Source organism: Thalassospiraceae bacterium LMO-JJ14, assembly GCA_021555105.2.
Lineage (GTDB): Bacteria > Pseudomonadota > Alphaproteobacteria > Rhodospirillales > Casp-alpha2 > UBA4479.
Genome location: CP134604.1, coordinates 2,585,719 through 2,697,931 on the forward strand (window position 1 = coordinate 2,585,719; position 112,213 = coordinate 2,697,931).

117 protein-coding genes and 2 tRNA genes (2 of these 119 running past the window's edge) are annotated in these 112,213 nt (G+C 57.1%); 59 read left to right on the forward strand and 60 right to left on the reverse strand.

Annotated features, from left to right (window positions below):
* From L2D14_12205 to L2D14_12220, 4 genes are all read right to left on the reverse strand, one after another.
* Positions 1–507, reverse strand: partial view of a septal ring lytic transglycosylase RlpA family protein gene (locus L2D14_12205; GenBank protein ID WNJ98630.1) — the 5' portion only. Its footprint begins 462 nt before the window's first position; the window shows 507 of its 969 coding nt (coding positions 1–507); the start codon lies at positions 505–507; the stop codon falls past the left edge of the window.
* A gap of 175 nt (positions 508–682) precedes the next feature.
* Entirely contained in the window at positions 683–1,888 is a 1,206-nt protein-coding gene (locus L2D14_12210; protein WNJ98631.1) for a lytic murein transglycosylase, read from the reverse strand.
* Complete coding sequence (locus L2D14_12215; protein ID WNJ98632.1) at positions 1,885–2,694, reverse strand: YdcF family protein; 810 nt, start codon at positions 2,692–2,694, stop codon at positions 1,885–1,887. Before L2D14_12215 ends, L2D14_12210 begins: the two co-directional genes overlap by 4 nt.
* 247 nt (positions 2,695–2,941) lie before the next feature.
* Positions 2,942–3,742 carry a VacJ family lipoprotein gene (locus L2D14_12220; protein WNJ98633.1) on the reverse strand — a complete coding sequence of 267 codons (801 nt, stop codon included), beginning with the start codon at positions 3,740–3,742 and terminating at the stop codon, positions 2,942–2,944.
* A 264-nt stretch (positions 3,743–4,006) separates the two neighbouring features.
* Here L2D14_12220 and L2D14_12225 point away from each other — a divergent pair.
* From L2D14_12225 to L2D14_12245, 5 genes are all read left to right on the forward strand, one after another.
* Positions 4,007–4,096: transfer RNA gene (locus L2D14_12225), tRNA-Ser, on the forward strand.
* A 243-nt stretch (positions 4,097–4,339) separates the two neighbouring features.
* Complete coding sequence (locus L2D14_12230) at positions 4,340–5,059, forward strand: hypothetical protein (GenBank protein WNJ98634.1); 720 nt, start codon at positions 4,340–4,342, stop codon at positions 5,057–5,059.
* A 126-nt stretch (positions 5,060–5,185) separates the two neighbouring features.
* Positions 5,186–5,506: a hypothetical protein gene (locus tag L2D14_12235; GenBank protein ID WNJ98635.1), complete on the forward strand. Its 321-nt coding sequence runs from the start codon at positions 5,186–5,188 to the stop codon at positions 5,504–5,506.
* Positions 5,507–5,584: 78 nt separating this feature from the next.
* Positions 5,585–6,499, forward strand: a complete 915-nt coding sequence (locus L2D14_12240; GenBank protein ID WNJ98636.1) for an NAD(P)-dependent oxidoreductase — start codon at positions 5,585–5,587, stop codon at positions 6,497–6,499.
* 6 nt (positions 6,500–6,505) lie between these two features.
* The gene (locus L2D14_12245; GenBank protein WNJ98637.1) at positions 6,506–7,288 is read left to right on the forward strand and encodes an SDR family oxidoreductase; all 783 of its coding nucleotides are present in this window, start codon (positions 6,506–6,508) and stop codon (positions 7,286–7,288) included.
* Positions 7,289–7,302: 14 nt separating this feature from the next.
* On the opposite strand, the gene L2D14_12250 is transcribed toward L2D14_12245, so the two are convergent.
* Complete coding sequence (locus L2D14_12250; protein WNJ98638.1) at positions 7,303–8,364, reverse strand: radical SAM protein; 1,062 nt, start codon at positions 8,362–8,364, stop codon at positions 7,303–7,305.
* A gap of 202 nt (positions 8,365–8,566) precedes the next feature.
* On the opposite strand from L2D14_12250, the gene L2D14_12255 reads away from it, so the two are divergent.
* Positions 8,567–8,932: a hypothetical protein gene (locus L2D14_12255; GenBank protein ID WNJ98639.1), complete on the forward strand. Its 366-nt coding sequence runs from the start codon at positions 8,567–8,569 to the stop codon at positions 8,930–8,932.
* Positions 8,933–9,010: 78 nt separating this feature from the next.
* Here L2D14_12255 and L2D14_12260 read toward each other — a convergent pair whose 3' ends face one another.
* From L2D14_12260 to L2D14_12280, 5 genes are all read right to left on the reverse strand, one after another.
* Positions 9,011–10,369 carry an MmgE/PrpD family protein gene (locus L2D14_12260; protein ID WNJ98640.1) on the reverse strand — a complete coding sequence of 453 codons (1,359 nt, stop codon included), beginning with the start codon at positions 10,367–10,369 and terminating at the stop codon, positions 9,011–9,013.
* An 84-nt stretch (positions 10,370–10,453) separates the two neighbouring features.
* Complete coding sequence (locus L2D14_12265) at positions 10,454–11,131, reverse strand: MIP/aquaporin family protein (protein WNJ98641.1); 678 nt, start codon at positions 11,129–11,131, stop codon at positions 10,454–10,456.
* Positions 11,132–11,147: 16 nt separating this feature from the next.
* Complete coding sequence (locus L2D14_12270; protein ID WNJ98642.1) at positions 11,148–11,669, reverse strand: arsenate reductase ArsC; 522 nt, start codon at positions 11,667–11,669, stop codon at positions 11,148–11,150.
* The gene (locus tag L2D14_12275) at positions 11,669–12,019 is read right to left on the reverse strand and encodes a transcriptional regulator (protein ID WNJ98643.1); all 351 of its coding nucleotides are present in this window, start codon (positions 12,017–12,019) and stop codon (positions 11,669–11,671) included. Before L2D14_12275 ends, L2D14_12270 begins: the two co-directional genes overlap by 1 nt.
* A gap of 71 nt (positions 12,020–12,090) precedes the next feature.
* Entirely contained in the window at positions 12,091–12,897 is an 807-nt protein-coding gene (locus L2D14_12280; GenBank protein ID WNJ98644.1) for a S41 family peptidase, read from the reverse strand.
* 206 nt (positions 12,898–13,103) lie between these two features.
* Here L2D14_12280 and L2D14_12285 point away from each other — a divergent pair, with 206 nt between their 5' ends.
* On the forward strand, positions 13,104–13,877 hold the full coding sequence (locus L2D14_12285) for a CbiX/SirB N-terminal domain-containing protein (GenBank protein WNJ98645.1): 774 nt from the start codon (positions 13,104–13,106) through the stop codon (positions 13,875–13,877).
* 260 nt (positions 13,878–14,137) lie between these two features.
* Here L2D14_12285 and L2D14_12290 read toward each other — a convergent pair whose 3' ends face one another.
* Complete coding sequence (locus L2D14_12290) at positions 14,138–14,326, reverse strand: hypothetical protein (GenBank protein WNJ98646.1); 189 nt, start codon at positions 14,324–14,326, stop codon at positions 14,138–14,140.
* A gap of 502 nt (positions 14,327–14,828) precedes the next feature.
* Here L2D14_12290 and L2D14_12295 point away from each other — a divergent pair.
* The 3 genes from L2D14_12295 to L2D14_12305 all read left to right on the forward strand — a co-directional run bounded on the left by L2D14_12295 (position 14,829) and on the right by L2D14_12305 (position 17,226).
* Positions 14,829–15,167: a P-II family nitrogen regulator gene (locus tag L2D14_12295; protein ID WNJ98647.1), complete on the forward strand. Its 339-nt coding sequence runs from the start codon at positions 14,829–14,831 to the stop codon at positions 15,165–15,167.
* Positions 15,168–15,244: 77 nt separating this feature from the next.
* Positions 15,245–16,666 (forward strand): type I glutamate--ammonia ligase, encoded by a 1,422-nt coding sequence (glnA, locus tag L2D14_12300; protein ID WNJ98648.1) that lies wholly within the window; start codon positions 15,245–15,247, stop codon positions 16,664–16,666.
* A 146-nt stretch (positions 16,667–16,812) separates the two neighbouring features.
* Positions 16,813–17,226 carry a hypothetical protein gene (locus L2D14_12305; protein ID WNJ98649.1) on the forward strand — a complete coding sequence of 138 codons (414 nt, stop codon included), beginning with the start codon at positions 16,813–16,815 and terminating at the stop codon, positions 17,224–17,226.
* A gap of 161 nt (positions 17,227–17,387) precedes the next feature.
* Here the strand turns inward: L2D14_12305 and L2D14_12310 are convergent, their stop codons facing one another.
* Complete coding sequence (locus L2D14_12310) at positions 17,388–17,771, reverse strand: hypothetical protein (GenBank protein WNJ98650.1); 384 nt, start codon at positions 17,769–17,771, stop codon at positions 17,388–17,390.
* A gap of 385 nt (positions 17,772–18,156) precedes the next feature.
* On the opposite strand from L2D14_12310, the gene L2D14_12315 reads away from it, so the two are divergent.
* Together L2D14_12315 and L2D14_12320 are read left to right on the forward strand one after the other, a co-directional pair.
* A complete protein-coding gene (locus L2D14_12315; GenBank protein ID WNJ98651.1) occupies positions 18,157–19,098 on the forward strand; it encodes a zinc dependent phospholipase C family protein in 942 nt (313 codons plus the stop codon).
* A gap of 19 nt (positions 19,099–19,117) precedes the next feature.
* A complete protein-coding gene (locus tag L2D14_12320; GenBank protein WNJ98652.1) occupies positions 19,118–19,537 on the forward strand; it encodes a hypothetical protein in 420 nt (139 codons plus the stop codon).
* Positions 19,538–19,544: 7 nt separating this feature from the next.
* On the opposite strand, the gene L2D14_12325 is transcribed toward L2D14_12320, so the two are convergent.
* Entirely contained in the window at positions 19,545–19,970 is a 426-nt protein-coding gene (locus tag L2D14_12325; GenBank protein WNJ98653.1) for an acyl-CoA thioesterase, read from the reverse strand.
* A 306-nt stretch (positions 19,971–20,276) separates the two neighbouring features.
* On the opposite strand from L2D14_12325, the gene parE reads away from it, so the two are divergent.
* Positions 20,277–22,289, forward strand: coding sequence for a DNA topoisomerase IV subunit B (gene parE / locus L2D14_12330; GenBank protein WNK01683.1), 2,013 nt, complete (start codon positions 20,277–20,279; stop codon positions 22,287–22,289).
* Positions 22,290–22,388: 99 nt separating this feature from the next.
* On the opposite strand, the gene L2D14_12335 is transcribed toward parE, so the two are convergent.
* Entirely contained in the window at positions 22,389–22,844 is a 456-nt protein-coding gene (locus tag L2D14_12335; GenBank protein ID WNJ98654.1) for a MarR family transcriptional regulator, read from the reverse strand.
* 150 nt (positions 22,845–22,994) lie between these two features.
* On the opposite strand from L2D14_12335, the gene L2D14_12340 reads away from it, so the two are divergent.
* Positions 22,995–23,837 (forward strand): fumarylacetoacetate hydrolase family protein, encoded by an 843-nt coding sequence (locus L2D14_12340; protein WNJ98655.1) that lies wholly within the window; start codon positions 22,995–22,997, stop codon positions 23,835–23,837.
* Positions 23,838–23,872: 35 nt separating this feature from the next.
* On the opposite strand, the gene L2D14_12345 is transcribed toward L2D14_12340, so the two are convergent.
* The 3 genes from L2D14_12345 to L2D14_12355 are packed head-to-tail and all read right to left on the reverse strand — an operon-like array spanning position 23,873 to position 27,643.
* Positions 23,873–24,658 carry a TIM barrel protein gene (locus L2D14_12345; protein ID WNJ98656.1) on the reverse strand — a complete coding sequence of 262 codons (786 nt, stop codon included), beginning with the start codon at positions 24,656–24,658 and terminating at the stop codon, positions 23,873–23,875.
* Positions 24,659–24,663: 5 nt separating this feature from the next.
* Positions 24,664–25,647: a mitochondrial fission ELM1 family protein gene (locus tag L2D14_12350; protein ID WNJ98657.1), complete on the reverse strand. Its 984-nt coding sequence runs from the start codon at positions 25,645–25,647 to the stop codon at positions 24,664–24,666.
* A complete protein-coding gene (locus L2D14_12355) occupies positions 25,637–27,643 on the reverse strand; it encodes a tetratricopeptide repeat protein (protein ID WNJ98658.1) in 2,007 nt (668 codons plus the stop codon). Before L2D14_12355 ends, L2D14_12350 begins: the two co-directional genes overlap by 11 nt.
* Positions 27,644–27,794: 151 nt before the next feature.
* On the opposite strand from L2D14_12355, the gene L2D14_12360 reads away from it, so the two are divergent.
* From L2D14_12360 to L2D14_12375, 4 genes are all read left to right on the forward strand, one after another.
* Positions 27,795–28,481 carry an orotate phosphoribosyltransferase gene (locus L2D14_12360; GenBank protein WNJ98659.1) on the forward strand — a complete coding sequence of 229 codons (687 nt, stop codon included), beginning with the start codon at positions 27,795–27,797 and terminating at the stop codon, positions 28,479–28,481.
* A 226-nt stretch (positions 28,482–28,707) separates the two neighbouring features.
* On the forward strand, positions 28,708–28,917 hold the full coding sequence (locus L2D14_12365; GenBank protein ID WNJ98660.1) for a cold-shock protein: 210 nt from the start codon (positions 28,708–28,710) through the stop codon (positions 28,915–28,917).
* Positions 28,918–29,053: 136 nt separating this feature from the next.
* Positions 29,054–29,227, forward strand: coding sequence for a hypothetical protein (locus tag L2D14_12370; GenBank protein WNJ98661.1), 174 nt, complete (start codon positions 29,054–29,056; stop codon positions 29,225–29,227).
* A gap of 52 nt (positions 29,228–29,279) precedes the next feature.
* The gene (locus tag L2D14_12375) at positions 29,280–29,510 is read left to right on the forward strand and encodes a hypothetical protein (GenBank protein WNJ98662.1); all 231 of its coding nucleotides are present in this window, start codon (positions 29,280–29,282) and stop codon (positions 29,508–29,510) included.
* 4 nt (positions 29,511–29,514) lie between these two features.
* On the opposite strand, the gene L2D14_12380 is transcribed toward L2D14_12375, so the two are convergent.
* The 6 genes from L2D14_12380 to L2D14_12405 all read right to left on the reverse strand — a co-directional run bounded on the left by L2D14_12380 (position 29,515) and on the right by L2D14_12405 (position 32,737).
* Positions 29,515–30,324, reverse strand: a complete 810-nt coding sequence (locus L2D14_12380) for an alpha/beta hydrolase (protein ID WNJ98663.1) — start codon at positions 30,322–30,324, stop codon at positions 29,515–29,517.
* 28 nt (positions 30,325–30,352) lie between these two features.
* Positions 30,353–30,865: a hypothetical protein gene (locus tag L2D14_12385; GenBank protein WNJ98664.1), complete on the reverse strand. Its 513-nt coding sequence runs from the start codon at positions 30,863–30,865 to the stop codon at positions 30,353–30,355.
* 126 nt (positions 30,866–30,991) lie between these two features.
* Positions 30,992–31,453 carry a diheme cytochrome c gene (locus tag L2D14_12390; protein WNJ98665.1) on the reverse strand — a complete coding sequence of 154 codons (462 nt, stop codon included), beginning with the start codon at positions 31,451–31,453 and terminating at the stop codon, positions 30,992–30,994.
* 3 nt (positions 31,454–31,456) lie between these two features.
* On the reverse strand, positions 31,457–31,885 hold the full coding sequence (locus L2D14_12395; GenBank protein WNJ98666.1) for a DUF1924 domain-containing protein: 429 nt from the start codon (positions 31,883–31,885) through the stop codon (positions 31,457–31,459).
* An 11-nt stretch (positions 31,886–31,896) separates the two neighbouring features.
* Complete coding sequence (locus tag L2D14_12400) at positions 31,897–32,388, reverse strand: cytochrome b/b6 domain-containing protein (protein WNJ98667.1); 492 nt, start codon at positions 32,386–32,388, stop codon at positions 31,897–31,899.
* A gap of 19 nt (positions 32,389–32,407) precedes the next feature.
* Positions 32,408–32,737 carry a hypothetical protein gene (locus L2D14_12405; GenBank protein WNJ98668.1) on the reverse strand — a complete coding sequence of 110 codons (330 nt, stop codon included), beginning with the start codon at positions 32,735–32,737 and terminating at the stop codon, positions 32,408–32,410.
* Between the two features lie 120 nt (positions 32,738–32,857).
* Here L2D14_12405 and L2D14_12410 point away from each other — a divergent pair, with 120 nt between their 5' ends.
* From L2D14_12410 to L2D14_12425, 4 genes are all read left to right on the forward strand, one after another.
* Positions 32,858–33,184 (forward strand): PepSY domain-containing protein, encoded by a 327-nt coding sequence (locus L2D14_12410; protein WNJ98669.1) that lies wholly within the window; start codon positions 32,858–32,860, stop codon positions 33,182–33,184.
* A gap of 5 nt (positions 33,185–33,189) precedes the next feature.
* Entirely contained in the window at positions 33,190–33,855 is a 666-nt protein-coding gene (locus L2D14_12415; GenBank protein ID WNJ98670.1) for a response regulator transcription factor, read from the forward strand.
* A gap of 2 nt (positions 33,856–33,857) precedes the next feature.
* Entirely contained in the window at positions 33,858–35,201 is a 1,344-nt protein-coding gene (locus tag L2D14_12420; protein ID WNJ98671.1) for a sensor histidine kinase, read from the forward strand.
* A gap of 199 nt (positions 35,202–35,400) precedes the next feature.
* Positions 35,401–36,060, forward strand: coding sequence for a bacteriohemerythrin (locus tag L2D14_12425; protein WNJ98672.1), 660 nt, complete (start codon positions 35,401–35,403; stop codon positions 36,058–36,060).
* Between the two features lie 43 nt (positions 36,061–36,103).
* Here L2D14_12425 and L2D14_12430 read toward each other — a convergent pair whose 3' ends face one another.
* Positions 36,104–36,649: a hypothetical protein gene (locus L2D14_12430; protein ID WNJ98673.1), complete on the reverse strand. Its 546-nt coding sequence runs from the start codon at positions 36,647–36,649 to the stop codon at positions 36,104–36,106.
* 33 nt (positions 36,650–36,682) lie between these two features.
* Here L2D14_12430 and L2D14_12435 point away from each other — a divergent pair, with 33 nt between their 5' ends.
* From L2D14_12435 to L2D14_12450, 4 genes are all read left to right on the forward strand, one after another.
* A complete protein-coding gene (locus L2D14_12435; protein ID WNJ98674.1) occupies positions 36,683–37,318 on the forward strand; it encodes a GNAT family N-acetyltransferase in 636 nt (211 codons plus the stop codon).
* A gap of 100 nt (positions 37,319–37,418) precedes the next feature.
* Positions 37,419–37,994, forward strand: a complete 576-nt coding sequence (locus L2D14_12440; protein ID WNJ98675.1) for a UbiX family flavin prenyltransferase — start codon at positions 37,419–37,421, stop codon at positions 37,992–37,994.
* Positions 37,995–38,366: 372 nt separating this feature from the next.
* On the forward strand, positions 38,367–40,403 hold the full coding sequence (locus L2D14_12445) for an ATP-binding protein (protein ID WNJ98676.1): 2,037 nt from the start codon (positions 38,367–38,369) through the stop codon (positions 40,401–40,403).
* The gene (locus L2D14_12450) at positions 40,396–41,631 is read left to right on the forward strand and encodes a hypothetical protein (protein WNJ98677.1); all 1,236 of its coding nucleotides are present in this window, start codon (positions 40,396–40,398) and stop codon (positions 41,629–41,631) included. Before L2D14_12445 ends, L2D14_12450 begins: the two co-directional genes overlap by 8 nt.
* Before the next feature lie 29 nt (positions 41,632–41,660).
* On the opposite strand, the gene L2D14_12455 is transcribed toward L2D14_12450, so the two are convergent.
* Together L2D14_12455 and L2D14_12460 are read right to left on the reverse strand one after the other, a co-directional pair.
* Complete coding sequence (locus L2D14_12455; GenBank protein ID WNJ98678.1) at positions 41,661–42,698, reverse strand: DNA cytosine methyltransferase; 1,038 nt, start codon at positions 42,696–42,698, stop codon at positions 41,661–41,663.
* Positions 42,699–42,854: 156 nt separating this feature from the next.
* Positions 42,855–44,483: an EAL domain-containing protein gene (locus L2D14_12460; protein WNJ98679.1), complete on the reverse strand. Its 1,629-nt coding sequence runs from the start codon at positions 44,481–44,483 to the stop codon at positions 42,855–42,857.
* A gap of 238 nt (positions 44,484–44,721) precedes the next feature.
* On the opposite strand from L2D14_12460, the gene L2D14_12465 reads away from it, so the two are divergent.
* Genes L2D14_12465 through L2D14_12490 form a run of 6 tightly spaced genes read left to right on the forward strand, consistent with a single transcriptional unit; the run spans position 44,722 to position 48,492 of the window.
* The gene (locus L2D14_12465) at positions 44,722–45,054 is read left to right on the forward strand and encodes a nitrile hydratase subunit beta (protein ID WNJ98680.1); all 333 of its coding nucleotides are present in this window, start codon (positions 44,722–44,724) and stop codon (positions 45,052–45,054) included.
* A complete protein-coding gene (locus tag L2D14_12470; protein ID WNJ98681.1) occupies positions 45,051–45,350 on the forward strand; it encodes a nitrile hydratase subunit beta in 300 nt (99 codons plus the stop codon). Before L2D14_12465 ends, L2D14_12470 begins: the two co-directional genes overlap by 4 nt.
* Positions 45,347–46,003: a nitrile hydratase subunit alpha gene (locus L2D14_12475; GenBank protein ID WNJ98682.1), complete on the forward strand. Its 657-nt coding sequence runs from the start codon at positions 45,347–45,349 to the stop codon at positions 46,001–46,003. The genes L2D14_12470 and L2D14_12475 overlap by 4 nt, the downstream gene beginning before the upstream one ends.
* Before the next feature lie 39 nt (positions 46,004–46,042).
* Positions 46,043–47,224 carry an acyl-CoA dehydrogenase gene (locus L2D14_12480; GenBank protein WNJ98683.1) on the forward strand — a complete coding sequence of 394 codons (1,182 nt, stop codon included), beginning with the start codon at positions 46,043–46,045 and terminating at the stop codon, positions 47,222–47,224.
* A gap of 54 nt (positions 47,225–47,278) precedes the next feature.
* On the forward strand, positions 47,279–47,977 hold the full coding sequence (locus tag L2D14_12485) for a DsbA family oxidoreductase (GenBank protein WNJ98684.1): 699 nt from the start codon (positions 47,279–47,281) through the stop codon (positions 47,975–47,977).
* Positions 47,974–48,492: a hypothetical protein gene (locus tag L2D14_12490; protein WNJ98685.1), complete on the forward strand. Its 519-nt coding sequence runs from the start codon at positions 47,974–47,976 to the stop codon at positions 48,490–48,492. The genes L2D14_12485 and L2D14_12490 overlap by 4 nt, the downstream gene beginning before the upstream one ends.
* Positions 48,493–48,551: 59 nt before the next feature.
* Here L2D14_12490 and L2D14_12495 read toward each other — a convergent pair whose 3' ends face one another.
* Positions 48,552–49,223, reverse strand: a complete 672-nt coding sequence (locus L2D14_12495) for a GntR family transcriptional regulator (GenBank protein ID WNJ98686.1) — start codon at positions 49,221–49,223, stop codon at positions 48,552–48,554.
* A 68-nt stretch (positions 49,224–49,291) separates the two neighbouring features.
* On the opposite strand from L2D14_12495, the gene L2D14_12500 reads away from it, so the two are divergent.
* Positions 49,292–49,999 carry an HAD-IA family hydrolase gene (locus tag L2D14_12500; protein WNJ98687.1) on the forward strand — a complete coding sequence of 236 codons (708 nt, stop codon included), beginning with the start codon at positions 49,292–49,294 and terminating at the stop codon, positions 49,997–49,999.
* Here L2D14_12500 and mfd read toward each other — a convergent pair.
* Positions 49,996–53,448, reverse strand: coding sequence for a transcription-repair coupling factor (gene mfd, locus L2D14_12505; protein WNJ98688.1), 3,453 nt, complete (start codon positions 53,446–53,448; stop codon positions 49,996–49,998). The genes L2D14_12500 and mfd overlap by 4 nt on opposite strands.
* Positions 53,445–53,696: a succinate dehydrogenase assembly factor 2 gene (locus L2D14_12510; GenBank protein WNJ98689.1), complete on the reverse strand. Its 252-nt coding sequence runs from the start codon at positions 53,694–53,696 to the stop codon at positions 53,445–53,447. The genes mfd and L2D14_12510 overlap by 4 nt, the downstream gene beginning before the upstream one ends.
* Before the next feature lie 96 nt (positions 53,697–53,792).
* Here L2D14_12510 and recG point away from each other — a divergent pair, with 96 nt between their 5' ends.
* Positions 53,793–55,874 (forward strand): ATP-dependent DNA helicase RecG, encoded by a 2,082-nt coding sequence (gene recG / locus L2D14_12515; GenBank protein WNJ98690.1) that lies wholly within the window; start codon positions 53,793–53,795, stop codon positions 55,872–55,874.
* Positions 55,875–55,882: 8 nt separating this feature from the next.
* Here the strand turns inward: recG and L2D14_12520 are convergent, their stop codons facing one another.
* Complete coding sequence (locus tag L2D14_12520; GenBank protein ID WNJ98691.1) at positions 55,883–56,722, reverse strand: DUF502 domain-containing protein; 840 nt, start codon at positions 56,720–56,722, stop codon at positions 55,883–55,885.
* A gap of 154 nt (positions 56,723–56,876) precedes the next feature.
* Positions 56,877–57,215 (reverse strand): cyclic nucleotide-binding domain-containing protein, encoded by a 339-nt coding sequence (locus L2D14_12525; protein ID WNJ98692.1) that lies wholly within the window; start codon positions 57,213–57,215, stop codon positions 56,877–56,879.
* Between the two features lie 98 nt (positions 57,216–57,313).
* On the opposite strand from L2D14_12525, the gene L2D14_12530 reads away from it, so the two are divergent.
* Positions 57,314–57,769, forward strand: a complete 456-nt coding sequence (locus L2D14_12530) for an NUDIX hydrolase (GenBank protein WNJ98693.1) — start codon at positions 57,314–57,316, stop codon at positions 57,767–57,769.
* Positions 57,770–57,793: 24 nt separating this feature from the next.
* Here the strand turns inward: L2D14_12530 and L2D14_12535 are convergent, their stop codons facing one another.
* The 9 genes from L2D14_12535 to L2D14_12575 all read right to left on the reverse strand — a co-directional run bounded on the left by L2D14_12535 (position 57,794) and on the right by L2D14_12575 (position 71,164).
* Positions 57,794–59,188 carry an HlyD family type I secretion periplasmic adaptor subunit gene (locus L2D14_12535; protein WNJ98694.1) on the reverse strand — a complete coding sequence of 465 codons (1,395 nt, stop codon included), beginning with the start codon at positions 59,186–59,188 and terminating at the stop codon, positions 57,794–57,796.
* The gene (locus tag L2D14_12540; protein ID WNJ98695.1) at positions 59,188–62,454 is read right to left on the reverse strand and encodes an ABC transporter transmembrane domain-containing protein; all 3,267 of its coding nucleotides are present in this window, start codon (positions 62,452–62,454) and stop codon (positions 59,188–59,190) included. The genes L2D14_12535 and L2D14_12540 overlap by 1 nt, the downstream gene beginning before the upstream one ends.
* Before the next feature lie 37 nt (positions 62,455–62,491).
* A complete protein-coding gene (locus L2D14_12545; GenBank protein WNJ98696.1) occupies positions 62,492–62,704 on the reverse strand; it encodes a hypothetical protein in 213 nt (70 codons plus the stop codon).
* Positions 62,701–64,437: an ABC transporter transmembrane domain-containing protein gene (locus L2D14_12550; protein WNJ98697.1), complete on the reverse strand. Its 1,737-nt coding sequence runs from the start codon at positions 64,435–64,437 to the stop codon at positions 62,701–62,703. Before L2D14_12550 ends, L2D14_12545 begins: the two co-directional genes overlap by 4 nt.
* Positions 64,438–64,642: 205 nt before the next feature.
* Positions 64,643–65,368: a DUF2927 domain-containing protein gene (locus tag L2D14_12555; GenBank protein WNJ98698.1), complete on the reverse strand. Its 726-nt coding sequence runs from the start codon at positions 65,366–65,368 to the stop codon at positions 64,643–64,645.
* Between the two features lie 49 nt (positions 65,369–65,417).
* Entirely contained in the window at positions 65,418–66,104 is a 687-nt protein-coding gene (locus tag L2D14_12560; GenBank protein WNJ98699.1) for a DUF2927 domain-containing protein, read from the reverse strand.
* 155 nt (positions 66,105–66,259) lie between these two features.
* Positions 66,260–67,483 carry a hypothetical protein gene (locus tag L2D14_12565; protein WNJ98700.1) on the reverse strand — a complete coding sequence of 408 codons (1,224 nt, stop codon included), beginning with the start codon at positions 67,481–67,483 and terminating at the stop codon, positions 66,260–66,262.
* Between the two features lie 173 nt (positions 67,484–67,656).
* Positions 67,657–69,333 (reverse strand): monovalent cation:proton antiporter-2 (CPA2) family protein, encoded by a 1,677-nt coding sequence (locus tag L2D14_12570; GenBank protein ID WNJ98701.1) that lies wholly within the window; start codon positions 69,331–69,333, stop codon positions 67,657–67,659.
* Positions 69,334–69,352: 19 nt separating this feature from the next.
* Positions 69,353–71,164 carry an AsmA-like C-terminal region-containing protein gene (locus tag L2D14_12575; GenBank protein ID WNJ98702.1) on the reverse strand — a complete coding sequence of 604 codons (1,812 nt, stop codon included), beginning with the start codon at positions 71,162–71,164 and terminating at the stop codon, positions 69,353–69,355.
* A gap of 278 nt (positions 71,165–71,442) precedes the next feature.
* Between L2D14_12575 and L2D14_12580 the strand changes: the two genes are divergently transcribed.
* The 4 genes from L2D14_12580 (at position 71,443) to L2D14_12595 (ending at position 74,625) form a co-directional block, all read left to right on the forward strand.
* Positions 71,443–72,354: a sulfite exporter TauE/SafE family protein gene (locus L2D14_12580; GenBank protein ID WNJ98703.1), complete on the forward strand. Its 912-nt coding sequence runs from the start codon at positions 71,443–71,445 to the stop codon at positions 72,352–72,354.
* Positions 72,355–72,356: 2 nt separating this feature from the next.
* Entirely contained in the window at positions 72,357–73,106 is a 750-nt protein-coding gene (locus tag L2D14_12585) for a TIGR02186 family protein (GenBank protein ID WNJ98704.1), read from the forward strand.
* Between the two features lie 3 nt (positions 73,107–73,109).
* Positions 73,110–73,625 (forward strand): universal stress protein, encoded by a 516-nt coding sequence (locus L2D14_12590; protein WNJ98705.1) that lies wholly within the window; start codon positions 73,110–73,112, stop codon positions 73,623–73,625.
* 88 nt (positions 73,626–73,713) lie between these two features.
* Positions 73,714–74,625 carry a sulfite exporter TauE/SafE family protein gene (locus L2D14_12595; protein WNJ98706.1) on the forward strand — a complete coding sequence of 304 codons (912 nt, stop codon included), beginning with the start codon at positions 73,714–73,716 and terminating at the stop codon, positions 74,623–74,625.
* A gap of 7 nt (positions 74,626–74,632) precedes the next feature.
* Here the strand turns inward: L2D14_12595 and rpe are convergent, their stop codons facing one another.
* Genes rpe through tkt form a run of 3 tightly spaced genes read right to left on the reverse strand, consistent with a single transcriptional unit; the run spans position 74,633 to position 78,299 of the window.
* Positions 74,633–75,277, reverse strand: coding sequence for a ribulose-phosphate 3-epimerase (rpe, locus tag L2D14_12600; GenBank protein WNJ98707.1), 645 nt, complete (start codon positions 75,275–75,277; stop codon positions 74,633–74,635).
* Between the two features lie 13 nt (positions 75,278–75,290).
* Complete coding sequence (locus L2D14_12605; GenBank protein ID WNJ98708.1) at positions 75,291–76,298, reverse strand: class I fructose-bisphosphate aldolase; 1,008 nt, start codon at positions 76,296–76,298, stop codon at positions 75,291–75,293.
* Between the two features lie 39 nt (positions 76,299–76,337).
* On the reverse strand, positions 76,338–78,299 hold the full coding sequence (tkt, locus tag L2D14_12610) for a transketolase (GenBank protein WNK01684.1): 1,962 nt from the start codon (positions 78,297–78,299) through the stop codon (positions 76,338–76,340).
* A 422-nt stretch (positions 78,300–78,721) separates the two neighbouring features.
* Between tkt and L2D14_12615 the strand changes: the two genes are divergently transcribed.
* Both L2D14_12615 and L2D14_12620 read left to right on the forward strand, forming a co-directional pair.
* On the forward strand, positions 78,722–79,357 hold the full coding sequence (locus tag L2D14_12615; protein ID WNJ98709.1) for a hypothetical protein: 636 nt from the start codon (positions 78,722–78,724) through the stop codon (positions 79,355–79,357).
* A gap of 73 nt (positions 79,358–79,430) precedes the next feature.
* Positions 79,431–79,763: a BolA/IbaG family iron-sulfur metabolism protein gene (locus L2D14_12620; protein WNJ98710.1), complete on the forward strand. Its 333-nt coding sequence runs from the start codon at positions 79,431–79,433 to the stop codon at positions 79,761–79,763.
* An 11-nt stretch (positions 79,764–79,774) separates the two neighbouring features.
* Here the strand turns inward: L2D14_12620 and L2D14_12625 are convergent, their stop codons facing one another.
* On the reverse strand, positions 79,775–80,884 hold the full coding sequence (locus tag L2D14_12625; GenBank protein ID WNJ98711.1) for an aldo/keto reductase: 1,110 nt from the start codon (positions 80,882–80,884) through the stop codon (positions 79,775–79,777).
* A gap of 72 nt (positions 80,885–80,956) precedes the next feature.
* On the opposite strand from L2D14_12625, the gene L2D14_12630 reads away from it, so the two are divergent.
* From L2D14_12630 to L2D14_12645, 4 genes are all read left to right on the forward strand, one after another.
* Complete coding sequence (locus L2D14_12630; GenBank protein WNJ98712.1) at positions 80,957–82,234, forward strand: DUF2336 domain-containing protein; 1,278 nt, start codon at positions 80,957–80,959, stop codon at positions 82,232–82,234.
* Between the two features lie 41 nt (positions 82,235–82,275).
* A complete protein-coding gene (locus L2D14_12635) occupies positions 82,276–82,812 on the forward strand; it encodes a DUF1134 domain-containing protein (GenBank protein ID WNJ98713.1) in 537 nt (178 codons plus the stop codon).
* A 71-nt stretch (positions 82,813–82,883) separates the two neighbouring features.
* On the forward strand, positions 82,884–83,453 hold the full coding sequence (locus L2D14_12640; protein WNJ98714.1) for a hypothetical protein: 570 nt from the start codon (positions 82,884–82,886) through the stop codon (positions 83,451–83,453).
* A 157-nt stretch (positions 83,454–83,610) separates the two neighbouring features.
* Entirely contained in the window at positions 83,611–84,063 is a 453-nt protein-coding gene (locus L2D14_12645; protein WNJ98715.1) for a DsrE family protein, read from the forward strand.
* A gap of 89 nt (positions 84,064–84,152) precedes the next feature.
* On the opposite strand, the gene L2D14_12650 is transcribed toward L2D14_12645, so the two are convergent.
* Together L2D14_12650 and L2D14_12655 are read right to left on the reverse strand one after the other, a co-directional pair.
* Positions 84,153–84,229 (reverse strand) — tRNA-His (locus L2D14_12650).
* Between the two features lie 108 nt (positions 84,230–84,337).
* Positions 84,338–85,891, reverse strand: coding sequence for an acetolactate synthase large subunit (locus tag L2D14_12655; GenBank protein WNJ98716.1), 1,554 nt, complete (start codon positions 85,889–85,891; stop codon positions 84,338–84,340).
* Between the two features lie 97 nt (positions 85,892–85,988).
* Here L2D14_12655 and L2D14_12660 point away from each other — a divergent pair, with 97 nt between their 5' ends.
* A complete protein-coding gene (locus L2D14_12660; GenBank protein ID WNJ98717.1) occupies positions 85,989–87,161 on the forward strand; it encodes a pyridoxal phosphate-dependent aminotransferase in 1,173 nt (390 codons plus the stop codon).
* On the opposite strand, the gene argC is transcribed toward L2D14_12660, so the two are convergent.
* Positions 87,158–88,123 (reverse strand): N-acetyl-gamma-glutamyl-phosphate reductase, encoded by a 966-nt coding sequence (gene argC / locus L2D14_12665; GenBank protein ID WNJ98718.1) that lies wholly within the window; start codon positions 88,121–88,123, stop codon positions 87,158–87,160. The genes L2D14_12660 and argC overlap by 4 nt on opposite strands.
* Positions 88,124–88,132: 9 nt before the next feature.
* Complete coding sequence (locus tag L2D14_12670; protein ID WNJ98719.1) at positions 88,133–88,945, reverse strand: alpha/beta hydrolase; 813 nt, start codon at positions 88,943–88,945, stop codon at positions 88,133–88,135.
* A gap of 118 nt (positions 88,946–89,063) precedes the next feature.
* Between L2D14_12670 and L2D14_12675 the strand changes: the two genes are divergently transcribed.
* Entirely contained in the window at positions 89,064–90,086 is a 1,023-nt protein-coding gene (locus L2D14_12675) for an alpha/beta fold hydrolase (protein WNJ98720.1), read from the forward strand.
* Here the strand turns inward: L2D14_12675 and L2D14_12680 are convergent.
* On the reverse strand, positions 90,083–91,609 hold the full coding sequence (locus L2D14_12680; protein ID WNJ98721.1) for an AMP-binding protein: 1,527 nt from the start codon (positions 91,607–91,609) through the stop codon (positions 90,083–90,085). The genes L2D14_12675 and L2D14_12680 overlap by 4 nt on opposite strands.
* Positions 91,610–91,832: 223 nt before the next feature.
* On the opposite strand from L2D14_12680, the gene L2D14_12685 reads away from it, so the two are divergent.
* Positions 91,833–92,174, forward strand: a complete 342-nt coding sequence (locus L2D14_12685) for a zinc ribbon domain-containing protein YjdM (protein ID WNJ98722.1) — start codon at positions 91,833–91,835, stop codon at positions 92,172–92,174.
* A gap of 151 nt (positions 92,175–92,325) precedes the next feature.
* Complete coding sequence (locus tag L2D14_12690; protein WNJ98723.1) at positions 92,326–92,688, forward strand: group 1 truncated hemoglobin; 363 nt, start codon at positions 92,326–92,328, stop codon at positions 92,686–92,688.
* Between the two features lie 49 nt (positions 92,689–92,737).
* On the opposite strand, the gene L2D14_12695 is transcribed toward L2D14_12690, so the two are convergent.
* From L2D14_12695 to L2D14_12715, 5 genes are all read right to left on the reverse strand, one after another.
* Positions 92,738–93,307, reverse strand: coding sequence for a YeeE/YedE thiosulfate transporter family protein (locus tag L2D14_12695; GenBank protein ID WNJ98724.1), 570 nt, complete (start codon positions 93,305–93,307; stop codon positions 92,738–92,740).
* A gap of 3 nt (positions 93,308–93,310) precedes the next feature.
* Positions 93,311–93,871: a YeeE/YedE thiosulfate transporter family protein gene (locus L2D14_12700; GenBank protein ID WNJ98725.1), complete on the reverse strand. Its 561-nt coding sequence runs from the start codon at positions 93,869–93,871 to the stop codon at positions 93,311–93,313.
* 149 nt (positions 93,872–94,020) lie between these two features.
* The gene (gene rpsI, locus L2D14_12705) at positions 94,021–94,515 is read right to left on the reverse strand and encodes a 30S ribosomal protein S9 (GenBank protein WNJ98726.1); all 495 of its coding nucleotides are present in this window, start codon (positions 94,513–94,515) and stop codon (positions 94,021–94,023) included.
* Positions 94,516–94,518: 3 nt separating this feature from the next.
* The gene (rplM, locus tag L2D14_12710; protein WNJ98727.1) at positions 94,519–94,980 is read right to left on the reverse strand and encodes a 50S ribosomal protein L13; all 462 of its coding nucleotides are present in this window, start codon (positions 94,978–94,980) and stop codon (positions 94,519–94,521) included.
* A 156-nt stretch (positions 94,981–95,136) separates the two neighbouring features.
* Entirely contained in the window at positions 95,137–95,553 is a 417-nt protein-coding gene (locus tag L2D14_12715) for a PaaI family thioesterase (GenBank protein ID WNJ98728.1), read from the reverse strand.
* A gap of 137 nt (positions 95,554–95,690) precedes the next feature.
* Here L2D14_12715 and L2D14_12720 point away from each other — a divergent pair, with 137 nt between their 5' ends.
* From L2D14_12720 to L2D14_12740, 5 genes are read left to right on the forward strand one after another with little or no spacing between them, the layout of a single operon-like run.
* Positions 95,691–96,494 carry an enoyl-CoA hydratase gene (locus tag L2D14_12720; protein ID WNJ98729.1) on the forward strand — a complete coding sequence of 268 codons (804 nt, stop codon included), beginning with the start codon at positions 95,691–95,693 and terminating at the stop codon, positions 96,492–96,494.
* Positions 96,495–96,521: 27 nt separating this feature from the next.
* Positions 96,522–97,397 (forward strand): 3-keto-5-aminohexanoate cleavage protein, encoded by an 876-nt coding sequence (locus L2D14_12725; protein ID WNJ98730.1) that lies wholly within the window; start codon positions 96,522–96,524, stop codon positions 97,395–97,397.
* Positions 97,394–97,891, forward strand: a complete 498-nt coding sequence (locus tag L2D14_12730) for a CoA-binding protein (protein WNJ98731.1) — start codon at positions 97,394–97,396, stop codon at positions 97,889–97,891. The genes L2D14_12725 and L2D14_12730 overlap by 4 nt, the downstream gene beginning before the upstream one ends.
* A gap of 5 nt (positions 97,892–97,896) precedes the next feature.
* Entirely contained in the window at positions 97,897–98,391 is a 495-nt protein-coding gene (locus L2D14_12735; GenBank protein ID WNJ98732.1) for a GNAT family N-acetyltransferase, read from the forward strand.
* Complete coding sequence (locus L2D14_12740; GenBank protein ID WNJ98733.1) at positions 98,388–99,692, forward strand: O-acetylhomoserine aminocarboxypropyltransferase; 1,305 nt, start codon at positions 98,388–98,390, stop codon at positions 99,690–99,692. Before L2D14_12735 ends, L2D14_12740 begins: the two co-directional genes overlap by 4 nt.
* Here L2D14_12740 and L2D14_12745 read toward each other — a convergent pair whose 3' ends face one another.
* A complete protein-coding gene (locus tag L2D14_12745; GenBank protein ID WNJ98734.1) occupies positions 99,693–100,898 on the reverse strand; it encodes an MFS transporter in 1,206 nt (401 codons plus the stop codon).
* Between the two features lie 92 nt (positions 100,899–100,990).
* Positions 100,991–102,388: a formimidoylglutamate deiminase gene (locus L2D14_12750; protein ID WNJ98735.1), complete on the reverse strand. Its 1,398-nt coding sequence runs from the start codon at positions 102,386–102,388 to the stop codon at positions 100,991–100,993.
* Between the two features lie 84 nt (positions 102,389–102,472).
* Between L2D14_12750 and L2D14_12755 the strand changes: the two genes are divergently transcribed.
* From L2D14_12755 to L2D14_12765, 3 genes are all read left to right on the forward strand, one after another.
* A complete protein-coding gene (locus L2D14_12755; GenBank protein ID WNJ98736.1) occupies positions 102,473–104,140 on the forward strand; it encodes a peptide ABC transporter substrate-binding protein in 1,668 nt (555 codons plus the stop codon).
* 71 nt (positions 104,141–104,211) lie between these two features.
* Complete coding sequence (locus L2D14_12760) at positions 104,212–105,180, forward strand: ABC transporter permease (protein ID WNJ98737.1); 969 nt, start codon at positions 104,212–104,214, stop codon at positions 105,178–105,180.
* The gene (locus tag L2D14_12765) at positions 105,177–106,115 is read left to right on the forward strand and encodes an ABC transporter permease (GenBank protein WNJ98738.1); all 939 of its coding nucleotides are present in this window, start codon (positions 105,177–105,179) and stop codon (positions 106,113–106,115) included. Before L2D14_12760 ends, L2D14_12765 begins: the two co-directional genes overlap by 4 nt.
* A 50-nt stretch (positions 106,116–106,165) precedes the next feature.
* On the opposite strand, the gene L2D14_12770 is transcribed toward L2D14_12765, so the two are convergent.
* Positions 106,166–107,005, reverse strand: coding sequence for a universal stress protein (locus tag L2D14_12770; GenBank protein WNJ98739.1), 840 nt, complete (start codon positions 107,003–107,005; stop codon positions 106,166–106,168).
* A 179-nt stretch (positions 107,006–107,184) separates the two neighbouring features.
* Between L2D14_12770 and L2D14_12775 the strand changes: the two genes are divergently transcribed.
* Both L2D14_12775 and L2D14_12780 read left to right on the forward strand, forming a co-directional pair.
* Complete coding sequence (locus tag L2D14_12775) at positions 107,185–108,573, forward strand: aspartate aminotransferase family protein (GenBank protein WNJ98740.1); 1,389 nt, start codon at positions 107,185–107,187, stop codon at positions 108,571–108,573.
* 79 nt (positions 108,574–108,652) lie between these two features.
* Positions 108,653–109,186 carry a hypothetical protein gene (locus tag L2D14_12780; GenBank protein WNJ98741.1) on the forward strand — a complete coding sequence of 178 codons (534 nt, stop codon included), beginning with the start codon at positions 108,653–108,655 and terminating at the stop codon, positions 109,184–109,186.
* Here the strand turns inward: L2D14_12780 and L2D14_12785 are convergent.
* The 3 genes in view from L2D14_12785 to L2D14_12795 are tightly spaced (at most 41 nt apart) and all read right to left on the reverse strand, a layout consistent with a single transcriptional unit that may run on beyond the window.
* Complete coding sequence (locus tag L2D14_12785; GenBank protein ID WNJ98742.1) at positions 109,183–110,028, reverse strand: TauD/TfdA family dioxygenase; 846 nt, start codon at positions 110,026–110,028, stop codon at positions 109,183–109,185. The genes L2D14_12780 and L2D14_12785 overlap by 4 nt on opposite strands.
* Before the next feature lie 5 nt (positions 110,029–110,033).
* Positions 110,034–111,899: a dihydroxy-acid dehydratase gene (ilvD, locus tag L2D14_12790; GenBank protein ID WNJ98743.1), complete on the reverse strand. Its 1,866-nt coding sequence runs from the start codon at positions 111,897–111,899 to the stop codon at positions 110,034–110,036.
* Between the two features lie 41 nt (positions 111,900–111,940).
* Positions 111,941–112,213, reverse strand: partial view of a helix-turn-helix domain-containing protein gene (locus L2D14_12795; GenBank protein ID WNJ98744.1) — the 3' portion only. Its footprint extends 105 nt past the window's final position; 273 of the gene's 378 nt are visible here — the last part of the coding sequence; the start codon falls outside the window, past its right edge — the gene reads right to left on this strand; its stop codon occupies positions 111,941–111,943.

A 112,213-nucleotide genomic window follows, 5' to 3' on the forward strand; every position in this document is an offset into this window, starting at 1 on the left:
GCCGACACGGGCAAGATTGTCCCGGTTCTGCAGACGCGCCGCGACGGCCTGGGACTGGTCGGCGAGAATCTGCACGCGGACCCGCGCCGTCCCCTGATTCTGGAAGCCGAGAAGCTGCGCGCCCCGGCGCGAGATATCGATAATACGGCCCTTGGCGAACGGACCGCGGTCATTCACCTTGAGCACCAGCGAGCGGCCGTTTTCAAGGTTGGTGACACGCACGAAGCTCGGCATCGGCAAGGTCCGGTGCGCCGCCGTCAGCGCATTCATGTCGTAATCCTCGCCGTTGGCCGTCAGCTTGCCGTGAAACGCGGCCCCATACCAAGAAGCGATGCCGGTTTCGTCGTATTCGTAATCTTCGGCGGGATGGTACCAGATGCCGTCGATCTGATAGGGATTGCCGACCTTGTAGGTCCCCTCGCCCGGCGGCGGCGTGTCGGTGCGGGAAACGCGTTTCGCGGTGTGAATCAGAAACTCCGTTTCGGCGCAACCGGTCAGAAGCAGCATAAGCGCGCTCAACGAAGCGAGTATGCGTAAACGCGATGCCATCATCCTCGTGAAAACTCCACCCTGGTTCCTGTTCCCGGCGGCACCATGCCGACCACTCCATGTTGGCATATTTTGCCCCTGAATTACATTATCTTGTGTCACAAATTACCATGAACCTCAACGATGCGTTTCGTTATTTCGCCGCCGTCCGCAGTCTTTCCAGCAGCCCGAAAGTCGGATGCGCATCCGCCGGCAGGTTCACGCTTTTCTGGAAATCCCGGATCGCTTTTCTGGTCATCGGCCCGGCGCGGCCATCGATGCCGCCGGTATTGAAGCCGATCTTCGTCAACAACCGCTGCATTTCCGAAATATCGGCAAAGCGCAGCATATGGGCGTCGGCCGGTTTCTTGACGCTAAGAGCGGGCAGACCGATGAACCGGTCGGCCAGATGACCGACGGCGACGGCATACAGCTGTGACGAGTTCCAGCGCATGATGGTGCGGAAATTGCTGTAAACCAGGAACACGGGCCCCGCGGCCCCGGCCGGCAGCAGAAGCGATGCCTCGATATCCGCGGCCGGCAGGTTCCCGCCATCGACCCTGCGCACGCCGAGTTTCTGCCATTCGGCCAGTTTTTTCCGCGCCTGCAGACCGCCCAGCGAGAGATCGAAATCCTTCGGCAAGCGAACTTCCCTGCCCCACGTGTAATCCGGATTCCAGCCCACGCTTTTCAGGTAATTAGCGGCGGAGGCAAAGGCATCCGGCAGGCTGTTCCAAAGATCGCGCCGCCCGTCGCCGTCCTGATCGACGGCATAAGCCTCGAACGTCGTCGGGATGAACTGCATGTTGCCCATCGCCCCGGCCCAAGACGACTTCACGTCGACCGGCACATCACCGAGCCCGACCAGACGGACAGCCGACATCAACTGTGTCTTGAAGAAATCGGCGCGGCGCGCATCGTGCGCCAGCGTGGCGACCGCGCTGAGCATGTGAAAAGCGCCGAAATTCCGTCCGAAATCCGTTTCCACGCCCCAAAAGGCGACGAGAAACCGCGGCGGCACGCCGTACTTTTTCTCAACCTCGGCCAGCAGTTTGGCATGCTTCTTCAAAAGCGCCTTGCCGGTCTCGATACGCTTGTCGGGAACGTAGATTTCCATATAGCGCCAGAGCGTCAGCATGAATTCCGGCTGGCGGCGGTCCAGTTCCAGAACCCGGGGGATCGGCGTCACCGACCCCAGTGCCTGATCCAGCACACTGTCGGCGATACCCGATTTCGCCGCTTCACTTCTGAAACCCTTGAGCCAATCCAGAAACGGTTCCGACGTTTCCGCCCGGGCAGGCGGTGCAACGATAAAAACCGTTGCCGCCAGAAGTGCATAAAGGGTGCGCGAAAAAGTCATTGAGCCTCCGATGCTCGGGGTTTCGGGAATGCGGCGCTGTTCTTGCCGGTCAGCCAATAGCCGATCAAGCCGAGCCATTCATGGCCCGCCAGGGACATGCGCCCCAGTCCGGATGTGAAATCCATGGGTGAAGGGAAGGAAATATCCGGATCGGCATTGAAGTCGACCGGGTATGGAATCATTTCCCATCCGACGCGGCGAAATGCACCGACCGAACGGGGTATGTGAAAGGCCGAGGTGACGAGAATCCAGGTCTCGCCGGTTTTCGGCGCCGCCATTTCCATCGTGAATTTGGCATTCTCCCAGGTGTTCCGGGCTTCGCGTTCCAGTTCCAGCCTGCTTTTGGGTACCCCCAGGGCTTCGTAGAGACCGGCAACATAATCTGCTTCGCGAATGTCCCGATTGGTGAGGGTTGCCGCACCGCCGCTGTAGATCAAACGCGCATTCGGGTGAGTCTGGGCCAGGGCTGCGGAAACGGTAATCCTCTCGACCGCCCCGCCGATGACGGCCCGATCCCTTGCCTTCGACATCACAGGGTTCACAACGCCGCCAAGGACAACGATGCCATCGATATGTGCCGGCAGGGATTTCGGTGCGGGGAAACGGTCTTCCAATGATTGCAGCATGTAGCCGCCAAGCGGCACGAATGTAACCGTCAACGCGAACACGACGGCCAGCCAGACGAAGCTCTTCCCCAACCTCGAGAAACGGGTTGCGGACAGCAATAGCCCCAGCAACAGAACCAGCAGGAACGCATTGCCGGGGTTGGCAAAAAACCAGAATATCTTGGACAGGTAAAAGAACATTGCCACTTCCCTTGGTGTTGCTTAACCCGCGCCGGGTTCGGCGGCAATGTTGACCGCAGGCAGCGCCATCCTCTCCCTGCCGATCAATATTAGGTCATCGGTTTAATAAATTGATAACAATCGATTTTATTTGATTTCGTCAGGCCGAAAGATGGCCGGTATCCGGCGCCCGGCAACGTTTGAACGGCACACGGCCCAGCGCACGCCCGCGTTGCGGCGTTTCGATTCGTAGCGTGAAAGTGTCGGATCAGCGGGGCGTGGTCGCCAGATCGGGCCCCTGCTCGTCCGCCAGGGTCGGGAAGTCGGCATCGTTTGCGATACCGTTGTTGACCACGTATTCGCGATGCTGCTCATAGGCTTCACGCTCGGCAACATAAGGATCCAGGGACGTACTGCCGACGGCATTGATATCGTCCTGGTATTTCGAATACGTCACGCCGCTGTCGGCGGCATGCACGGCCAGCGGCAGCGGACTTGCAAAACCGGTCAGGATATCGCCGGTGGCATCGCGAAGATTGCTCGGCCCCAAAAGCGGCAGAACGATATGCGGACCGGGCTTGACCCCGTTCGTCGCCATCGCCTGCCCCATGTCTTCGCGGCGTTGTTCCATGCCCATACCCGTTGCCGGGTCGTTGATCCCGCCAAGTCCAATGGTGGAATTGATGATGAAGCGATTGGTTGCCGTCTTGGCGTTTTCGTTATCGCCCTGAAGAAGGGAACTGACCGCTGTCACCGGCTCCGACAGGTTCGAAAAGATATTGGATATCGAATTCTGCATCGGCTCTGGGGTGACCGCCTGATAGCCGTCGACCAGCGGATCGACAACCGCGCCACGCAGCACGCGGTTAAATCCCGAGGTGACACGGTTGACGCCTTCAAAGGGGTCTTTTTCGGCCTCGGTGGTTTCCTGGCGCGCATTCGGACTTTCCGGAACGGCGCCGTCAGCGGATACGCGCGCCGCATAACTGCCCGCAAGCACGCCTGAAAGTACAACGGCCATACAGCCGCGCACCAAATAACCTTGTTTTTTCAGATCATTACAAGCCATGTCACCGACCACCATCCCTGTTTTGATTCCTGGCTGCAAGCGCCAAGCGCCGAATCGTTAACATTAATTGCGGCGAATCTATCACGAACCCAGAAAATGCGCAGTAAAAACCCTCACATCGGCGATCAGGGATTCCCGCTGTGCGGATATTCATAAAAGGCCGATAAAGCAGTTTTAAATGCCAGCTTCGCCCTTGCCGTTCGCCCTGCTGCAGCGCTAAAGTCCGCGCCTTCGACACAGACCCCTGCGGTCTGCACGGCACCAGGTGGGGTGGCAGAGTGGTCGAATGCGGCGGTCTTGAAAACCGTTGTGCGTGAGAGCGTACCGTGGGTTCGAATCCCACCCCCACCGCCAGTTTCCTGCACGTGCTGCCTTCTTGTGATGCTGAAAACCCCTATTGTTTTACCGGGTTCGCATACAGGCCAAGAAATTTAACCTTGTCTGTAAACCGCTTATATCAACAATGAAGCAAGCATGGGGCGCACTCCAATGATTGGCACTGTTCTCGATAGAATAATTTCCCGGTTTGTCCGGCTTCGGCATGGCCGGAGCGGCGCGCTGTGGGGAGATCGGTTTTTTCACTTCCATGGAGAACCGATGTTCTTGCGTTGTGACGCAGAAGGCGCGGGTGTGGTCGATCTGGACCCCGGCATTTATGAATTTAGGCAGGACCGGCATTTCTACAGGGCCACGTTCCAGACCGTGCATCATGGCGTTGCCACCGCGCACAGTACGGCTTATCTCGATGCCCCCGAATTTGTCGCAGCGTTCGACCGTGGGCTTGCGCTCTATCCGTCCGGCGAGAGCGAGCGGCAAAACCTTGCCCTCAAGGTCTACACCACCGCCAGCCTGGCGAAACAGGCGCCGAAAGGCGACTTTATCGAGGTCGGCGTTTCGTGGGGCGTCTTCGCCCGCACGATCCTTGACTATGCCAAGCCCGAGAGGTTTTTCCTCGTTGATGCGTGGGAGGGCCTTTATGACGATGGGGAGGCCTGTGTTGATTATTGCAGCGACATTGACTTTATCCGACGATCCTTTCCCGATGCGGTCCCGGTGCAGGGCATGGCCCCGGAAATCCTCGACACCATCGATGGCGAATTTGCGTTCGTTCACCTGGAACTCGATTACGGCGGAGACATGGAAATCGCGTGCCTCGAAGCCCTCGTTCCGCGATGCGTTCCGGGGGCGATTATCATCATTGAAAACGCCTATTCTTCCCAAAGCAGTTATGGACAGAATCTCGATTTGGCGGCCAAAGCGCTCGGCGTGACGATCACCGGCACCGCGCAGGGTCAGGGCATCATTATCATTCATTGATACCCCCCCCCGCTTTCAACGACCCTATCAAGCCGGTGACGGCCCCGCATAATGATGCTGTATGGAAATACGCTCTATCAGTAGAATAGTGCGTTGCATCCGTTTCAGCATCGGGGATCGAACATCATGAGCAAGGCACGCGACATCAACCACGCACGCATGGAAATGCAGCAGGAACTACGGAACATCAACCGTGAAGTCATTCACGGTCTGGTCCCCGAACTCGGTCTCAGCAAGCTCAAACCTCTGTTCAATCTGGTCGCGAAGGCACGCGGCCTTTACATCAAGAAACTCATCGAGATTTCCTCCAGCACCGGCGACCTGCCGAGCGAAGCGCAGCTCAAGGAACTGTCGCTGCTCAGGCGCTCCTACGAAGAGCTGCTCAGTGGCGGACACATGATCGAAACAGCGATCGAGCGCGGCTATATCGACGTCGACGGCAAATAAGCTGCTGCTTGGACTTGGAAAGTTCTTCCCTGCGGCGCTAATGTGTCCACCGACGCATTCCAGGGGGGATCATCTGAAATGACTACCAGCGAAGCCGTGCTGCACCGCGCGGCCTTTATCGGGCTTGGCGTGATGGGCGAGCCGATGTGCCGCAACCTGACCGACAAGCGCGCAGCCGTCGGGTTGCGTGACGTCGTTGCTTTCGACCTGCGCGATGCACCACTGCAGAGAGTGTCCGAGCGCGGCGCCGTTATCGCCGCATCGGCTGCCGAGGCAGCAGATAATGCCGATATCGTTTTCGTGTCGCTGCCGGGCGGCAAAGAGGTCGAGGATATCCTGATCGGGTCCGGCGGGCTTCTGGACGCCATGCAGGCGGGCGCGATTTTCGTCGATTGCTCGACATCCCCCGTCACGCTGAGCCGTGAACTTGCGGAAAAAGCCCGGGCCAAAGGCATAGCCTATGCCGACGCCCCGGTGGCCAGGACCCGCCAGGCCGCCGAACAGGGCACGCTTGCGATCATGGTCGGCGCCGATGATGGCACCTTCAACCGGATTGAGCCGCTGTTGAACTGTTTCGCCTCGGACGTGCTGCATTGCGGCGGCATCGGCAACGGCCAGATGGTGAAAATCCTCAATAACATGATCCTGTTCGAGACCGTGACCGCGCTTTCGGAAGCCCTGAGCATCGCGCGCCGCGCCGGCATGGACGGCGAGGTGCTGTTCAAGGCGTTGCAGAGCGGTTCGGGCGACAGCTTCGCGCTCCGCAATCACGGTATGAAGGCGCTGCTGGCGGACAACTTCCCGGAACAGGCGTTCTCGACACGCTACGCCGCCAAGGATCTGTCCTATGCGCTTGAACTTGCCGAACAGGTCGGCCTGACCCTGCCGGGCGCCGAGACCGTCCGCAGCCTGTTTGAGCAATCCGATGCGGCCGGGTTCGGCGACAATTACTGGCCGGCCCTGATCAACGTCATCGACCAACCCAGGGAATAACCGAGAATGCTCACCGGAAAGACCGCCCTGATCACGGGCGCCAGCCTGGGTATCGGCTATACGGTATCGGAAAAACTGGCATCGCTCGGCTGTAACGTCGTCATGAACGGCATCGAGGACGCGGCGGAAATCGCTCCGAAAGCCGAGGCGCTGGCCAATGCGCACGGTGTCGGTGCCGTTTACGAGACCTGCGACGTCGGCGACGGCGCAGCGCTGGACGATCATATCGGCCGCGCGATCGCGCGCTTCGGCGGTATCGACATCGTCGTCAACAACGCCGTGACGCGTGTTTTCGGCCTCATCGAAGATACAAACCCGGCAGACTGGGAATACGCCATTTCGGTCAACCTCAACGCCGCTTTCCGCACCACGCATCATGCCCTGCCCGGCATGAAACAGCGCGGCTGGGGCCGGATCATCAACATGTCGTCGATCTATGGGACGATCGGTGCGGTCGGGCGCGCCAGTTACGTCACGTCGAAGACGGCGCTGATCGGCCTGACCCGGGCCACGGCGCTGGAAGTCGCCGAGCAAGAAATCACCTGCAACGCCGTCGCACCGGGCGCGGTGCGCGCCGCGCATGCAGACAAGTCGATACGCACACTGATGGAAACGAAAAACATCGACGAGGACGAGGCCGTCAGGCAGTTCCTCGACGGCAAGCAGCCGTCAGGCCGCTTCGCGTCTCAGGAGAGCGTCGCCGAGATGGTCGCTTTCCTGTGCAGTCCCGCCGGGCGTGACATCAACGGCGCGGTTCTGCCGATCGACAATGCATGGTCGGCGAGCTGACGCCACCACGACGTTCAGACGAACGGCACGTGTGCGGGATCCAGGGAAAGCACCTCGTGCAGGGCTTCGTTCTTGGTGTGCGCCACGCAATGATGGCGGCAATTTGTCTGTGGATTCAGATCTCGCATCCGCTGCCTCATTTCATCGGAATACCATAACTCGGCAAAGCTCTGTTCGGCGATCGATCCCAGCCAGCCGCTTTTGGTATAGGCCTTGTCCTGACACGTATACACCGCGGCATCGGCCCCGATGACAGTCAGAAACTGCAGAAACGGGCAGGTGTCATAGGACTTGTCGAAGCGCTCTTCCATCTGGTGGTAGTGATTGACGATGCTGAAATTTGCCGTGTCGAGCTTCTGGGCACGTTCGATCTGCTCGGGTACCACGTCGGCCAGCTTCGCATGATAGACATTGTTGTCATGCACATTATTGGAAATCACGGCGGCGGATATTTTTACGTGCGCAACGCCGATGTCGCGCAACTGCCGGCATACGTCCGCGATGTGGCGGCAATTATTCTCATCGACGATAAAGCTCACGCCCAGTACGCAACGGCTGCCCCGCTTTGCAAAGTTGCGCAGGTTTTCCATCAGGGCGGTGAAAGCCCCTTCCCTGATACTGCGGCTTTTCGCGTAACTCGCATCATCCCAGGCATCCAGAGATACCCGTAACCATGTTCCGTAGGTGGCGAATGCATCCGCCATTTTGCCTTTCAGATTTGAGCCGTTGGTCAGGCTGGCGACTTGCACCCCGCCTTCCGCCAGATCCCGAATCCGCTCCGGTAAGGATTTGTACAGCAAAGGTTCCCCGCCGCCGGAAAACGTCACCGCTTTCACTCCCATGGCGACGAGGTCAGCCGTAATTTCACGCATTTTTTCGTCGGGGATGCGGTCTTCGAGGTCCATATCCTCGCCAAGCGCCAGATCGTCCGCACGATAGGCACAATACCAGCAGGCGTGATTGCAACGATTGATCGGCTTGATGCGGACATGCACGGGGGCAATGACACGACCTTCGCGCAATGCCGCGATATGATCTGCGAAATGCAGGAACTTGTTTGGACTGTAAACTTGCATGCGGCGCTATAAAACACCTCATCGGGATTGCTGTGAATGATCTGGATCAATCGTATTAGGGTCAGGACCCTACAGCTTCTTTCGGGCAATACCGGTATATTGCGGTAAATACGATCTGTACGCAGGCCGAAATCGGCAGCACCATCGGCGAATGAAAAACGGCCTTCATGCCGAATAACCGAAACCCGTCAGGAGTGATCTGATGCTGAAAAAATACCTGTCTTCCCTTTCTATCGCTGTGGCGCTCGGCTTCTTTGCCGCATGGATGCCGGTGCATACCGCGCAAGACGGCATATCCGTTTCCTATGCCGCCGCGCATGCCGACGGTGAAAAGAAAAAAGGCGAGAAAGAAAAGAAGGAAAAGAAGGAAAAGAAAGAGAAAAGCAAAAAGGACGATGACGACAAGTCGTGCACCCAGGACAAGCCTTGCAACGACGACAATGAAAACCGCAAGGATGACGACAAGCGCAAGGACGGCGAGCGCGACAAGAAAGACAAAAACAAAAAGGACAAGTCCGAAAAGGGAAAGAAGGACAAGGGCGACAAGGGTAAGAAGAAAAAGAGCTGATCCGCGTCCCGCGTTCCCGCATCGCACGGCGATAAGCAACCCGGCTTATCGCCGGGCGGGCGGGCACGCCTTAGCCCTTCAGGGCCGCGCCAGCGCCATTATTTCCCCAACATCATCCGCCCGATCCAAAGACCATATGCGCCCGATCAGTTCCGGCGCGCGCGGGCAGTCCGGCGCATATTCACCGGCAAGTTCCGTAAATTTCGTTTCGATTTCCGCATCGCTCAACGGTCGGGCATCGGTGCCGCGTGCGCCATCGATGGAAAATTCGTGCGCCGCGCCGTCCACGGTTTCGGCGACCATGTGCACACCGGCGACATCGATTTCACCATCGTCTTTCATATGCACCTTTTCACGGAAAGCCAGCACGCGGGGATCGTTGACCGTCTCGTCCGTGAACTGCCCCAGTCCCGCCTTGCCGAAGATCAGCGTCGCCGCGACCGCGTGCTGCGCCGAGACCTGCGCCTCGCGTCCCGTCGTCACACCCGGCCGGTCGGCGCGCTGGCGCAGCAACGGATGCCCGAACAACGTGATCCGGGTGATGTCTTCGATGGCGATGCCGCTTTGCAGAAGTTCCATGCAGGCATCGATGACGGAAAACAGCACCACGCCGCCGGGATACGGCTTGTGAATGTTGCGCAGCACTTCCCAGCGTTTGCCGAGTCCTTCCGTGATTTCCCTGAATTCCGGGCTGTCGCAGGTCACATGCAGGAAACCGCGCGGTCCTTCGAGCGGACGGGGCGGACCGTCGAGGCCCCGTTCCGCCAGCAACGCGGCCAGCAGTCCGCCGCGCGCCGCACCGCCTACGCCGATACTTTTGGCCATGAAGCCCAGTGTCTCGACCAGGCCCGACGATTGCGCCGATGCCGCACCGAGCGCGCAGTTGAGCTTTTCCGCATTCAGCCCCAGCACCTTGCCCGCCGCCAGCGCCGCACCGAACACACCACAGGTCGCCGTGATGTGCCAGCCGCGGGCATAGTGGCCGGGCGATACCGCATTGCCGATCCGACATGCCGCCTCGATCCCCAACGCCAACGCCAGAATGAAATCGGCGCCGGAAATTTTCTGCCGTTCCGCCAGCGCCAGCAACGCCGGCGCCACCGGGGCGGTCGGATGGATGACGGTGCGGATATGCGTGTCGTCGAAATCGTGCACGTTGCCCGCCGCGCCGTTGACGAACGCCGCCGTCAACGGATCGGTGGTTTCGGTGCGCCCGATCAGCGTCGCATTTCCCGAACCTTTGAATTCATCGAGCACCGCAACCGAGTGATCCAGCGCGACATCATGCGCGCCGGCAAAGGCGGTGGCGAAATAGTTCAGTAAAGAGCGCCGGGTATTGTGGCGCGCGTCTTCGGGCAGATCGTCCCACGTTGCGTTGGACACGAAACGGCACAGGGTTTCGGACACGGCAGGGACGTTGGAATTGCTGGCGGGCATGCATGGAACCTTCGTTGCGCGGTAGTCCTGAGACTATCGGCAGGAACCATCACTGGCAACGCGGGAGATACCCCTCACCCGGCGCTAGTCCACATTCTTGTCGAAGTATGCCAGCCGTCCGGCAATGAACACGGCACCAAGCGCGCCGACAAACTGAGCGATGATAAAGAACGGCGCGTCCACGGGCTGGATGCCTGAGAACGTATCCGTCATGGCGCGCGCAATGGTCACGGCGGGATTGGCAAAGCTGGTCGATGCCGTGAACCAGTACGCCGCGGTGATATAAAGGCCGACCATCCACGCCACGCTGTCCGGGCGGTGCCTGATCGCGCCGAAAATCGTCAGCACCAGACCGAATGTGGCGACGGCTTCGGAAAACATCTGCGCCGGGCCGCTGCGGATCTTCGTCGAGAGCTGGAATATCTGTTCCTCGAACATGATATGCGCGACCAGCATGCCGGTGATGGCGCCCGCGTCCTGCACGATGATGTAGACCAGCGCATGGCTTTTTTCGATTTCGCGCCGCATCATGAAAGCAAGCGTCACGGCGGGGTTGAAATGCGCCCCCGACATCGGACCGAAGGCGCTGATCAACACCACGAGCATGGCGCCGGTGGCAAGCGTGTTGCCCAAAAGCGCGACGGCGTCGTTCCCGCCGGCCAACCGTTCGGCCATGATCCCCGATCCGATAACCGTCGCCAGAAGGCCGGCCGTGCCGATGTATTCCGACAGCAGCCGGCGTTGAAAAGGATGTATGCTCATTCCGTTTTCTTTCGGTTCATGCCGTGTCGGGAAAACTCTGGCCGATCTCGTTCAGGTGCGCCTGCAGGCTCAGCTTGTCGATCGACGAAAGCGGCAGGTTCACGAAGATCGAAATCCGGTTCGACATGAAACGATAAGTCTCGGCAAAAGCGAGCCGCTTTTCCGCCTCGTTGCCTTCCGCCGACGCCGGATCCGGCACGCCCCAGTGCGCGGTCATCGGCTGGCCCGGCCAAATGGGGCAGACTTCGTTCGACGCGTTATCGCAGACCGTAAAGACGAAATCCATTTTCGGTGCACCCGGCTTGGCAAATTCGTCCCAGCTTTTGGAGCGCAACTCGTCCACCGGATGGTTGTTGTTCGCGAGCAGGTCGAGCGCATACGGGTGTACCTTGCCGGTCGGCATGCTGCCTGCGGAATAGGCCCTGAAACGTCCCTGCCCTTCGCGGTTCAGGATTGCCTCGGCCAGGATTGAGCGCGCCGAGTTCCCGGTACACAGAAACAGCACGTTCTTGACGTCTCGGCTTTCGGTTTTCGCCATCACGATATCTCCTCGAGTTTCTTGTTCGACTTGCCGCCGTCCATCAGATCGGCGCAGATCTCCGGATGTCCGGCGCAGCATTCTTCCGTCAGGAATCCGAGCAGCCCCCGCATCACCGGGAAATTCACGGCATAGCGGATATGCCGCCCGTCGCGCTCGGAATAAAGGACGCCGGACTTCTCCAGCGTGCTCAGGTGAAACGACATGCGGGTCGGCTGGATGCCCAGCGCCTCGGCGATGCGTCCGGACGGCAGGCCGTCCTTACCCGAGCGCAGCACAAGCCGGAATGCCGCCAACCGATCGGCATGGGCAAGCGCGCTCAACGCGGCGATGGCATTGTCATTCTTCATACAACATTACAAAAATACTTGTAGTATTTATGCAAATGAAAAATTTATGACGCTCAGGCAATCCGCCGCGTTTACTCGGGAATCGGCGCGTCCGGCTGAACCCCGGCCGTAAGGTCGACGCCGGGCACCGACAGGCGGCCGGTCGCAATCCGCAGAACCCACCCCGGCATCACGGGGATGGATTTCATCACAAATCCTCTGGCCAGTGACGCCCGCCCCATGATTTTTGCCCCCGCATGCAGACGCAAAAGCTGGGCGAAGGCTTCCGCCGCGGCGCTGATTTCGGCGTCGGTCCATACTTCGATCGCGAACGGTCCGAGCCGTTTCGCCGGTTTCGGTATCAGCCAGTCGACGGCGCGCCCGCCTGTGTGGTCTTCCCTGAAGGCGCGTTCATGCCTGCCGGTGAACAGCGCGGCCGTGCGGCGCATGGCGTCGAGGTTTTCCGCGTCATCGAGATCGCGTAGATCGAGCACAAGACGCCCTGTCGCAGCCCCCTGCCCGGCCGCATCGCCAACGGCCCCGGCAATGGCCCCGGCAATGGCTTTGGCATCGAAACGCGCCGGGACGATGAACAGTGTCCCCTTCATGTCGTTGACGACACGGTGCAGCGCCGGCCGAGCCTTCCAGCCGCGGGTTTTAAGGCCTTCGCCGGTATCGGGCAGCAGTTCGGCGCCGGGGCCGATGCGGTCCTTGAGGAACCTTGCGACGCAAAGCGGATCGGTATCGCAGGCATGCCTGAGGACGCTGGCCGGCGGAACGTCATGACCGGCAGCCGCGACCTGGGCGGCGATATCGGCGATGTCATCCGCCGCCACCGGCATCGCGAGCGAAATCGCGAGCAACGGCAATACGACAGGCGTGATCCATTTACGGGGCATGACGGCTGAATTTACGTTCCCGGTCGTTAAAATTACGTGTCGATGCTTGTCTTTAATTTAGCAATAAAGACCGGCGGAAATATGTGCCGGCGGATTGCCGGCTTAACCTTGATCAACCATATGCAAAGATAAGCGTGTTCTATTAAATGTGAACCGTTGGCCCCTGCCATACGAATAAGTTCTGAACGCATAACACCGGATGGCATATGACGACAACAGACACCGCCCTTTCGCCAGCATCCGCCGACCGCCATGACGCGGTGTCGGTGGTGCTGGCGGCGCACGGCTCGACACGGCGCCCGGATGCCAACGCCGTGGTCGCCAGGCATGCCGAATTGATGCGCCGGACCGGCCCTTTCCGAAACGTTTCCACGGCTTTTCTGATGGGCAGCGGCGGATCTGCTGAGACTGCCCTGGCCGACACGGGGACTTCAACGGTACTGATCGTGCCATACATGATGTCCGACGGCTTCCTCGCCGAGGCGCTCTCCGGACAGATATCGAAGTCTCTGCACAAAGACGGCGCACAACCGAAAATCATCGTCACATTGCCGGTCGGCACCCACGAAGGGATCACGCAAATCGTCCGCCATGCCGGAGAACGCGCATTGATCCGTGCCGGTTTCGATGCCGGGTCATCGACATTGTTATTGGTCGCGCATGGCTCTAAAGGACGGCCCGAATCAAAAGTCAGCGCCCGGGTTCATGCTGACAGACTGCGCAACCAGGGCGGATTTGCGGCGGTCGAACTGGCGATGCTCGAAGAACCGCCGTTTCTTGATGACAAGCTGGCGGCCATCAAGGGCCCGGTTGTGGTGGTCGGTCTGTTCGCCGCCCCCGGCGGGCATGCCGTCGATGACGTGAAGGCTGCGATCCGGCGTTCGGAAAACACCGAAATCACCGATGCCGGCCCGGTCGGCGTCGACCCGCGCATGGCCGAGATCGCCGTTTTGCGGGCACTCGGGGCGCTCAATCCCTGAAATCCGTGAAATAGTCCGGGAATGGCCCGGAATTGACAAAGGCCCCGACGATGCCGGGGCCTTGTCTGTGCAAGTATTGTCTTGCGAAATTTACGCTGCGGCACCTTCGCGCCACGCCGCCGTGCCCTTACAGGAAGGGCAAACACGCTCACCGTAATGATGAGACATGAAATTCTCACTGCACATCAGGCACTTGCGCTTTTTGTGCTGTTCGGGGCGGTCGGACGTCGGTTTTTTATTATCAGAGCTTCGAGAAGCCATTAGGCAGCCTCCTGGATTAAGTCTTCTCCAACCACTCCAGAGGTGCGGGCCATGATACGAGCGCTCAGGTTCAGGAGTTCCGCAGCTTCATCAAGACGGGCAGTATCTTCTGACGCACCTTGTATTTCGAGGGCAATCAGTTCGGACGCTTCGTCCGCAAGAAATTTTACCAAGTCCAAGCGTTGCATAACTCTCTACTCCTTAAGCGATCCTCACAAACAGACCCCGCCTTATAATCCTTTTGCAATCGCAATGCAACAAAAATGCTGCAATGCAGCAATTTTCATCATAATTCAAATTTCACAAGCGAATGCTTAGGGTTAGGCGCTTTGCAGTCCTCACGAGATGATTAGATCCTCAAGATGAAGCCTGATTATTTCACAAATCATCAGAAAAGTCCACATTTTCAGACGATAATTTGCTGCCACGGTCGGGAAATGTACACAATCCAACCCAGCAAGGCAGGTTAAAATAAAGTCAGTTGATTAATTTATGTGCAACCCGACACCCGCAGCACAACCAAGTCATGTTGGAGAAGCCCCCCTAACCCATTCAAAATAATATATAAAAAAACTCTCTCAAAAACTGGCATGATCCATGCTGTTTGTGTGGCGGTGATGTCGATTCCGGATTATTTTTCACACGGGCGACCCGCCTGAAACCGAGCTTGACCAAGAGGTATAATCATCAATGAAAAAAATCGAAGCAATCATCAAGCCGTTCAAGCTTGATGAAGTGAAGGAAGCATTGCATGAAATCGGCCTGCAGGGCATTACCGTCCTGGAAGCCAAGGGTTTCGGACGTCAAAAGGGCCATACCGAGCTTTACCGGGGCGCTGAATACGTTGTCGATTTCCTGCCCAAGGTCAAAATCGAAATCGTCGTTGATGACGGCATGCTGGAACGCGCTGTTGAAGCCATCCAACAGGCTGCACAAACCGGCCGGATCGGCGACGGTAAAATCTTTATCACCCCTGTTGAAGAAGCCATTCGTGTTCGAACGGGCGAACGCGGAGACGATGCCATCTAAACGCATCCCCGCATCCCGTCCCGCTCAACGGATAATCAGCTAAAACCACACCGAGTTAGGAAAGAAGGACTACAATAATGGCAATGGATATCAAAACGCCGAACGATGTTCTGAAATATATCAAGGATAATGAAATCGGGTATGTCGACCTGCGCTTCACCGACCCGCGCGGAAAATGGCAGCACCTGACGATGGTTTCCGACTTTGTCGAGGAAGAAACCTTCGAAGACGGCATCATGTTCGACGGCTCTTCGATTGCCGGCTGGAAAGCGATCAACGAATCCGACATGGCGCTGATCCCGGATGCTGAAACCGCCGTCATGGACCCGTTCTCGGCGCAACCGATGCTGATCCTGAACTGCGACATCATCGAGCCGACCAACGGCCAGCCCTATGAGCGCGACCCGCGCTCGGTCGCCAAGAAAGCAGAAGCCTATCTCGGTACCACCGGCATCGGCGACACCGCGTACTTCGGCGCCGAGCCCGAGTTCTTCATGTTCGACGACGTCCGCTACAAGGTCGAGATGAACGAATGCTCGTTCGCTTTCTCGTCCGAGGAAGGCCCGTACGTCACCGGCGCGACGATGACCGACGGCAACCTCGCCCACCGTCCCGGTATCAAGGGCGGTTATTTCCCGGTACCGCCGGTCGACCAGGCCCATGACATCCGTGCCGAAATGGTTTCCGTGATGCTGGAAATGGGGCTGACCATGGACAAGCACCACCACGAAGTCGCGCCGTCGCAGCACGAGCTGGGTATGGCCTTCTCGACCCTGGTGCGTGCCGCCGACAACGTGCAGATCTACAAATACGCCACGCACATGGTCGCCGCGACCTACGGCAAAACGGCAACGTTCATGCCGAAGCCGGTTGCCGGCGACAACGGTTCGGGCATGCACACCCACCAGTCGATCTGGAAAGACGGCAAACCGACCTTTGCCGGTTCGGGTTACGCCGATCTGTCCGATACCTGCCTGCATTACATCGGCGGGATCATCAAGCATGCCAAGTCCATCAACGCCTTTACCAACCCGTCGACGAACTCTTACAAGCGTCTGATCCCGGGCTTCGAAGCACCGGTGCTGCTGGCCTACTCGGCCCGCAACCGTTCCGCTTCGTGCCGTATTCCGTATTCGGGTTCGCCGAAAGGCAAACGTGTCGAAGTCCGCTTCCCGGACGCCGTCGCCAACCCGTATCTGGCATTCTCGGCGATGATGATGGCCGGCCTTGACGGCATCCAGAACAAGATCCACCCGGGCGATGCCATGGACAAGGATCTGTACGACCTGCCGCCGGAAGAACTCGCCGAAGTGCCGACGGTGTGCGGCTCACTCCGCGAAGCGATGGAATCCCTTGATGCCGATCGTGACTTCCTGACCAAGGGTGACGTTTTCACCGACGATCAAATCAACGCGTACATGGACCTGAAGTGGGAAGAAATTTACGCTTTCGAACATGCGCCGCACCCGATCGAATTCAAGATGTACTACTCTTCCTAACGCGGACCTGGAACTTCGGTTCCACCGTGGGGACCCCCGCCTGTCTAGGCGGGGGTCTTTTCTTTGCGCGGTACGGCAATCTGCGGCGGGATTGAACAGCGAAATACTCTGGAAAACGCCGGCAATAGCTTCCATAAGTAATGGTCATGACCGAGGATGCGACCGATCTGACGGCGGCGGATAACAGGCCGCACGCGTTTGAACTGCGTGACGACAATCTCCGTCTGCTGTTTTCCGAAGCCGCGAAACGCGATCTCGGCGAACGTTTACGGTCCATTGAACTCGGTTTCACGGTGCTCTACGTATCGGTCCTGCTGGCCGTGACAGGGTGGGTCTTGCGGCTGCTCAGTGTCGAGCCGCAAACAGGCATTTCGATAATAGAATTATTGCTGAAGTTCGATGGCATGCAGAACTTCATGATCAGCGTTGGCCTGCTGGTCGGCGGCATTTTGGCGGTACTCTCGCCGGTCGTCCTCACCATGCTTGTCATCGAGCGGCGCAACTGCCGTCGCGAAATGAAGGATCTGAGTGCGCTGCTCAAACGCTATGGGCGTTTATAGTCCATAAACGCCCACATATCCGCCACCGTGCTCAGGTGCGGTATACGCCCATGAGCCTTCCGTCGCCTCAAACTCGATTTGGGGTCCATGATTTCAGGCAACACAGCTAAAAAAATGGATCCTGAATCAAGTTCAGGATGACGGCGATCCGATGATCACCGTCACTTTCTGGGCGGCAGCTTGACGGTGAATGTCCGCGTGCCGACGCCGGTGACGATGCAATAGGCACGGACCGTGACTTCGGTTGTGCCGATCGGCACCACGACCCGGCTCAGGCTGCGGGTAAACGGCTGTTCGTCGACATGCGGATGAAACAGCACCCGCTCGCCGACGACCTTGTTGTCCGGGGTCACGATCTCCCACTTGTTGGCATAATGCTTCCAGCCTTCGTCGCGGTGCGCGACCGTGGCGTGAAAAGCATAAGTGCCGTCGGCATTCGCACTCACCGTAACGTCCAGAACCGACGGTTCGCTGGCGTGCGACGGCGGCGAAGTCAGCATCAATCCGAACGAGAAAAGCGCGGCAAGCGCAATATGGGACCGCATTGGACACCCTCCTGGCATAGCGTTTTCCCAAGCCTGAGCAAGGCAGCCCCGGAGATCAAGAGTAGGTTCGAACTTGCCCGATTATTTTACTTGATATTCTTATTTTGTTCTACTAGTGTTCTTTTAATGTTCTTGTTTAGATAGATAACCAAGCCCCTGACTCGGGCGTTACATACGAAGGATATGATCATGACCAAGTGGCACAATGCAGGCCGTTTCCTGAGCGAATTCCTGGCCCTCGGCACGCTGTTCGTTTCCGCCTACATCTCGATGATGTTGATCTGAGACGTTTTCCTATTCGCGCCAAGACTGATATGACAGTTGGCCAAAACTATTAATTGGTGTATCCTTTTTATTATGCACTTTATAATAAGGGGAGGCAAAGATGCCCGGTGCTTTCGCTCACTTGACGCTCGTCGACCAAATCACTTCGGGCGAATATCTGAATACCGCTGATATGCCGAGCGAAGCCAAGATTGCAGCGGCTGACTTTGCTGGCTTCGTCGATCTTGGTGCCGTAAGCCCAGACTATCCCTATTTGGCGCTACTGGATGGTGATCAAAAATATTGGGCTGACAATATGCACTACAACCGTACCGGAGAGATGATACACACGCTTATGAATAGCGTGGGTGCGCTTGATGGCGCTGCGCGCACCACAGCTCTTGCGTGGTGTATGGGGTTTGTTGCTCATGTGGTCACCGACATGACGATCCACCCTGTTGTTGAACTAAAGGTCGGGCCGTACGAAGGAAATGAAAGCGCACACCGCATCTGCGAAATGCACCAGGACGTTTTTATTTTCCAACGTATGAACATCGGAAGCCTAGGGCTTGCCGAGCACCTTGATAACGGTATTAAAAGATGCTCGTCGCCGGAAAACGACAACCTTTTGAATCCGATTATTCGCAACGTATGGTCGTCCGCTTTAACGGATATTTACCCGCAGACCGCGGACGAATTCGGCGCGCCACGAATTGATCTTTGGCACGAATGGTTTGTTCGGGCTGTCGATAAAGTTGCGACCGAAGGCGGTGTCCTCGGACTAATTCCTCTTGCTCGCCACGTTGCGCAGGATGCTGGTATTGTCTACCCGCCCGCCGATGAAATCGATACCGATGAATACATTGCGGCTCTCGCCACTCCTGAAGGCCCGATGGACTATTCGGATATTTTTGATAAGGCCATACACAATGTGCTGGAGGCATGGCGCATTGTCGGCAATCACGTCATTCACGGCGATGTAGCCGGCAGCGAAATCTTTACTGAATGGAATCTCGACACCGGACGCGATGGTAATGGCGAGCTTGTCTATTGGCAGGCATAGAAAACTTGGAAATGGGCAAATGAAACTGAAACAAAAAGTCTTGTTTTTAGCGCTATTGTTGCTGATTCCGCTGTCAGCCTGTGCCGGGAATGTCGATGAAGAAACGATGTATACCTTATCCGGGCATCTGAAAAAGGTTTCGAAGGCACTCAATTCAGCCGTCGTATTTAAAAATGCACCAGAAGCTCTTAGCGGTCCGGAACTGTTAGATTTTGCGACCCGCCACGATCCCGCACTGCTGACCCCGTTCAATGACTTCACAATCCGTGTCAATCGCACAGGAAAAGCTTCAGGCTTGCTCGTTTGCGATGCCAAGGGGGAGCAGGCTTATCTGGAGGACACCTCCTGTACTTCGGCCTTTGATTCTCACCTTTGGCGCGATACTCCCAATGCCGCTTGCGAATTCCACCTTGATATTGTTGCTCTCTGCGGTAACTAGCTGCGCTTTAATCCAGCGGCGGCACCTCGCGCTTGCCGCCGTCGGCATCGATGGCGACGAAGGTAAACGTCCCTTCCGTCACCTTGATGCGGTTTTCCGGTTTGCGGCCGCGCAGCACCCAGGCCGAAACCAGCACCGAAATCGAGGTCCGGCCGGTTCTGACGACCTCGGTGTAGCAGCACACCACATCGCCGACGAAAATCGGCCGGTGGAAGGTAAAGCCGTCGACGGCAACCGTTGCAACCCGGCCGTCGGCCCGGTTCCAGGCGGTAATGCCGCCGGCGATATCCATCTGCGCCATCACCCAGCCGCCGAAGATGTCGCCGGACGGGTTGGTATCGGCGGGCATCGCCAGGGTTCGGAGCGCGAGTTCGCCGCGCGGCTCTTCCTTGCTCGTTTCAGACGCCTTCTTCCGGGCTTTTTCTTCGCTCATATGCTGGTTTTCCTTGATCCGGGCGTACACGAATGGTTAACAAAATATATACAAGATATGGGTGTCGATAAAGCCAAGATATACCTTATCATCCTTGAAGCGGCCTTTGTTGGCGCGTAAGGTGAGCGCAGACCGGCGCTTTTGGCAGCGCTCAGGATTTGTCATTGCGGGCGGAGACTTGAGATGGAACGTAGTGGTGATATGGGCGACCTTTTCGGTGGCGAAAGCACGGCACCGGACACTGCGGAAGGCGCCAGGTCCCCTGACAAGTCCCCTGCGAAGACCGCCAACAAGGCTGAGAAGGCCATGAGCAAGAAAACCGCGAAAAGCTCCGCCAAGCCGGCTGCCGCAAGCGGCCGCACCAAGGACAGCTATACCGCCAACGACATCGAGGTGCTTGAGGGCCTGGAGCCGGTGCGCCATCGCCCCGGCATGTATATCGGCGGCACCGACGAACGCGCGCTGCACCATCTGGCGGCGGAAATCCTCGATAACTCCATGGACGAAGCTGTTGCCGGTCACGCGTCCCGCATCGAAATCGAACTCGACGCCGACTACCGCCTGACGATCCGCGACAACGGCCGCGGCATTCCGGTCGATCCGCACCCCAAATTCAAGGACAAGTCGGCGCTTGAAGTAATCCTGACGACGCTGCATTCCGGCGGCAAGTTCGGCGGCGACGCGTATGCCACCTCGGGCGGTCTGCACGGGGTCGGTCTGTCCGTCGTCAATGCGCTGGCCGAACAACTGATCGTCGAGGTCTGCAAGGACAAGAAGCTGTGGACGCAAACCTATGAACGCGGCAAGCCGGTCAGCAAGCTGACCGACGGCGGCGCCGTTTCCAACCGCCGCGGCACGACCATTTCGTTTATGCCCGATCACCAGATTTTCGGCGCCGGCGCGCGCTTCAAGCCGTCGACCCTGTTCCGCATGGCGCGCTCCAAGGCTTACCTGTTCCGCGGCGTTGAAATCCGCTGGTCGGTCGACCCGAAGATCCTGAAAGCCGATGACAACACGCCGGAAAGCGCGACCCTGCACTTCCCGGGCGGACTTGGCGACTATCTCGACTCGCTTTTGAAGACGCGCAAGACCCTGACGCAGACCCCGTTCGCCGGCGAAGCGACCTTCCCCGGCGAGGCCGGGCGCGTCGAATGGGCCGTCGCCTGGCCGGTCGACGAGGATGCGTTCTTCAATTCCTACTGCAACACCGTGCCGACGCCGCTCGGCGGCACGCACGAACTGGGCATGCGCGGCGCGCTGACCAAGGGGCTGCGTACCTATGGCGAGCTGACCAAGAACAAGCAGGCCGCCAAGCTGCAGGCCGAGGATGTGGTCGGCGGTGCCGACATCATGCTGTCGGTGTTCATCCGCGATCCGCAGTTCCAGGGCCAGACCAAGGAAAAGCTGTCGACCGGCGATGCGCAACGGCTGGTCGAAAACTCCATCCGCGATCACTTCGATCACTGGCTGTCGGCGTCGCCGGAAATGGCCACGGCGTTGCTCGAACACGCCATCGAGCGCGCCGAGCTCAGGCTCAAGAAACGCGACGACAAGCAGACCAAGCGGCAATCCGCGACGAGGCGCCTGCGCCTGCCGGGCAAGCTTGCCGACTGCGCCAATTCGACGCGCGACGGCACCGAACTGTTCATCGTCGAGGGTGACAGCGCCGGCGGCTCCGCCAAGCAGGGCCGCGACCGCAAGTTCCAGGCGATCCTGCCGCTCCGGGGCAAGATCCTCAACGTCGCCAGCGCCACCGCCGACAAGCTCAAGGCCAACCAGGAACTGAACGACCTGATCGAGGCGCTCGGCTGCGGCACCGGCGACCGCTTCATCGCCGACGACCTGCGTTACGAGAAAATCATCATCATGACCGATGCCGACGTCGATGGCGCGCACATCGCTTCGCTGTTGATGACGTTCTTCTATCAGGAAATGCCGGAGCTGATCGAACAGGGCTACCTGTACCTCGCCATGCCGCCGCTGTACCGGCTCAGCCAGGGCGGCAAGACCATGTATGCGCGCGACGACGTGCACCGCGAAAAACTGATGGAAACCGAGTTCAAGGGCCGCGGCAAGGTCGAGGTCTCGCGCTTCAAGGGCCTGGGTGAAATGCCGCCGGCGCAGCTCAAGGAAACCACCATGGCGCCCGCCAACCGGACCCTGATCCGCGTCACCGTGCCGGGCCAGCATACCGACGATGAAAAGATCGAGGCCAAGGCCACGGCCCGGCTTGTCGAGCAACTGATGGGCAAGAAACCGGAACTGCGCTTCAACTATATCCAGGAGCATGCCCGCTTCGTCGAGGATATCGATATCTAGAAACGGCTCGTCAGCCGCTTATCCATTCACCGTCATCCTTCGGAACCTGATTTGGCATTATGCGAAGGCGCACTACGTCTCGAAGCATGAGGCACGCCCCTACCCGCCGGTGCGCGACAGGTTTTCCGTCCACACGTGTTCGAGTTGCTTCAAGGCCTCGCAGACGGCTTCCGTCTCCAGCGATGCGCCCAGGGCTTCGCGGTACTGACGGGCGTGGCTTTCCTCGCCTGCGCGAACCGCGGCGATCGCCCTTTTCGCCTTGTCGGTCGGAATGACCGTGACCGAACGTCGGTCGTGCTTGGTCGGCTTTTGCTTGAGATAGCCAAGCTCGGTGAGCTTGCGCAGGTTATACGATACGTTGGAGCCGAGATAATAGCCGCGCTCGACCAGATCGCGCACCGCGATTTCGCTCTCGCCGACATTGGCTAGCAAAAGCGCCTGAACGCCGTTCAGATCGTGGATGTCGGCGCGGGTCAGTTCGGCCCGGACGACGTCAAGCAGCCGGCGGTGCAGACGCTCGACAAGATGTGTCAGTTCCCGATATGCAATACTCAAAGCTGTAACTCCTGGTTGTTCCCGCCGGAGTACGACGAAATCCTTGAAACGAGTATGATTTTCATCACTTTTGATAAAAAATTCAGTGTTGCATGGACGTACCCTGCCGCCCGTCATATGCTCTGAAAAAACAAACGGAGTGTGATCCTTATGAAATTCGTGAGATTCGGCAAACCCGGTGCCGAAAAGCCTGGCCTGATCGACAATGACGGCCATATCCGCGATCTGAGCGATCAGGTCGACGACCTTGCCGGAGCCTCGCTCGACCCCGACCGCCTCGCCCGCCTCGCCAAGCTGGATCAGGAAAAACTACCGCTGGTCGGCAACGATGTGCGTATCGGTGCGCCCATCGGCGATATCCGCCAGGTCGTCTGTATCGGCCTCAACTATTCCGATCATGCCGCCGAGCTGGACATGCCGTTGCCCGCCGAGCCGGTAATCTTTTTGAAATCGCCCTACGCCATCACCGGCCCGTTCGACGATATCGCCATGCCGCCGGGATCGACCAAGACCGACTGGGAAATCGAACTGACCATCGTGATCGGCAAGAAGGCCGAGGAAATCAACCGTGCCGATGCCATGAACTACGTCGCCGGCTTCACCATCATGAACGACATTTCAGAACGCGCCTGGCAACTCGAAGGCACCGGCCAGTGGACCAAAGGCAAAAGTTACCGTGGCTTTGCCCCGCTCGGACCGTGGCTTGTCACGCCCGACGACATTACCGATGTGCAAAACCTCAATATGTGGCTCGATGTCGACAAGGCGCGCATGCAGGAAGGCTCGACCAAGACCATGATCTTCGACGTCGGCCACATTGTCGCTTTCGTTTCGGAACGCATTACGCTGATGCCGGGCGATATCATCGCCACAGGCACACCGCCGGGTGTCGGGTCCGGCATGAAACCGCCCCGCTTCCTGAAACCGGGCAGCAACATGAGCTTCGGGATCGAGGGACTGGGCGAACAGCGCCACAAGATGTTGGGCGGCTGACGAAGGCGTCAGGCAGCCGCGGCCGCTGATCCGGCTTAAACGCCGATCCCGTAACGCGATGCCCAGTGCAGACCGGCCAGCGTGCCGTTGGCGGGATTGTATTCGCAGCCGATGGCGCCCGAGTAACCGAGCATGTCGGCAAGTTCGATGAACGCCCCCATGTCATAACAGCCTTCGGCAATCGGCTCGGCACGGCCGGGATAGCCGGCGATCTGGATGTGCGCGATCACGTCGAGATTGGCGCGCAACCCTTCCATCGGGTCCTCTTCGTTCATCAGCGCGTGATAGGCGTCATACTGCAAAAGGATATTCTGCTCGCCGATCATCGCGATCATGGCCCGCGCCTGCGCGGTCCATTGCAGCAGATAGCCGGGTACATCGATGCCGTTGATCGGCTCGATGACGATGCCGATCCCTGCCGCCCCGGCGGTCTGTGCGGCCACCCGAAGATTTTCCGCATAGGTCGCGGTGGCGATTTCGCGTTCGTCATCATCGACGATGCCGGCCATCACGTGAATGCGCGGGCATTGCAGTTCGCGGGCATAGGCCAGTGCCAGCAGGATACTGTCGCGAAAATCGTCGATCCGCCCGGGCAGCGCCGCAAGGCCTCGCTCGCCATTCGATCTGTCGCCGCTGGGCGCGTTGATCAGCGCCATCCGCAGCCCGTTGTCATCAAGCACGCGTTTCAGCTGCGTTGCGTCCAGATCATAGGGGAACTGGTATTCGACGAGCCTGAACCCGGCCTCTGCGGCGGCCTTGAAGCGCTGCATCGGCGGCAGTTCCGTAAACATGTACATCAGATTGGCACACAGCAGCGGCATCCGTTTCACTCCAACAGGCCGCGCGCATAAATCGCTGCGGCAATCTCGGTGGCACTGTCCAGCGGCGCCGGGCTCCAGTCGAGCGACAATCTGCCGTCGAACATGCGGGCATGGCCGCCGCGGCACAGGTTTTCGTGCAGGCGGGCGTGCTTTTCAGTGATCAGCCCCGGTGGCGCGTAGATATAGACGGGCTTAGAGGTGGCCACGGCCTCCGAACACATGGACACTGACTCGCCGGTCACGATCACCGCATCGGCCATCGCCAGGTAGCCCGGATACGGATTCTCGCCGCCCTGATCCCAGTGATACAGCCGGTGCGGCCCCTGCAGGGATTGCTGGACCGCACTGATGGCGTCGCCGGTACGGCGGCTGGTCGTGACCATCAGGCTGCCGCCGAGCGCTGCGGCGGCATCGCTGGCGGCGGTGCACAGCATCCGCGCCATCGCCGGCGTAAAGGCGCGTCTGCGCGTGGCGCCGCCAATGAGCAAGGCAATGCGCGGGCGCGGCAGGTCATCGACCTGGGCATGCCATTGTGCGCGGGCCCGGTCGAGCATTTCGCCGCTCATACGGTGCGGCGCGGCGCTGATATTCAGGGTATTCGCCCCCGTTTGCACACCCTTGTCATGTGCGGGCCGGCAAATCAGGTCGAAATCCGGATCGGCGCTGCCGGGATCCATGATTTGCACCAGTTTCGCGGCCCCGTCGCTTTGCCGTTTGATCCAGCGCGCCACCGGCGCCGTGCGGCGGCCTGCGGCGATGACGAGTTTCGGCCACGGCGCATGCAGCAAGGCCCTGGATTGCGCATCCAGTCCGGAAATTGAGGCCCCCAGAACCACGTTCGGCAGGCGCGCCATCATCGCATATCGTATTTCAATGCTGCGGAACGGCTTTCCCGATTGCCCGGCCAGCCGCTCGGCCACACCCAGCGCCTGCGCCCGGTTGCCGGCGCGGTCGTCGAGCAGCACCCAGATATCGGCGTCATCGCGCACGCAGGAATTCCTCATAATTTCGCCAGCGCCCGACAGCGCTTTTATAGATCGGCTTGCGGACCTGCCAATTCGACGCCGTCAGCACCGTCACCAGTTTCTCGTGCGGTCTGGTCACGGCATCGTTCCAGGGTAAACCGGTAAATTCCAGCAGCTTGCGCGCGGCGGCTTCGGGATCATCGACAAGGTCCTCATACGCAACCTCGTGAATACCGATGCCGAGGGTTTCGTGCCAGTGCGCCATGATCCGTGCCTCGGCGGCGGCATAGCGGCGGATATTGTCGATGCTCGACGCCCAATCCAACCCGCCGCTGTGGAAGTTCTGGAAATAGCACGATAACTCGACATCACGCACATCTCGGCGGCAATGAATGATTTTCGCCTTCGGGAACATCAACTGGACGAGGCCCAGGAAAAAGACGTTCTGCGGCGTCTTGTCGGTGACACGGCGGCCGTCCAGGGGCTTGACCGGCAAGCGCGCCAGATAGGTATCGGCAAGGCTTCTGATTTCGACGCCGGACATATCCGGCACACCGTCCGGATAATGATCCGGCAATCCGCTCAGGATATCGACCTCGCCAACCCCTTGAACATCGGGATGCTGTGCCAGCATCTGCTCGACCAGCGTGGTCCCGGATCGCGGCATCCCGCAGATGAAGATCATTTCCGCTTCGGCATCGCCATGACCTTCAAGTGATTCCAGAGTTTTTTTGTCTATTATATTGATTACTTTAGATATTTCCTGATCGAATTCTTCAGGGTCGAAGGCCGCGTCGACTTTTTCCGCCAGCCGCATGCGGCGCTCGTTCGCCATTTCATAGGCCTTGAACGCGGCCGCGTAATTGCCCTTCGCATCCTCGGCGCTGCCGAGCGCAAACAGGAACGCAAGCCGGTCCTCTTCGGGCAGGCGCGAGTCGCCGGTGCGATCGCGCAGCACCTTCATGTCATCGTCGGAAAGGTCGGCGCCCTTGGCTTCGGCGATATTCATCCATGCCTCGCCCAGCGACGGGCGTATTTCGACGGCCCGGCGAAAGCGCCGCTCAGCGTCTTCCAGCCGCCCCTGAGACAAAAGCACGATGCCCAGCCCCAACGCCGCTTCGGCAAATGCCGGATGACGTTCCAGAACGTCCTGATAGGCCGCTTCCGCGCCTTTGGCGTCACCGGCCTTGAAGCGTGCGCCGGCCAGGTTGGCACGGGCTTCCGGATAGATCTCGCGTCGCTGCACCGCATCCTCGAACGCCTTGATGGCGCCCGGAATATCCCCCAGCTGCAGGCGCACGTTGCCGAGCGCGTTATGCGCCTCGGCATAGCCCTGATCGATGCCGATCGCTTCCATGCACTGCTGCTCGGCCGCCGCCAGTTCACCGACATGGCGCAACGCCACGGCGAGGTTGGTTTTCGCCATAACGTTCTCGGGCCAGGCCTTGACGGCCTCGGCAAAACTCTCGGCGGCGGAAATATAATCCCCGGCGCGGAACCACATGTTGCCGAGGGAAATCAGTGCATCGGCATAGCCCGGCTTCAGGTCGATCGCCTTGACCAGCGCCTCGCGGGCATCCGCGATCTTACCCTGCGCCTCAAGCGCGACACCAAGGTTGCAATACGCTTCCGCCATATCGGGCGCGCGTTCGATCACGTAACGCGCCGACGCTTCGGCTTCCATCGGCCGGCCGCACAGGTTCATGATGGCCGCACAGTTGGCGTGAATAGAGGTGTCATCCTCGTCGAGCAACGAGGCCTTGAGAATCGAATCGCCGGCTTCGGTAATGCGCCCCGCATTCAGGTCGATCATCGCCTGCAGATACCACGCCCGGGCGTTATCGGGGTCCAGCGACAGGGCTTCCTGCAACGCCGCCACCGCCGCCGCGCTGTCACCGCCCTCGAGACGCTTCTCGGCCGCACGGACCCGTGCCTTGGCCGTATTCACGGCCTTTGCGGTACTCGCTCCCGCACTGCCTTCGCCGAGGCTTTCCAGGCGGCGTCGCTCGTGACGGTTCATTTAAGTCTCCCTGCCATGACCATTGGGATGGCGCTCCGGAAGGGGCAAGTCAACGTCAGATTGTTTTTGCCCGACGAAGTGCTTAAAACCAACCTCAACACATCCACTGAACAATCTCTGGTTATCATCTGGCGCATAGAACGGGAAAAGCATGTCTGACACAACAATCCAAACAAGCGCACGCGGCATGGAAACGGCGCGACTACTGCTCGATATCAAGGCCGTCAACTTTCGCCCCCAGGAACCCTACATGCTGACCGCAGGCTGGGCGAGCCCGGTCTACATCGATTGCCGCTGGGTCATCTCGTTCCTGGACGCCCGCCGCCGCATCATCCGGATGGGCGCGGAACTGCTTTCGGAAAATACCGACATGCCCGCCGTCGACATGCTGGCCGGCGGTGAAACAGCGGGTATCCCCTATTCCTCATGGCTGTCCGAGGAACTCTCCAAGCCAATGCTGTATGTGCGCAAGAAGCCCAAGGGGTTCGGCCGCAATGCCCAGATCGAAGGTTCGATGGAAGAAGGCGCCAAGGTCATCCTGGTCGAGGATCTGGCCACCGACGGCGGTTCCAAGGTCAACTTCGTCGAAGCCCTCAGGGGCGCCGGTGCCGTGGTCGAGGATATCTTCGTGGTGTTTTTCTATGGCGCCTTTCCCGGCGCCGAAGAAACCTTCGCCAACATGGGCGTCAAGCTGCACTATCTGGCGACCTGGCAGGACGTCCTCGCCGAAGCGACGCGCGGCAAGGATTTTCCGGAAGAAAGCCTTGAGGGTGTGCGCGCATTTCTCGACGATCCGATCGGTTGGTCCAAGGCGCACGGCGGGCGTGACGCGGTTTAAACCGCCCAGCCTTGCGCATCCCCTGACGTCCGCCCTGACATCGTTGCCATTGACTTTACCGCTGTATGCTCTATATGCCGCATATTCGCGATACATTCGTTTGGTGTTTCCTGGACCGACCGGTACGCCGTTTAGCTTAGTTACCCCCTGACAATGTGATCGTTAAACAGACTGCCTCGGCGCACAACGTGCCGAGCGGTCACACACACCTGTTGGAGATATAACAATGGCTAAAGGTACTGTTAAGTGGTTCAACCCGACGAAGGGTTTTGGTTTCATCGAGCCGGAAGACGGCGGCAAGGACGCTTTCGTCCACATTTCCGCTGTTGAACGCGCCGGTCTGAGCACGCTCAGAGACGGTCAAAAGGTTTCTTATGACGTTGAAGCCGGGCGTGATGGCAAGTCCTCCGCCGAAAATCTGTCGGTTCTCGACTGATTACGTAAGGCCCGCCCCCGTCTTCGGACGGGGGCGGCTTGCCGTTTCCGACACGCCGCTCAAGCGCACGCCACCACCCCGCTTGCGGTGAGGTTGAGACGTGCCAGCCTGAGCCGGCCTGACAAAGAGAGAAACGATGGCCAGAAAACCCAACTACGACTTCGAACGCAAAGAGCGCGAACGGCTGAAAGACCTTAAGAAAGCCAAGCGTGCTGCCGAGAAAAAGGAAGCCCAGGAGAAGAAATCCGGGCAATCCGATGCATCCGGCGAAAATGACGGCCAAGCCCCGGTGACTCCGTCGTCCGAATGACGCATAGCGACAGCGTCACCCAATACGCCTAGACCACCAAGGATACAGAGCCATGGCTCAGAAGAAATCAAAAGGTAAAGGCGCGCGCTTTCAGGTGTTCAACGTCACCTATGAAGACGGGACGTTGTCATCGAATCGCCGGGTCGCCAGCGAACAGCTCGACCAGACCTTCGGCGAAGACTTGCTGGAACTGGCACGCAAAGCCATCGAGGCACAGGATAACGAGATTGCGGAACGCTCAAAGCAGCGTCCGGTAAGGATCAAGACGGTTTCCGCGGCCTGAGCCGTCACCCCAGTTTGTCGAGAAAATCCAATACCGCCTGACCGGCGCCGTGATCGAACAAATCGTTATGACCGGCGCCGTCGATCCACAATGCCTGTTTCGGCTGCTGCGCCGCGTCGAAGATCGTCCGGCCCTGCGCTTGCGGTAAAACCCGGTCCAGATCCCCGTGAATAATGAACAGCGGCGCCGAAATGCGCCCGATCTTGGCGAGGTTGTCATAGCGGTCGCGGACCAGCCAGCGCGCCGGCACATACGGATGGCGGAACTGCGCGGCGTCACCCATCGATGTAAACGGCGCTTCCAGAATGAGCGCCCGCACGGGCGTGCCGGCTTCTGCCAGTTCGAAAGCCATCTGCGTGGCAATGCCCGAGCCCAAGGATTCCCCGTACAGCACCATACGAGACGGATCGACGCCGTCGTCCGCCAGTTTCCGAACGGCGGCGCGGGCATCGGTATACAGCCCGCTTTCGGTCGGGCTGCCGGCATTGCCGCCGAACCCTCTGTAGCCTGTCAGCCACACCCCGTACCCGGCGTCGTGCCAGGGCGCGGCCTTGAAATCACGGTCCGCGATCGTCCCCGCATTGCCGTGAAAGAACACGATCACCGGCTTGCCGTCTTTGGCAGGCAGATACCAGGACTGCGGTTCGATGCCCGGCTCGCTTTGCAGCCGGTGCACTTCGGCCCCGCCGATCAAGGTTTCGCGGGCCGGCACCAATGCGCTGTCCGTATGGTACATGAGGTTGCGCTGAAACACGTAAAGCGAAACGATGATCAGTGCATATGCGCCCACCGCAGCCATGATGACCTGAAGCATGTTACGTCATCTACCCGGGGCCGGCCCGTTAGCGAGCGGGTTGGCCATTGTTGAACAGATAGGTTGGGAAAGGCTGGCTTTTCGCCGTTGTCGATACATCGGCGGCGCCGAGCGTACCGAAACTGCGCCCGGCCCCTGCCGGTTTCGGGGCCTCGAATGCGGGCGCCGCGATGCCCGCCGGTGTTGGCGGCCGGCTCGCCTGTGTCGCGTTGCTGCCGGCAACCGCGGTTTGGCAGTTGAAAACCGCCGTTGTGGGCGCCAGCAACGGGCAGAGATCATAGGTATGGCCAACGAATTGCGCCCCCAACCCGGCGCGCGCGCAATATTCTTCGGCAAGCGCCCTGATCTGCGACGGCGTTGCCTTTGACTTCGCGTAGCAGATATTCACCTCGCTGCCGACGGTGATTTCCGGGCCATCCGGAAACGTTTCCAGGTTCCGGTTTATCGTATACGGCTCATGCACATAGGGCGCGACACCGCTACACGCGGCGGCGCTCATCATCATGACGATCAGAGCAGGAACCCACAAAACCTTGTTCATGCCCTTCTATACCCCGCCAACGTTTGCGAAACAATAAAAGCACACCGATTGCGCGCGATCGTCGCTCATGACGTGCAAACGACGGTCACCGCGCTCGCCAACGCACTGGTTTACAATTTACCGGTTTCAATCATCGTCATAATTCCCCCTGTCCGCTTGCGCGTGACAGGCCAGACAATTTGACTTGGTGACGACCTTCGGGTCTTTCCACACGCGGTCCGGGAAGTTGTGCTCACGAAGAAATGCTGGGTTCTCGGTGATTTTCAGCGGCACGCCATCGGCGGCGACCCATTGCATGTACTTTCGGGCGATTCCCCGCCGCTGTACGTCGCCGGCGTTCTCGCTCAGATAGGCCCGGATCGCCGCGACCTGATCGGCCGGCAACGAGGCGTCTTCGCCGAAGTGGTCGGAAAGGTTGTTCATAATACGCTGCCACGAGCGCGCGGGCAGAAACGCCGGCTGGAACGCCATATGGCAACTTCCGCACTCCTTTTGAACCAGTTTGTCGGTCACCGGCGGTGCCCAGTCTTCGGCCAAAGCCGGCGCCGTCGAAGCGAGAAGAGCAGCGATAACGAATGAGTAGCGCATGATCTATTGTCCTGTCATGAAGGTGATGTAGTCGCCCTTTTCAAGCGGCGTGCAGGGACGGCCGAGAACGCTTTTGCAGTCCCGTTTGAACTGCTTCTCGACGTCGCCCGCATCGGTGAACCGGCTCGGGTTGACGGAAACGGCGACCGGATCGATCGGACGCCCCGTCTTGGCATTTCGCCCCGGGTTCTTCGGGTTCGCCGTGTGGCATGCGGTGCAGGACGGCGTCCGCGGATCGCCGGTGGACCATTTTGTACGGAACAGTTCTTCGCCGCGCGCCGCGGAAAAAGCGGTGAATGCCGGATCGGCGGCGCGTGCCTGGTTGGCGTAGCCGGCAACGATGGCGTCGCGCTCGGCGTCGCCGGCCATAACCAGTGTGGGGGCCAGTGTGGGGGCGATGACCGCCGCAGCAAAGATAAAGGGACGTAGCATTTGAATAACTCCTAGGCGTGCGTGAATGGCAGACGTTCGGTGAATTTCGTGACGGCTTGGCGGATGAATTTCTTGCCGCCGTACATAAAGGTGACAAAAGCGATGTGCCCGAAGACGATCCACAGGGATGCCTCGGAAATGGCCTCATGCGGATCTTCGAGCCAGGTCATCAAGGAGTCCGAAAGCGCGCCCGTCGCGGCGGCGGCGCCGATGACAATCAATAGCGCTGACGCGAACCAGGCGAAGAAAGGGTGGCGGCCCTTGCCACTGCCAAACCAGTCGCGCAGGCCGCCAAGTTTGGGACGAGGCAACTTGAGAAGTTTGCTGTTCGGCGCGATCAGGCCGACCAGAACCCGGACGACAATGGCTGCGAGAACGGCATACCCCGCAAACAAATGCATGCCGTAGGTATCTTCGTCAGCCGTCAGGTAAGCGACCAGGTAGCCGCCGCCGAACCATGCGTGCCAGAAGAGAAGAAGTGCTTGCTGTTGTTTGGGGGTCATCGTCCGCTCCTTGCCTTATTCAGTCGTAGTCGCGTTCTGCATGTTTGCGATGATGCTTCGATCTATCGCCGTAGTGCTCATCATCGCGGTCATCGTCGCGGTCTTTCCGGTAATCGTGGTCCCTTTCCTTATGTTCGGCCTTGTGTCCGTCCTTGTATTCGGACTTGTACCGGGCACCGTCGGCGATATAGCCGTTATTGCCGCCCATGCGGTTCCCCGCTTCGGCGTACTTGTTCGGGGCCGTATTTTCAGCCGTGAAGCCCTCGCTGGGGCCGGATGCGTAGACGGCCGCGGCAAAACCGATGACGGCGGCGGCAATTGTTCCTTGAATAAGCATTTTCTTAAGCATGTCGTTTGCTCCTGTGTTGCGATGAGGGGATGCTAACAGGGGCAACCTGAACGAGCTCTGATCGGCCTGTTCATGTACGGTTCATGCAAAAACGGCTATCTTCGTCGCATGCAGCGATTCATGATACTCATTCTCACCTGTTTACTGAGCGTCGCTTTCGTGCCTGCCCGGGCCGACGGCGACGGCGAACATCGACGCGGCTATGAACGCGACGATGACCACGACCGTGCCCGCCGCGCCCTGGAACGCGGCGAGATACTGCCGCTGACGGATATCCTCAAGCGTGCGAACAGTGAATACCCGGGACAATTGATCGAGGCGGAACTCGATGACGAACACGGCAGAATGGTTTACGAACTCGTCATCATATCAAAAGCGGGCCGTGTCTTTAAATTGTACTATGACGCGGGTAACGGTGAGCTGTTGAAGGTAAAGGGGCGAGACTAGCACGAATGAGAGTTCTGATCGTCGAGGACGAGGCCGCGCTGGCTTTTCGGTTGCAACAGGTGTTGGAAGCGGCAGGCTTTTCCGTAGACGTCGCTTACGACGGCGAGGAAGGCTGGCACTTGGGCGATACGGAACCGTACGATGCGGTGGTGCTCGATCTGGGGCTGCCGCGCATCGACGGCATTTCTGTCCTGAACCGTTGGCGTGAAGACGGGCACACAATGCCTGTGCTGATCCTGACGGCACGTAGCCGCTGGTCGGAAAAAATGGCAGGCTTCAATGCCGGCGCCGACGATTATCTGGTCAAGCCGTTCGAGATGGAGGAAGTCGTCTACCGGCTGCGTGCATTGATCAGGCGCGCTTCCGGTCATGCACAGCCGGAACTGACCTGCGGCGCCCTCAGGCTCGATACCAATGGCGGGCGCGTCAGCGTAGACGGCGTGCCGATCCAACTGACGGCGCAGGAATTTCGCATTCTTTCCTATCTGATGCATCACGTGGATCAAATCGTCAGCCGGACAGAACTCGCGGAACACACCTACGACCGTCATTTCGATCTCGATTCAAACACGCTGGAGGTACTGATCGGTCGCATACGCAAAAAGATCGGTGCCGCGTACATTCAAACGGTTCGCGGTCAGGGTTACAAACTGACAGGGCCGGAGGCGTGACGGTGGACAAGGCGCACGAGCGTGCGACGGCATCTTTATCGACGCGATTGATTCTCGGGGCGGCCGTCTGGCTGGTTCTGATCCTGGCGCTCGGCGGCGGTGTTCTGACCTGGGCATTTCGCGATGCGGTCGAAAGCGAATTCAGCCGACGCCTGGACGCGGTCCTGCACAGTATGATCGCCACGTTGGCGACGACAGCGGACGGCCAGCTGACGATGACGCATCCCCTTGGCGATCCGCGCTTCGAACAAGTCTATTCCGGCTGGTATTGGCAGATTGCAGAACCGTCCGGAACGTTATTGCGGTCCCGTTCTTTGTGGGACAGTACGCTTTCGTCCGCCGGCAGCGATACAGGACTGCGTTTAAGCCGGACTGTAGGTCCGAACGGCGAACCGGTTCTTGTGGCGGAGCGTGACATCCAGCTCCCCGACATCGACGGCACCCTCCATGTCATGGTCGCCGGCGACCTGCGCGAAGTCAGCGACGGCGTGCGCCGCTTCAACCTCATCCTGATGAGTGCTCTCGGGCTGCTGGGGCTCGGTCTGGTTTTGGCGATCCTGATCCAGGTCCGTTTCGGTCTGCGGCCGTTACGCGCGTTGACGGTGGACCTCGATGCCGTCAGGCGGGGCATACATCCACGGCTGGCAACGCGATATCCGAAAGAGATCGCACCGTTGGCACATGCAATGAACGGTGTCCTCGACAACGATGCAGAGCTGATTGAGCGGGCCCGGCGTCATGTCGGAAACCTGGCACACGGCCTGAAGACGCCGCTCGCCGTCATCATGGCGGAAATGGAAGGAGAGCCGGACCGGCATGTGTTGCGCGAACAGGTTCAGATGATGCGGCGGCTGATCGAGCATCACCTCGGGCGCGCATCGGCGGTCGCCGGTGCCGGCGGGCGCATCGGTACCGTGACCCCGGTCGCGAAAACGGCGCACGAGATTGCGGCGGTTCTCGGCAAGGTGTTCGCGGACAAGAACGTCGTCATCGACATAGACGTCAATGATTCGGCCGTTTTCCCGGGACACCGTGAGGATCTGGAGGAAATTCTCGGCAATCTCATGGAGAACGCCTGTAAATGGGCCTCATCGCGCATTCGGGTCTCAGCCCGGCTGCAGGAAGAGTATATGGTGCTGAGCATCGAGGATGACGGACCGGGCATGCCCGCCGAGCAAGCGGCGGAAGCTTCCAGACGCGGCAAGCGCTTCGACGAGATTGCACCCGGATGGGGGCTCGGTCTTTCAATCGTTTCCGATCTGGTTGAGATTACCGGCGGCACTTTGTCATTTGCCACGTCGCCACTCGGCGGTCTGGAAGTTTGTGTCAGTTTTCCCCTTCCCTGAGGCGAATGTTTGCCGATAGGCAAGCGCGTGGATTTAGTTTAAATTTTGCAGTTGAGCCACCGCTTCCGGTGCGTACAACGAATTGTGCCATTAAAGCATTGCGCAACTTCACTTGTATGCGGGGTTGTCTCGAACCTGGCCCAACCATGATTTGGGTATGCTTTGAAATCTCACGGACGTGATGAAAGGCAGAAACAGAATGACGCAGGAATACATCCCCTGGTCAGATAAATACCGAACAGGCATTCGATTAATCGATATTGATCACAGATCGCTTTTCTCGACCATCAACCAAATGCACGAGAAAATTCAGGAAAACGCCCCCATACAGGAGCTTCAGCAAACGACGACGGAGCTACTGCGTTATGCCAATGAGCACTTTGAACGCGAAGAGCAGCTCATGTTTCAATATGGATATCCCGGCCTGACGGCGCACCGCAGAAAGCACCACGACTTCATTCGTATGGTATATGCGATCCGCAAGATCGAGCTTGAACAACCGGACCGGCTGGACTTTGATAAACTCCTGTCTTTTCTGGCCGGTTGGTTAAAGCGGCATGTTATGGGCGTTGACCGTGAATACATTCCTTTTTTGACGGGGACCGCAAACCGCCGCGCAACGGATTGGCTGGAAACATCCACTCAGGAAGATGGAGAATCCCCTGAGAGAGAAGGCGATAGAGAAGTCAGCATAACCCTGAAAATAAAACTCTCTTCCATCTCTACGCTAAGGCGCTGTGCAAGGACCCTGAACGCCGGGGGTGAAAAAGCGCAGGCCATCGAAGAAATAACCGATCCCATCAAGGATATCGAATTTGATGATGCAATCCAGATTGCGGAAATCGTCTTGAAGAGCTGAAAAAAGCGTCCGGCAACTGAATAGCACGCCGCTGACTTACGGATCAGCGTGCGATGCCGGACATGCCTTTAAACAGCCGCAGCATCTCCATAAAATCCACGCGGTCCTGATTGACGTCGAAGTGGAACCGCAGGTTGCCCGTTTTCGGTTCCAGACTGAGATCGAACGGCCCCTGACAATGTCCGTTGCACCAGGCTTTGAGGTTCAGGAACGCTTCTTGCGGTGTGTATTTCTTGCCCTCCAACAGGCCGCGCCGGTCGCCGCCCGAGCGCCGTTCCTTGTGCGCGCGGCGCTCCTTGTCGGCGGGCCAGTCCTGTTTCGACTGACGGCGGTCGATGCCCGAGCGCCGGTCGGAATGCTTGCGACGGGATGGCGTGTCATCCGGGATGGCGTCTTCGCCCGCCCCCGGATGCGCTGGCGCGGTTGGCGGTTCCAATTGCACCACACCTTCCAGGCACAGGCTTTTATCCAGGCACGCTTGCATGGCGCTGAACATCTGATCGCGATGCTCGGCGTTTTCGAGCGCGTCGGCGACGCCGAGCGCCAGTAGCTGGCGGCAAATGCACTTCTCGAGAATCTCATCCGTCATGGGATCAGGATAAACCGGGCTGTCCGGGAAAGCATGCGGGAATTAAATGCGCACGGACTGCCCGCCGCAAACCCGGCGAAGCGCGATGCACCGGCAGCCGCGTGGATGTCCTTGGATTCCCTGGCGAATGGCGACATGATCGGCGAAACAGACCCTGAATATCAGTCCGCCACGATCATGAAGACAACTCAACGGCTCAGCTTCGGGCGACTGCCCGACATTCCCCCCGGTCAGATCATTGCACATATGTCCGATCCCCGTGTCGCGGCGCATATGCCTCTGCTGACGTTCCAATGGAACCGCGACACGCTGGCGGCCTTCATCGCCGCAAAAGAAGAATGCTGGCGGCGTGACGGGTTGGGGCACTGGGCCATTCTTTGCGACGGCGACTATGTCGGATGGGGCGGTTTTCAGAAAGAAGGCGATGAATGGGATTTCGGGCTGGTGCTGAAACCCGAATTTTTCGGCCTTGGGCCCAGGATCGTCAAAACGGCGCTGGCATTCGCCAGGGCCGATACGCGGGTTCCATACGTGACCTTTCTGCTGCCGCCGTCGCGCCCCCACCTGCGGGGGCTTGCCAAATTTGGGGCCAGGTTCGTCGGCGAGGTCGAACACGAAGGCGCAAGCTTCCGGAAATATGTCCTGGAGACCACGACGCCCTCACCTTGAGCGGCGCGGCGGGCTGAATAAAAGCGCGCCGGGGGTGCTCCAAAACCGTGCGTTTTCCGTATCTTGAAGATAAAGTCCGGTAGTTTCGCAGGAGAACCGCATGACCGAGCCGATCCTCATCGCCATGACCGGTGCGTCCGGGGCCATCTATGGCATCGAGACGCTGCGCCTGTTGCGCGACATCGGCCAGCCGGCGCATCTGATCCTGTCCGAGGTCGCGCGCCGCACCATTGAAATCGAGACCGATGTCGGCATCGACGAAATCAAGGCGCTGGCCGAGGTCGTGCATTCCAACAAGGATCAGGCGGCATGCGTGTCCAGCGGCTCGTACCGGACCCGTGGCATGCTGATCGCGCCGTGTTCCATCAAGACGCTGTCGGGCATCGCCAACAGCTACGCCGACAACCTGATCATCCGCGCCGCCGACGTGTGTCTGAAGGAACGCCGGCGTCTGGTGCTGATGGTCCGCGAAACCCCCTATCATGCCGGTCATATCGACCTGATGCGCCGCGCCACCGATGCCGGTGCGGTGATCTTTCCGCCGATGCCGGCATTTTACGCGCGCCCGAAAAGCATCGAGGAACTGGTGCGCCAGAGCGTCGGCCGCGCGCTCGACCTGTTCGGGATCGAGCACGAGCAAATCAACCGCTGGATGGGGCCGGATAAACACGAATGATTTCGCTTTCCCGGAACCGCGCGAACGCGAGGTGTCCGGGACCTATTTCAATACTGCACCAAGCCGAGCCATGGGTCCCGGCTCTCCGCGCCAGGCACGCCGGCCGGGATGACGAGAAAAAATTAGAACGCGGCTCTAGAGCACCGGGCCCTTTTGCACCATCGCGACGAAGTCCGCAGAGGGCATTATTTTTGGTGGCAACGCCGAGAACCCCAAATACGTCCCTCACAGGACGCCGCCTAGGGCGGTCGTCGTACATGGAATCTAACTCAAAAGCTCAAACATATCGGGAAATCTTATCTCCGATTTCTCTTTACAGATGTTCCACTTCTCAGAAGAATATATCCCTTGGATGATTGAGAGTAAATTTCTTTGAAAAACACTCGCGACACTCCGCGAAAAGAAAATTCTGATGGCACTGAGTTTATTGGCAGCCGCGAAGGCTTATCAGCGTTCTTAGCAGATGAATCAAAGGTCGGTTCGATTGCGCGGACACGTTTAAGGGCAAGTGATCGCGTAATAGCTAGAGTTACAGATGGAATTTATCGTCAACCAGGTTCCGCGCTTCGAGAATTGATTTCGAACGCTTGGGATGCCGATGCCAATCGCGTCGATGTGTTTACGGATGTTCCTCGTTTTTCGAGCATTCGGGTCACTGACGATGGTGCCGGGATGTCGTACGAGACTCTTGCGCGTCTATTGACGAGCATAGGTGGAAGCGCAAAGCGAACGAAAGAAGCTCGGGAACTCGGGGTTTCTGACAAATATGACACAAACCGAACACCGGGGGGGCGGCCATTTATCGGTAAAATCGGGATCGGGCTCTTTGCTGTTTCACAATTGGCAAGGACCGTGAAATTGGTAACGAAACGCTCAGGTACCAATTACCGCCTTGTCGCAGAAATAAAAATTCGACCATTCTCCGAGTCAGATCCAGCGTCACAGGATGATGGTGATGATGATACCTTTGCAAATGGTGATGTCCTGATTACCCGAGAACTTGCAGATGATGATGAAGCCCATGGCACAGATATTTTTCTCTCTGATTTGAAGCCAAGAGTTCGCGAGATGCTCCGTAGTGCGGATCGATGGCGAGATATCGACGAACAAAACGAATACTTAAAAGCTCTTGATTTTGAAGCTGCGTCTGCAATGCGCGTTGAAGTGCCTAGTTACCACTCCGGCTGGATAGCCAAAATGCCATCCAAAGGTGAAGTTACGGCAGTCTTAGATGAACCAGCCAAGTATCCATGGGAAGCCCAAGATTGTGCATTGACGCGCATGACCAAATTGGTAGATGCCGTTGAAGCCGAGTTTGCAGAAAGCCGTGCTCGTCCAGATTTGGCTAAAACTCTTGATACTTATTTAGAGATGATATGGACCTTGGCGTTGTCTGCGCCGGTCCAGTACATAGATCGACATCCATTTGACCTTACCTCAGAAGACGAAACAGATGTTTATTGGCTCTCGAACCAAAGCCGCGGCAAGGCAACTTATGTTGAACTAAAACCGCACGAAACCATCAGGCAAGCAGTAGCGAGAAGAGCCCCCGGCAATCCAAACTTGGAAAGCGGCTTGGATGCCGTTGAGGGCGGCTTTAGCGTCTATGTCGATGGAATAGAATTACGGCGCCCTGTGAGGTTTCGTTTCATTCGGCCAGATGGTCGTGGGTTTATGGACCGGTCTATGATGTTCGTTGGGCGCTTTGCGCCTGACCTATCAAATGTCGCCCCAGATTTACGCGGCGGCGATCTAGCCTTTGAAGCATATCTCTTCTGGAATGGACGGATAGTGCCAAAAGAAAATAACGGTGTCCTCGTTCGTATTCGAGGCGCAAGTGGTGCGCTCTTTGATCCATCATTTTTTAAATACCAAGTCTCTGAACAAACAAGATTGCGGCAGATAACCTCCGAACTCTTTGTAGATCATGGATTAGATGCAGCTCTAAACATTGACCGTGAAGGTTTTAATTTTGCTCATCCGCATGTCCAATTAGCAACTGTGTGGCTTCATCGTGCAATTAAACAACTCACTAATCGACACAAAGAGTTAGGTGCGCAGAGAAGAGCAGGAAGACGAGAAGAAGAGAACGATGCGGTCCAGTCATTTGCTGACAAAATTTGGTTATCGCAGCGCTCTGACGAAGAACCCCCTCAAATTCAGATTGCTCGCGACGAAGGAAGTGCTCGTTCTATAAGGCGAGACGGGTACATGACATTTTCACGAGATAAATTGCCGATACTGAATACTGGTTCTGCTCTTCAGAAAAGCGAAAGAGAATCGAAAGCAATAGCGATAGCAAAAATATTGGCAGCGTTCGGGGTGTTTGATGAAAAATCTTATACAGAACAACAATCGCTAATTAATTCGATCCTCGCTGTATTTTATGGGTCGAGTAAAAATGAGTGAGATCGACGATCAGAGTGAAGACCCAGCAGAAGACATTGACGCAGTTTTTGGAGATGATCCACAACTAGCGAATGAAACATATTTGACCGAGCTTGTGCAAAAGAAGCGGGAATTCGCGCCTTGGCACCATCCAGTCAAACAGATCGTTCGTATTGAACAATGGGCCAGCCTAGCCAATCGTTTAATAAGAGATAGAGATTTCAATAGTCCGCTACGGTATTTCACTTTACCAGGACCAGATTTATTGGATGTCCGAGTCCTTGCTGAAGTTTGTGCAAAGAAAGGCATCTCTATTGATTACTTTGGGTTTAACTCTTCGATTGCTACGGTTCCCGGGCAATCTGGACATGTCGAATCCGATAGAATATTTATGGCGGAGTCAGCAATACGACAAAGTGGGGTTAGCACACCAACAGCCTATATCATGCCTGATAGATTAGAAGACATAGCGAACCAAGAATCACATGCTTTTGCAAAGCTACAGCAACAACAGCCATTTGACATAGTAAATATTGATGCATGCAATCACCTAGCCTTTCGATCAGAAGGAAGACAGCACAGCATCTTTGATGCATTAAATTCACTCCTTCGTCATCAAATGCCAGCAAAAGCACCTTGGCTCCTTTTCATCACAACTCGCGCTGAACCTGCTTTACTGGATGACACGGCCGTAGAATTTGACCGGGCAATAGCAGAAAATCTTCGTATATCTGCTGATAATTTCGGGCAGGCTCTTGCTGAAGCAATTGGAGCACCGAGAAATAATATAGGTGCTGCGCTGAAGGCAGTCTGGACAAGAAATGATATTGAATTTTTAAAAATATTTACAATTGGTTTGTCCAAATATTTACTTCAATATTTTCATACGCAACCAAATCTTAGGGCAGGTGTCGAGTTAGCGAGCGCATATTGCTATAGAGTTTACGGGCCGGCTCCTGATATGGCAGCTCTCGCATTCCGCATCACTCCAGGTGGTGTCCAAGCTATTCAACCAATGGCTTCTGGAGCAGTCGTCATACCTGATCTTGAAGAGCAACAAGCCATCAGAGTTGTGCAGAAAGCTGCCAAAATAAGAAATATTGATGAGTCGTTGGAAAGCGATGAAGGATTGCGAAAATCCGCAGTTGATGGAACAAAAATCCTCTTAGGAGGTTCAAATTACGACCTTGATGCATGGGAGATATGGGTAACTGAGCATTCTGAACGCCCAATAAGGATAAAAGCATAAACTTCTGGATGAGGGGGCGGCCACAACCATTACGCGGCAGATTTTTGGCGTGTGTCTTTAGCTTTGTCTGGCCCAATAAATTGCTCAGAGATTGAGTCGGCAATTGCCTTCGCTAATGGTGGGGGCACCGCCTCACTTACCTGATCAATTTGAGACGAAAGCGTTCCGAGCAATTGATATTCATTTGGGAATCCCTGCAGCAACATTGCCTCATATACACTCAAACGCCTATGGCAATTAGGATGAACATGGACTTCTCTGTTGCCATAAGCGACCGTAAGACTTGGTTTATTCCAGTCTAAAACTTTAAAGCTGCGCTTGCTACTATCACCAGATCGCAATGCTCCTGGTGTATGGAATCGAGAAGATACGGGGTTCATACACCAGTGATTTGGATGTTCTGGGTTTTGCTGAGCATCAATGCCACGCTTGAAGTACATAGGTTCCTTTAATCGCCCAATGGAATTTTTGACGGTAAGGTTATTGGTTGACTTCATGGATGGTTCAGGGCTCTCCCATATGGAGTTTGAGTAAATTGATCGATTGATACCTACTACAATTAGGCGTTTTCGCTTTTGTGGAATTCCAAAATCTACGGCATTCAACTCGGCTGAAGACACAGCGAAACCAGCACTCTCAATAGCTTTAATAAATGCATTATACTTAGCCTCATGCTTGCCCTTTGAAAAACAAGTGACATTCTCAAATACTAGAAAATGGACAGGATTCCGATTGTTCAAATCTCGCAGAACTCGGACATACTCTAAAGGCAATGAATGTCTGGGGTCATTTGGGTCATATGCAGAGCGATTGGCTTTACTAAAACTTTGGCACGGCGATCCGCCAATAATACCAATTGGTTTAAATATTCCACCAAAATCAGAATCAATTTTTTTCAGCGTAACTTTGCGAATATCAGCGACGTAGCCATTGTTATCGGGTGCGCGGTTGTAATTGTAGGAAGCAATACTGTCTGCATTGATGTCATATGCTACGGGAATTTTGAACCCGGATTGTTCAAAACCCAAATCCATCCCACCAGCCCCCGCAAACAAACTCAGAAGCACGCCTTTTTCTCCCAAAAATTATCGTTTTGAATTTTTGAAAGTACTCTAAAACGCGTTACCTTGGTAAGCCCAAATCTACAGATTTCAACATTTTTCCGACAAATATAAAAAACAGAACGGGATCTGAACCTGATTACAGACAATAATTTAGGATGCCTACAGCGCCGGTCCCTTGTTCACCATTGCGACAAAATCTTCCGCCGTCAGCGGTTCGCTGATCAGGTAACCCTGCACCTCGTCGCAGTCGCGCCAGCGCAGATAGCTGAGCTGCTCTTCCGTCTCGACGCCTTCGGCGACGACGTTCATTTCCAGGCAATGACCGACGGCGATGACCGCCGAGGCCAGACCGCCGCCTTCGGGCTTGCTGATGTCGCTGACGAAGGTGGTGTCGATCTTGATGCCGTCGAGGGGGAAATTGCGCAGATAACTGAGCGAGGCATAACCGGTGCCGAAATCGTCCGCCGACAGGTGCACGCCGAGCGCGCGGATGTCACTGAGCGAGCGTATGACGTCCTCCGCGCCTTCCATGACGGCGCTTTCGGTGATTTCCAGTTCCAGGGAGTCCGGCTCGATCCCGGTCTCGTTCATGATCTGCACCAGATCGTCATAAAACGACGAGCGGGCGATTTCACGGGCCGAGACGTTGACCGCGATCCTGAGGAAGGGCATGCCGTTTTTCTGCCAGCCGGCGAGCGTTTCGCAGGCTTCGAGCAGCACCATCCGGCCGATCGGATCGATCAGCCCGGCATCCTCGGCAAGCGGAATGAAGTCGGCCGGCATGATGATGCCGGAATCCGGGTCCTGCCAGCGCACAAGCGCCTCGGCGGCGACGATCTCGCCGGATGCCAGCGATACCTTCGGCTGGTACATAAGCTGCAATTGCCCGTCCTCGATGGCGCGGCGCAGCTTGTTGACCCGGGAACGGCGTTCGCGGATCTCGACGCCGGTGGAGTTGCTATAGAACTGATACGTGCCGGCGCCGGTCTGCTTGGCCAGGTCGACGGCGGTTTGCGCATGGCCGATCAGCTCATCCGCATCGTTACCGCTCTCCGGCGCTTCGGCAATGCCGACACTGGCCGTCAGCAGGATCGGGGCGCGCACCCCCTTGATCTGATACGGGACCGCGATGGCGGCGATCAGCCGTTGCGCCACGGCATTGATCTGTTCATGGCTGCGGATGTCGGAAATGGCGACGATGAACATGTCTTCCTGCAACCGGCCGATGATGTTCGATGCCCGTAGGCTGCGTCCGAGCCGGCGCGCCGTCTCGATCAGGACCTGATCGCCGGCGGCGCGGCCGTGTTCGCGGTTGACGGCGTCGAACCCGTCGAGATCGAGACACAGCAGGGTCACCTGACGCTCGCCGTTCTTTGCCGCCTGCAGATCGAGGCTGAGGCGGCGGATCACCAGATCGCGTCCCGGAAGACTGGTCAACGGATCGTAGGTGGACGTATCTTTTCCGGCGCCACTGTCGGTTACATCCAGTACCCGAGCCGTCGCCACCCAGCCAGCGATCCCGCCCAGCCGGTCATAGGCCGGGTTGAGCTGCAGACGGACCGTTCTGCCGGGCAATGCTTCAAGCCTGGCTTCCCAGGCACAGCCATTGACGATGGCATCATCGATTTTGGCCGCCGCCGGTTTCATGACCTCGGCCAGCCTGCGCCCGAGCAACTTGCTTTGATGCGTTTCCAGAAGTTCTTCCATGCCCGCGTTGACCGATGTAATGCGCGCTTCGTCATCGAGGGTTGCGCACGCATCCTCCATCAGATGTAAAAGCGCCGACATGAACACGGCGTCTCTTTCTACTGATTTTGCGGGTGGCGTATCGGATGGCGGCATGCCGTTGCCTCTGGTTTTTCATTTTGCGAGAGGGTAAGGCTTATATCGGCAAAAACAAGTTAATGCATCCCGCCAATTCCGGAACTAAGACATGCTGATGCAGTTTTTTGCAGGGCAGCGGTTGCTGCAGACGGCTTGAAGAAACGGGCCGTCCGTGCCAGCTTATTCATCAGGAGATTTTGCCATGACCATACGCCGACATCACGATATGGGCGGCCTCGATGCCGGACCCGTCGAAGCCAGCGAACACGATTACGCCATTTGGGAAAAGCGTGTCGACGCCATTGTCAAAGTACTGTCAACGCCCGGGCGGAAGCTGCTTTCCACCGACGAGCTGCGCCGCGGCATCGAGGAACTCGGCCCCGGTGTCTATGACGAACTCAGCTATTATGAGCGCTGGATCTCCTCGGCCACCAACATCTTGCTTGAAAAAGGCGTCATTACCGTCGACGAGCTCGGCACCAAGATGGCCGAGGTCGAGGCGCGCTGGAAGAAAGACCGGGAGCAAGCGTCTTGAGCCCCGTTGCGCAGACGAAATACAAACCGGGCGACCGGGTCAGGGTCCGCGAGGCTTTCCCGCCGGGCCATGTGCGCACGCCCTATTTCGTGCGTGGCCATAGCGGTGAGGTGCAGGAATTCGCCGGCAGCTATCCCAATCCCGAAGAGCTCGCCTATGGCCGCGACGGCAAACCTGAAATACCGCTTTACCGCGTTTCGTTCAGGCAGGCCGAGGTCTGGGGTGGCTATAACGGGCCGCCCGCCGACACCATCGTCATCGATATCTATGAACACTGGCTGGAGCCCAATCAATGAGCCACGACCACGATCATGGCCACGATCATGACCACGACGAGCCGCATCCCTATCAGCCGGACATCGAGGATTTCCCGTATTCCGAACGTATGGTGATGACCCAGGCGGTGGCCGAACTGATAGTCGAGAAAGGCATCGTCAGCGCCGATGAAATGCGCCAGCAGATCGAACTTATGGACAGCCGGGAACCTGGGCTGGGCGCCAAAATGGTAGCAAAGACCTGGGTCGATCCCGACTACAAAGCGAGAGTCCTGGCAGACGTCGGCAAGGCTGCCGCCGAGATCGGTATCGACATCGGCGAGATCCCGATCAAGGCCATTGAAAATACTGACGACGTTCATAACGTCGTTGTCTGCACCTTGTGTTCCTGCTACCCGCGCATGCTGATCGGCCTGCCGCCTGACTGGTACAAGTCACGCGCCTATCGCAGCCGCACCGTCAAGGAACCGCGCAAGGTTCTGGAGGAATTCGGCACACACATTCCGGAAAATGTCGAAGTCCGAGTACATGACTCGACCGCCGATCTCAGGTATATCGTTCTGCCGGCACGCCCTGCCGGCACCGAAGGCTGGGACGAGGAAAAGCTCGCAACCCTGATTACCCGCGACAGCATGGTCGGCGTCACGCCTGCCAGATCACCCGCAGACACCTGAACGCGCACATAATCGCGCAGAACCAACAAGAGGAAATAAATGCCCAACAAACCAGAATTCCAATGGGAAGACCCGTTCCTATTCGAGACGCAACTGAACGAAGAAGAGCGCATGGTCCGCGACACTGCGCGCGATTATGCGCAGGACAAGCTGATGCCGCGCGTGCTCGAAGCGTACCGCCATGAGCACTTCGATCCCGAAATCATGCGCGAATTCGGCGAACTGGGGCTGCTCGGCCCGACAATCCCCGAGGAATACGGCGGCGCCGGTGTCAGCAATGTCTGCTATGGCCTGATCGCGCGCGAAGTCGAGCGCGTCGACAGTGGTTACCGCTCTGCCCTCAGCGTCCAGTCATCGCTGGTCATGCACCCGATCAATGCCTATGGCACCGAAGAGCAGAAACAGAAATACCTGCCGAAGCTGGCCACCGGCGAACTGATCGGCTGCTTCGGCCTGACCGAACCGGATTTCGGTTCCGACCCAGGCGGCATGTCGACCCGCGCCGAGAAGATCGACGGCGGCTACAAACTGACCGGTTCCAAGATGTGGATTTCCAACGCCCCCATCGCCGATGTGTTCGTGATCTGGGCCAAGCTCGACGGCAAGGTGCGCGGCTTCATTCTGGAAAAAGGCATGAAGGGCCTGAGCGCCAACAAGATCGAAGGCAAGCTGTCGCTCCGCGCTTCGATTACCGGTGACATCTCCATGGACGGCGTCGAAGTCGGCGAAGATGCACTAATGCCCAACGTTTCCGGCCTGGCAGGGCCGTTCGGCTGCCTGAACAAAGCCCGCTTCGGCATCGCCTGGGGTGCGCTTGGCGCAGCGGAATTCTGCTGGCATGCCGCACGTTCCTATACTTTGGAACGCAAACAGTTCGGCCGCCCGCTCGCCAACAATCAGCTGATCCAGAAAAAACTCGCCGACATGCAGACGGAAATCACCATCGGCCTGCAAGCAGTACTGCGCGTCGGCCGGCTTCTGGACGAAGACAATTGCGCGCCCGAGAACATCTCGCTGATCAAACGCAATTCGACCGGAAAGGCGCTGGATATCGCGCGCATGGCCCGTGATATGCACGGCGGTAACGGCATTGCCGACGAATACCATGTGATGCGTCATATGATGAATCTGGAAACAGTCATCACTTATGAAGGCACGCATGATATTCACGCGCTGATACTCGGGCGGGCACAAACCGGTCTGCAGGCCTTTACCGGCTAATCTGTCTGCGGGCGGTCCTGCGCATGTGCAGCATGTGGACGCATGGGGACGCGAATGCAACTCGACGTCATATTCGATACGGTCTGTCCGTGGTGCTATATCGGAAAGCGCCGGCTTGAGCGCGCGCTTGCGCTCAGGCCGAACGCGGATGTCCGCATCCGCTGGCGCCCGTTCATGCTGAATCCCGATATGCCTGCGGGCGGCATCGACCGCACCGCTTATCTGATCAAGAAATTCGGCAGTGAAACCCGGGTGCGTCGCGTTTACGGTGCAATCGGCGAAGCCGGACAATCGGTCGAAATCGACTTTGCCTTCGAACGCATCCACCGCACACCGAATTCGGTCCCGTCGCACCGCCTGATCCGTTACGCGGCGCAAAGTATCGAGGTGTCTCCTCTCGTCGAGCAATTGTTCAGCGCCTATTTCATAGACGGCATCGACATCGGCAAGACCGAAACCCTGGCCGAGATCGGCGCATCGTTCGATCTTGATCCTGAAGCGCTTGGAAAATACCTCGAAAGCGATGCTGATGTTGCGGAGATTTACGAGGAAAATGCCCGGGCGCACAGGCTTGGTATTAATGGTGTCCCCGCATTTGCGTTCGAGGGGAACATGGTGATTTCGGGTGCGCAGGAACCCGAAGTTCTGGTCCGCGTGTTAGATGCCGCGAAAGCCGGTCATGATGTCGAACTGCGCCTGAATGAACCCCTTAGCGAGCCGACCGGCGAGCCCTTGGGGAACACCCGCCTATGAGCGCCCTGCACCAGCTCACAATGAGTTATATGCCGGAAGAAGACAGAATCCTGTTCCGCCTCGCGACCAAGGACAAAAAGGAATACCGACTTTTTCTGACACGCCGCTTCATTCATGTGCTTTGGGGTGCGCTCAAGCAGTCGTTCGAGAAAGATCAGGAACTGGCCAAATTCGTCGACAAGGATGTTCAGGAAGCAGTGCTCGGCATGAAGCATCAGGAAGCGGTACAGAGTACCGATTTCGACACACCGGCAGCCGAGGATACCGTCGATACCACGTCGAATTCAGGTCCCTTGCTGGTGATCGGCGGGAAAATACATCCGGGCGAGAAAATCACCGGCGTGACGTTCAAGACCGCGGACGGGGCGGACATCCGCTTCAATCTGAACGAACAGTTGATGCATGCGTTCTGCCACCTGATCGTGACGACAAGCTTGAAGGCCGACTGGAAGCTCGATCTTGCTCTGGGCAAGTCCAATGTCGTGGTTCCCAAGGGCGACGCCGTCGTGCACTAGTTGAAAGCGATCCGTTCTCATACCGGCGAGCTTTGCGGTGGCTGCCGATAAACCGGCACTCAGTCTCCGGCAAGGCAGGAAAGAACCGCGTCGGTCGAGCCCTGAATGTGTGGTGCAAGGAATGCGGCGGCTTCATCGCCCTTCCCGGCAAGAACGAGGTCCAGCAACTTTCGGTGCTCGGCAGATGACAGAGGCGCATTCCCGGAATGCCGCCACATATAGCCGAGATAGCGGGAACAGCGCCCGCGTAAGCCGCGGACGATATCAAGCGTTATCGGGCTTCCCGCTGGAATATAAATCGCATCGTGGAATGCATCATGTGCTTCCATGAGATCGCCGACCGTCTTTGCATTGGCAATATTGGTGAGCGCCGTCTCCGCCACAACCGCGTCTTCAGCCGTAAAGTTGGCTGCGGCTGCAGTGACCAGCTCAGCCTCCAATACGATACGCAGCCGCTGGGCCTCTTTCAGCTCGGCAGCGACGAGCGGTGCAACACGGACACCCCGATTTGGATAATGGACCACAAAATGCTCGGCGATGAGCTGGTTGAGCGCTTCACGTACAGGTGCCTGACTGACGCCAAACCTCTGGGCGATATGACTTTGCTTGATCGGCGAATCGGGTTCGATCTCGGCGGTGACGATATCCCTTCTCAGCGCATCCGCAATCCGCTCCGGGATTGAATGTTGGGGCTGAATGCCGAGCCCCGGTGCGGGCGCAATAACTGCCATGTGCTTGACTCCGTCTTGATGCGATTGAATATTATCGATTATCGATAATTTATCAAGAGGAATGAGCCATGCACCCAGGCAACTACGATGCCCTTACATTTGATGTCTACGGCACCCTGATCGATTGGGAACCGAATATCCTGAATACGCTCGGTGACTGGGCGAAACGGAACGATGTCTCAGCCTCCGGTGCAGAGCTGCTGGATGCATTCGACCGCGCGCGGGCCCATTACCAGACGTTATCGCCGTGCAGGGATTATCCGCGTATATTACGTTCGGCCTTTGCTTATATTGCCGATGAATATGGCGTCACCCCCGATCCTGCTGAGCAAGCCGTGTTCGCTCAATCAGTCGGTGGTTGGCCTCCCTATGACGATAGTGTCGATGCCCTCGCCCGCCTCAAGGAACGTTTTGTTCTTGGCGCCTATACCAACATGGACGATGCATCGTTCGCCAAATCCCATGCCCGCCTCGGCAATTGCTTCGAGATCATCGTCACGGCAGAGCGTGCACAGGCTTATAAGCCTGCCATGCGGCATTTCATACTCGGGCTGACCGATCTGGCGGCACGCGACATTCCGCCGCACCGGGTTCTGCATGTGGCGCAAAGTCTGCGCGCCGATGTCCGTCCGGCAAACCTTCTGGACCTTGATATCGTCTGGATTAACCGCACCGGGCGCGGTCTTGGACATTCCGGATACGGTGCGGAGCTGGCGGTGCCGATGGCAACCTTCGACAGCATGCAGGCATTCGTGGATGCGTTCCTCGGGTCCTAGGCCGCATCGGCGGTATTGACCTTGGCCAATTCTCCGGCCAGATACTCAAGGCCTTTCATGCGCTCTTTCGGCGTATCCCAGACGCGCGAGAAAACCAGCTTGTGATCGGGCCGCAGTTTTGCTGTACCCTTCTGCGCCGTCAGCCATTCGACGAGTTTCCCCGGGTCGGCGACCTGATCGTTGTGGAATTGCACCACGGCCCCCTTGGGACCGGCATCCAGTTTCGAGATACCGGCACGGCGGCAAAGCTGTTTGATCTTCACGACTTCCAGAAGGTTTTCCGCCTCAGCCGGTATAGGACCGAAGCGGTCGATCATTTCGGCCGCCGTCTGTTCGATTTCGTCGGCGTCCTTGAGCCATGCAATACGCCGATAGAGCCCCATCCGCACCGTCAGATCGGACACATACCAGTCCGGGATCAACACCGGCATGCCGAGCGCCACCTGCGGCGACCACTCGCCTTCGTCATGCCCCGAAAGTCCGCGCGCATCGGCGACGGCTTCTTCCAGCATCTGCTGGTAAAGTTCGATCCCCACTTCGCGGATATGGCCGGACTGCTCGTCACCCAAAAGGTTGCCGGCACCGCGAATATCCAGATCGTGACTGGCAAGTGTGAACCCGGCGCCGAGACTGTCGAGCGTCTGCATGACCTCGAGACGTTTTTCCGCCGTCTTTGTCAGCAACTGTCCCGGCGGCAGGGTCAGATATGCATAGGCCCGTGTCTTGGAACGCCCGACACGGCCGCGAAGCTGATATAGCTGGGCCAAGCCGAACATATCGGCACGATGAATGATGATGGTGTTGACGGCCGGCAGATCAAGACCGCTTTCGATGATGTTGGTCGAAAGCAATACATCGAACGCACCGTCGTAGAAGCGCGAGATGGTATCCTCGATCGTGGCCACGGGCATCTGTCCGTGAACCATCGTCATCTTTACCTCGGGGACAAGCTCACGCAGCCGGTCGGCAACCTTCTCCAGGTCATTGATGCGCGGACACACATAGAACGTCTGCCCGCCCCGGTACTGTTCGCGCAGAATGGCTTCGCGGACGATCACCGGATCGAACGGCAGAACGAACGTACGCACGGCCAGACGGTCAACCGGCGGAGTCGCGATCAGGCTCATTTCACGGATACCCGTAAGCGCCATCTGCAGGGTGCGCGGAATCGGCGTTGCGGTTAGCGTCAGCACATGTACGTCGGCACGGAGCGCCTTCAGGCGTTCCTTGTGCGCCACGCCGAAGTGCTGCTCTTCATCGACGATCAGCAGCCCCAGATCGCGAAACCCGACATCCTTGGCCAACAGGGCATGCGTCCCGATGACGATATCGACGTCACCTTTCTTCATCCCGTCCTTGGTTTCGAGCATATCCTTCTGGGTCACCATGCGGGACAACTGCCGGACGCGGACCGGGAAGCCCCGGAAGCGTTCGGCAAAGGTCATGTAATGCTGGCGGCAAAGCAGCGTTGTCGGCACGACGACGGCGACCTGCTTGCCTTCCATGGCGACGGCGAAAGCGGCCCGCAGCGCAACTTCGGTCTTGCCGAAGCCGACATCACCGCAAACAAGCCGGTCGGTCGGGCGGCCTTTCTGCAGGTCGCCAAGGACATCGGAAATGGCTTCGAGCTGATCTTCGGTTTCATTGAATGGGAAGCGCGCGGCAAATTCATCGTACGCCCCTTCATGGGTAACGAAACGATGCGCGGTCTTCAATTCCCGCGCAGCGGCGATCTTGATCAGTTCGTCCGCCATTTCGCGGACCCGTTCCTTCATCTTTGCACGACGCGCCTGCCATACGGCTCCACCCAACCGGTCCAATTGCACGCCAGCGTCTTCGGAACCGTAACGCGTCAGCAGATCGACGTTTTCGACCGGCAGGAACAGCTTGGCATCACCTGCGTATTTGAGCTGCAGGCAATCGTGCGGTGCGCCGCCGACCTCGATGGTTTCCAGATTGATGAACTGGCCGATGCCGTGATCGACATGCACGACAAGATCGCCCGGCACCAGTGATGAAACCTCGGCGATGAAATTCTCCGGGCGTATCCGGCGCCGGCCCGGCCGGGCCATGCGCTCGCCCAGCATGTCGCTTTCGGTAATGACCGTAAGATCTGCGAAGTTAAATCCCCGGTCGAGACCGATAACGCCCGTGACCGTCTCGCCCGGTTTGGCATCGTCATGGTCGGCAGCACGCTGTTCCGGCGCACCGTGCTCGACCAGCAGATGCTTTAGCCGTTCCTGGGAGCCTTCGCTGAAGCATGCAATGACGATGCGCTTGCCGTTCGCGGCAAACGCGCGAACATCCTGTGCCACCGCTTCATAAACGTTGGCGTTGGGGTCGATCCTCACATCGGCGTAATCGCGCGCGATGGTGGCGCCGATATCCATGCCGCCGGTCTCGAAAGGTGAAAGGTCCGCGACCGCGCGGCCCTTGAAGCCCGCCTGCACAGCCTCTGCGTCAACAAACATATGGTCGGGATGCACAGGCCGGTACGGCACGCCACTGTCGACATCGGATATGGTCTGACGTGCGGTGAAGTATTCAGAGATCAGATCACGTCTGGCCTGCATCGCCGGTTCGGCCTGGTGATCAAGCAGAACGGCAGCGCCCGGCAGATAGTCGAACAGCGTTTCCAGCTTGTCGTGAAACAACGGTAGCCAGTGTTCGAACCCCTGATGGCGGCGACCTTCGCTGATTGCTTCGTAGAGCGGATCATCCGAGCCGGATGTCTGGAACATCTCTCGGTACTTGGTGCGAAAGCGCGAGATTGCGTCTGTATCCAACGGGGCTTCGCTGACCGGGGTCAGGGTGACGGTGTCGATTTCACCGGTCGATCGCTGTGTCGCCGGATCGAAGGTACGCAGCGTATCCAACTCATCGCCGAAGAAATCCAGCCTGATCGGCCCGCCCGCGCCCGCCGGATAGACATCGACGATACCGCCCCTAACCGCGTATTCGCCGGGCTCGGTCACGGTTTCGATGCGGTTAAAGCCGAAACGCTCCAACTCGCGGACCAGTTCGTCCGGTTCGATGCGCGTACCGTGTGCAAGCTCTTTGCCCGCACCTTCGAGAAAATGCCGCGGCGGCACTTTCTGCAACAGCGCCGACACCGTTGTCAGGACCAGCCGACCATTCGGCGATGGCGCGATAAGGCGGCCGAGTGCGGCGAGCCGGCGGCCGACCAGTGCACGGCGCGGCGAAACCCGGTCATACGGCAGACAATCCCAGGCTGGCAGTTCGATGACCTCGATTTGAGGCGCGAAAAACGCGGCGATGGCGGCGCGGCGTGCCAGCCCCGCATCGTCGCGAAGTACAAACAGCACATCGCGCCCTGCCCCTGCTGCATGGCCTGCCAGTTCTGCGGCAAGCAGAACGTCCGCACCTTCGGGGGCACCGCCGACGTCATTTCTGCCGGGTGCGAGAATTTTCTCTACGGGAATGCTCACAGCGTGCCGTTGAACTCTTTGATCATGCGCAACAACGGGCTGTCGACCATGTCCGGTGTCGGCTCGCGGCCGGTGACCCAGTTATAGAGATCGTTGTCGGAATGATTCATGAGGTTTTCGAACTGATCGGCTTCACTTTCGCTCAGATCCGCAAGCCGGGCCAGTGCGAACCGGCCCAAAAGCACGTCGTTCTCCTTCATGCCGCAGTGGGTTGCGCGGTAAATCAGGCGTTTTCGGCGAGCGTCCACGACCTCAGTCCTTTTCCATGTTTGTCAGTGCGCCTAGGATACAGGACAAGGATATAGCCCCTTGATCGGCAATTGTCAGGGCCAGAAACACAAACCATGCGTCCAGAAAACCTGTTTCCGCTGTTTAAGCCCGTGACGTCGTTGAAAGGCGTCGGCGCACGCACGGCCGAATTGATCGAAAAGGTTGCCGGGCCGCATATTATCGACCTGATCTGGCACCTGCCGACAGACATCATCGATCGCCGTTATCAGCCGAAAATCGCCGATGCACGGCCCGACAGTATCGCCACCATTACGCTCCGCATTACCAAGCATTATCCGCCGTTCAACAAACGTGCGCCCTATAAGATCGTCGGCATGGACGACACAGGCGCCATGAACCTTGTGTTTTTCCGCGCCCGTCCCGACTACCTTGCAAAGCAATTACCTGAAAACGAAGTCCGCGTCGTTTCCGGCAAAATAGAGAAATTCGGCGATACGCTGCAGATGACGCATCCGGACCATATCGGCACGCAGCAGGAAATCGACTCCCTGAGCAAGGTTGAGCCGGTCTACCCGCTGACGGCCGGCCTGTCGCTGAAGGTGCTCGGCAAGGCAATGGCTGCAGCGCTGGAGATCCCGCCTGAATTACCCGAATGGCTCGACGGGCCGTTGATCGCACGCGAAAAGTGGCCGGCTTGGCGGGACGCCGTCATGAGAGTGCACGCGCCTGAAAGCGACAGCGATCTCGACCCAGAAACGACGCCGCGTCGCCGCCTTGCCTATGACGAGCTGCTGTCGAACCAGTTGGCGCTGGCGTTGGTACGCGCACACATGAAAAAAACCAAGGGTCTGGCGCTGGTCGGCAATGGCAGTCTCCGCGCGAAGGTGCTCGCCGCCCTGCCTTTTACCCTGACAAATTCACAGCAGTTCGCGATTTCTGAAATCGACGGCGATCTTGCCGCCGATCACCGCATGCTCAGATTGTTGCAGGGCGATGTCGGGTCGGGAAAAACCGTCGTTGCACTGATGGCGATGCTGAGCGCCGTCGAGGCCGGTGGCCAGGCGGTCCTCATGGCGCCGACGGAGATTCTCGCCCGCCAGCATCTTGCGACCCTATCGACGATGGCCGCGTCGGCAGACCTACAGCCGATCCTGCTGAGCGGTCGAGAACGCGGCAAGAAACGCGAAGAGTTGCTGGAAAAGCTCAAATCCGGCGCCGCACGGCTGGCGGTCGGTACGCACGCGCTTTTTCAGGACGATGTCGACTACAAGGACCTGCGCGTCGCCGTGATCGACGAGCAGCACCGCTTCGGTGTGCACCAACGCCTGACGCTGGCCGCCAAGGGCCGCGCCGTCGACGTGCTGGTAATGACGGCAACACCGATACCGCGCACATTGATGCTGACGGCCTATGGTGACATGGACGTATCGCGGCTGACCGAAAAACCGGCCGGGCGGAAACCGGTACAGACCGTGTTGATCTCGCAGGAACGTCTGGACGAGGTGGTTGCCGCCGTCAAACGAGCGCGCGAGTCAGGAGCGCGTGTGTATTGGGTATGCCCGCTGATCGAGGAAAGCGAAACTTCGGACATGGCGGCTGCCGAGGCGCGCTACGATCATCTTAAGTCGATCTTCGGCGAGCGGGTCGGCCTTGTGCACGGGCGTCTCAAGGGGGCGGAAAAAGATGCCGTAATGGCGGCATTCAAGGACGGTTCAATCGATATCCTTGTCGCCACCACGGTCATCGAAGTCGGCGTCGATGTACCGGAAGCAACCGTTATGGTCATTGAGCACGCCGAACGCTTCGGCCTCGCGCAATTGCACCAGCTCAGGGGCCGTATCGGCCGTGGCGCTGATAAATCCACTTGCCTGCTGCTGCATGCCGGTCATATCGGCGAAACGGCAAGGGAACGCCTGAAGACCATGCGTGAAACCGATGACGGCTTCGTCATCGCCGAAAAGGATCTGGAACTCAGGGGTGCCGGGGAACTGCTTGGTACGCGCCAGAGCGGCCTGCCGGAATTCCGACTCGCCGATATCGCTTCACATGGCGATTTGCTGACGATGGCCCGCGACGATGCGGAGTTGATCTTGCTGAACGATCCTGAACTGGAAAGCGCGCGCGGCAATGCGCTTCGTCAATTGCTGTATCTGTTCGAACGGGATGCGGCGATCCGTTATCTGCGTTCGGGCTGACCCGCTGGTCAGTCCTTACCGTCACTGGGCGTTTTTGCACTCTCATGGCGATCTCCCGGGCGGGTATTTTTCGCCAGTAGAACCGGATTTCCTTCCTTCTCGCGAAGCACATCCAAATCCTCATAAGTCTGGGCGGAAACGACCGGTGTATTGCGCTGCGCCTCGGGACGCTCATCGGGCGGCGTCACAATACCACCGGAAATAACCATCTTTATCGCATCCTCGACTGTCATCGACAGCGGCACGAGATCCTTCTTTGGCACAAACAGCAGAAACCCCGATGTCGGGTTCGGCGTTGTCGGCAGGAACACGTTGATACAGTCTTCTTCCGTCAGGTTCTGGACTTCGCCTTTCGTCTGACCGGTCAGGAAGCCGATTGCCCACATGCCGCGCCGCGGATACTCGATCAGTACAGCTTCGCGAAAAGCGTTCGATTGCTGCGCCAATACGGTTTCAAGTATTTGCTTCACCGCTGAATACACATTCCGGATCACCGGCATCTGGCTCAAAATTCGCTCTGAAAAACGCATCCACAACCGGCCGAAGAAACCTGCGGTCAGCGCACCGACCAGCATCAAGGCGATAATCAGGACCACAAGGCCCAAACCCGGCACCGCAAACGGCAGATAAGACTCCGGATTGTACTTGGCCGGTATCAGCGGATTGATCTTGCTGTCGACAAAAGTCACGAACAGCCATGCCAGATAAAACGTTATGAAGATCGGTGCCGTTACCAGAACACCGGCAAACAGATATGCCCTCAAGCGTTGCGACAGGGACATCCGCGGCCGATGAGGCACCGTTCCTTCGTCCATATCACCACCCTTTTCCGGTTCCGCCGGTGTCATTCTTTAATCCTTTCCTTCAGACATGCTATTTGGTGCCCAGAAACGCATTAACATCAAGCAGCGTTTCCTCAGCAGCCGTAATGGCGACTTCACCATACGTGCCATGTGATTTTGTGAAATCTCGTGGCAGCGCAGTTATGTGTGAATGTTCCCGTTATTTATTTCGGACAGTTTCGACCAGTATACGCAGCAAGGCACGGATAAAGGGATCCGTCGTTTTCAGCTTCTGTTGATACATCGTCTTCGTGATGGTGACGATCGTTGCTCCGCCCTTAATTTTGGCCGTTGCCATTCGCGGTTGTTCGTCAATCAACGCCATTTCGCCGAATATACCGCCGACACCGATAGTGGCCAACTCCACTTCTTCACCATTCTGCTGGCGGGTAATGACCACTTCCCCGGATTGGACGACATAGGCACTGCTGCCCTGTTCACCCTCACGGAATACTGTATCGCCGGATTTCAGCGTCCGGCGCTCAAGAATATCAGCCACACCCACCCCCGTTATATATTGGACATTTTAATTGCCTTTTCAGGCTGTATTTTATTCATATGACGGCCAATTGTAAGTGAAGAAACACGGGAGCAGCTATGACGGAGAACACAGGCCGCGAGTTTCCGCAGCGACCTCTCGTCGGCATCGGCGCGGTCATCGTCGGTCACAAGGGTGTCGTCCTGATCAAGCGAGGCAAAGCACCACGCTTAGGGAGCTGGAGTCTGCCCGGCGGCGCCCAGAAAATCGGTGAAACCGTCCATGCGGCGGCACTTAGGGAAATTCAGGAGGAAACCGGGCTGACGGCAGAAATCCGCGGACTGGTTGATGTTGTGGATTCAATTACCCCCGACCCGGATGGCCGCATCAAATATCACTATACCCTCGTCGATCTGTGGGCCACGACCGATGCCGTGGCGGAACCGATAGCCGGGGGCGACGCTGCGGATGCCCAATGGTTTTCACTGGCTGATCTCGAAGGCCTGCAATTGTGGAGCGAAACCTTACGGGTCATCGATAAGGCGCACACACTATGGCAAGAATCGCATTCGTGACGACGCCTTGAACCAGCACATGATTTACCGCTCGCGGAATGCCGTCGATACCGAGCTGTAAACAGGTTTCAGAAGATATTCGAACAAGGTCTTCTTGCCGGTCTTGATATCCGCCTGCACTGTCATACCCGGCATCACCCTGTTCTGCGATGGGTCGTGTCCCACGTAATTACGATCAAGCTCGATGATCCCCTTGTAATAGGGCTCACCCTTTTCATCGAGGAACGTCGATGCGGAAACATCCTTGAGCTCGCCGGTAATGCCGCCAAAGCGGGCGAAGTCATAGGTCGTGACCTTCACCACCACCGGCTGGCCGATCCGCACATGGCCGACATCGCGCGGTTTGATTTTTGCTTCAATGACCAGTTCCTTATCAAGCGGCACAATTTCCGTAATAATTTCACCCGGCGGAATAATGCCGCCGATGGTGTGAATTTTGAGACCTTTGATAATACCACGGACCGGTGCAGATATTTTGAGTCGGCGCACCCGGTCGCGAGCCTGTATCAGTGCTTCCTCAACCTGGATGAGTTCGTTCGCACTTTCGCTCAGTTCCGCAAGTGCCTGCTCGCGGAAGTCTGTTTCGATCTCATCAAGGCGGCTTTGCGATTCCTTGATCGCTTCACTTGCCCGCTCACGCTCGGAAATCAGATCCGCCAATTCACCTCGCGCCGTGTTCATGGAGCGTTTGGCGTCGAGATATGAAATCTTCGATGTCAGCCCTTCCTTGTAGAGTTTTTCCCGCACTTCGAGTTCTTCCGCGAAGATTTCCGCCGTGCGCGTCAGGGTCTGTTCCCGCTCATCGAGGGCCTGAAGATCGGAACGACGCTGTTCAATCTGTTTGCGGATCGTTTCCTGGCGACTGAAAAACGCCTCCAGCGAGCCTTCGTAAATACGCTGCTGATCATTGAGCATATTGGGATAACGGCTACCGACCTTGGACCAATCTGGAACGCCGCCCGTACCAAGCGCGCGTAGCCGTTCGGAGCGTATTTCAAGACCGGCGCGGCGAGCTTCCAGCTTTTGCAGTTCGGTAACGGCGGCGGTTTCATCAAGGGCGATCAAAACCTGCCCCTGTTCGACCAGCTGCCCCTCTTCCAGAAGGATCTGTTTAACGATACCGCCTTCGAGGTGCTGTAGCGCCTGCACCTGCCCCGACGGAATGACTTCACCGGACGAGACCGCAACCTCATCGACATTTGTAACCATCGACCAGCCAAGAAACAGCAAGATGACAATGCAAATCGTCAGCATTGCGCCCCGGATCAGCCCGGAACTGCCACCTTCTTCGAGAATAACCGATTGTGCCAGAAAACGCGTTTGGCGGTCGCCGCGGCGAATTTTCTTACGCCGGTCTTTCTCCGGTTCCCCCGGGGGCGCGGCATAATTCTGCTCGGTAACCTGCGATCCGTCAGCCATCACACAAAGTCCTTCGGCATCTGCTTGAGAACGTCAGCGGCGGGTCCGAAAGCACGTACGTTCCCGTATTCGAGCCATAAAATCTTATCGGCGAGACGAAGGTGGCTTGGACGGTGCGTCACCATCAGAATTGTCGTATCGCCGCGCATCCGATCCACGTTCTTCATAAATGCCTGATCGCTTGCGAAATCAAGACCGTTGCCAGGCTCATCGAACAACATGATCGGTGAACGTTTGAGGTAACCCCGCGCCAGATTGAGCCGCTGCAGCAAACTGGTCGGCATTTGTCCGGAACTGGAATCGCCGATGCGGACTTCGAAACCGTCCCGTTTCCATTTCCCCGAACCTTGTGTCAGTGCCAGGACATCGTCGAGCACACTCGCCATTTCACAGGCACGATAAATATCCTCGTCCGTCGCTGTCGGATGCGCCAGGCGCAGGTTCTGCGCAATCGTTCCATAGAAGAACTGAACAGTCTGCGGCACATAGGCAACGGCATGGCGAAGCTCGACCGTATCCATCTGACGAATATCCATGTTGTCGATACGGATCGAACCTGCTTGCGGCGCATACATGCCTGCCAGAAGTTTCAACGCAGTCGATTTACCGGATCCGTTCCCGCCGACAATACACAGAACTTCTCCGGGTTCGAGATCGAAGCTGACACCGACCAGAGCCGGGTCGCTATCCGGGCTGTAGCGGATCGAAACCCGGGCAAAAGTCACAAACCCCTCAATCTGTTTGATCGGATTGACCAGCGTATGCTGTTCGCGCTCACCCTTGATATTCATCAGGTTGTTGATCTGTGCGATCGAGGATTTCACCTGTGTCAGGCGCGTCAGCGAGATAAAGCCGGTCTGCAGCGGCGCCAGAACCCGCCACACAAGAATCATCGACGCCACCAGCCCGCCAACTGACATATCACCGTTCATGACCCGGAATACACCGAAAATTATGGTCCCCAATCCGGCCGAGATCATTAAAACATGCGAAATCGTCTGCATCAGCGCGGAAAGCTGTGCCGTATAGAAACTGTTGAGAGCTGCCGTCGCCGAGTATTCGCGGAACCGCTCCATCCATTTTTCTTCTGCGCCGCAGTACTTGACCGCGCGCATACCGCTGAGGGTTTCGACGATCAGTTCCTGTTTCTTGGACGATGCGCGCGCCGCACGGCCGACCGAATGACGCAGCAGTGGCGTTATGATCAGCCCAAGGATGAAGAAGCACGCCATCATGATGACAGATATGAAAACCACCGGCCCGGCTAGCGCGGCAATGGTTATGATGAAGATGAACACGAACGGCAATTCGAACAGAACAAGTGCCATGGGGCCCGTGAAGAAGTCGCGGATCGTTTCAAAATCCTTGATACGGGCAATCTGTGCACCAATCGTCGCACGCTCGGTAAATGTCGGTGGCAGGAACAGAATTTTGTGGAAGATGGCAATGCCGATAATGTTGTCCAGCCGGGCGCCGATGAACGCCATGATCTTCGATCTGATCATGCGCAGGATAATATCGCAGCCGATTGCAATGCCGACACCGAAAGCGAAGAAAGCCAATGTCGGTAACGAGCCTGTCGCCACAACCTTGTCATAGACCGCCATCACGAACAGCGGCGTCACGAGCGCCAGAATATTGAGTATGAAGGTAATCCCGAGTGTTTGATAAACCAGTGCACGAAAACGTTCCGTGACCGCACGGAACCAACCGAGCTTGGTTTGGGTTGACTGTATTTCGTCTGTATCGACGGGACTGAAGAAATATACCGTGCCGCGCATTTCACTACGCGGCATCACACGTTCCTGATTCATACCGCCATCGAAAACGCGCAAGCCATCCGGCTCATAGCTCAGCAAAATGACCGCATCGCCTTCTTCAGGAAGATACAGGCATGGGAACAAGCGCGGATCGATTTTCGTCAGGCGCATTTTCACAGGGCGGCTCTGGTAGTGCAGCGTCGCCATGATATTTCTGAACGAGGTGATATCGAGCTCGTTCGTGAAGTGAGGTAACGCTTCGGCAATATGGCGTTTGTCGCCGCGCCAGTTCAGTGCCTTCAGCAATTCCAAAAGACAGATCGAAAGATCTGTCGCTTCCTTCAGCGAGGCCAAGGCCGGGTCACTGTGCGCCGGCGGACCTTGTTCCGGCAAAGGCATTGGCCGCGGCACTTCCCCGCCACCATCTCCCCCCGAGCCGCCGGGTGGTGCCGGGGGCAGCGGTGGCATTGCAGCACGTTCGGTTACTGCCGTCGGCACACCATCCGCCGGGGAAGTATGCTCGTACTTGGGCAGCGGCTCGAACACACCGGGCAATGCAGGAAGCGGTGGTGGCGTATGCGGAGTCTTGGCCGTCCCTGGCGCATTGACTTTCGGCGACGGCGGCGCGGAAGGCTGCCTTGCCTGTGGTTGAGCTGGTTGCGGTGTGCGGGGCGATGGCGGCGCTTTTCTGGCCGCCGCCTGCGGCGGGGCCTTTGCGGCAGGTTGTGCGGGCTGCTGTTTGCGCTGCAGTTTTTCCGGCAATCCGACGCGGCGACGCCCGTCATCCGGCGGCGGCTGACTTGCTGCGGGCTTCGCAGGTGCAGGTGCTGAAGGCTGTTTTGGCGCAGCCTTTGGTTTGCGCGGTGTTATTGCGTCAACAGCCTGTTCTTTGCGTTTACGCAGGCGGGGCGGCACGCGCCCTCCCTTGGCCGGTGCCTGAAGCGCAGCCAAGGCCTTGTCAGCGAGGGCGTCGCGTTCTTCCTGTGTTTGCGCAGGCTTTTGTACGGGCTTTTGTGCTGCTCTTTGTACGGGCGGTTTCTCTGGCTGTTGGCGTGCAGCAGGGGCAGGTTTGCGGGCGGTTTGCGGGCTGACTTTCGGAGCAGAAGCAGGTGCGGACTTCGACGCCGGTGTTTCCGTTCTTGGCGTCGTTTCGCGTTCCATTTTTACATTAGGACGTGGCCCTCTGGCTGAGCTTCCGGCAACCGATGGCGACTCCGGTCTTTTGGCCGCAGGGCGTTTGCGTGCCTCGATCGGCGGCATGGGAACGCCTCGTTCATCGCCGGATGCGGGCTGAGCGGCAGCTGCCCCAGGCGATTGCGCTGCGGACGGTTGACCGGAAGGTGCCGGACGGGCTTGCGGCGGCCGTGGTCTGTTTTCAATGCGTGGCTGTTTTGTGGACGAGCTATCTCTGTCACCGAAGACCCTGTCTACGGCGGTATCGACAGGCTCGACAACGCCGTCTTCGGCGTCATCCAGTGCTTCGATTTTTGAGAGTATACCGCTCATCCGAGTCTGTTACCTGTGCCTTTCCGTTACTGTCGTATCAGCCGAAATTGAAGTGCCTGCCGGGGCCACCCAGCCATCCGTCACGGGGAACGGAAAGCATCCGAAGCTCCGCCTCGGGGGTATGGCTTTTTCTGTTATTTTCGGTTTGCCCGGCGCCAGCAGATGGTTTGCCTTCATCGAGGCTATAGCTACAGGCAGCACCAAGGCCACCATCGGAAGCTTCAAGCTTTTTCAGTTTCGCGATTATCATGAGTTCCCCTTCCCTTGTGAGGTTCCGATCTTTTCGCTCTCCGGCTGACGTTCCACTAGATGAGCGTCTTCGATATCAAAAATTCTGTCCGCAAGGCTGAGCATGGATGGGCGTGGCGTCACCAGGATCAGGGTAACCCTGCCCTTTAAGCGTTCTAACAGGTTACGGAGCGTGGAATCGCCGGCACTGTCCATCGCCGCATTCGCTTCGTCGAACAACAGAACGCGGGGCTTGTCGACAAGCGCACGGGCGATGGCGATACGTTGTTTGATCCCCTTGGGCAGCTTGTCGCCGGCACCGTCGCCAACCTTGGTTTCATAGCCATGCGGCATGTGTGCAACAACATTGTCCAGACCGAGAAGGCGTGAAATATCCAACGCCTCGTCAATCTTCTCGTCGCGAAACATCGTGACGTTTTCCAGGATTGTCCCGTTGAACAGCGCACCTTCCTGCGGCAAGTAGGCGATCTGGCGGCGTATACTGGACGGGTCGTATTGATGCAGGTCCAGGCCGTCGGCCAATATCCTGCCCTCGGCCGGCGCGAATACACCCATGATAATGTACAAAAGCGTAGTCTTGCCGCTGGACCCTGAACCCGTGATGCCAATGGTTTCACCTGATTCAATTTCCAGATTGATGTTCTTGAACACTGCCGGCAAGTCTTCACCGTCCTTGTTCTTGCCATATGAGAAGCTCATGTTTTCGAGCTTCAGGTTGCCGCGGATCGGCGGCAGGAGCGGCAGACCGGCAGGCTTTTCCTCTTCCATATGAAATAGTTGCCGGACCCGGTCGAGCGACAACTGGATCGACTGGAACCGGGTCCAGATGCCGACGGCTTTTTGCAACGGCTGCATGGAGCGCCCTGCCAGCATGGTGCAGGCGGCCAGACCACCGACGGTCAGTTCGCCGTCAATGACGAACGTCGCGCCATAGCCGACAACGCAAAACAGGACCAATTGCGAAAACAAAGCGCCGGTCGAACTGGCCGTGGATGAATGCAGAGCAACATTGTAATCGGCAGTAGCGCAGGTTTCCTGCAGACGCTCGTATCGGCGGATCATCTGCTCTTCCATGGCCAGCCCCTTGACGGTGTGGATACCGCCCAGAACCTCAATGATGAAGCTGTACCGGCGGTCATCGGCCATCATCCGGCTTTCCAACGCTTTGCGCAGCCTGCTGCCGACAACCATTGCAGCCAGGGCAAAGAAGATAATCAGGGCGATCGGAATAAGAACCAGATGCCCCGCCAGATAATACATGGCACTCAGAAACAGGACCGCAAACGGCAGATCGCAAAGCGACAGAATGGCCTGACCGGCATAAAATTCCTTAAGCGGGCCGAGAGCATTGAAACGCTCCAGATGCACCCCTGACCCTTGGCGCTCGTAGTCGACGATTGAGACGTTGAGCAGCCGTTCCACCGCAGCCACACCCGCCAGATGTTCGAAGCGCGCGCCCATCCAGCCACTGACGTAGGACCGGCCCTGCCGCAGGCAGGCTTCGAGGATCAACGCCGTGCCGACCCCGCTGATAAGCAGAATAAGCGTTCCTTCTGCTGAATTCGGGATAATGCGGTCATAGACCTGCAGCAGCGTCAGCGGCATCGCCAACGCCAGCAGATTGATAAAAACCGAAGCGACGATCAGGTCAAACACGCCGCCTGGCGTATACGAAATACGGCCAAGCTCGTTGCCCTGCGGCTTCGACGTTTTCAGCTTTTCAGCCAAGCCCATGCATTTTTCCGGCCGCTCAACGCAGCCGATCCTTCCGCTCCTGCAGCCCTGCCCGCAAAGACAAGGGTCCGCATACCGGTTTAGGCTTTTGTTGTTAATAAACCCTTATCAGCGCACCGGCATTGCTGCGGCAAACCCTTGATAAGCTTGGCGAACAGCGCTGACAGCATCCTTAACGGCAGAATATTTCAAGGCCGCAAAACGCCTATTCCGGGACTGCCATATAGGAACCGATAACAGTCTCCGCCTTGTCGCGGAATGCCCCCAGATCCATCCCCGGATTGATCCGTGGATCATACACTGTTCGGATCAGAATGCGATCCAGATCGGAGAGCTTCTGCAACATGGCCGTTTCATTGAAGATCGAGGGACGCAGGCGATCGCTATCGTTTGGAAGGCCTAGTGATTGTGTTAATTCCTCTAATAAACAATGCTTTATATGATCATCATCAAGTATCGAATTAATTACAATCCGGGCTTTGCTGACCGCCCATTCCCGGGTCGGCCAGATGATGAAGAAGCAGCGGCTCGGCCCCATTATCTGGCTTAATGTCTGCTTGGAAACACCGGGAAACGACAATCCCGACATCTGCATCCTTGGCACGATGGTGATTACGATATCACCGCCGACGCCAATATCGCGCGGCATCAGACGGATCGGCATGCCGGTAAGTTCGGCAAGATCCTGAATATGGCTTCTAAGCGCTGCATAATATATTTCGTGGGTCTGAGCCGGTACGGGAACAGCCCGCCCCGTCGATGCATCCCGTGGTCCCGCGACCTTGGTTTCGAGACGGACGGTCGGTGCGTGCGTCCATTTGACCAGCCGCGTCCCCGGCTTGGAGCTGATCACCACATCTTCGGCAAAACGCCGGATGTCCTTCACGGAAGGAATGGGATTGAGTGTATCCGCAAAGGCGTGCAACGGCATCAGCAACCCGACGACGATCACGGCCAGACGGATACAGGGACAAAATGCGTTACTGGCCAAGCTGTTCACTCATGATTTCCCGCCCGATACGAAGCGCATCGAGACGTGGCGTTCCCGCGGGCAAGCGCTTGTCATAAAGCGTTTTCAGCATGATCAGATCGCTATTCGTGAGGGTCCGCAGGGTTGATTTCTGATTGAAAATGGATGGTGTCACAAGATCACTGTCATTTGGAAGTCCCATAGCCTGGGTCATTTCCTCAAGCAAGCAAGCATCCATCTGATCCGGCGGCAATTCAGCATTCACGACGATCAGGCTCCGGAACATGGCGCCGGTACGGATCGAGCGGCTGAGAAAATAACAAACGCCTGCCTGCCCCAGACGCTTGAGGACCTGCGGATCGACATCATTGGCGACGAATGGCTGCCCCATGGCAAGCCGGGGGACAAACTTGATGATGAAGTTTGCCGGCTTGCCTTTTTCCTTGTCGCTTTTCTCGGATTTCGCACCGGTCAGCCTTACAAGCGTCGTCAAATGCTTACGGATCATATCGACATGCGCTTTGGCGGGCGGCACGAAGCTCAGTTTCAACTCCCGTTTGCCGTCCGGTTTGGCGATCATCTTGCCCTGCATGGAAGTGATCGAGACGCGGATCGGAGTCATCCATTTTTGGATATGCTCGGTCGGTTTGACGCCCTCGATCTCCGCACCGAACACAACGTTATCAAAATGCCTCATGAGATCGTCCGCCCCAGGTTCCTGGGCATGCGTGGGCGAAACTGCTGTCATGAACGGCAGAACAAGCGCCAGCACACATAGACGCGCCCGTACTTCGGGTCTTTTCAGGGCAGTCATAATCATAAAACGAAGTCTAGCACGCAACGGGGTCGGATCTAACCCTCGCCACCGTCAATTTTAAGTGAATTCAGTATCCGTTCGGCAACCGGCCGATAGGTATCGAATTGCGACGCCGGCGCCGTATATGACCAGATATGGGCAATCCCCCCTTCAGGCCTGGGGATCACCAACGCCCACTTGCGGAAGCGTTGGCCCTGATGGTCATAACTGGCGACAAACTGATGTCCTTCCAGCTTTAGTCCGTACTTGGCATAAGTCACCGGTTTCTCGCCGACGAACTGGACCCCGCGGGCCTGTTGAGCCAAATTCGCTTTCAGATTTTCAATCGCAACAAGTGCCACGTCCCCCTCACCTGCGGGCCTGACGTTCTGTAAGGAGACAATGGCGTCATAAGCCGGGGTGCCTCGTGGCCCGCTGATGGCATTGGTGAACGCGCTCAGCTTCTCGAACTGCCAGGCCGACGGGTACTCGACGCGGTAACCATATCCGGCCTCGGAAAAAACGATAACGTCAGGCGCACTTGCAGCCTCGGCAACCTGCGGGCGACCGGCAGGATTTGCTTCCGGCGCATTTTCGGCCCGTAACGGCGGCTGTTTTTCCTTCGCTTCCTCCGGCTGCGCCATATGGGCAGGCTCTGCAGGTTTTTCTGCCCGTGCCGGACGAAAGCCGGCAAGAATCCATTCAAATTCAACAGAAAGTTTTTCGAAATGGCTTATAGGCGCGAAGAACATGAAGACAAAATCCGTCTTCGCCCCACGGGCGATAACGACCCTCGTCTTGGTCGATCCGGCTTCGTATAGCGCATATCCAGCCGGCAACCCGGCAATCACCAGATCTCCTTCGGCAAGTTTTCGGGCCCAGGGCTTTCCTTCACCAAGATACTGCGCTTCAAGTTTATAGAACATCTGCCGTGTCCCGATTCCAGGATTGGCATCACCGGTCTGAATATTGACGCCATACCCCTTGCGCGACTGGATGGCGATTTGTTGTCCACCTGGCCGCTCCTGGAAACGCGCGCCCGCAGGTGCAACCAGCATGTATCCACGCTGAGGGTCCTGATATGCGACCGGCTGTGATGGAACGTGGCTCATTGTCCCAGGGATGGACGGCTGCACACTCGGCGATGCGGCTGCAACACTCGGATGAATACTGTTCTGCGGCACCATTCCCGGTGCGCCCGTACCATCAGCGATGGCACTGTGCATATTCGCGGCTGCTAAAACGACGGCACTGATCAATATAATCGATTGTTTGCGCATAACTGCGCTCCCTTGTCTCCGTTGCGCTCGAATAAGCGCACCCAACTGCCGCCGCTGAAACTACAGAAGGATATTTTCAGGGCAGCAAATCCCATGAACATGTTGCCACTACGTGGTTAACAATCCATGAATCAGGCCATTAACGGGGGCCACTGAATTTTGGGAAAAAGAAGCTAAAAGCGGCGGAAACGACGCATTTTTGCGAAATTTTCTGCACTTAACTCTTCGAATAAAATGCGTCTTTTCTCAACATCCACACCGGCTGCTTCAAGCGCTGCAGCACCAAGCCGCAGGCTCGCTTCGACGGTTTCCGGCATCGCATGAGCCACCCCCATCTCGGCATAGGTATCGGCAACATCCCAATCATGTGCACGGACATGGACCGGCACATGCGGATACAACCGGCGTACGGTTCGTATCATGCCTTCGGCGACGACGGGATCATCCAGCGTTACTACGATCAACCGCGCATGCTGCGCGCCGACCGAGCGCAGCACTTCTGGGCGACCGGCGCTGCCAAAATAGACATGGTATCCATGCCTACGGGCTCGTTTGACACGGTCGGCATCGGTGTCGATGGCAACATATGGCACACCCGTTGCCGACAGCATATTGGCGACAGTTTCACCAACACGCCCGAAACCGGCAATCAGCACAGGGCGAACGTCCTCGGCAACGGCACCATGCACCTCGCCGGGGACCATCGGCGCAATCTTCCCCGCCAGTTTCACTCCGGCCCAAACCATGCCCGGCGTCAGGATCATGCTGATAACCACCACAGCCACCAAAATGTCCGCAAGTCCGGGTGCCAATATACCCTCGCCCACAGCCAGCGAGAAAACGACAAAGCCGAATTCACCTGCCTGCGACAAAAGAAAACCACTACGGATCGCGACGGCAAACGGCGCCTTGAACAACAACGCAGCGCCTAACGTCATGACCGTCTTCAACATCAGAAGTAATATTGTTGCCAAAATGATATCAGAGGTATGGTCGGTCAACGGTCCGGGGTCCAGGCTCATGCCGACACCCATGAAAAACAACCCGAGCAACAACCCCCTGAACGGCAGAATATCGGCCTCGATCTGGTGACGGTATTCGGACTCAGCCAGCATGACGCCGGCCATGAATGCGCCCAGTGCCAGAGAAAGGCCGACCTGATTCATCGCCCAGGCGAAACCGAGCACCATTAACAACGCCATGGCAACGAACGTATCGCTATTGCCGATCCGGGCTATGGCGTGCATGGCAGGACCGATAGCGTATCGGCCGACAAGCACCACCACCAAAATGATGGCCGCCGCCTGGACCATAGCGAGGCCCATTGAAGTACTGACTGCAATAGCATCGCCACTGAACAGCGGCAAAATCACGATCAACGGCACAACTGCAAGATCCTGGAACAACAGGATGGCAAAACTGACACGCCCATGATGACTGGTCAGTTCGTTCTTTTCGGAGAGCATCTGAACGCCGAACGCCGTCGATGACAACGCCAAGCCGAACCCGATCACCAAGGCGATTTTTACATTCAGATCGAAAATGAAATGTACGCCTGCAGCTATGATGGCACCGGTAGAAACGACTTGCAGGGCGCCAAGACCAAAAACAAGCCGCCGCATGATCCACAACCGTTGCGGTTTCATCTCTATGCCGATCATAAACAGCAGAAAGACCACACCGAATTCGCCGATATGGCGGAGGTTTTCCGCATCGGTGATCATGCCAATTCCGTAAGGGCCGATAATGGCGCCGGCTGCAAGGTAGCCGAATTGTGAGCCTAGACCGAGTCGCATGGAGATCAGCACGGCAACGACCGCCGCTCCCAGCAGACTTAGAATCTCAACCATTCAACCCCTGCTCCCGGATTTAAGAACCGTTAATCGGTTCAACGTGCATTTCCCCAGCCGGGCCACTAACCCGATAGCGTGTCAGCGAGCGTGTGCCGCCATCATTTCCCAATCTGCCTATATTCAGGTCAATCGTCCAGTCGGCAAGATCCACGCGCCCCTTGCCGACGAGACTCAACTTCCCGGAACGGAGTAAAAGGTCATCACTGACGGCTATTCCTTGTGCAATCGTGAAACGCCCATTCAAAGACTTGAAAGGCAGCCCGTTTTCAGCCTCCGGAACAAGTCCATGGACAAGCTCCATGATCATCAGTTGGCCATCTTGTGCAACGACTTCGGCTTCACCGGTCAGCGCTTCTATCAGTTCTTTTGCTGTCCCGCCGACCGAAAAAAGGTTTAGTTCGATCGTCGACCGGCCGCTCAATAACGGCTCAGCATGCTTGGCATCGCCGCTCAATAACGGACCGATGTTGACGCCGAGAGCCCGGCCTTCGATGTTGAGTGCACGCATGCCTTCAGAAGCATCAAGTGTAAAGAGGCCACGCATCGTTCCGCCATAAATGGCTGTATCATCCAGAATAAGACTGAGCCGCTGTGTCGACGGCTGACGTTCAATACGCGCGTGTCCCGCACCGCTAAGCACATTCATCCAGCGTGCCCGCTGCCACGATATTTCGATTTTACCGCTCGGCATGCCAGGAATCATCAACGGCGCTTCCGCCACAACCATGGCATCTCCCACAGGCGCAGTGCCCAGATCAAGTGTCTCCGCATCGAAACGGCCATTCACGACCGGCGCGCCTGACGACATAGCCTCGAGTTTTACATTGCCGCTGAGCGACGTATCTCCGAATTTCAAATCCATACGGCGCACATCAAGGACATCACCGGCAAAATCGACAGTTGCATTCAACGCCATTGAGCCCGGGTTCCTCGCCGGCAGGAACGGGCCTATCCAGTGGTTCAGCTCAACAATATCGGAACTGGACAACTTCATCTCGCCATCACCCACCGTCCGCTCACGAACGGCAATCGACCCCTTGAACGTTCCGCTCAGAAGAGCCGAATTGACCGACAGTTCAAAAGGCCAGCGGTTTCCCGAAACAAGCAATTGCGGATTTGAAGCTGAAATGCCGAGTTTGATGTCCCGACCGTTAAGCGTCCCCGCTCCATTAATGAACAAACCGTCATTGACCTGTCCTTCGCCTGGGGCAGTACTTGCTGCCGTAAAGCCTTCCAGCTTCAGCATACGGCCGGATCTGCTATCCGACAGGAGTAGTGCGCCGTTTTCGATCTTTATCTGTTTAAGGCTCATGTCACGCCACCAGCCCCAGGCGCGGTCAATTTCGGGCACCTGGCCCGATGTATCGACCAACATTTTTCCACTCTGGAAGCGGATGACAGGATCGCGCGCTAAAAAATGCTCAAGGTCCGCGCTGCCTGAGAGTGCACCAAGTGCACTGAATTCAATTGCCAGATACGGCAGGTTCAGATTGAGCGGGGACGCTTCATCCCTGGATACGGCATTTTGAGCCTCAAGTCGCAGTGACGGGAGGATACGAAACGAATGGCCTCCCTTGATCACCATATCGACGCCGGTGGCCCGGGTTAAAAGCCGTTCGGCATATGACACCGTCAGCGATGCCGGAAGCACCATCGGGCCAAGCGCAAGAAAAGCGACAAAAACGAGTGTCAGCATCCCCAGAGCAATGCCGAATTTAGCAAGCAGCGGGAATCGCGATGGCGCACCTTCGACTTCAACCATCCAGGAATTTTCCGGGTCGAGAGCCCCTGCGTCAGCGTCATCGACCAGTTCAGGCGTTTTTCTCACGTCGAATTCCAGCCATATCAATCACGGTGCCGCCAGATAACGGACACTATTTCTGCCCAATATAACAGACGCCCGACATACATTCTGTTCCCGTAGTAATCTCCGAAACTCGTGCATAAATCGTAAACGCGGAATCTGAAACATCTCCAAGGCTAAAATATGACCGTTTTCATGCATCCTCATTGACATTCAACAAGAGCTGCCATAGAAGCTTGATATTACTCGGTATTTATTCCCCTCGCCGTCAGGCGTGACTTCCCGGCCGGAGCTGCCGCTCGATGCAGATTTATTTGCCCATCGCCGAAGTTTCGGTGAACATTTTCCTCATTCTGGGGATGGGCGGGGGTGTCGGGTTCCTGTCCGGACTGTTTGGTGTCGGCGGCGGTTTCTTGATGACGCCGCTTTTGATTTTTATCGGCATCCCCCCCGCCGTCGCGGTCGCGACAGAAGCCAATCAGATCGTTGCGAGTTCGGTTTCCGGTGTGCTTGCGCATTGGCGGCGTGGGAATGTCGACCTGAAAATGGGGCTGCTGCTGCTTATCGGCGGGGTCATCGGATCAAGCTTCGGCGTCTGGTTATTCACGATCCTCAAGGGGCTCGGCCAAATCGATCTGGTCATCAAACTGTCCTATGTAGTGTTTCTGGGCATCATCGGTTCACTGATGCTGATCGAAAGCATCAACGCCATGCGTGCCTCCAAGTCAAAGGCACGAAAACGCAGTCATTCACATAACTGGATGCACGGTCTGCCGTTCAAGATGCGGTTCCGTAAGTCCCGCCTATATATCAGTGCCATTCTGCCGATCCTGATCGGGGTTTTAGTCGGTATCCTGTCGGCAATCATGGGGGTCGGCGGTGGTTTCGTCATGGTACCGGCGATGATCTATCTGCTTGGCATGCCGACAGCCGTGGTTGTCGGTACATCGCTGTTCCAGATTATTTTCGTAACCGCCAACGTGACGGTGCTGCAGGCTGTTTCAAACTATGCCGTCGATATCGTGCTGGCACTATTGCTGCTGATCGGCGGCGTCATCGGCGCGCAAATCGGTGCGCGTTTTGGCGGTCGCATGCAAGGAGAGCAATTGCGTGGTATGCTGGCGTTGATCGTTATCGCTGTCTGCCTGAAATTGACGTTCGATCTGGTAGTTGCACCTGCCGATCCCTACTCTTTCGGCGTCGGAGGACACTGATCATGTTGAAACGTAACGGCAAATCTCTGGTCCTGTTTCTGGTACTGTTGCTCGGCGGATCAAGCCTGCATGCCAAAGACCTTGTCATCGATTTGTCAGCGCCGATCGTACAGATCACGGCGGCATTTTCTGGAACGGAGCTTTTACTGTTCGGTGCCAAGCGCGGCGACGGCGACGTGATCGTGGTCGTACGCGGCCCGCTCGAGAACCAGACCGTGCATCTGAAGGAGCGCAAATTCGGCATTTGGGTCAATACCGAGAACCTGAAGTTCAACGACCTTCCTTCGTATTACTGGGTCGCCTCCAACCGTCCTGTGTTCGATGTTCTGCCCGCCGACACACTGACGCGGCTTCAGATCGGTCTTGATGAAATAACCATTCAGCCTACCGATAAAAACGCCAATTCAGCCGAGGCTATTGCCTTCCGCGCGGCCCTTATCCGCGACAAAGTACGGAAGAAACTCTATTCCGAAGATGTATCACCGTTACTGTTTCTGAATGACATGCTGTTCAGAACCAAAATCAATTTTCCTGCCAACGTGTCCGTTGGCGAATTTGCAATTGAAACCTATCTGGTACGCGACCAAGAGGTAATTACCAGCGAGACGACACTTTTACATGTGCGGAAATTTGGCCTGGAAGCCGAGATTTATGACTTTGCACATAATCAATCACTTCTTTATGGCATATTTGCCGTTATCATTGCCTGTGTTGCCGGCTGGCTTGCCAACGCCGCCTTCAGGAGGAGTTAGGCCATGAGTGACAGCACCGAAGATCAAAATGCTGAAGAAGCACCGGCAAAACAGCTTACCGGCCGGACCTTTCTCTGCGTCGTCGACGAAACCGAGGAATTTGCCGCCGCGTTGCAGTTCGCCTGCCGCCGCGCCCATAATTCCAACGGCCGCGTGGCACTTTTGTATGTTATAGAGCCGGCAGAATTCCAGCACTGGATGGCCGTTGGCGAACGCATGCGAGAAGAAGCCCGCGAAGAAGCGGAAGAAATGCTCAATGTCGTTGCATCGGTCGTTCAAAAGCGTATGGGCAACATGCCTGTTCTCTATATTCGCGAAGGCAAGCTTCGTGAGGAAGTCGTAAATCTGATCGAAGAGGAGGACGGGATATCGCTACTTGTTCTCGGCGCCGCATCGGGAACCGACGGTCCAGGCCCCCTGATTTCCTATCTGGTTGAGAAAATGGCGGGCAAGTTGCGCGTGCCCGTCACCATCGTCCCTGGAAGTCTGAGCGAAGAAGAAATCGCCCTGATAACCTGATGCCTTCTGTTAAACGCCGTCGGCTTGATCGTTAGATCGTTTTGTCCCGGCGGTTTCGTCGGCGAAGCCGAAACGCCAATGGACTTTCATGGATATTTACCTGCCCATAGCCGAGCTATCCGTTAACGTTTACCTGTTGCTTGCAATCGGTGGGGGTATCGGTGCGCTTTCCGGCATTTTCGGTGTCGGCGGTGGATTCCTAATGACGCCGCTGCTGATCTTCATCGGCATCCCCCCCGCCGTTGCCGTTGCCACCGGCGCGAACCAGATTGTGGCTGCATCCATTTCCGGCGTTCTGGCGCATTGGCGGCGCGGGAATGTCGATATCAGGATCGGCGTGGTACTGCTGATCGGCGGCTTGATAGGGTCAACGATCGGGGTCTGGGTGTTTTCCGCCCTGAAGGCCATCGGTCAGGTCGATCTGGTGGTCAACATCTGCTACGTCGTATTTCTCGGCATTATCGGCGGCCTGATGCTTATCGAAAGCATTAATGCGATGCGCGCTCAAAAGGCGCAGAAGCGGAAAAAAAGCCACGTCCATAACTGGACGCATGGTCTGCCGTTCAAAATGAAATTCCGCCGTTCCAGACTTTATATCAGCGCCCTGCTGCCGCTTGCCGTCGGTATCTTTGTCGGTTTGCTCTCGGCAATTATGGGGGTCGGCGGCGGTTTCGTCATGGTCCCGGCGATGATTTACATCCTCGGCATGCCAACCGTGGTCGTAATCGGCACATCCCTTTTCCAGATCATATTCGTCACCGCGAACGTCACCATCTTGCAGGCTGTCAGCAATCAGAGCGTCGATATTATACTCGCCCTCGTATTGATTGTCGGCGGCGTCATCGGGGCCCAATTCGGCGCACGCCTCGGTGCCAAGCTCAATGGCGAACAATTGCGCGGTCTGTTGGCTATGATGGTGATAATGGTCGCCCTCAAGCTGCTGCTAGATCTGGCGACCAAACCAGCCGATCTCTACTCGATTATACGTGTAATCAGTTGATGCTGACTTAAACGGCAGCGCGCAGGTCGCCGATGGTCTTGGCGTAATCGTCACCTTTGAACACGGCGCTGCCGGCGACCACCACATCCGCTCCTGCAGAGACTACGTCTGCAATGGTATCGACATTGACGCCGCCATCGACTTCAAGCTCGATCGGACGATCTGCGATCATTTCACGAATCCGGCGGATCTTGTCCAGTTGCGACGGAATAAAGCTTTGCCCGCCAAAGCCAGGATTGACACTCATCACCAAAATCAGATCAACCTTGTCGAGAACGTAGGACAGCACACCTTCGGGTGTTGCCGGGTTAAGCGACACGCCGGCTTTCTTGCCAAGCGCGCGGATGACCTGCAAGGAACGGTCGAGATGTTTGTCGGCTTCCGCATGCACCGTGATGATATCGGCACCGGCGTTGGCATATTCCTCAAGATAAGATTGCGCCGGATCGATCATCAGATGCACATCGAAAGGTTTCTTGGTGTGCGGTCGCAGCTTGGCGATGATCGGCGCGCCGAACGTCATGTTGGGCACGAAATGCCCGTCCATGACGTCGACATGCACATAATCGCACCCGGCAGCATCGATGGCGCGGATTTCCTCACCAAAGCGAGCGAAATCGGCAGACAGGATCGAGGGGGCGATTTTGACCATCAGTTTTTTCCGATCAGGCAGCCTTGGAATAGGTTCCGGCGCAAGCGCGGCTGTTGGCGCTGGCGCGTTCAAGGAACGCCTGCTGGGCAGCGGCATTGTTGGCGTTGTCACCCTTCCAGGCGCTCAATGCACTTTGTTGCAATGCCCTGCCGTAAGAGAAGCTGAGTTTCCACGGCAGGTCCGATCCGGCATTCATCAGATCGAGGTGCAGTGTAGCATCCTCCTCCGATTGGCCGCCGGACAGGAACATGATACCCGGCACAGCAGCAGGCACACAGCGGAGCAGCGTTTCAACGGTCTTCGAGGCAACTTCTTCGGCGGCGGCCTGGGTTGCGCACTTTTTGCCCGAAATGATCATGTTCGGCTTCAGGATCGTGCCTTCGAGATATACTTCCTGCAGGTGCAGTTCGTGATAGACGGCTTCAAGTACTTCCTCGGTCACTTCCTGACAGCGACTGATATCGTGCGCACCGTCCATAAGAACCTCCGGTTCGACGATCGGGCACAAACCACCTTCCTGGCAGATCTTGGCATAGCGGGCCAGCGCATGGGCATTGGTGTGAATGGCGTAACGGCTCGGGATGCCATCGGCGATATCGATCACGGCGCGCCACTTCGCAAAGCGTGCGCCCAAGCCGTAATATTCGGCAACGCGGCCCGGCAGCCCGTCCAGGCCTTCGGTGATTTTCTCTGCGGGGCGGCCCGGCAGTTCCTTGGCGCCGCCATCGACCTTGATCCCCGGAATAACGCCCGCATCCTGCAGAATCTTGACCAGTGTCGTCCCGTCGGCAGCAGACTGACGGATCGTTTCATCGTACAGAATGACACCCGAGATATAATTTCCGATGCCGCTCGAGCGGAACATCATCTCGCGGTAATCGCGGCGATTTTCCTCGACATTTTCAACGCCGATGGAATCCAGACGCTTGCCCATGGTGCCGGTGCTTTCGTCAGCTGCCAAAAGTCCCTTGTTATCGGCAACCATCGCCACGGCGGTTTCAAAGAGTTCCTGTTTGTTCATATTATCTTTCCTCCAACCTTGAACTGACCGGCAACCCGATCAGGCTAGTCTTTCCTTCGCCTGAGCAGCAACAGCCTCGGCGGTAATACCAAAATGCTTGTACAAGTCGCCAGCCGGCGCCGAAGCCCCGAAACCGTTCATGCCCACGAACCCGCCGTCGGAACCTATGTACTTGTCCCAGCCATGCCGCACCGCAGCTTCCACCGCGACACGCACCGTCCCCTCGCCCAGAACGGCATTCCGATAGGATACATCCTGTTGATCGAACAATTCCCAGCACGGCATCGAGACAACGGCAGTTCCGATACCTTCTGATTCAAGCGCCTCACGCGCCGCCGTCGCCAGATGCACTTCAGAGCCGGTTGCCAGTAACGTGACCTTGCGCGGTGATGCTTTGGCTTCGGTCAGAACATAACCGCCTTTGGCCGACAGGTTTTCATCCGTGTGGGTGGTTCGGAGCGTCGGCACACCCTGACGCGACAAGGCAAAGCCAGATGGTCCGGAAACGTTTTCCAACGCAGCCTGCCAGCATTCCACAGCCTCGACACCGTCACAGGGGCGGAACATCAGAAAGTTCGGCGTCGCACGCAGCATCGACATCGTTTCGACGGGTTGATGTGTCGGGCCGTCTTCGCCTAACCCAATGCTGTCATGCGTCAGCACATAAAGTACGCGGATGCCCATCAAAGCCGACAGGCGCATCGCGCCCCGCATATAATCCGCAAACACAAGGAACGTCCCGCTGGTTGGGATCAGTCCGCCATGCAGCGCGATCCCGTTCATGGCAGCCGCCATTGCGTGTTCGCGCACACCGTAATGGATATACCGGCCGGCGAAGTTATCGGGCGTCAGTGAGTCCGTATCCGGGGTTTTCGTGTTGTTCGATCCGGTCAGATCGGCAGAGCCGGAAACCAGCTCGGTGATGACCGGCGTCAGCACGTTCAGGGATTCACCCGAAGCAACGCGCGTCGCCCATTTCGGTTGTTCCTCGGATACGCGCTTCTTGTGTGCGATGACGGCTTCAGCAACCCCGCTCGGCAACGTTCCGGAAACGACCCGGCTGAATTCGGCGGCATTCCCCGTAGCGGCGAGGCGCCCTTCCCAGCCATCACGTTCAGCGGCGCCACGGCTACCCGCGGCACGCCAAGCTTCAAGAACGTCGCCAGGCACTTCAAAAGTCCCCGCGTCCCATCCAAGTGCTTCGCGTGCGCCGGCGATTTCTTCGTCGCCCAGCGGCGCGCCATGCGTCGATGCACTGCCGGCCTTGGTTGGGGCTCCAAAGCCGATGGTTGTCTTGCAGGCAATCATAGACGGCTTGTCGCTGGCTTTCGCTTTTTCAATCGCTGCGGCTACGGCGGCATGATCGTGACCGTCAACCGACTGCACATGCCAATTGGAAGCCTCAAAACGTTTCATTTGATCATCGGACACAGCCATGCTGGTGCTGCCGTCGATGGAAATGCCGTTGTCGTCGAACAGAACGATGAGTTTCGAGAGGCCCAGGTGTCCGGCCATCGAAATGGCTTCGTGGCTGATCCCTTCCATCAGGCAGCCATCGCCGACGATTGCATAGGTATGGTGATCCACCAGCGCATCGCCATAACGGGCATTCATCATACGTTCGGCGAGCGCCATACCGACGGCATTGGCGATGCCCTGCCCCAGCGGCCCGGTCGTCGTCTCGATGCCTTTGGCGTGTCCGTACTCAGGATGCCCTGCCGTCTTCGCGCCCAATTGGCGGAAATTACGCAGCTCATCCATGGTCATGTCTTCATAACCGGTCAGATGCAAAAGTGCATAAATCAGCATCGAGCCATGTCCCGCCGACAGCACGAACCGGTCGCGATCCGGCCAATCAGGGTTTGCGGCATCGAATTTAAGATGTTTTGTGAACAGCACCGTCGCTGCATCGGCCATGCCCATCGGCATTCCGGGATGGCCCGATTTTGCGGCCTGTACCGCATCGGCTGCCAAAAAGCGGATGGCGTTCGCCATTCTCATTTCCAAGGATTGTGCATCCGATGACATGAAAAACTCCTCGTTGAGACGCCCATTTGACGGACGTCTGTCGTTCCCCGCCCAACGGCCTCCGATCTCCCTTTCGGGATATCCCCCTTAGGCCCATTTTTCCCAGGACATTGTCAGCCGCTTCCACCCAGAAACGATCCAATACGTCCGGATCGCGCAGAAGAGCCACTGCCACAGTGAATACCGTTTCACCGCCTTGCGGGCAAGAACAAGAGAATCATTTTTTGGGGTTTTTTGCGGGCTTTGGAACATTTTACACGCTGCATCCAACCTGTAACTCGGAATAAGGCGTCATCAGGCGATTCGCAGATACATCGATACGCACCAAAGCACCTGGGTGAATCAGTGGATTAGATACATTTCCGCATTGAATATCCTGATATTCTGTCTTTCGTATGCCCGCCTCACTTCGTGCCGCGGTTATCTATTCTCTAGAAACATCCAAGCCTTGCGTGCTGATTTTATGGCTGTTTTCCGGGAGTTTTGGCAATTTGCCCCTGGCCCTGCCTGCGCCATCATTTTTTCAAGAAGAGAGTACCATTGTCAAAAATCGACTTTTCCGTGTGACATATCCACATCTATTTTCCAGATTTCACGTCTGCACCGTTGACCGAAAATCAGCAATCATCAATTGTGGTGCAGAGGGAATTCGCAGTCATAAGGATTGGTGCGTGACTGAAATCGCCGCCGTTATTGCCGTAATTGTTGCTCTAGGTGCGTTATGGCTCGCCAGCCACGCCAACAAGCACGTGGATTCCTCTTTCGAAGAATACGGCAGGCATCTGGGGAAGCAGGTACGCGAAGCCCAGAACGTATTTAGTGCAAAGGCGGACGAAGTTCAGAAACATCTGCACAGCATCGAACGCGAAATCGAATTTCTTAAAACCAACGAGCGCGATATTTCCGGTAAGCTCAACACGCTGACACAGCGGGTTAAAGTGCTTGAACATGACCTGAAGAACATGACGGAAGCCTTGCCCCCGCAGCTTCTGCAACGTCGTACAGCCAAGGGCGGCGACCGCTCGGCCTGATTGGGCAACACCTTGCGCAACGATCCCTGAATGCCTAATTGTTTCGAATGAACTGCCCAGCAAGGGGACAATTATGACCGTCGCAGAGATCATCGAGCAGAAAGTCACCCAGGCGGTGGACCCCGTGCATCTGGAAGTCATCAATGAAAGCCACATGCACAACGTACCGCCTGGTTCGGAATCGCACTTCAAGCTGATCATCGTATCGGATACGTTCGACGGCAAACGTCTGGTCGGGCGTCATCAGTTGATCAATGCAACTCTCAAGGCGGAACTGGACGGCCCGGTTCATGCATTGTCCATGGAAACCCACACACCCGGCGAATGGCAGGCGCGCGGTGGGCGGATCATGGCGTCACCATCCTGCCGCGGCGGATCGAAGCACGACCCCGCCTTCAATGCCTGAGCCTGTACCGTCTAAATCTGAGTCTTTCTGAACATCAGTTCGAAGACGACACGGGCCAGTGGGTCACTCCGCTGAACCTGTAGATTGCTCTCGACATGCGCCGGTTGCTTCATGCCGACCAGCGCCGTTGTCAGGCCGCTGGCGGAACGTGAAAACTGCAAGGCACGCTGGCAGTCATCCGCAAGGTCCTCACCCAGCCATTTTACGAGGGAGTCGTTCATTTCCGGCACCTTGGCCTGCCCGATACTGCCGCTGCCGACCACGGCAAGACCAAGTACACGAGCCGCCGCAACAGGTGAAACCGTGGCATCGCCGACCCATTGCGTCGGCTGCTGAATGGCTTCCGGCATGGTAATCGAGAGCGGCATCTGCACGCATTGGAAGCGGTCGGGTTTGTCACCTGCCGCGCGCTTCGCCAAGGCCTTGGCGCCAGCAATGGAGATATACCCCTGCTGTCCCGGCGATGCCCTGAATGCGCGCCAAGTCGCCAAGCCATAGCCACCGATCCGCCCTGCATCAACTTCCTGCTCAAGAACCTCGAAGGCCGCCAGCAAACGTTTGTCGAATGTGGCACGGTCAATGTGCGCCAGTTGGGCTTCCGGATTATGAAGATAAAAAATATCGATTTTCTCGAGCCCCAGAGCGGCAAGACTTTTCGATATCCGGTCACGAATATATGACGGATGGATACAATGATTATCGCCGACAAGATCGCTCTCACCGATGCCGTCCTTACCCATGTAGGAATCCCGGAAAACATCGGCAGGGGTCGGCAAATACCCCGCCTTGGTGCAGATAATCAATTCGTCTCGCTCAGCCTCGCCGGCTGCGAATATGTCAGCGAGCGCTTTGCCGACGGCCGCTTCTCCCCTGCCGCGGCGATAATTCGCCGCCGTATCGATGACGTTGATCCCCCCGTTGACGGCAGCCCGGACGGCGACACTGACGGCAACATCGGTCTTGTCATCTATACCGCCCAGATATGTGCCGATACCGACACTCGACCAGTTCAGATCAAGGGCGCCACGGTATTGCCCGGGGCGCGCGCTGAAGCGCTCCGCAAATCGGAGCGTTCCTGCTGGTGTCGCCGATGCCTTGTTTTCGACAGTGCTTTTCGTCACGGAAGCCTCCTCGCCAACATTGTAACATCGGCAATCGAAAGATAGCATCTCAGGGCGTTTCAGGAGAGGCAAATGCTCGATTGGGTATTAGGCCGTAAGAAAGGCGCGAAGAAGCGCAAACCCGGCCAGAAAAAGAAACCTTCCTATGAGGAAGCAAAGCATGTCGCCGCCAAGGGTGATGCAAAGGCGCGTGCCGAGCTAGCCTCGCATGAAGATCTTGAGCCGGAATTTCTGTATTTTTTCGCCTCCGACGAAGACCCGGACGTCCGACGTGCCGTTGCAAAGAACGATGGGGCTCCCCTGCAGGCGGACCTGATCCTCGCCAAGGATATTGACGACTCCGTTCGAGAGGAGCTTGCCTTCAAGATCGGCCGCCTGGTGCCATCCCTGACCGAAAGCGAAAGCCAGCAGCTTGCCGAAATGACGTTTCAGGTTCTGGAGATTCTGGCTCAAGACCAGGTGCCGCATATCCGCGCCATTATATCGGATGAAATAAAACATCTAACCAATGTGCCGAAACGGCTGGTCAAACGCTTGGCGGAAGATGCTGAAATCACCGTAGCCGGTCCGATCCTCGAATACTCGCCACTGCTGACCGACGAACAAATTCTGCAAATCGTTACCAGCGGGTTGCGCGGCGGGCTGCTTGAAGCTGTCGCACGCCGCAAGAATATCTCTAACCGGGTATCCCAGGCAGTTGTCGATCAGGAAGAAGACCCGGCAATCGCTGAGTTGCTGAAAAACCAAACCGCGAAAATCAGTGACAAGCTGATGGAAGAAATCGCTATTCATGCGGAAACCCGGCCCAGCCTTCATTTGCCGCTGGTCGACCGCCGCAGCCTGTCTAAATCGACACTTCGCCGCATCGCCACATTCGTCAGTGCCGCGCTTGTTGAACGAATGCTCTCATCTAACAAGCTTGAGGAAGACTTGGCGCACGAAATCCGCCTTGCCGTCCGTGAGCGTATCGACGCCGGCGACATCGAAGCTGAAAAGCCGAAAAGCGCAGCCGATGCTGCGACCGCTGAAAAGCTTTTCAAGGCCGGTAAACTCGATGAATATGCCGTCCTCGATGCCATCGACGAGGCGAACGTCGAATTCCTGCAGAGAAGTTACGAATTGCTTACCGGTCTGCCTGCCGACCACGTTGAACGAATGCTGAAATCCGAGAGCGCTAAGGGGCTTTGTGCCCTTGCCTGGAAAGCGGGACACGGTGCGGACATTGCAGTGTCCCTGCAACGCCGGGTCGGCAAGATACCAGCCAAATCAATGATCCACGAAAAAACCAATGGTGGTTATCAAATGGATGAAGGGGAACTCGAATGGTATGTCGATTATTTCAAGAAATAGTGGCTGTTCACACAGCCCACTTCAGCAAATCGCTATGGGCAATGTTGGTATTTGGCTTTCTCCTTGTTGGTATACCGGCGCAAGCTCAGGAAGAAAAGACGTTCTCGGTAGAGGAAATATCGGATGCCGCTGAAGGTTTTTTCGGCAGCACCACGGCAGGATTAGCGGAAATCATCGAGAAGGTCTTCTCCGACCTTGGACGGCCTACCGCCTACATCACCGGCGAGGAAATCAGCGGCGCCTTTGTGGTAGGTCTGCGCTACGGCAAAGGTGAAATGAATATCAAGGCCGAAGGCAAATCCAAAATCTTCTGGCAGGGACCTAGTATCGGCTTTGATATTGGCGGCAATGCATCAAAAACGTTCGTGTTGGTCTATGGCTTGACCAGCAAGGATGCCATATACAAACGGTTCCCGGGAATTGAAGGATCGTTTTACTATGTTGCCGGACTGGGTGTAAATTATCAGGGCGATGGCGACATTATGATGGCCCCGATCCGTACCGGTGTAGGTCTGCGCGCAGGTGCCAATATCGGTTATCTACATTATAGCCAAGAGCATTCCTGGTTGCCATTCTAGGGATTCCATTGATTTTCTCCAAGAAACGTTCACCTGTGTATTTATTGAAACCTCTCGATTGAGAGAATGCTGTGGCTAGCTCGGAAGTCGAATACATTGTCCTCAATGTCGAGGAAATTCCCTGTGAATTTCCTTCGCACAGCCCGCTTGCTCTGACCCTTGAATTATGGCGTGCCTGGTCCGGGAAGGATTCAGCCCCGACATGGAAAGACATCAAGTTGTATGACTTGCCACCCGTTGTCTTGCCGCAAACATTGGTCGTGGATGTTGTCGAAGGCGGTCATGACTTTCGTTACCGTTTCTGGGGAACTGAATACACCGGTCATTACGGCGTCGATGAAACTGGACTTTTGCTTTCAGAATGCATGGGGCCAAGTTTCATTGAAGCAACCAGAACCCAGTTGCTGACAGTAACGGACCGCAAAGCCCCATGTGCCTTCGATGTCGCCATACGCGCACCGAGATCAGGCGTAATTCAAACCAAGATCAATTTGCGGCTGCCGATTATGGATACACCGGGTGAGGTTACCAAAGTGATGACCGCAACGCTGTTTAATGAGACCACCATCGACCACAAGGAAGAGCTCCTCGCTGCCGTCTCTGATGAAAAGCGACGCAACAAAGCAGGAAACGATGCTTGATTGCGAACTTCAGGCCTTGGCCAGCATACATTAAACTCTTATATTACATTTTTATTGTGTTATATAATATAAATTCTCGATTCACATTCTTTTTTTATATATTATCCAAGACGAATGTGTGTTCATAATCGACGATAAAAAAAATAGGGAGCGAATCATGAAAATATTGAAGCTGGTTATAATTGCACTTGCCCTCATAGGCTTTAGTGCAAACTCACTGCAAGCAAATGAACGATACGGCAAACAGAAGGTCGTCTATCACATCAACTACAACGGCGGTGAAGATGACAAGGCTTACCGTGGGGCCTTACGGAACATTCAGAATCACATCAATGCCGTCGGCGCCGAGAACATGGAAATTAAGGTCGTTCTGCATGGAAATGGCTTGGGACTTCTCAAAAATGCCAAATCCAATCAGAAACTGCAAAGCGCTGTGACAAATCTGAAAACTCAGCAAGTCGCCTTTTCTGTCTGCAACAACACTCTCAAGGGCCGCAAGATCGACTACGAAAATGATTTATTCGAAGTCTTTCAGGACAATATCGTGCCGAGCGGGGTAGCTGAACTGAGCTATTTGCAACAGCAGGGCTATACGTACATCAAACCCTGATCACACCTGCTCAATGCAGTTCTACGGGGCCTGCATGCAAGTGCGGGCCCCGTCGTCATTTATTCAATTATCAGGCTTTTAAAGGAGAATGGGGTGGCTGATGGGATTTGAACCCACGACCCTCGGCACCACAAGCCGATGCTCTAACCAACTGAGCTACAGCCACCACAAGACGCCCTGAACACGAGCCCCGATGTGCGGGAGGCACTCAATAGCCCCTGCCCCGGTTTCCGTCAAGGGATCGAATGCACTTTGAAGGCGCGTTCGATGCCCCCTAGAAAACAATCTCGATCAAGAACGGACCTTCTTGCGCAACCCCTTTTGCAATGGCCGGAGACAGCCCCGCCGCATCGTCAACACGGACCGCTGCAACGCCCATGCTGTTCGCCATGCCGACCCAGTCGATTTCCGGCTCGTTCAGGCTGAAGAGGCCTTCCGCCACATGGCCCATCTTGTCGACGCCGACGCCTTTCATCTCGCCTTCTAAAATCCGGTACGACCGGTTCGAGAAGATCAAAATGGTAATGTCCAGACCTTCGCGCGCCATGGTCCACAGCGCCTGATTGCAGTACATGCCCGAACCGTCTGATTGCAGCACCATGACCCGGCGGTCGGGGCAGGCAATCGCCGCGCCCACGGCATACGGCAGTCCTACGCCGATCGCACCACCCGTATTCTGTAGCCATGAATGCGGTGGGGCGGCACGGCTGTCGGGAAAGAACGCCCGTCCGGTCGTGATGCTCTCGTCCACGACGATACAGTCTTCGGGCATGTTGGCGCGGAACGCCATGGAAATAATTTCCGGCGTGATCGGACCGGAAAGACCGCTGACATCCGGCACCGGTTCAGCTTCGACGCAATCCGGTTCCACGTTTTCTGCCCCCAGAGCCGCAATCAGCATGTCGAGAGCACCAAGGGTGTCCTGGTTAGGACCGGCGAGGTTGAGTATCTCCGCGCCATCCGGGGACAACCGGCTCGGCTTGTCCGGATAGGCAAAGAAACCGACTGGCTCCCTGGTGCCGAGCAGGATTACTACTTCATAATCCTTGAGCGTCTCAAGCGCGTGATCGACCGGATACGGCAGCTTGTTGACGGCTACGCGCCCAGCGCCCCGATCGATGCGGCGGTTCGACGTTTGCGCCAGAAGCGTGGCGCCGCTCGCGGCACTGACCTTGCCGGCCTTTTCCAGTCCTTCGCCGTAAAGAACGGCACCTGAGAGAAAAATAACCGCCTTTTTCCCGGACTTAAGGGCGTTGGCGACGGTTTCGACATCTGCCGGGATAACCGGTTCCGGCGCATCCCCCAACAGGGGTTCGCTCAACAATGTCGTTTCCGACCATGAAGAATCGGCGGGCAATATCAAGGTCGATATCTTTCCGGGCCAGGACTTCGCCTTGGCCACCGCGCGCGCGGTATCGATGGCGACATCATCCGCCTTGTTTGTCGTCACCACCCAATCCGAAACAGGGCCGACGATGCCCTGAATATCCGAGGTCAACGGCGCATCGTATTCGATATGATACGTCGCATGCTCGCCGACGATGTTGACCATCGGTACGCGGGCCTTCTTGGCGTTGTGCACGTTAGCCAGGCCGTTGCCGAACCCGGGCCCCAGATGCAGAAGCGTCGCGGCAGGCTGTCCGGTCATGCGGGCATAGGCGTCGGCGGCGCCCGTGGCGACGTTTTCCTGGAGGGCCAGAACGCAATAGATCAGGTCGAGGCGATCCAGTGCCGCGACAAAATGCATTTCCGATGTGCCCGGGTTGGCGAAACAGACATCAATTCCCGAATCCGCAAGCGTGCGGACCAATGCTTCGGCGCCATTCATACATGTAATCCTTATTGTCGTTTACGTGTCGCAAAGACGGTGACATCAAGCACGCTAATCGGCATAGTGCCGCCAAGCAATATCCGGAGGAATAATCATGCCGCAACTCGTCGATGCCATGGCCAGACTGGGGACGGAGTCCGCTTTCGAAGTCCTTGCCCGCGCCAACAAATTGGCCCAAGGCGGGATGGATGTCATCAATCTTGGCATCGGGCAACCGGACTTCAAAACGCCGGGTCATATCGTCGAAGCCGCTGTCAAGGCACTCAGGGACGGTCATCACGGCTACACGCCGGCGAACGGCATTCCCGAACTGCGCGAGGCGGTCGCAGCGGATATTCTGAAATACAAGAAATGCGAGGTTAACCCCGACAACGTCGTCATCATGCCGGGCGGCAAACCGACAATGTTTTTCGCCGTGCTGATGTTCGGCCAACCGGGAACCGAGATTATTTACCCGAACCCGGGCTTTCCGATTTATGAGTCAGTCATCAGGTTTTCCGGCGCCAAGCCTGTGCCGATGGCGCTGCATGAAGAAAACGGCTTTTCATTCTCAGCCGACGAAGTGCTTGGTCTGATCACGCCGCAAACACGGTTGATCATTATCAACTCGCCCGCCAATCCGACCGGTGGCACCGTACCGCGTGAGGAAATGGACAAGCTGGCAGTGGGTCTTGAAAAACACCCGCACGTTGCTGTCCTATCCGACGAGATTTACGGCCGTATGCTCTATGACGGGCGTGAACACGTCAGCATGCTGGAGTACGAGCACCTGCGAGATCGCGTCATTATGCTGGACGGGTGGTCAAAGACCTATGCCATGACCGGTTGGCGGCTAGGTTATGCTGTATGGCCGGCAGACCTTGCGGATCATGCGACACGCCTCGCCATCAATTGTCATTCCTGCGTCAATGCGCCAACGCAATATGCGGGGATCGCCGCCCTGACCGGCCCGCAGGACGATGTCGATATCATGATGAAGGCTTTTGACGAGCGCAGACGCGTCATCGTTTCCGAGCTTAATCAGGTCGAGGGGTTTCGCTGCACAGAACCGGGCGGTGCATTCTATGCATTCCCGAACATCGAAGGCACCGGGATGTCGGCCAGGGCACTGCAGGATCAACTGCTTGAAAAAGCAGGCGTTGCCATCATTGCCGGCACAAGTTTCGGCGCCCAAGGTGAAGGCTACGTGCGTTTCTCGTATGCCAATTCAACGGAGAATATCCGCGAAGCCATCCGCCGGGTGCGTGAGTTCCTGGGGAACCGCTAAAGCAGCACCGGCTCCAGAAGGCCGGCTTCTTCGGGCGCGCCGAGCATAAAGTTGAGGCATTGCACGGCCTGACCGGATGCCCCCTTACCCAGATTGTCGAGCACGCCGCAGACAACTGCCTGCGCGCCGTCCTTGCTGGCATAGACATGCAGCCTGAGTTCATTGGTGCCGTTCATTTCCTCCGGATCGAGCACAGGCGCACCTTCGCCTTTCACCAAGTCGGCGACGGTCACGAAACGGCGTCCTTCGTAATGCGCGGCCAGGATATCGTGAAGTGCTTCGGCGCTGGGTGCCCCCGGCAATGCGCCAAGATGCAGCGGCACCTGGACGATCATGCCCTCGCGGTAACGCCCGACACTCGGCACAAAAATCGGTTTATGTTTCAGTCCTGCCCAATACTGTATTTCCGGCACATGCTTGTGCGCCAGTGTGAGACCGTAAACCCGAAACGGCGTATCGATCCGCTCCGGCGCGTTCGGGTCTTCGAAACCGGCGATCATCTTCTTGCCGCCGCCGGAATAGCCGGACACGGCATTGATCGTCACCGGCCAGTCTGTCGGCAGTAAACCGTCTTCGACCAGCGGATGCAGAATGGCCACCGAAGCGACCGCATAACAGCCGGTGTTCGCGACCCGCTTTGACGACGCAATGATCGCCGCCTGTCCCGGATCCATTTCAGGAAATCCGTAGTCCCAGCCTTCAGCGGTCCGGTGCGCGGTTGAGGCATCGATCACCCGAACATCGGGATTTTCAATCATCGCCACGGCTTCACGCGCCGCATCGTCGGGTAGGCACAGGATCGCCACATCGCAGGCGTTCAGCATCCCTGCCCGTTTGACGGGATCCTTGCGATCCGCGTCACTGAGCGCAAGCAAAGCGATATCGTCGCGACCTTCAAGCCGCGATTTGATCTGCAGCCCGGTCGTGCCTTCGGCGCCATCGATGAAAATACTATGTACCATGGCGACTGTTTAACGCCCGTCCGCCGCCCTGTCATGAAAAACTTCAACAAACCGGCTAATTGCTGTGATCGTGTTTTCCGGTTGATCGAAATGCGGATTATGCCCGCAATCGTCGATCATCAGCTTTTCGGCGGCACTGCCGGCGCCTGCGACAATAGTGTCTACTTGTTTCTCGGAACCGTAATGGTCGTCCTTGCCTTGCATGACCAGCAACGGACAAGCAATCCGGGGCAGATATTTCTCGACATTCCAGTGCCAGTAATCATCCCGCTGCCAAGTGTCGTTCCAGCCATAAAACGCCGTATCCACGTTCTCGCCGTGATAGCGCTGCAACTTGTCCCTGAGGTCCGTGCTATCCCATACCTTTCGTGCTTCACGAATGCCTTCGATGCAGATTTCCTCGTTGAACACATGTGCTGCCATCGTTGCCACGCCCAGAACCCGGCCGCACTCGTCAAGGCCGGCATGGATCAGTGCAATGGTCCCGCCATCCGAGTGACCGATCAGGATCGCCTTTTCTATGCCCAGTGTGTCGAGAACATCCGACAGCGCATCGCGGGCTTCGTCTTCCTGATACGTGATCGGGCGCGGCAGATCGATACCCTCAGAGCCGCCATAACCGGCACGGCTATAGACAAGTCCCGGCAAATCACAGGCTTCGCTGAGCTGTTGCGGAAAGTCGCGCCAAAGCGCGATACAACCGAGACCTTCGTGCAGGAAAACAAGCACCGTTTCGCCAGGCACGGGCTTTCGGTTGACCCAGGCAAATTCAAGCCGTTTACCGGCGGCGGTGAGAAAATCGGCATTGGAAACCTTGTTCATAATGATTCAATGCCAAGGAACAGACGAAAAGAAAAGTACTTAAGAACCCAGCAAGAGGCTTTTCCCCCTCTGCCGAATGAAGCTACGATCCTGCACGTAATGAAGGGAACATCCGAATATGTTACTGTCCACGTCGACGACATTCACCTCCCCCAGTTTTGAACTCACGTCCGGTGCGACACTGCCCAAGCTGACCATTGCCTATGAAACCTGGGGCATGCTCAACGAAGATGGCTCGAATGCGATCCTGATGTGTCATGGCTACACCAATCATCCGCATGCCGGTGGCGATGCCGACGGCTGGGCGCACAACCTTGTCGGTCCCGGCAAGGCCATCGACACCGATAAATATTTCGTCGTCTGCTCGAACATGATCGGCTCGGCCTTCGGCAGTTCCGGCCCGGCCAGTATCAATCCGGATACCGGCAAGCCGTATGGCCCGGACTTTCCGGCTTATTCGACCATCGATATGATCCGGGCCCAGCATCTGCTGATCGACGAACTCGGATGTGGCCAGTTGAAAGCCGTAATCGGTTATTCCTACGGTGGCCATCTGACGTTTTTGTGGGGCGCGAATTACCCGGACCGCATGCGCGCTCTTGTTCCCATCGCCGGTGACATCAAACGCGAAACGAAGCTCGAAGACACCAAACGCATCCGCAGCCAGTTCGAGAACTGCAACGGCTGGAATGGCGGACACTATTACGGTCACGAGGATGAGCCCGGCGGCGTGCGCGAAAAAATGATCGAAGCCCGTATCGGCACACTGACCAGTTACGGTCTTGGGGATTACCTCAAACACAACGGCGAAGCCCCCGAAGCGATTGAACTTATCATCCGCGCCAACGCGGAAAAGTGGGCGCATCAGTTCGATGCCAATTCGCTCTACAAACTCTATGAGGCCGGCATTGGTTCCGAAGCGGATGCTTCCGCCATCAAGGCGCCGTTGCTGAACGTGCTGGCAAATTCGGACAGTGTGGTTGACGTCAAGCTCGGCCCGCCGACGGTTGAGCTACTGAAAAGCCATGGCGTCGATGCCACGTTCCATGAAATCGACACGCCCTATGGGCACACCGGACCGATGCTGGATGCGCACAAGTGGGCCGATACGCTTCGGGTGTTTCTTGAACGGACGCCCTAGCGATCCTCCAGATAACGCGCCTTGATCTCGCGTTTGAGGGTTTTTCCCGCAACGTTGCGGGGCATGTCGTCGAGGATTACAACATCGCTGAGGCGCTGAAATTTTGCTTCGACACGTCCGTTGACCCATGCGCAAATGTCCTCGGCATAGGCGGCGGCCCCCTGTTTCAACACCACCGCAGCAACCGGCGTCTCGCCCCATTTGTCGTCGGGGATCCCGAACACGGCGGCTTCCAATATATCCGGATGCTCGACGGCGATTTCCTCGATATCGCGTGGGAAGACATTGACGCCACCGGAGATGATCATCTCTTTCTTGCGATCGACCAGATACAGAAAGCCGTCTTCATCCACATAACCGATGTCGCCTGTCTTCAACCAGCCGTCCACAATGGTTTCCGCCGTCAGGTCCGGGCGCTTGTAGTATTCCGCCATCAGCATCGGTCCGCGTCCGCAAATTTCACCCGCTTCGCCCGCAGGTAATTCTTCGCCATCCGGCCCGACGATTTTCATTTCGTTGAAAGGCGTCGGCACGCCGACCGAGGACATTTTTCTTTCAACGTCATACTTGTCGAGTACCGTCATGAAGCCTTCGGTCAGACCATACAGTTCATAAAAACGATCAGGCAGCGCATTGATCAGACGCTGCTTGTGTTCAAGATGCAGCGGCGCACCCACGGTCTGCAGCATTTCCAGGCTCTCAAGACGCTTCGGGTCGAAGCCGGGGGTATTCATCACGGCGACGATCTGCGACGGCACCAGTATGGTGTGCGTGACTTTTTCGGCTTCGATTACATTAATGGTCTCCTGCGCATCGAATCCCGGCATCAGCACATACGTACAGCCGACAAACATCCACGGCATCAGGGTCAGGAACGAACCGTTAAAAACGATGGACCCGGCGTGCATGACGACACTTTCCGGCGTCATGCGCCATTGGCTGGCGAATATCGCACCGTAATTGCCGCGTATACGGTGTGTGTGCACGATCCCCTTCGGCTCTCCGGTGGTGCCGCTGGAATAGATGATGTTATACGGATCTTCCATGTCGATCCCGGCATCGGGCGGCTCGGATACAGAGCTCCTTGCAACAAAGGCGTCATAGGCAACGTAACCGTCGGGTGCATCATTCCCGGTCAGTATCCAGCGTCCCTCGGAAACCATCGGCACATCGGCTCTGACCGCATCAAGCGTCGCCACGAAAGACGGAGACGAAACCACCATCACGCAGTCGGACTTACTCAATAGCGTCTTCAGACCAGCTGCCTGCAACAGCGTACTCGACGGCACCACCACCGCACCAATTTTCGCCGCCGCCCAATACAGATCGAGAAGTTCCAGACAGTTCGGCAGGATCGTCGCGACCTTGTCGCCCTTTTCAATCCCTGCCGCGAGCATCGCGTTGGCCAGCTTGTTGATCCGCGCATTGAATTCGCGATACGTCAGACGCTGGTCCTTGAAGACCACAGCCAGTTGACCGCCCCGGTAACGCGCATGCCGTGCCGGTAATGTTCCGATATTCATATGCCCCCCTCCCGGCTGCAGCCGGTTTATGATATTCTTGATTATTATTGGAATATAACCCCACCGGCATTGCTATAAATCAACTCTTGCATGCACATGCATGCAGTGCGGACCTTTCTGAAATTGAGGGATAACGGCCTTTATCATTGTAATTCCATGCTGTGCATCAGAGAGTCCGGCTCCTTTAAAACCATCCTTTTTTATATGCTGAAAGACATACCTTATGGACACCCTGCCCGACTGCCCGAAATGCAATTCAGATTGCGTCTATGAAGACGGTGCGATGTTGATCTGCCCGATGTGTGCGCACGAGTGGCCGAAAGATCAGGCGCCGGATAGCGGAAATGAGAATGCCGTTGTCCGTGATGCAAACGGTAATCCGCTCGAAGACGGCGATGACGTTGTCGTCATCAAGGACCTGAAGGTCAAAGGCTCGTCCTCGGTCGTCAAGGTCGGCACCAAGGTCAAGAATATACGCCTCGTCGAGGGGGATCATGATATCGATTGCAAAATTCCGGGGATCGGCCAGATGGGACTGAAGTCCATGTTCGTGAAAAAGGGCTGAACGCCATCCAGAGATGATTGGCACGTTACGGGGATTCTACCGCCAAGATCTTGCATCGATATCGGTGTGTAATTATCCGTGTGCCGTCATAATTACTTCAGCTTTTCTATATACTTATGGAAAAATGAATATGTTAACTGGAAAGAATAATATGCTTCCTACAACCGAACTCGGCGACGAAGCTGTTCTTGAAGAGCTTTCCGAACTGCTGAGAAAACGGCTTGAAGCCGACCCCTTGCTCGCCCCGATGTTCAAAGACGTCGACATGGACGTACTCAGCAGGAAGCATCACCTTTTTTTCACCATGCTGTTCCTCGGCAATACAGAGATCGGCGCCGAAAAACTTTTTGAAGCGCATCATCGGCTCAAGAATCATGGCGGCATTTCGGACGAACACTTCGCCGCCTTTGTTTCGCATATCCTGGCGGCCTGCCGAGAACTGAATATTTCCAAAGACAGCATAGCGCGGGTCATGAAGTCACTAAACGACGTGAAGCCTTCGATCATTCCCTGAGAACCACAGCAAATGAAAACGGCCCCGGAAATCCGGGGCCGCTTAGTGATTAGCGATTTAATATCCGCATTGGCAGCAGAGCTGCTATGGCAATGAATACAATGCCAAGAACAATCCCGGTAATCTCGCCTGGCAAACTACTGAAGAAGGCCGGATAATCGGTGCCGGAGATCTCGCCGAGTGTCGCCTTGCCACCGGCTATGCTTTCCAGAAGCCCGGTCGACTTCACCCAGGCATAACTGCCCATATAAGCCGCTGCACCGACCAGTCCTCCGATGATGAAGAACATCGCGTCCTTGCGCCCGGTCGCGGCCGCGGTCAATCCCGTTCCCGGACAAAATCCGGAAATGGCAAATCCGCCACCAAGCAATAGCCCGCCGACGAAAACGCCGACATAGGCGCCTTTAACCGACAGATGTCCGGCATCGACGATGCCGCTCAGCAGGCCACCGAACATCAACAGGGAACCGATACCGATTGCCAGCAGAATGGTTTTCATCAGATGCAAGTCGGTCAGGTTCAGCATGCGGATGATGTAACCGGGATTCGTCGCACCTACCCGGTCGAGTACGGCACCGAAAGCGGCGCCCAGAACGATTGCAAGTATAAGGGTCGTCATCGGTCAGTTCCTCTTCCTGAACATAAGCAAAGCAATCGGAATACCGGCGGTAAAAGCTCCGGCGGTGAAGATATAGCCGGACACGGCCGTCTGCATCATCCCGCTCATCATATGACCGGACGTGCAACCGCCAGCGAGACGTGCACCGTAGAGCACGACAATCCCGGCAAGGAACGCCGCCAGGTATCTTTTCCACGGTTCATTCCCAATGCTTTCACGCCATACCGCCGGCATTTGCCGTTCTTCGGCTGGTACACCGCCTCGCAGGAAAGCCGAAACACCGGCACCAATGACCATCGCGATCACGAACACGAAGCTGTAGTTCATCGGGTTGGCGACGTTCTTGGCATACTTGCCACCGCTTTTGTTGAGATACGCGTTCGGGCTGGCATAACCACTCTTGGCGGTTTCGGATGTCACAACGACATCCGGGCTGACAGCATCCCACAAGATGCCGTCAAAAATTACGAACTGGGTCGATACACCGATCGGCTTGACCAGCAGCACCGCTGCGAAAAACACGATACCGAGCAGCACGCCGCCCGTTTTCCACGAAAGGATCATAGGTCTGTTCTCCAAAACATATTCATTTTAATGAATATATTATGAGAGCAGCCTGTTAACAATGATCTGGATCAAGAATATTTTGTGATGCGGAACGAAAAAGGGCCGCCCGAAGGCGACCCTCTCCCATACAGAACTGTATAAAACGCTTAACGCTTCGAGAACTGGAAGCTGCGGCGGGCCTTGCGGCGGCCGTACTTTTTCCGTTCAACCGTACGCGAGTCACGGGTCAGGAAGCCTTCTTTCTTGAGCGCACCGCGCAGGTCCGGCTCATAAAGCGTCAGCGCACGGGAAATACCGTGGCGTACCGCACCGGCCTGACCGGACAGCCCGCCACCCTTGACGGTGACGAAGACGTCGTACTGACCTTCGCGGGCAGCGACTTCGAATGGCTGGTTGATAACCATGCGCAGCACCGGACGGGCGAAGTAGCGCTCAAATTCGCGACCGTTGACGGTGATGACGCCACGGCCCGGCTTGATCCAGACACGGGCGACCGCATCCTTGCGTCGACCGGTGGCATAGGCACGGCCCTGCGCATCGAGCTGCTGGGTACGCGGTTCCTGGTTTTCGGCGGCAGCTTCGGCCAGCGCCGGATCAACGAGATCCTTGAGATCCTCGAGGGTTTTGGTTTCCTCAGCCATGGATCACTTCCTTTTGTTTTTCGGGTTCATGCCGGCAACATCCAGAACTTCCGGCTGCTGCGCTGCGTGCGGGTGCTCGGTCCCGGCATAGACATGGAGCTTTGTCAGCTGCTGACGGCCCAGCGGCGAACGCGGGATCATGCGCTCAACGGCTTTCTGGACAACACGCTCGGGGAAGGCACCGGAAAAAATTTTCTCAGGCGAGGTTTCCTTGATACCGCCCGGATAACCGGTGTGGCGGTAGTAGCGCTTGTCTTGCATTTTACGGCCGGTCAGACGCACTTTTTCGGCATTGATGACGATGATGTTGTCACCACAGTCGACGTGCGGCGTATACAGCGCCTTGTGTTTGCCACGCAGCCGGGTCGCGATCACAGCGGCAAGACGGCCAAGGACGACACCTTCGGCGTCGATCACATGCCACTTGCGCTCGATATCGGCGGCTTTGGCGGAAATGGTTTTCATCTGCTTGATTCCGCTTTCCAATAAAAACAACGAAAGCGCACCGCCCCTGCAGTGCGCGGGCGGGAATATGACACCCTAATTCCGGAAGTCAACGGAAAAAGCGCCTAAAAACGATAACTTACGATTATGGTATTATAATACCGTATTTTGAAATGTTCATCGTGGCGGGATGGAATAGGTCCCTGTCGAATGCGCAACAAGGTCGTCCGAGCCGTCCGCATAAAGGTCAACCGCCATCACCGCAAGACGTTTGCCGCATTTCAGCATGCTGCCCTTGGCAATAAGATTGCGCGGCTCGGGTTTGCGCAGAAAATTAATATTCAGATTGGTCGTCACCGCCAATTTGACGATGCCGATTTCCGACAACACCACCGCATACATGCAGGCATCGGCCAGCATCATCATGGTCGGTCCGGACATCGTGCCACCGGGCCGCAACATCTTTGCGTCATACGGGATCATTAGGGTTGCCGTCCCCTCCCCGATCTCGGTCGCCATGACCCCAAGCTCGTGCGCCCAAGGCAATTCATCGGCAACGATATCATTAAAGGCTTCGACGGTAACTTGCGGCATGGTCATGGATATCCTGCGGCCAAACTTGAAACAATTTCCGTTTACGTTAACGTCAAAGCTGGTTTCGCTCAACAGTCCGCGTACAACCCTTGTCAAAAAACCGCCGTTTCGCGACACTTGTCCGAGGAGAGATATCCATGACACAGCAAACAAGCAATGAAGCCCTCGTGCTGCGCGCAGACAATGCAGGCGTCACCACACTGACGCTGAACCGGCCGGATCAATATAACACGCTCTCAACACCGCTGATGCTTGATCTCAAGGCGCATCTCGCCGCGATCAAGGAAGATACGTCCGTCCGCGTCGTCGTCATCACGGGGGCCGGCAAGGCTTTCTGTGCCGGGCACGATCTGAATGAAATGCACGCCGACCCGTCCGAAACCGCGATGCAGAAAATGTTCGCGCTCTGCACCGACAACATGATGGCCATGACTCATCTGCCTCAGCCGGTTATCGCCAAGGTCAACGGCGTTGCCGCCGCTGCCGGCTGCCAGTTGGTCGCACAGTGCGACCTGGCGATTGCCGTCGACAGCGCCAAGTTCGGCACGTCGGGAATCAACGTCGGGCTATACTGTTCGACACCATCTGTTCCCGTGACCCGTAACATGGGCCGCAAGCAGGCGATGGAACTTTTGATGACCGGTGACATGATCCCGGCCGCACAAGCAGAAGCCTGGGGGCTGATCAATCGCGCCGTGCCTTCAGAGCAACTGGACGATGCCGTAAACAACATGGCCGCCAAGATCGCATCGAAAAGCCCGGATGCGGTGGCACTGGGCAAGGACCTGTTCTATCGCCAGATCGAAGAAGGCATGGATGCCGCCTACACGCGTGCGGGGCAGGCCATTACCTGCAACATGCAAGCGGATGCGACGCAGGCCGCCATCGACAGCTTTCTGCACAAATCCCCCCTGCCCGATTGGCCGGACCGAAACACTTAATCAACAACAACTCTCAGGGAATCATTCATGCCGTCGACCATCATCTCCTGCGCCGTCACTGGCTCTGCGCCGACCCCCGATAAATGCCCGGCCGTCCCGGTCACACCGGCTGAAATCGCCGCCAGCGCCATCGATGCCGCCAAGGCAGGTGCTGCGATAGTGCATATTCACGTGCGTGATCCGGAAACGACAAAACCGAGCATGGATCCGGCCTTATACCGCGAAACCACCGAGCGCATCCGCGACAGCGGCACGGACGTCATCATCAACCTGACAACCGGTCCCGGGGCGCGATATATTCCGCACCCTGAAATCCCCGGTCAGGCTTCCGACGACAGCACCATGGCAACGCCGGAGCGGCGTGTCGTGCATATCGAAGAAATGTCGCCTGAAATCTGCTCGCTCGACGTCGCCACCATGAATTTCAACCAGCATGTCTTTTTGAACCACCCGGATCACCTGGCCATCATGGCGGAGCGTGCGCGCAAGGCAGGCGCCAAGCCGGAGTTGGAAGTCTTTGATACCGGCCACATCGTGCTCGCCAAGAAAATGATTGCCGACGGACTGATCGACGCCCCGCCGTACTTCCAGTTCTGTCTCGGCATCAGCTACGCTGCCCCGGCAACGGTCGAAAGCATGAAATTTATGCGCGACATGCTGCCCGAAGGCGCGGTGTGGTCGGCATTCGGTATCTCGCGCTTTCAATTCCCCATGGTCGCCGCTGCCGTATTGCTGGGCGGCAATGCCCGCGTCGGATTGGAAGATAACATCTGGCTCGAAAAAGGTGTGATGGCGCCGTCCAACGCGGCACTGGTCGAGAAAGCCTGTCGCATCGTCAATGATCTTGGCGGCAACGTCGCCAGCGTCTCGGAAGCACGCGAAAGGCTGGGTCTCAAGGGATGAGCGCACTCGTTTATGATGATGACCTGATCCGCAGGACCCTCAAGGACACCCGTACAATCGCAATGGCCGGGGCCAGCCCGAACTGGGTGCGGCCATCGAACTTCGCCATGAAATACCTGCAGGGCAAAGGCTATCAGGTACATCCAATAAACCCCGGCCACGCAGGTAATGAAATCTGGGGCCGCATGACCTATGCATCGCTGGCTGACGTGCCCGGGCCTATCGACATGCTGGACATCTTCAGAAATTCCGAAGCGGCCGGTCAGCTTGTCGATGAGGCGATTGCCCTCAAGGACGAAAAAAACCTCAAGATCATCTGGATGCAGTTGGGCGTGATTAACGAAGACGCCGCCAAACGGGCAGAGGACGCGGGCTTGATCGTCATCATGGACCGTTGTCCTAAAATCGAATACGGGCGGCTGTTTGGCGAGCTTGGCTGGTCCGGCGTCAATTCCGGCATCATCACGTCGAAACGCCGCAAGGCTCCGGCTTAGCCTCGATGAACAAATCCGCAAACGATGCGCAAATCGAAATCCGCGTGGATGACCTGCTAGGAGCTGAGATCGCTGCCCTGCTCGAAGCACATCTGGATCACATGCGATCCATCTCGCCGCCTGAAAGCGTGCATGCGCTCGATCTGGAAGCACTCAGGAAACCTGAAATCACATTCTGGACCATGTGGCAGCACGGCAAACTGATCGGCTGCGGTGCCTTGCGCGAAATCGATCCCGTGCATGCAGAGATCAAGTCCATGCACACCCCCGCCGCCAACCGAGGTCAGGGATTGGGCCGCCGCATGGTCGAGCATATCCTGAATGTAGCCCGCGAACGCGGCTACGAGCGCCTCAGCCTTGAGACCGGCGCGACCGATGACTTTCTTCCCGCACGCAGTCTGTATGCTTCATTCGGCTTCGTCCCCTGCCCGCCTTTTGGCAATTACGTCGAAGACCCATTCAGCACCTGCATGACACTTGAACTGGATAACGCGTCATGAGCGACACCAAAAAAGGCCCACCCGAATACGGTTTCGCGACCCGCACCATACATGCGGGTGCGCAGCCGGACCCGGTTACCGGCGCTCGCGCCACGCCGATTTATCAGACCACGTCCTATGTGTTCGATGACATCGAACATGCATCGGACCTGTTCAACCTGCAGACCTTCGGCTTTATCTATTCTCGTCTGACAAACCCGACGGTGTCGGTGCTCGAAGAACGCATCGCCAATCTTGAAGGCGGCCGTGCCGCCGTCTGTGCCGGCTCCGGTCATGCGGCGCAGTTCCTGACCTTCTTCACGTTATTGGAACCCGGCGACGACTTCATTGCGTCGAAGAATCTGTATGGCGGCTCGATTACCCAGTTCGGCGTAAGCTTCAAACGGCTGGGCTGGAATTGTACGTTCGTTGACTGCACCAGTCCTGAAAACATCAAGGCCGCGATCACGCCGAAAACCAAGGCGATCTTTATCGAGGTGCTGGCCAATCCCGGCGGTGTCGTACTCGACCTCGAAGCCATTGCCGCCATCGCCAAGGACGCGGGCATCCCGCTGATCGTCGACAATACACTGGCGACGCCGTATCTGTGCCGCCCGTTCGAATGGGGCGCGGACATCGTCTGTCATTCCATGACCAAGTTCCTGCAGGGCCACGGCACATCGGTCGGCGGTGTCATCGTCGAGAGCGGCAAGTTCGACTGGACGTGCGCCAAGGGCGGGCCCGGCTACCCGACCATGACGGAACCGGATCCGGCCTATCACGGCCTGACGTTTTACGAGACCTTCGGTGATTTCGGCTTCACCATGAAGGCCCGTGCGGTCGCACTCAGGGATTTCGGCCCGGCGTTATCGCCGACCAATGCCTTCAACACGCTCACCGGGACCGAGACGCTGCATGTCCGCATGGACCGGCATGTGGAAAATGCGCTCAAGGTCGCGGCATTCCTGGAAGGACACCCAGCCGTCGACTGGGTCAGCTACGCCGGGCTGAAGTCCAGCCCGTATCACGACCTGGCCAAAAAATATCTGCCCAAGGGTGCAGGAGCGGTATTTACCTTCGGGCTCAAGGGCGGGTTCGAAGCGGGCGTGAAGATGGTCGAAAAGATCAACATCTTTTCGCACCTCGCCAACATAGGCGACACCAAATCACTGATCCTGCATCCGGCGTCGACAACGCACCGCCAGTTGACCGACGAGCAGCGCGAAGCCGCCGGTGCAACCAATCAGACGATACGGCTTTCCATTGGGCTTGAGGATGCGGATGACCTGATCCGCGATCTGGATATGGCAATGAGCGACTGATTATTCCGCAGGCTGTGCTGCTGCACCTGCCCGACGGTCAGACGGCAACAGCAATCCGGCAATCACACCGACCAGCGAAATGCCCGCCAGCACCGTGAACAACAGGTGAAACTCGCCCGAATAGTCGAACAGCATGGCTTCGAGTTGCACACCGAGCGCTGAAAAACCGATAGCCACGATGAACTTGCAGCCGAACGCCAGCGCACGGCGGTGCGGGGGAATATATCTGGCAAGGATGACATTTTCGGCAGGCAAGGCACCGTTATTGGACGAGATCGTCATCACCGCGATCAGGATCACCAGCGGACCGGCTGCATCGGCAAGCAAAATCAGTAACGGAATTTGCACAGCGAACGCGCCGATATAGACCAGCTTCGGCGAGGTCCTGTCGGCAAGCCAGCCGCCCGCGAACTGCATCAGGCCGGCAATAAAGAAGACCCCTGCAACCAGCGTCGAGATACCGAAAACGCCGCTTGAAAACAGATCTTCAAGCCGCATCTGAAACGTCTTGGGCAGACCGGCCTGTGTCGCCTGATAGATGACCCCCGTACACAGCATGGAAACCGCCAGAACCGCGAACACCCGTAACGCGTCGCTCTTTTCGGCGGGCGGTGTCGGTGTACGGTCGCCTTTACTCTCAACGATGACACCGCGCGCGACGAGAAAAATGAAGTACAAGCCCGTGAGCAGAATCAACACACCCGGAATAATGAACACGGCGCGCCAGCCCATCAGGGTGATGATGGTCCCGGCCGTGAGGGCTGCTATCGTCGGCCCGAGCGCACCGAAAATGCCATTGATGCCGAGTGCCGTGCCACGATTTTTCGCATTACGGATCAACCAGGCAATCCCTACCGGGTGATAGATCGAGGCACAAAGCCCGGTCAGCGCCAGCGCCGCCATAATCTGCCAAGGGGCCACCGCGAACCCGGTCAGAATCATCGAAACACCGGTGCCGATATAGAACAGCGACATCATCGGCACGGCACCGAACCTGTCGCCCAGCCAGCCGGCGGCGGGCGCACCGAACCCGAACAACATCCCGCCCATGACAGCCAATTGGATCGCCTCGCCATGGCTCAGGCCCAGTTCATCCTCAAGCGTCAGCACCGCCACATAGTAGAGCGGCTGAAACAGGTGGCTGTAAGTATGGCCGATACTGGAAAAAATCAGCGACAAACGGGCAGAACGGGCATCCGTGGTCATGGATTGAAATCCTCGTCTTTCATTGGCCCTATTACATAACGTCAGGCGTCACGCTTACAAAGGGCCATTTCCCGCAAAAAATGGCCCGGTTCTCAGAAATCCAGTGCCGTTATAATCTTTGAGAACACATCCAACGTATCGCGTTCACGAATATGGCGCCCATCCACAACCTGGCGCTTACCGGCAATCCAGACTTCCTGAATGCAAGGCGAGTTCCCGCTGAAAATCATGGAGTCGATCATCCGGTCGCCACTGCGCCCGACCAAAAGCGGGTGTGACGGATCGAGCACGACAAAATCCGCCCGGCAACCCAGTCCGATCTTGCCAAGCCTGCGGCCCGAGGCCTGTGCACCGCCTCTGAGCGCATCGTCATAAAGCCGCATACCCGTCGATTCACCCGGCCCGGCGGCAGCAAGATTTCGCCTGCGTTTGATCAATCGCTGCCCGTATTCGAGCCAGCGCAATTCCTCGACCACACTGATCGAGATATGGCTGTCGGAACCGATACCGAAACGCCCGCCCTGCTCGAGATACGGCAGCAGCGGAAAAATTCCGTCGCCCAGGTTCGCTTCGGTCGCCGGGCACAAACCGACAACGGCACCGGACCCGGCAATCTGCGTTACTTCTTTTTCCGTCAGATGCGTGGCATGGACCAGACACCAGCGCGGCCCGACATCGAAATTTTCCATGACCCATTCAACCGGCCGCAGTCCAGTGAACTCGACAGACTCGCTAACGTCTTTTTCCTGTTCGGCGACATGAATATGGATCGGCGCATGCGCCTCCAGTGCGCTCAGGCCCTCGATAACCTTTCTCATTCCCTCCGGTGTCACCTGACGAGGGCTATGCGGCGCAACGCCGATGTGGACCTGCGGATCGGCGGCGTGAATGGCATGCACCGCTTCGATAATGCCGACAAGTTGATCCGGATTGGAAATAAACCGCCGCTGACCCGGATTCGGTTCGCGCCCGGCGTAACCGCCCGTTTCATAAAGCACCGGCATAAGCGTGATCCCGATTCCGGCACGTGTCGCGGCACGGATCAGCGCCATCGACATTTCCGCCGGGTCCGCATACGGCACCCCACCCGGACCGTGGTGCACATAATGAAATTCGTTAACCGCCGTATAACCGGCCTTCACCATCTCGACATACAGTTGCGATGCGACGGCTTCGAGAATTTCCGGTGTTACCATTTCGGCAAATCGATGCATGACATCGCGCCATGTCCAGAAACTGTCCTCGGCCCCTGCGCCCGATGCGCGGTATTCACTCAGGCCCGCCATGGCACGTTGATGCGCATGTGAATGCAGGTTCGGCATCCCCGGAATTGCCGGCCCCGGCAGTCTGGCCATCAACTCGGGTTCAAACGCCGCATTGACCGAAATATCCGAGATATGGCCTCTGGCATCGACACCGATCGCGACATTCCGCGCCCAGCCCTCTGCGAGAAGTATATTGTCCGCAAATACCGTTACGCCTTTTGTCATACTGGGTCCTTGTTTCAGATCGTCAGACTGGTCAGGTGACCTTCACGTGATAATCTCTGTATCGCCGGGTGACAAGGAGGTCGCATGACATCGCTGAAGCAATATATGGTTTTCGGGGTATTTTTTCTTTGCATGGCGTTGTTAGCGCCAAACGTATCGGCAAAAACCGATCTGGTCATCGGCATTACGCAATACCCGTCGACGTTTCACCCGAACATCGATTCCATGCTGGCGAAATCCTATGTGCACGGGCTGACGCGCCGTCCGATCACGGCGATTGATGCGCAATGGAAAACCGTGTGTCTGCTTTGTGTATCCCTGCCGACACTTGAAAACGGCGGCGCAAAACTGGAAAAAACCGCCGACGGCAAAGACGGCATTGCGGTCACCTACAGCATCATCGAAGACGCGGTCTGGGGCGATGGCACCCCAATCTCCGTCGACGATGTGATATTCACGTGGGAGGTCGGCAAGCACCCGAAATCCGGCGTTGCCTCGAGCGAAGGTTACCGTCGCATACTTGCGATAGACCGCGTCGACAACAGAAAGTTCACCATGCACGTTGACCGCCGCACTTTCGACTACAATGACATCTCGACGATGAGCCTTCTGCCGGCGCATATCGAACGTAAGAAGTTCAGAGAACCTGAAGCCTACAAAACGCAAACCGCCTTTGACACCGATCCCATGAACCCCGGTCTCTATATGGGCCCATACCTCATGACACAGGCGAAGACCGGTTCGCACATGGTCTTCGAGCGCAATCCGAAATGGTGGGGCAAAAAACCGGCTTTCGATAAAATCACGGTTCGCGTTATCGAAAACACGACGACGCTGGAAGCGAATTTGCTGTCAGGTGGAATCGACATGATTTCAGGCGGTCTGGGACTCAACGTCGATCAAGCACTGGCTTTCGAGAAACGCCACGGTCGTAAATTCACGGTCCTCTATAAGCCGGGACTTGTTTACGAGCACATTGACCTGATGTTCGACAACCCCGTCCTTCAGGACAGGCGTGTACGACAGGCCCTTATGTATGCCATCGACCGCAGCGCCATCTCGGTGCGTCTGTTTGGCGGCAAGCAGCCGGTTGCAAATTCAAGCATCAACCCGCTCGATTGGGTCTATGCAGAGGACGTGCCGACATACAGTTTTGATCCTGCGAAAGCCGATGCCTTGCTGAACGACGCTGGCTGGACGAAGAACCAGGACGGCATGCGCATGAATGCCGCCGGTGATCCGCTAGTGTTCGAGATCATGACCACGGCTGGCAACCGGACCCGTGAGCTGGTTGAACAGGTTCTGCAAAGTCAGTGGAAAGCCGCCGGTATTAATACCCGTATTCGCAATGAGCCTGCACGTGTGTTCTTCGGCGAAACGGTGACCAAGCGGAAGTTCCCGGCCATGGCCATGTTCGCCTGGATTTCGGCGCCGGAAAGCGTGCCGCGCACGACCCTGCATTCAAATGAAATCCCGACAGAGGACAACAACTGGAGCGGCCAGAACTATACCGGCTTCAAAAATGCCGAGATGGACATGCTGCTTGAACAAATCGAGGTCGAACTGGACCGCGACAAGCGCCGCGAACTCTGGCGGCGTCTGCAGCATATATACGCGACCGAACTTCCGGCACTGCCGCTATACTTTCGGGCTAATTCCTACATCCTCCCGAAGTGGCTCTCCGGATTGGAGCCGACCGGCCACCAGTTCCCTCCGACGCTTTGGGTCGAGAACTGGGCGGTGAAGAAATAGCGGTCTTTCCAGCAATCCTGTCTCATTTACTTTCGGTTCCCGCCGAGGCATGCCGGGTGCTAGTCTGAACCATGTCCGCGTTTCTGATCCGCCGCACCGTACATTCCCTGATCGTGCTGTTCGTCATGTCTGTCATCATCTATGGCCTGATCGGCCTGATGCCGGGGGATCCGATCGACCTGATGATCTCCGCCGATCCTAAAATCACATCGGAGGATGCGGCCCGGCTTCGCGCTATCTATGGCCTCGATCAACCCTTGTGGTCACGATATGCGAACTGGCTTGGCGCTGCACTGACGGGAGACTTTGGGTATTCAAGGCTGTATGCGCAACCTGTCTGGCAAGCAATCTGGCCTGCCTTGTCGAACACATTGATCCTGCTGATTACCAGTCTCGCGCTGGCCCTGGCGATTGCGCTTCCGGCAGGCATCTTCGCCGCCACGCGGCCATACTCACTGGCCGACTACGGCATCAATCTGGCGGCCTTTGCCGGTATCTCCATGCCGCCGTTCTGGCTTGGCATTCTGCTTATCCTCGTTTTCGCCGTAACCCTGGGCTGGCTACCGGCAGGCGGCACAGCGGATTCCGCCGGTGTCGCCGGGCTTTGGGAACGTCTGCAATATCTGATCCTGCCCGTCGCCAGCCTGACCATTGCCGGCATCGGTGGGCATACCCGTTACATGCGCGCCTCGATGATCGAGACCCTGCGTCAGGATTACATCCGCACCGCGCGCGCCAAGGGATTGAGCGAAAGCCGAATCGTCCTCGGACATGCGCTGCGGAACGCCATGATCCCGGTCGTCACGGTGATCGCCCTTGATCTTGGCGTGCTGTTCTCGGGCGCACTGATCACTGAAACCGTGTTTGCATATCCGGGCATGGGCAAGCTGATCTATGACGCCGTCATGGGGAACGATTACAATCTGGCACTTGTCGGACTGTTACTGGCGACGGCACTGACGCTGATCGGCAATCTGCTTGCCGATGTCGCATATGCCGGACTAGACCCCCGCATCAGCTACGAGGAGATGGATGCATGAGCAACAGCACCACCCTCGCCTTTGAAACACCGGCCCGTGCCTTACTGGATCGCTTCATGCGACACCGGTTGGCCGTTGCCAGCGCCATTGTTCTTTTCGTGCTCGTTGTCTTGTCGTTGTTGGCCCCGGTCATCGAAACGCTGCTCGGCGTCGATGCCGAGGCCGTCGATCTATTTCTTCGGTATGCACCTTCATCTCCGGCGCATCCGCTCGGCACCGACGAACTTGGCCGCGATGTCCTGGTCAGGCTGCTTTACGGAGGACGGGTTTCATTGTTCGTCGGGCTGACGGCAACCATCGCCGCGGCCATTATCGGCACTGCCGTCGGATTGGGTGCCGGTTACGCAGGTGGGCGTATCGATGCCCTGATTATGCGCGTTACTGACGGTGTGATTGCCCTGCCCGTGCTGCCGCTCCTGATTGTGCTGGCTGCCGTCGATCTTGGAAAACTGGGGCTATCGACGAGCCTGCTCGGCTCCGAGAACCTCAGCCTGTACCGGATCATCGCCATCGTCGCGCTGGTCGGGTGGACGACCGTCGCCCGGCTTGTGCGGGCTTCAACCCTGAGCCTCAAGACCCGCCCCTACATACTCGCGGCGCGGGCCCAGGGTGCCGGTGCGATGCGTATAGTACTCAGGCACATCCTGCCCAATCTGGCGTCCCCGATCATCGTCGCCACGACATTATCGGTGGGCAATGTGATTTTACTTGAATCGGTGTTGAGCTTTCTCGGCCTCGGCATACAGCCGCCACTGCCGAGCTGGGGCAACCTGCTGACCGGCGCGCAGGAAACCATATGGGAATCCCCCGGCCTTGCGTTCTATCCCGGGCTGCTGATTTTCGTGACCGTAATTGCTTTCAACTTTGTCGGCGACGGCCTGCAGGATGCTCTTGATCCCCGTGCACGAAACAGAAGAGCGGCAGACAGGCATTAACCGATCCGCCGCTCATCAAAACAGCATACGTACGAAATAGTACGTATGGCTTAGTGCGACATAAGCACCGCGACGGTTGCCTGTTCCATCAGCGTATCCGTCACGCCGCCCAGCAACAGTTCACCCAGCCGCGAATGACCGTAACCACCCGACACGATCAGGTCGGCGCCATAGTCCGCCGCTTCGTTCAGCAACGTGGCACCAATGTCGCCACCGACCGATTTACGGTGGTCTGCCTCGGCAGTGACGCCATGGGTTGCCAAGAACGCCGCAAGATCCGCACCAGGAAGATCGCCCAGGCCGTAACGGCCCGGTTTCGGATCTACGGCAAGCACCTTCACAGATGAAGCGGTTTCCAGGATCGGCAAAGCATCGCGAATGGCACGTGCAGCATGAGCGCTACCGTCCCAACCAACAACGACACGATCACCAATGCTGGCTTTTGGAGAAGCAGGCGGAATAATAATAACCGGGGCGCCAGAGCCGAGAACAATCCTGTCAGCAACTTCACGGGCATGCGCGACCGCGCTATCACTCGCGGGCTGTGCGATCATCACCATATCGGCATAACGCGCATGCATGCAGACGGTTTCATCGACCGGTTCGCGCCAGTCACCTTCGCGATAATCGTGGGAGATGCCATTCGCTTCACATATTTTCTCAAACATGTCCGCTGTATTCTTTGCACTTTCCTCGACATGCGACTGATGCGCCGTAATTACTTCTGCGGGAAGTTGGGCGATGACATATGTCGGCATGTCATATGGGACCCCGGCAAACAAGCCGACAAGCCTTGCCTGATGACGTTCAGCCAAGCCGACCGCAGCCTCAACGACCGCTTGGCCACTATCGGCCCCGTTTAAATGTACAAGAATATCCTTTACCGCCATGTCACTCTCCCTTTCCCGATCACCTAACTGGCTTGGCTTATTGAACTAATATGGCCGAATTCTAACCATGATATAGATCAATTCTAAATTTTCTTCCTTGCAGGCCCAGAAAAGAAGGGCCAAGGATAACCTAGATTTAATCTGTCAGCGTTAGCTACATCTCTTTACTGGAGGACACTATGACCGCCATCGGCAATTCCGCGCAAGCCCGTGATATCGCCTATCACGTACACGGCTATACCAATCTTAAGGCACACGAGGAAAAAGGTCCCTTGGTGATCAATCGTGGTGCCGGTATTCGTGTTTTCGACGATAGCGGCAAAAGCTATATCGAAGGGCTTTCCGGACTTTGGTGCGTCAGCCTCGGTTTCGGCGAGCAACGCCTGATTGACGCCGCGACCGAAGCCATGGGCCGGCTTGCCTATTATCACGGCTTCAATCACCGTTCTGCGGACGTGGTCATCGATCTGGCTGAAAAGCTTGTTTCGATCGCCCCCGGGCGCTTGTCCAAGGTATTGTTCGCCAACTCAGGTTCGGAAGCGACCGATCTCGCCGTGAAACTGATCTGGTATTATCACAACGCCATCGGCAAACCGGAAAAGAAAAAGATCATTTCACGCCTGCGCGGCTATCACGGTGTCACTGTGGCCTCGGCCAGCCTGACGGGGCTCCCGCATCTGCACGGCGATTTCGATCTGCCGATCGACCGCATCCTGCACACAACCGCGCCGCACTATTACCGCGAAGGCAAGGATGGTGAAAGCGAGGAGGAATTCGCCACCCGCTGTGCCGAGGACCTGGAAAAAATGATCCTCGACGAAGGTCCCGATACCGTCGCCGCGATGTTCTGCGAGCCTGTCATGGGTGCCGGCGGAGTCATTATTCCGCCGAAGACCTACTATGAAAAAATCCAGAAGGTTCTGAAGAAGTATGACGTACTGCTGGTTGCCGACGAAGTCATCAACGGTTTCGGACGCACCGGCAACATGTGGGGAACGGAAACTTTCAACCTCGATCCTGATTTCCTGTCCTGCGCAAAGCAGTTGTCGTCCGCTTATCTGCCGATCTCGGCGCTGATGATCTCCGACAAGGTTTATCAGGCACTGGTCAGTCAGAGTGAGAAGCTCGGCATCTTCGGGCACGGATCGACCTACGGCGGGCATCCTGTTGCCGCTGCAGTGGCGCTGGAAACCCTGAAGATCTACGAAGAACGCGACATTGTCGGGCATGTCCGGTCCGTCATGGGCCATTTTCAGGATCGAATCGCCAAATTGGGCGAGCACCCGCTTGTCGGGAACGCGCGCGCTTGCGGTTTGATGGGGGCCCTCGAAGTGATGAAGGACAAGGCATCGAAAACACCGTTCGAGGCTTCCGACAAGGTCGGGCCGGCAGTTGAAGCCCGATGCCTTGAAAACGGGTTGATCGTCCGCGCCATCGGCGACAATCTCGCCTTCTGCCCGCCACTCATCACGACGGATGAAGAAATAGACGAAATCTTTGATATTGCTGCAAAATCTCTCGATGAGACAGAAGCCTGGGTAGTCGAACAAGGCCTACGCGACGCATAATCTTCATGTGCCGCGATAATCCGTTCATGGACTTGTAACGTATTCAGGACTATATACATGGACGTAACCGGAGTGAGCAATGTACGCCGATAACACCCTGACACCGAAAGAAGCGACGCGGCTGTGCGCCCTTGGCATCCTTGCCGACGGGCCGATAGCTTATGCCGAACTTGCCGCCGGGGTGCGCCATTTCGTGACCCACGTCATGGGGCCTTCGCTGGATGTATTGGGGACGTCCATTGAGCTGCTCAAGCATGAAGGTCTGGTCACGCCGATATCCGGGGAGAAAGACAAGGCCGTACTGGAAATCACCCATGAGGGCCAGGCTGAGCTGAAGGTTCTCCTCAAAGCCCGAATCAAAACGGCCGAGAATGACCTGAACAAACTGGTCATCGCTCTGAAGTTCCGTTTCATGGACCTGCTGAATGAAGATGAACGCTTATTGCAGCTCGATCTTCTGTCGGATTCCGTTGAGAATGAACTGGCCCGACTTGAGGATCTTCGCGCTTACCATGCCGAAGATTCGGTTCATCTGGTCGAGTGGCTGGATCGTGAGATCGAAGATCTCGAACGCCGTCTTGATTGGCTCAAGGCTAAGCGCGAGCGGGTTTAAGCCGCCAGAATTTCCGCGTCGGTACAGCCGACAATCATCCTGAGCTTCCGCATGGGGTCCTTGTAACCCGCCACCGCGCAATGCATGGATTGCCGATTGTCGAGGATCGCAAGTTGCCCTTTCGACCACTTGTGTGTGTAGCGGAATTCCGCCTTGAGTTCGTGCTCGAACAATTCTTCCAGTAAGGCATCGCTTTCTTCCGGCGCCATGCCCTTGATGCTCATGGTAAAGCCGGGATTGACGTAAAGGATTTTCCTGCCTGTCCGCGGGTGCGTGCGCACCACCGGATGCTCGACGTCCGGCGTTTTCTTGCGCTGCTCTTCGTTCAGGTTCGTCACCGCCTCGCCGCCCCGGTAACCATAGCGGTGAATACCGACCAGACCTTCGATCCGCTTTTTCATGGCGTCCGGCAATGCGTCATAGGCGAGTTGCGTGTTCGCGACCATGGTATCGCCGCCGTCTGTCGGCACATGCGTCGAATAAAGCATGATCGCATCCGACGGGTGCGCGAGATAAGACTGATCGGAATGCCAGAATGCCCCCGCCGGTTTCTTGGTCGTGCGACTTTCCTGATTGCCCATGTTGGCGGTAATGACCGACATTTCGGACGACAACGGGTGGTGATACTGATCGAGGATATGCGGCTGCAGCGGCCCGAAGCCACGGCCTAGCGCCAGTAGCCACGCCGGGTCCTCGGCAAGATCGTTGATAACGACAGCCGTATGCTCGGCCAGTGCATCCTTGATGGTCTCGATTTCATCGGATGTCAGCGGCTTGTCGGTGGAAACGCCCGAAACAACAGCGCCGAAGGCTTCATTTTCTAACGGCGTGACTTCGATCATCCATCCTACTCCGCTGCCTGTTTCAATCGTTCGATCTGCGAGACATCGCGCACAGCACCTCGGGACGCCGACGTCGCGAGCAGGCCGTATGCTTTCAACGCCTGCGACACCACCCGGTTCCGCTTCGGCTTCCAGGCTTCCGGTCCCCTGGCGTTCATGGCATCGCGGCGGCGCTGCATTTCGGCATCGTCGATAAGCAGGTTCACTTTACGTGACGGGATATCGAACTCGACGATGTCTCCCTCTTCGATCAGACCGATAGCACCGCCCTCGGCCGCTTCGGGGCTGACGTGACCAACGGAAAGGCCGCTGGAGCCGCCGGAGAAGCGTCCATCCGTAATCAGCGCGCAGTCCTTTCCAAGCCCCATCGACTTGATGTAGCTGGTCGGGTACAGCATTTCCTGCATCCCCGGGCCGCCCTTGGGGCCTTCATAGACGACGACAACCACATCGCCTTTTTGAATTTCACCCCCCAGGATCTTGGCAACCGCTTCGTCCTGGCTGTGACAGATACGCGCCGGCCCCTTGAACGTCAGGCATTCCTTAGGCACACCGGCCGACTTCACAACGCAGCCTTCGAGCGCAATATTGCCGTACAGCACACCAAGGCCCCCATCCTTCGAATAAGCATGCTCGACGGATCGGATGCAGCCGTTTTCACGGTCTGTATCGAGCGAATTATAGCGCTTGGATTGGCTGAAAGCCTCAACCGTGCGCACGTTTCCGGGCGCCGCCAGATAGAACTTGCGAACGTCCTCGTCATCACTGCGCATGATATCGTACTTGTCGATGGCCTCGCCGATGGTCGGCATATGCACCGTCGTACTGTCCCTGTGCAGCAAGCCGGCCCGGTCCAGCTCCCCCATGATGGCGAGAATACCGCCGGCACGATGGAAATCTTCCATGTGATAGAGGTTCGTCGAGGGTGAGAGTTTCGACAGGTGCGGCACCTTGCGCGACAGACCGTCAATGTCGTGAATGCCGAAGTCGACCTCGCCTTCCTGGGCCATGGCCATCAGGTGCAGGATCGTATTGGTCGATCCGCCCATGGCGATGTCCACCGTCATGGCATTTTCGAAACCGCGCCGGTTGGCGATATTGCGCGGCAGGACGCTTTCGTCATCGTTTTCATAGTAGCGCTTGGTGATATCGACAATCGTCCGGCCGGCGCGCAGGAACAGCTCCCTGCGATCCGAATGCGTCGCTAGCACACTGCCGTTGCCCGGCAACGCCAGACCGATCGCCTCGGCGAGACAGTTCATGGAATTGGCCGTAAACATCCCCGAGCAAGATCCGCAGGTCGGACAGGCGGAACGTTCGTATTTCAGTGCGTCTTCGTCGGATGTTTCCGGCGCGGCAGCATGGATCATGGCGTCGATCAAATCAGCCTTCTGTTCCTTGCCGTCGACGTCCATTTTGCCCGCTTCCATCGGCCCGCCTGAGACGAACACAGCGGGGATATTGAGGCGCATGGCAGCCATCAGCATGCCCGGTGTGATCTTGTCGCAGTTGGAAATGCAGACCACGGCGTCGGCGCAATGCGCGTTGCACATGTATTCGACGGCGTCGGCGATCAGTTCACGCGACGGCAACGAATACAGCATGCCGTTGTGCCCCATGGCGATCCCGTCATCGACGGCAATGGTGTTGAATTCCTTGGCGACACCGCCCGCAGCTTCGATTTCGCGTGCAACGAGCTGGCCCAGGTCCTTGAGGTGCACATGCCCCGGCACGAACTGGGTGAACGAGTTGGCGATGGCGATGATCGGCTTGCCGAAATCATCATCATTCATGCCTGTGGCGCGCCAAAGACCGCGCGCGCCGGCCATGTTTTTGCCATGCGTAGAAGTGCGTGAACGATAATCGGGCATTTCATATCCTCCCAGGATATATGTCGTTGTTAATCGGCAATCTAATCGACGCTGACAGGGCTTTCAATCCGATTGCCGGGCTTCAGGCGTGGTGCCGGTGGACCTTCGGTGTATTTCTCTCCCCAGTCGCGGAGCGCCAAAAGTGCAGGTTTCAACGCCAGCCCCCGTTCGGTCAGGGAATAAACGGCGCGCGGCGGATGTTCCGAATACAATTTTCGTTCCACAACGCCCGCTTCTTCCAACGTCTTGATACGTGCCGATATGGTATTCGGCGCAATCCCCGACAAGGAATTTTGCAGATCCTGAAAGCGTCG

Excerpts from the sequence above, each read along its gene's own strand:
- L2D14_12210 (WNJ98631.1), bottom strand. The coding sequence starts at position 1,888 with ATGACTTTTTCGCGCACCCTTTATGCACTTCTGGCGGCAACGGTTTTT.
- L2D14_12215 (WNJ98632.1), bottom strand. The coding sequence starts at position 2,694 with ATGTTCTTTTACCTGTCCAAGATATTCTGGTTTTTTGCCAACCCCGGC.
- L2D14_12220 (WNJ98633.1), bottom strand. The coding sequence starts at position 3,742 with ATGGCTTGTAATGATCTGAAAAAACAAGGTTATTTGGTGCGCGGCTGT.
- L2D14_12230 (WNJ98634.1), top strand. The coding sequence starts at position 4,340 with ATGTTCTTGCGTTGTGACGCAGAAGGCGCGGGTGTGGTCGATCTGGAC.
- L2D14_12235 (WNJ98635.1), top strand. The coding sequence starts at position 5,186 with ATGAGCAAGGCACGCGACATCAACCACGCACGCATGGAAATGCAGCAG.
- L2D14_12240 (WNJ98636.1), top strand. The coding sequence starts at position 5,585 with ATGACTACCAGCGAAGCCGTGCTGCACCGCGCGGCCTTTATCGGGCTT.
- L2D14_12245 (WNJ98637.1), top strand. The coding sequence starts at position 6,506 with ATGCTCACCGGAAAGACCGCCCTGATCACGGGCGCCAGCCTGGGTATC.
- L2D14_12250 (WNJ98638.1), bottom strand. The coding sequence starts at position 8,364 with ATGCAAGTTTACAGTCCAAACAAGTTCCTGCATTTCGCAGATCATATC.
- L2D14_12255 (WNJ98639.1), top strand. The coding sequence starts at position 8,567 with ATGCTGAAAAAATACCTGTCTTCCCTTTCTATCGCTGTGGCGCTCGGC.
- L2D14_12260 (WNJ98640.1), bottom strand. The coding sequence starts at position 10,369 with ATGCCCGCCAGCAATTCCAACGTCCCTGCCGTGTCCGAAACCCTGTGC.
- L2D14_12265 (WNJ98641.1), bottom strand. The coding sequence starts at position 11,131 with ATGAGCATACATCCTTTTCAACGCCGGCTGCTGTCGGAATACATCGGC.
- L2D14_12270 (WNJ98642.1), bottom strand. The coding sequence starts at position 11,669 with ATGGCGAAAACCGAAAGCCGAGACGTCAAGAACGTGCTGTTTCTGTGT.
- L2D14_12275 (WNJ98643.1), bottom strand. The coding sequence starts at position 12,019 with ATGAAGAATGACAATGCCATCGCCGCGTTGAGCGCGCTTGCCCATGCC.
- L2D14_12280 (WNJ98644.1), bottom strand. The coding sequence starts at position 12,897 with ATGCCCCGTAAATGGATCACGCCTGTCGTATTGCCGTTGCTCGCGATT.
- L2D14_12285 (WNJ98645.1), top strand. The coding sequence starts at position 13,104 with ATGACGACAACAGACACCGCCCTTTCGCCAGCATCCGCCGACCGCCAT.
- L2D14_12290 (WNJ98646.1), bottom strand. The coding sequence starts at position 14,326 with ATGCAACGCTTGGACTTGGTAAAATTTCTTGCGGACGAAGCGTCCGAA.
- L2D14_12295 (WNJ98647.1), top strand. The coding sequence starts at position 14,829 with ATGAAAAAAATCGAAGCAATCATCAAGCCGTTCAAGCTTGATGAAGTG.
- glnA (WNJ98648.1), top strand. The coding sequence starts at position 15,245 with ATGGCAATGGATATCAAAACGCCGAACGATGTTCTGAAATATATCAAG.
- L2D14_12305 (WNJ98649.1), top strand. The coding sequence starts at position 16,813 with ATGACCGAGGATGCGACCGATCTGACGGCGGCGGATAACAGGCCGCAC.
- L2D14_12310 (WNJ98650.1), bottom strand. The coding sequence starts at position 17,771 with ATGCGGTCCCATATTGCGCTTGCCGCGCTTTTCTCGTTCGGATTGATG.
- L2D14_12315 (WNJ98651.1), top strand. The coding sequence starts at position 18,157 with ATGCCCGGTGCTTTCGCTCACTTGACGCTCGTCGACCAAATCACTTCG.
- L2D14_12320 (WNJ98652.1), top strand. The coding sequence starts at position 19,118 with ATGAAACTGAAACAAAAAGTCTTGTTTTTAGCGCTATTGTTGCTGATT.
- L2D14_12325 (WNJ98653.1), bottom strand. The coding sequence starts at position 19,970 with ATGAGCGAAGAAAAAGCCCGGAAGAAGGCGTCTGAAACGAGCAAGGAA.
- parE (WNK01683.1), top strand. The coding sequence starts at position 20,277 with ATGAGCAAGAAAACCGCGAAAAGCTCCGCCAAGCCGGCTGCCGCAAGC.
- L2D14_12340 (WNJ98655.1), top strand. The coding sequence starts at position 22,995 with ATGAAATTCGTGAGATTCGGCAAACCCGGTGCCGAAAAGCCTGGCCTG.
- L2D14_12345 (WNJ98656.1), bottom strand. The coding sequence starts at position 24,658 with ATGCCGCTGCTGTGTGCCAATCTGATGTACATGTTTACGGAACTGCCG.
- L2D14_12355 (WNJ98658.1), bottom strand. The coding sequence starts at position 27,643 with ATGAACCGTCACGAGCGACGCCGCCTGGAAAGCCTCGGCGAAGGCAGT.
- L2D14_12360 (WNJ98659.1), top strand. The coding sequence starts at position 27,795 with ATGTCTGACACAACAATCCAAACAAGCGCACGCGGCATGGAAACGGCG.
- L2D14_12365 (WNJ98660.1), top strand. The coding sequence starts at position 28,708 with ATGGCTAAAGGTACTGTTAAGTGGTTCAACCCGACGAAGGGTTTTGGT.
- L2D14_12370 (WNJ98661.1), top strand. The coding sequence starts at position 29,054 with ATGGCCAGAAAACCCAACTACGACTTCGAACGCAAAGAGCGCGAACGG.
- L2D14_12375 (WNJ98662.1), top strand. The coding sequence starts at position 29,280 with ATGGCTCAGAAGAAATCAAAAGGTAAAGGCGCGCGCTTTCAGGTGTTC.
- L2D14_12380 (WNJ98663.1), bottom strand. The coding sequence starts at position 30,324 with ATGCTTCAGGTCATCATGGCTGCGGTGGGCGCATATGCACTGATCATC.
- L2D14_12385 (WNJ98664.1), bottom strand. The coding sequence starts at position 30,865 with ATGAACAAGGTTTTGTGGGTTCCTGCTCTGATCGTCATGATGATGAGC.
- L2D14_12390 (WNJ98665.1), bottom strand. The coding sequence starts at position 31,453 with ATGCGCTACTCATTCGTTATCGCTGCTCTTCTCGCTTCGACGGCGCCG.
- L2D14_12395 (WNJ98666.1), bottom strand. The coding sequence starts at position 31,885 with ATGCTACGTCCCTTTATCTTTGCTGCGGCGGTCATCGCCCCCACACTG.
- L2D14_12400 (WNJ98667.1), bottom strand. The coding sequence starts at position 32,388 with ATGACCCCCAAACAACAGCAAGCACTTCTTCTCTTCTGGCACGCATGG.
- L2D14_12405 (WNJ98668.1), bottom strand. The coding sequence starts at position 32,737 with ATGCTTAAGAAAATGCTTATTCAAGGAACAATTGCCGCCGCCGTCATC.
- L2D14_12410 (WNJ98669.1), top strand. The coding sequence starts at position 32,858 with ATGATACTCATTCTCACCTGTTTACTGAGCGTCGCTTTCGTGCCTGCC.
- L2D14_12415 (WNJ98670.1), top strand. The coding sequence starts at position 33,190 with ATGAGAGTTCTGATCGTCGAGGACGAGGCCGCGCTGGCTTTTCGGTTG.
- L2D14_12425 (WNJ98672.1), top strand. The coding sequence starts at position 35,401 with ATGACGCAGGAATACATCCCCTGGTCAGATAAATACCGAACAGGCATT.
- L2D14_12430 (WNJ98673.1), bottom strand. The coding sequence starts at position 36,649 with ATGACGGATGAGATTCTCGAGAAGTGCATTTGCCGCCAGCTACTGGCG.
- L2D14_12435 (WNJ98674.1), top strand. The coding sequence starts at position 36,683 with ATGCGGGAATTAAATGCGCACGGACTGCCCGCCGCAAACCCGGCGAAG.
- L2D14_12440 (WNJ98675.1), top strand. The coding sequence starts at position 37,419 with ATGACCGAGCCGATCCTCATCGCCATGACCGGTGCGTCCGGGGCCATC.
- L2D14_12450 (WNJ98677.1), top strand. The coding sequence starts at position 40,396 with ATGAGTGAGATCGACGATCAGAGTGAAGACCCAGCAGAAGACATTGAC.
- L2D14_12460 (WNJ98679.1), bottom strand. The coding sequence starts at position 44,483 with ATGTCGGCGCTTTTACATCTGATGGAGGATGCGTGCGCAACCCTCGAT.
- L2D14_12465 (WNJ98680.1), top strand. The coding sequence starts at position 44,722 with ATGACCATACGCCGACATCACGATATGGGCGGCCTCGATGCCGGACCC.
- L2D14_12475 (WNJ98682.1), top strand. The coding sequence starts at position 45,347 with ATGAGCCACGACCACGATCATGGCCACGATCATGACCACGACGAGCCG.
- L2D14_12480 (WNJ98683.1), top strand. The coding sequence starts at position 46,043 with ATGCCCAACAAACCAGAATTCCAATGGGAAGACCCGTTCCTATTCGAG.
- L2D14_12485 (WNJ98684.1), top strand. The coding sequence starts at position 47,279 with ATGCAACTCGACGTCATATTCGATACGGTCTGTCCGTGGTGCTATATC.
- L2D14_12490 (WNJ98685.1), top strand. The coding sequence starts at position 47,974 with ATGAGCGCCCTGCACCAGCTCACAATGAGTTATATGCCGGAAGAAGAC.
- L2D14_12495 (WNJ98686.1), bottom strand. The coding sequence starts at position 49,223 with ATGGCAGTTATTGCGCCCGCACCGGGGCTCGGCATTCAGCCCCAACAT.
- L2D14_12500 (WNJ98687.1), top strand. The coding sequence starts at position 49,292 with ATGCACCCAGGCAACTACGATGCCCTTACATTTGATGTCTACGGCACC.
- recG (WNJ98690.1), top strand. The coding sequence starts at position 53,793 with ATGCGTCCAGAAAACCTGTTTCCGCTGTTTAAGCCCGTGACGTCGTTG.
- L2D14_12520 (WNJ98691.1), bottom strand. The coding sequence starts at position 56,722 with ATGACACCGGCGGAACCGGAAAAGGGTGGTGATATGGACGAAGGAACG.
- L2D14_12530 (WNJ98693.1), top strand. The coding sequence starts at position 57,314 with ATGACGGAGAACACAGGCCGCGAGTTTCCGCAGCGACCTCTCGTCGGC.
- L2D14_12535 (WNJ98694.1), bottom strand. The coding sequence starts at position 59,188 with ATGGCTGACGGATCGCAGGTTACCGAGCAGAATTATGCCGCGCCCCCG.
- L2D14_12540 (WNJ98695.1), bottom strand. The coding sequence starts at position 62,454 with ATGAGCGGTATACTCTCAAAAATCGAAGCACTGGATGACGCCGAAGAC.
- L2D14_12545 (WNJ98696.1), bottom strand. The coding sequence starts at position 62,704 with ATGATAATCGCGAAACTGAAAAAGCTTGAAGCTTCCGATGGTGGCCTT.
- L2D14_12550 (WNJ98697.1), bottom strand. The coding sequence starts at position 64,437 with ATGGGCTTGGCTGAAAAGCTGAAAACGTCGAAGCCGCAGGGCAACGAG.
- L2D14_12555 (WNJ98698.1), bottom strand. The coding sequence starts at position 65,368 with ATGCCGTTGCACGCCTTTGCGGATACACTCAATCCCATTCCTTCCGTG.
- L2D14_12560 (WNJ98699.1), bottom strand. The coding sequence starts at position 66,104 with ATGAGGCATTTTGATAACGTTGTGTTCGGTGCGGAGATCGAGGGCGTC.
- L2D14_12565 (WNJ98700.1), bottom strand. The coding sequence starts at position 67,483 with ATGCGCAAACAATCGATTATATTGATCAGTGCCGTCGTTTTAGCAGCC.
- L2D14_12570 (WNJ98701.1), bottom strand. The coding sequence starts at position 69,333 with ATGGTTGAGATTCTAAGTCTGCTGGGAGCGGCGGTCGTTGCCGTGCTG.
- L2D14_12580 (WNJ98703.1), top strand. The coding sequence starts at position 71,443 with ATGCAGATTTATTTGCCCATCGCCGAAGTTTCGGTGAACATTTTCCTC.
- L2D14_12585 (WNJ98704.1), top strand. The coding sequence starts at position 72,357 with ATGTTGAAACGTAACGGCAAATCTCTGGTCCTGTTTCTGGTACTGTTG.
- L2D14_12590 (WNJ98705.1), top strand. The coding sequence starts at position 73,110 with ATGAGTGACAGCACCGAAGATCAAAATGCTGAAGAAGCACCGGCAAAA.
- L2D14_12595 (WNJ98706.1), top strand. The coding sequence starts at position 73,714 with ATGGATATTTACCTGCCCATAGCCGAGCTATCCGTTAACGTTTACCTG.
- rpe (WNJ98707.1), bottom strand. The coding sequence starts at position 75,277 with ATGGTCAAAATCGCCCCCTCGATCCTGTCTGCCGATTTCGCTCGCTTT.
- L2D14_12605 (WNJ98708.1), bottom strand. The coding sequence starts at position 76,298 with ATGAACAAACAGGAACTCTTTGAAACCGCCGTGGCGATGGTTGCCGAT.
- tkt (WNK01684.1), bottom strand. The coding sequence starts at position 78,299 with ATGAGAATGGCGAACGCCATCCGCTTTTTGGCAGCCGATGCGGTACAG.
- L2D14_12615 (WNJ98709.1), top strand. The coding sequence starts at position 78,722 with ATGCCCGCCTCACTTCGTGCCGCGGTTATCTATTCTCTAGAAACATCC.
- L2D14_12620 (WNJ98710.1), top strand. The coding sequence starts at position 79,431 with ATGACCGTCGCAGAGATCATCGAGCAGAAAGTCACCCAGGCGGTGGAC.
- L2D14_12630 (WNJ98712.1), top strand. The coding sequence starts at position 80,957 with ATGCTCGATTGGGTATTAGGCCGTAAGAAAGGCGCGAAGAAGCGCAAA.
- L2D14_12635 (WNJ98713.1), top strand. The coding sequence starts at position 82,276 with ATGTTGGTATTTGGCTTTCTCCTTGTTGGTATACCGGCGCAAGCTCAG.
- L2D14_12645 (WNJ98715.1), top strand. The coding sequence starts at position 83,611 with ATGAAAATATTGAAGCTGGTTATAATTGCACTTGCCCTCATAGGCTTT.
- L2D14_12655 (WNJ98716.1), bottom strand. The coding sequence starts at position 85,891 with ATGAATGGCGCCGAAGCATTGGTCCGCACGCTTGCGGATTCGGGAATT.
- L2D14_12660 (WNJ98717.1), top strand. The coding sequence starts at position 85,989 with ATGCCGCAACTCGTCGATGCCATGGCCAGACTGGGGACGGAGTCCGCT.
- argC (WNJ98718.1), bottom strand. The coding sequence starts at position 88,123 with ATGGTACATAGTATTTTCATCGATGGCGCCGAAGGCACGACCGGGCTG.
- L2D14_12670 (WNJ98719.1), bottom strand. The coding sequence starts at position 88,945 with ATGAACAAGGTTTCCAATGCCGATTTTCTCACCGCCGCCGGTAAACGG.
- L2D14_12675 (WNJ98720.1), top strand. The coding sequence starts at position 89,064 with ATGTTACTGTCCACGTCGACGACATTCACCTCCCCCAGTTTTGAACTC.
- L2D14_12680 (WNJ98721.1), bottom strand. The coding sequence starts at position 91,609 with ATGAATATCGGAACATTACCGGCACGGCATGCGCGTTACCGGGGCGGT.
- L2D14_12685 (WNJ98722.1), top strand. The coding sequence starts at position 91,833 with ATGGACACCCTGCCCGACTGCCCGAAATGCAATTCAGATTGCGTCTAT.
- L2D14_12690 (WNJ98723.1), top strand. The coding sequence starts at position 92,326 with ATGCTTCCTACAACCGAACTCGGCGACGAAGCTGTTCTTGAAGAGCTT.
- L2D14_12695 (WNJ98724.1), bottom strand. The coding sequence starts at position 93,307 with ATGACGACCCTTATACTTGCAATCGTTCTGGGCGCCGCTTTCGGTGCC.
- L2D14_12700 (WNJ98725.1), bottom strand. The coding sequence starts at position 93,871 with ATGATCCTTTCGTGGAAAACGGGCGGCGTGCTGCTCGGTATCGTGTTT.
- rpsI (WNJ98726.1), bottom strand. The coding sequence starts at position 94,515 with ATGGCTGAGGAAACCAAAACCCTCGAGGATCTCAAGGATCTCGTTGAT.
- rplM (WNJ98727.1), bottom strand. The coding sequence starts at position 94,980 with ATGAAAACCATTTCCGCCAAAGCCGCCGATATCGAGCGCAAGTGGCAT.
- L2D14_12715 (WNJ98728.1), bottom strand. The coding sequence starts at position 95,553 with ATGCCGCAAGTTACCGTCGAAGCCTTTAATGATATCGTTGCCGATGAA.
- L2D14_12720 (WNJ98729.1), top strand. The coding sequence starts at position 95,691 with ATGACACAGCAAACAAGCAATGAAGCCCTCGTGCTGCGCGCAGACAAT.
- L2D14_12725 (WNJ98730.1), top strand. The coding sequence starts at position 96,522 with ATGCCGTCGACCATCATCTCCTGCGCCGTCACTGGCTCTGCGCCGACC.
- L2D14_12730 (WNJ98731.1), top strand. The coding sequence starts at position 97,394 with ATGAGCGCACTCGTTTATGATGATGACCTGATCCGCAGGACCCTCAAG.
- L2D14_12735 (WNJ98732.1), top strand. The coding sequence starts at position 97,897 with ATGAACAAATCCGCAAACGATGCGCAAATCGAAATCCGCGTGGATGAC.
- L2D14_12740 (WNJ98733.1), top strand. The coding sequence starts at position 98,388 with ATGAGCGACACCAAAAAAGGCCCACCCGAATACGGTTTCGCGACCCGC.
- L2D14_12745 (WNJ98734.1), bottom strand. The coding sequence starts at position 100,898 with ATGACCACGGATGCCCGTTCTGCCCGTTTGTCGCTGATTTTTTCCAGT.
- L2D14_12750 (WNJ98735.1), bottom strand. The coding sequence starts at position 102,388 with ATGACAAAAGGCGTAACGGTATTTGCGGACAATATACTTCTCGCAGAG.
- L2D14_12755 (WNJ98736.1), top strand. The coding sequence starts at position 102,473 with ATGACATCGCTGAAGCAATATATGGTTTTCGGGGTATTTTTTCTTTGC.
- L2D14_12760 (WNJ98737.1), top strand. The coding sequence starts at position 104,212 with ATGTCCGCGTTTCTGATCCGCCGCACCGTACATTCCCTGATCGTGCTG.
- L2D14_12765 (WNJ98738.1), top strand. The coding sequence starts at position 105,177 with ATGAGCAACAGCACCACCCTCGCCTTTGAAACACCGGCCCGTGCCTTA.
- L2D14_12770 (WNJ98739.1), bottom strand. The coding sequence starts at position 107,005 with ATGGCGGTAAAGGATATTCTTGTACATTTAAACGGGGCCGATAGTGGC.
- L2D14_12775 (WNJ98740.1), top strand. The coding sequence starts at position 107,185 with ATGACCGCCATCGGCAATTCCGCGCAAGCCCGTGATATCGCCTATCAC.
- L2D14_12780 (WNJ98741.1), top strand. The coding sequence starts at position 108,653 with ATGTACGCCGATAACACCCTGACACCGAAAGAAGCGACGCGGCTGTGC.
- L2D14_12785 (WNJ98742.1), bottom strand. The coding sequence starts at position 110,028 with ATGATCGAAGTCACGCCGTTAGAAAATGAAGCCTTCGGCGCTGTTGTT.
- ilvD (WNJ98743.1), bottom strand. The coding sequence starts at position 111,899 with ATGCCCGATTATCGTTCACGCACTTCTACGCATGGCAAAAACATGGCC.